This is a genomic window from Streptomyces sp. CB02959 (genome assembly GCF_002803155.1).
In the GTDB taxonomy this organism is placed as follows: Bacteria; Actinomycetota; Actinomycetes; order Streptomycetales; family Streptomycetaceae; genus Streptomyces.
This window is the reverse complement of record NZ_NNBP01000013.1, coordinates 1-96492: the sequence shown is the minus strand read 5'-3', so window position 1 is coordinate 96492 and position 96492 is coordinate 1. Positions and strand designations below refer to the sequence as shown.

Below are 96492 nucleotides of genomic sequence, written 5' to 3'. Positions count from 1 at the left end.
GAGAAGAAGCACGCGCCGGCGGCGATCCGGGGCAGGAAGTGGTTCCGCTGCGCCTCGGTGCCGTGGCGCAGGATGGTGGGTCCGGCCTGCCGGTCGGCGACCCAGTGGGCGGAGACCGGGGCGCCGGCGGCCAGCAACTCCTCGATGACGACGTAGCGTTCCAGGTTGCTGCGCCCGCCGCCGCCGTAGGTCCGCGGCAGGGTCATGCCGACCCAGCCGCGCCGGGCCAGGCGGCGGGTGAACGCGGGGTCCCAGCCGGTCAGCCAGGAATCGGGCCGGCCCAGGACGGTGCCGGCGGCCCGCTCCGCGGCGAGGAACTCGCGCACCTCCTGTCGCAACCGGATTGTTTCGGGGGGAAGTTGAACGGTCCCGAGGTCGAGGGTGGAGAGGGTCATCGGGTGCTCCTCGGACGGATTGGTGGGCATACGGGGTGGTGGGGATGTGGTCGGCGGCGGTGGTCAGGCGCCCGTGAAGTGCGGGCGGCGGCGCTCCCGGCGGGCCTGGACGCCCTCGCGGAAGTCGTCGGTGGTGGTCGTCACCGACTGGGCGAGTCCCTCCCAGGTCAGCGCCTGTTCGACAGTGGGCTGTCCCTGGGCCAGGCCGCTCTTGGTCAGCCGGACCGCCAGCGGGGCCGCGGCGGCGATCTCGTCGGCCACGTCGAGCGCGGTCCGAAGCACCCGGTCGGCCGGCAGCGCCTCGTGCACCATGCCGATGGCGGCGGCTCGCGCTCCGCTGATCAGCCGCCCGGTCAACAGCAGTTCCCGTGCCCTGGACGGGCCGACGGCCTCGGTGAGCAGGGCGGTGGTGGCCATGCCCGGATGCAGGCCGAGTCGGACGAACGGCGCGCCGAGCTTCGCCTCCGCCGCGGCGTACCGCAGGTCGCAGGCCAGGGCCAGCGCCAGTCCGGCGCCCACCGCGTGGCCGTTGACGGCCGCCACGGTGGGGACGGGCAGGTCACGGACGGCCAGCCAGGTCCGGTAGAAGTCCGACAGTCGGGCCCGGGTGCCGGGGAGGCCCTGGCCGTGCCGGTCGGCGAGTTCCCCCAGGTCGGCGCCCGAGCAGAACGCGGGGCCGGTGCCGGTGATCACGACGGCGCGCAGGTCGGGTTCCTGGCGCAGGGACCGCATGGCGCGCCGCCACTGTGCGGTCAGCCGTCCGGTCATCGGATTGCGCTTGTCGGGGTTGTCGAAGGTGAGCACCGTGACGCCGTTCGGCCGGTGCTCGACGCGCAGCGGCTCCGGCTCGTTCGGCGCTGCCTGTTCGTCCAGGGGTGCTTGCTCGTTCACGGGTCCTCGATCCGGTTCGCGGGTGCGGGGGTTGGTGGCTGTCGGCGGCTCAGGCGGACGGCCGGTGGCCGATCTCGGCGAGGACCTCCTCGGTGTGCTCGCCGATCCGCGGGCAGTGCCGGTGCAGGCCGGCCGGCGTGGCCCAGAAGCGCACGGGCTGGCCGATGAGGCGGTAGCCGCCCTCAGTGGGGTGTTCGGCGTCCTGGAGCAGACCGCCTTCGGTGGCGTAGGCGCTGGTGGCGGCCTCCGCCAGGCTCAGCACCGGGGCGGCGGGGATACTGGCCGCGTCGCAGAACTCCTGCCACTGCGCGTTGGTGTGCCGGGGCGTGAACTCGCCGACCAGTACGTAGAGTTCGTCGACATTGCGGACACGTGCGGCGTACGACGCGAAGCGTGGGTCGTCGGCCAGTTCCGGGCGGCCGACGAAGGCGAAGAAGTCACGCCAGTTGCGGTCGCTGTAGGGCAGGATGCACATCCGGCCGTCCGCCGTGTGGGAGGCCGCGCGGCCGGGGCTGAGCGCCCGCGGGTAGCCGATCGGCCCCGCGGGCGGGTTGTGGGTCGCCGCCGCCAGGTGCTCGACGAGGTTGAAGGCCAGCATGGTGTCGGCCATCGGGACCTCGACGTGCTGGCCTTGGCCGGTGCGGTCGCGGTGGTGGAGCGCGGCGAGCACGGACTGCACGATCACCAGGCCGCAGATCTTGTCCGCCAGCACCGTGGGGACGTAGTGCGGAACGCCGCTGACCTGGTCGTTCAGCCACACCAGGCCGGAGGCTGCCTGCACGACGTCGTCGTAGGCCGCATGCCCACCGAGCGACGAATCGCTGCGGAAGCCCTGGGCGTTGAGGTAGACCAGGCCGGAGTTGACGGCCGCCACGTCCTCGTAGGCCAGGTCGAGGCGCCGCAGGGCCTGCGGGCGGACGTTGGTGAGGAAGACGTCCGCGGTCGCGAGGAGGGCGAGCAGGGCGTCGCGGCCGCCCGGCGCCTTGAGGTCGAGGGCGACGCTGCGCTTGTTGCGGTTGAGGTTGAGGGTCATCACCCCCATCCCGGGGCTGCGGGTCGGTGGGTAGTGGCGGGTCAGGTCGCCGGTCGGCGGTTCGACCTTGATCACGTCCGCCCCCAGGTCGCCGAGCTGTTGGGCCGCGTACGGGCCCATGATCACGCTGGCCAGCTCGACCACCCGCACGCCGTTCAGCGGACCGACGCCACCGCCCGCTTCCCGTCCTGTCGACATGGCACGTCTCCGATCTCCACCGGGGCCGGCTTCGCTCGCCGGACCGTTGACGGCCAGTCAAATCCCAGGCACCCCATATCGTCCAATACTTCCTTCCGGCGACTTCCATATGCTGTGCCATATGGAATTGACTCAGCGCCTCCTCCAGCAGGTCGTCGTGCTGGCCGAGGAACAGCACTTCGGCCGCGCTGCCGAGCGGCTCACCATGCGGCAGCCACCGCTCAGCCAGGCGATCCAGCGACTGGAGCGCGGCCTCGGCGTCACCCTGTTCGACCGCCTGCCGCGGGGAGCCCGACTCACCCCGGCCGGGCGCGCGTTCGCCGAGGACGCCCGGCGGCTGCTCGAAGCGCAGGCCGCCGCCGTGGACCGGGCCCGGCGGATCGCCGGCGGACACGAGGGCGAGCTCCGGCTCGGGTTCATCAGCAGCCTCGGCTACGACCTCCTGCCGCGCCTGCTGCGCCGCACCCACGCGCAGTTGCCCGGTCTGCGGCTGCACCTGGGTCAGCACCCGTCCGCGGAGCTGGTCGACATGCTCCAGGCCGGGACGCTCGACCTCGCACTGGTTCGGCTCCCCGTCACCGGCACGGAACGACTGACCGTCCGGCGGATCGGCGTAGAGCGGCTGGTGGCGGTCCTTCCCGAACACCATCCGCTCGTCGCCAAGTCACGCCTCGACCTGCGGGAACTCGCCGAGGAGCAGTTCGCGATGCCCAAGCCGGGCGCCCTGCCCGGACTGGCCGAGCAGGTCGCGCTCGCCTGCGCGCAGGCCGGCTTCACGCCCCGGCCACGCGGCCACGCGGACGACCTGCCGGGGCTGCTCAGCTACGTCGCCGCCGGCCTGTGCCTGGCGCTCGCCCCCGAGCAGGTACGCACGCTGGGCATCCCCGGCGTGGCCTACCGCCCCCTGCACGGCGATTCCCCCTACCTGGAGACCGCGGTCGCCGCCGTGCACCGCTCGGACGGCCCCGACGCCGCCGTGCAACAGGTCCTGAAGCTGCTCGACGCCTGCGACCTGCCGCCCGGGACGCGTGGTGCCCGCTGACGGACGGCGCTCCCCGCCGCCGGTCGCGACGGTGGGGAGCACAACGGACGAGGCCCCGGGGTCCGTGGCGGACCCGTTCCGACGGTCAGTCGTCGTCCCGGTGGCCGGGACCGTCGTCGTCGTGGTCGATGCTGTGGCCGACCACCTTCGCGTGCGCCGTGCTGACGTCCACCTCGTGCTCGACGCCGTTCCCGGTGCGGAGTTCCACCTCCCACACCCGGACGCCGTGCTCGTGGTCCGGCTCCACCGAGACGACCCGGCCGTCCGGCACCACCTTGCGCGCGGCGTCGACGGCCCGCTGCCGACCGGTGTCCGACGGCCCGGCCGGGTCGCCGGTGGCCGCGACGGCGACCGCGGTGCCGCCCGCGGCGAACACGACCGCGGCGGCGCCGGCCGCGAGCCAGCGGCGGCGGCCGGTCAGTGCGCGGCGGATGCGGGATGCTGCCATGGGAACCTCCTGATGGTGGCGGCCGGACCCGGTCCGGCCGACGGCGTGTCAGAACGGTCACCACCGTGCCGTCCCGAACCTGAAGCCGACCTGAAGCTTCCTGAAGAGCGCTTCAGGAACGGTCTGGCAGGCTGACGGCATGCGCCTGTTGATCGTGGAGGACGAAAAACGCCTCGCCACCACCCTGGCCAAGGGGTTGGGAGCGGAGGGCTTCGCCGTGGACGTGGCACACGACGGCCGGGAGGGTCTGCACCTGGCCTCCACCCAGGGCTACGACCTGCTCATCCTGGACATCATGCTGCCCGGGATGAACGGCTACCGCGTCTGCGCGACCCTGCGTGCGGCCGGGGACGAGACCCCGATCCTGATGCTGACCGCCAAGGACGGCGAGTACGACGAGGCGGAGGGGCTGGACACCGGCGCCGACGACTACCTCACCAAACCGTTCTCCTACGTGGTCCTGTTGGCCCGGGTCCGCGCGCTGCTGCGCCGCCGGACGCGCGGTGGCAGCCCCGTGCTGCGGCTCGGCGACCTGGTCCTGGACCCGAACCGGCACCGTTGCGCCCGCGGCGAGGAGGAGATACCTCTCACCGCGAAGGAGTTCGCGGTGCTGGAATACCTGGCGTCGCGCTCCGGCCAGGTGGTCTCCAAGGCGGACATCCTGGAACACGTCTGGGACTTCGCCTACGACGGCGACCCGAACATCATCGAGGTCTACATCAGCGCACTGCGGCGGAAGATCGACGCCCCGTTCGGTCGCCGCTCGATCACCACCGTGCGCGGTGCCGGTTACCGGCTGGCCGCCGACCGTGGCTGAGCGGACCACCGCCGTGGCCTCGCCGCCGCGCCCGCCGCGCTGGTGGGGGTCCGTCCGGGCCCGCACCACCTTGGCATCCACCCTGGTGGTGGCCCTGGCACTGGTCGCCGCCGGGGCCGCGGTCCTCGCCGTGCTGCAGCGCAACCTCGTCGACAGCGCCGGCCTCCAGGCGGAGGTGGCCGCCCGCGGGGTCGCCACCCAGGTCGCGGTCGGTACGCCCTTCGACCACCTCAACCTGCCCGACGAGGACGACCGGCCGGTCCAGGTTGTCGCCGCCGACCGCACGGTGCTGGCCGCCGGCGACAACCTCCACCACGCCCCGCCGCTGGCCGACTTCGCCCGCGCACCGCACCGCACGGCGGCGTCGGACGCCCGCGACGACCACGACGACGACACCCCGGCGCGCGGCTCCGCAGCCGACCACGCCGCGTTCCGCACGGTCACCCTGGCCCTGCACGACGACGACCCCGCCCAGGACTTCCGGGTCGCCGGACTGCTCGCCACCACGCCGACCGGTCGGACCGTCACCATCTACGCCGGCTCCTCCCTCAACACCGAGCGGCAGGCCGTGGACGGCGTACGCGACGCGATGCTGATCGGCCTGCCGGCGCTGCTGGTCGTCGTCGCCGCGGTGACGTGGTTGGTGACCCGCCGCGCCCTGCGCCCGGTCGAGGGCATCCGGGCCGAACTCGCCGAGATCATGGGCGGCGACCTGTCCCGGCGGGTCCCCCAGCCGGCGTCGCGCGACGAGGTGGCCCGGCTCGCGCAGACCACCAACGCCACGCTGGCCGCCCTGGAGAAGTCGGTGGAACGCCAGCGGCAGTTCGTCGCCGACGCCTCGCACGAGCTGCGCAGCCCGATCGCCAGTCTCCGCACCCAGTTGGAGGTCGCCCGGGCCCATCCGCACCTGCTCGAACTGGACGGCCTGATCGAGGACACCGTCCGCCTGGAACGCGTCGCCTCCGACCTGCTGATCCTGGCCCGCCTGGACGCCGGCGAACGGCCCCGCGCCGAACGCCTGGACCTGGCCGAACTCGTCCGGGACGAACTGGCGCACCGGTCCGGCGACCGCCTCCCGGTCACCGCCGACCTGCCCGACGAGCCCCTCCCGGTCAGCGCCAGCCACACCCAGCTGGCCCGTGTGCTGGGCAACCTCCTCGACAACGCCCAGCGCCACGCCGCCTCGGTCGTCCGCGTCGCCGTACACCGCGGCGCGGCCGGCACCGTCACCCTGGACGTCGCCGACGACGGCCCCGGAGTGCCCCCGGCCGACCGGGAACGCGTCTTCACCCGCTTCATCCGCCTCGACGACGCCCGCACCCGGGACGAGGGCGGGGCCGGTCTGGGCCTGGCCATCGTCCGCGACGTCATCCACCGGCACGGCGGCCGCATCGAGGTCGGCGAGGCCGACGGGGGCGGCGCGCGCTTCACCGTCACGCTGCCCGGCGCGACCCACCCCGACGCTCACGCCCCGGCCGCCCCCTAGGTCCCGTCCGCACCCTTCCGCCCGGGGGAATCGCCCCCGCGCCCGCTCACGTAAGCCACCTCTCATCCATCCCACCGGAGGTCAGTCATGCGTACGTTCGCCAGCTCCGCCAGCCCCCTCGCCCACTCACCGGCCGACACCGAGGCGGCCGCCGACGCGTCGTCGCACGTCCCGGCCCCCCGGGCGCTGTTCATCACCTGCTCCGACTCCCGGGTCGTGCCCACCCTGCTCACCGGCACCGCACCGGGCGAGCTCCACGAGCTCCGCACCGCGGGCCATGTCGTCCCGCGGTACCGTTCCGACGCCCACTGCGGGATCGCGGCCACCCTCGAATTCGCCCTCGGCACGCTGCACATCGCCGACGTCATCCTGTGCGGCCACACCGACTGCTCGGCTCTCCGGACCCTCCAGGACGATCCGCCGTCCTCGGAACTGCCGCTCGCGCGCAACTGGTTCGCCCGCGCCGCTCACCGCCCCGGGCCCGAGCAGCGGGCCACCGGCACCACCGCCAGCCGCACGCCGGAACAGCGCCATCTGCTGGCCCAGCTCCACCACCTGCGGACCTACCCGTGCGTCACCCGCCGCCTCGTCACCCGCCGGCTCCGCGTCCACGCCTGGCAGTACGACGACCGCACCGGGCGGACGCTGGGCTGGGACGCCACCGCCCGCACGTTCCGGCCACTGCGGCCCGCGCTCCCCGCGGCGACGGCCACGGCCGCCCTGTAGCCGGGTCAGGAGCCGGCGCGGTTCCTGATCTGCAGGCCGGGGCGGCGGCGGTGGACCGTGAGGTACGCCAGGCCGTCCCGGCCCGCGGTCAGACTGCGGCGGGACCCGCGGGGCAGCCACACCACACTGCCCTCGGTGAGCGGCTGCCGGTCCCGTGCCGTGTCGACGACGCCGTCGCCGGACACGACGTAGAGGATCACGTCGAGCTCCGGCTCGACGTGCGTGTCGATGCGCCCTTCGGGCGGGAGCCGGACGAGGTTGGCGTCGAGCTGGCGGCCGGACTCGGCGAGGCGCCACAGCGCTCCGGTCGGCGCCGGGTCGACCGCGGCGAGCTCCCGGGCATCGCAGAGCAGTCGCGGCACCGGGTCTCCGGTGGCGTCGCAGCCATCGGGGGAATCGGTGCTACCGGGGGAATCGGCGCTGCCGGTGTGCGGGGTGTCAGCCATCAATGGTCACCATCCGGGGCGTGTCCATGCGGTTCTTGCGCGTCCATTACTACTCCTCTACTACTCCTCCGCGTCCTGCTCCCGCGCGACGACGGGCATGATGGCGCAGCCGACGCGGACACCGCGCCCTTCCCGTCGATCGGGCCGTTGACCAGGTCCCTTGCATACGGGGCCACCCCTGAATAGGAACCTAACATGCGCATTTGATAACGTCGTGGCGTGCGGTTGACGAAGTTCACTGACCTGGCGCTGCGCGCCGTCATGCGCCTGGCCGTCGCGGAGCGGGGTGCCTCCCTGACCACCCGCGAGGTGGCCGAGGTGATGGACGTGCCGTACACGCACATGGCGAAGGCGATCAGCCGACTCCAGCACCTCGGCGTGGTCGAGGCCCGGCGGGGACGCGGCGGCGGACTCGAACTGACCGGACTGGGACACCGGGCATCGGTGGGCTGGCTGGTGCGTGAGCTGGAGGGCGAGGACGAGGTGGTCGCCTGCGAGGGCGACCCGCCGTGCCCGCTGCGGGCCGCCTGCCGGCTCCGCCGGGCACTGCGCGAGGCGCAGGAGGCGTTCTACGCCACACTCGATCCGCTCACGGTGTCCGACGTGGTGGCCGCACCCACCGGCCCGGTACTGATCGGCCTCACCGGCCTGACCGGCCGGCGCCCCGACTGACCCGCCCCACTCCCCCATGCGTTCCGCCCCGGAACGCCCTCCCCGCAGATCCACCACGCGCATAAATTGGTAGATCATCTACTAGATATAGGAGGTGGCTGGTGCTCTCCGAGCAGTCCACACCCGTCATCCGTGCAACCCTGCCCGTCGTGGGTGCCGCCATCGAAGAGATCGCCGAGGTCTTCTACCGGAAGCTGTTCGACGCCTACCCGGAACTGCTGCGCGACCTCTTCAACCGCGGCAACCAGGCCAACGGCGAGCAGCGGCAGGCCCTGGCGGGCTCGATCGCGGCCTTCGCCGGCATGCTGCTGGCGCACCCCGACTCGCGCCCCGACGCGATGCTCACCCGGATCGCGCACAAGCACGCCTCGCTCGGCGTCACCGCGGACCAGTACAAGATCGTCAACGAGCACCTGCTCGCGGCGATAGCCGACGTCCTCGGCGAGGCCGTCACCCCGCAGGTCGCGGACGCCTGGGACGAGGTCTACTGGCTGATGGCCAACGCCCTGATCGCCCTCGAAGCCCGCCTCTACGCACAGCACGGCACCCCCGAGGGCGGAACCTGGCAGCGCATGACGGTCGTCGCCCGGCACGAGGAGACCCCCGACGCGCTGGCGCTCACCCTGCGCCCCGCCGACGGCACCCCGGCCCGCGCCTTCCGCCCCGGCCAGTACGTCAGCGTGCAGGTCGAACTCCCCGACGGCGCACGGCAGATCCGCCAGTACAGCCTCTCCGGCGCCCCCGGACGCCCGGAGTGGCGGATCACCGTCAAGCGCCTGCGCGCGGGCACCGGACCGGCCGGCGAGGTGTCCTCCCGGCTCCACGAGCAGGCCCGCATCGGCGACGTGCTCGCCGTCTCCGCCCCGTTCGGCGACCTGACACTGCCGGACGGCGACGGATCGCTCCTGCTGGCCTCCGCCGGCATCGGCGGCACCCCCATGCTCGCCATGCTCCACCACCTGGCCGCCACCGGATCGTCCCGGCCGGTCACCGTCGTCCACGCCGACCGCACCCCGGCCGACCATGCCCACCGCGACGAGCTGCACGCACTGGTGGGCAGGCTGCCGCAGGCCGCCCTCCACCTGTTCTACGAGGAGCCGGGGCACACGACAGCCGCACCTGTGCCGACCTCGCCATCCGCACCAGTGACGATCTCCGCGGGCCGGGTGGACATCAGCACGCTCCCGCTCCCGCCCGACCTCACCACCTACCTCTGCGGCCCCGTGCCGTTCATGCGCGCCCTCCGCGGCGCCCTGCTCCACCAGGGGATCCCGCCGCAGGCGATCCACTACGAGGTGTTCGGCCCCGACCTCTGGCTCGCCCAGCAGTAGGCCGACACCTCGGGGACGGTGCGACGACTCGGCCTCGGGGCACCCCGGCTCCCGACCGCCTCGATCACCAGCAGCAGAAAACCGGCCCCAGGCCGCCCAAGAGGCAGTGGCGACCCAGGGCCGGCGCCACGACGCAGGCACCGCACGGCGACCACAGCGCCACGGACACCTCTGATCCATTGATCCATCCCTCGCCGGGCGGACGACGGAAGGCAGACCGGGAACCACTCGACCTGCCGCCAAACGTGCCTACGATCGCACCGTCCACGGCGCGCCACGCGCACCTCGCACGCGCATGAGCTACCTCATGTCGCATGACCCCCACAGCCCCGGCAGACGACACCTACGACACCGAGCACAGGCGCCCTGCCTCGGGACGCGCCACCCGCACCCGTCGGGCCCTTCGACTCGTCGCGGTTCCCCTGATGGCCGCCGTGATCTCGCTCGGAGCGGCAGCCGCCGCGTCCGCGGACACCGGCGCCGACCAGAACACGGGCTACGAGACAAACCTCGGCGCCCTGGTCGGACTCGGCATCTGAGCCGCACCGGGTTTCCGGAAGACCACCGAATCCAGCGGACAGGCGACTCCCGACCCGAACTTCCGCCACCGCAGCGGCACTTGACGTCACCCGCCCCGCCCCGGCGAGGCGGGCGGGCCGCCGGGGCACCCGCATCCCGACGATCCGCCGGGCACCACTAGCTTCCGAGGAAGCGGAGCACCGCCAGGACCCGGCGGTTCGTACCGCTGTCCCGCGGCAACCGCAGCTTGTCGAACACCGCATTGGTGTACTTCTCCACCGCGCTTCTGGACACGAACAGTTCCTGTGCGATGGCGGCGTTGGTGTGCCCTTGGGCCATGAGCGCCAGGACGGCCCGCTCCCGGTCCGTCAGCAGGCCGAGCTCGTCGGCATGGCGTGAGCGGGTCAGCATCCGGCGCACCACCTCCGGGTCGAGCACCGTCTCCCCCTCGTTCACCCGCTCCAGCGCCGACAGGAATTCCTCCACCCGCGCGACCCGGTCCTTCAGCAGGTATCCCATGCCCCGGGTGTCCGCGGTCAGCAACTCCGCGGCGTATCTGTGCTCGACGTACTGCGACAGCACCAGCACCCCCACCCGGGGGTGTTCGGCCCGCAGCCGCAGTGCGGCCCGCAGGCCCTCGTCGGTGTGACCGGGCGGCATGCGGACGTCCAGGACGGCGACGTCCGGTGGCCCGGCGGCGACCGCGGCCAGCAAGGCGTCCGCATCGCCGACCGCGGCGGACACCTCGTGCCCCTCATCGGCCAGCAGATGGACCAGGCCCTCGCGCAGCAGCGCCGAGTCCTCGGCGATCATCAACCGCACGGCAGCTCCGCAACCACCCGCGTGGGACCGCCGGGCGGGCTGTCCACGCTCAAGCGTCCGTCCAGGGCACGGATCCGGCGTGCCAGTCCGGCCAGTCCCGGACCTCCGGGATCGGCGCCGCCACATCCGTCGTCCCGTACCGTGACGCGCACCAGGCGGGCCTCCTGGCCGATCTCCACGTCGATCCGACCGGCACCGGCGTGCTTGGCCGCGTTGGTGAGCGCCTCGCGTACCGCGAAATAGGCGGCCGTCTCCACGGCCGGGGCCGGACGCCACGCCAGGTCGCCGGTGATGTCGACGGGGACCGGCGAACGTTCGGCGTCCTGGGCCAGGGCCTCGCGCAGCCCCAACTCGTCCAGCGTGGCGGGATACACCCGCCAGGCCACCTGCCGCAGCTCCTCCACCGCCTGCTCGGCCTCGGCCTGTGCCTGCCGGTACAGCTCCGCGCTGTCCTTGCGGCGCGCGCGTCCGAGCAGCATCGCCACCACGACCAGGCGCTGTTGCAGACCGTCGTGCAGATCGCGCTCGATGCGGCGCCGTTCGGCGTCCACGGCTTCCACGATCCCCGAGCGTGTGGCGGCCAGTTCGTCGATCCGGCGGCGCATCCGGGCCAGTTCGTCGGGACCGAGGAAGCGGCGCACCAGCCGCCGCTCCAGCTCGACGACGGCGGCCAGTCCGGCCAGGTCGAGGAAGAGCAGCAGCAGGCCGGCGGTCAGGAGGTACCCGACGATCGGCCAGGTGGGGCTCATCCCGTCGACGTCATGGCCGGTCAGCCAGCGCGAGAGCCCGGAGAGGGCCGTCCAGCCACCCGCGGCCAACAGCAACAGCGTCCCGCCGCCGAGCAGCCCGACCGGAATGCGGCACCACAGGTACGCGGCGGCGCGGCGCGGCTCGACGCCCTCCGGACCTGCGCGCTCCCCGCCGAGCAGGACGGCCACGCGCCGCTGTTCCCACGCGGCCACACCGACGACCGGACCGCTGCACCGCGCCACGCCCCACGCGGCCAGGGCGGCGAGGGCGGCGCACACCGAGACGGTGCCGAGCACGAGACCGGCGACCGTGCGCACGGGCCTCATGCGCGATGCCGGGCGCTCGGGCGGCGACGCAGCCGCACCAGGAACCAACGGACAGCGGCCAGCACCGCCAGCGCCACCAGCCCCTTGGACACCATTCCCCCGTACTCCTCCACCAGCGGCCAGTTGTCGCCCAGCCAGTATCCCAACAACACGAAGGCGCTGTTCCACACCAGGCTGCCGGCGGCCGTCAGGGCGGTGAAGGCCGGCAGCGGCATGCGCTGGATCCCGGCCGGAAGGGAGATCAGGCTGCGCACCACCGGCACCATGCGCGCCAGCAACACGGCGGCGCGGCCCCGTCGTTCGAACCACGCCTCGGCCCGGTCGATCTCGTGCGGGCGGACGAGCGGGATGCGGGCGGCGAGCGCGCGGGTGCGGTCGCGGCCCAGGAGGGCACCCGCCCCGTACACGATCCACGAGCCGACGACGGAGCCGACGGTGGTCCAGACGATGACGGCCACCAGGCTCAACCGGCCCTGACCGGCCGCGAATCCGGCGACGGGAAGGACGATCTCACTGGGGATGAACGGCAGAACGGTGTCAACGAGGTTGGTCACCCCCGCGCCGGCGGCACCCAGGGCGCCCATGACGTCGACGACCCACCCGGCGATACCACCGGCGGGTTCGGCAGAGGATGCGAGAAACGGCGCGGAAGCCGACATTGCGATCATGCCGCTCACGCTAGGCAGCGAGCCGACGCCCCACCATGCGGTTGACCACCGCTCGCACTGCGGTTTTCCGCAATTGCCCACCGGCCCCGCGCCCGCGTAGCGTCGACATGTGACCGGCCCACGGGGGCCTCGTCGAGTGCCTGCTCCCACTGCACGTCGCAACGGCGGCACACGGCCGACGGGGAGCCGGAGGCGAGGAGGCCGCCCGGCCTCTCCTCCCCCGACTCCCCGTGCGTGATCGAGACGCTCGTCAGGAACTACCTGGCGCGAATCTTGAACGGCAACGTGCGGTAGTAGAGCGACGTGTCGCCGCTACCCACCGCCACACCCGCCTCGACGTCCGCCACGGGAGCGTCTCCCGCGACCGCCAGGCGCATCCGGTAGACCGCGGTCGCGCCCGGTGCCAGCGGCGTCTTGGCGGTCGGGACCAGCGCGGCGGACATGCCCGGGTCGCAGCCGCCGGGCACCAGCGACACGCGCTGCCACCCATGGCCGGGCACGTACTGCTGCAGCACCAGGTCCCTGGGCATCACGGCGCGGCCGCCGCTCTGACCGTAGGCGAAGTACGCGGCGTTGAGCGCCGGGTAGGCCCGCTTGGTGGTGTTCTTGACCGTGAGAGCGAACTCCTTCGCCGCACCGCCACGCACCAGGCCGGCACCGCCCGGCCAGCCCGCGACCGAGGCGGTCGGCCGGTCGACGACGGCACTGCGCGTCGGCGCGCGGTAGGTACGGCCGTGGCCGTCGTCGACCGAGGCGGCCACGTCCAGGCGGCCGGGACGGTCGATGGCCTGGACCCGGAGAGCCACCGTCGCGGGGCGGCCGGGGCTCGCCGCCACCGACAGCGGGAACGAGAACGTCTTCCGGTCCGGCCGCTCGCTGCCGGACGGCCGGACATCCAGGTCGACCCAGCGGTGGCTCTTCCCGTCGTAACGCTGGATCACGAGGGAATCGGCGATGAAGCCGTGCGTGGTGACGTCCAGGCGGACGGTGCCCTTGGAAATCGGGGTCCGCAGGGTGACGTTCGAGGACGACCAGAGGCCGATCGGCGCCTCCGGAGCGAGGCTGTAGGAGAGCCGCTGCGCGGCGTTTCCGGTGGCGGCCGCGACCGGCGCCGTCTCCGTCCCCGCCGCGACGTTCGTCCGTTTCGCCGCGGCCACGGGTGCCGTCGCGGCAGCACCGCAGCTCAGCGCCGTCCGGGCTCCCGCAGCCGCCGCGACGGGAACCGCCTGCCCGGGAGCCGCCGCCCCGATCACCAGGGCCAGCCCGGCGACCACCATCGCCGCGGAACCGGCAGTCGCCCTCCGCGCTCCCACGGGCCGTTGTGCCATACGTGTCATATTGCCCCCACTCCGTACCGGACGCACCGCTGTGCATCTCTGCGCATGAGGAGTCGACTTCCCCCCACCGGGTTCCCGCATGCGCCTGAAATGGCGCATTTTGACGGGAAAGCCACCGTCGCCGAGCACACCGAATGTCGAGCGCCTGCCCGATGACGGCCGCAGCCGGCAGGGTTCACAGCCACCAACTGGAAGCACTCGCCAAGCCGAAGCGCCCGCGCAGGACTTCCACACAACCCCATGTACGCCAACGCGCCCCGGCGATCACCGCGACCGAAACTCGCCGCGTCACCCGGAGGATCAACGGGGAGCCTCCCGCTGCAACAACAGCCGCCAACACCAGGGGGGAACGTGGCATTCGGCGCCAACCGCGTGATCGGAGAGCTCAGCACAGCAATCAGCGACGCGCAAACAGCAATCACCGACGCGATCAGCAACGCGCAATCGGCAATCACCAACGCACTCGACCGCAGCCTCGCCGGCATCCGCGCCACCGCCGAATCCACCCTCGGCGCAGCCCAGAACGCCCGCGACACGGCAGTCCACACCCACGCCAGAACCGACGCCGTCCACAGCGAACTCCAGAGCCTCCGCAACGACATCCAACGCCTGCAACCCGCCACACCCCCGCCCGACGAGCACCAGGTCCTCACCCAACTCGCCGTACTCCGCGGCACCGTCGAAGCCCTTCGCGCCGACCTCACCGCGGCCGCAACCCCCGACCCACCCACACCACCGACGGAGGCCGCGGCGGAGGAGACCCACGAACCCGCCGCCGTCCCGGACGACTTCGACGATCTCCTGACCCTCGCCGCGGGCATCGCCTACGCCCACATCATCTGTCACCGCGACCACTGGGACTTCCTCGTCGCCCAGTCCAGCCGCGGCCAGCACTTCCGGCTGCCCACAGGCGTCAAGGAAGACCACGGCCTCATCCAGGCCGAGATCTCCGGTCGCACCCTCATCGCCGCACTCGACGCACTGCGCGCCGCCCAGCAAGACCTCGCCGCCACCCCTGGTACTCAAAAGCTCGCTCGCAGGATCTACGAACGCATCGGCACCGCCCTGCACAAAGTCGACACCGACAACGCCGACGCCCACCACCAGCCCGGCAACGACTGCCCACCCGTAACCCGCATCATCATCGACGACCGGCCACCAGCCGAGCTCACAGCCGGCAACTGACAGCCGGCACGACCAGCCCCGCCCGACCGGGCGGGGCGTACCCACTCGCAAAGCTCAGGCTGCGATGGCGCCCGCCGGCAGATTCCTCCACCACGTGCGACCCGCCCGGACGCCACATCGGACATCACGTCACGGGCCACCGGGCGGCGGCGCGAGGACGGCCACGTCCTCCTCGGTCAGTCGCAGGCTTCCGGCGGCGATGTTCTCTGCGAGGTGTGCCGGGTTCGTGGTGCCGGGGATGGCCAGCACGTGCGGGCCTCGGTGGAGGGTCCAGGCGAGCCGTACCTGGGCCGGTGTCGCATGGTGGGCGCGGGCGACGGAGTGGACGCGGGCGTCGTGCTCCTGCCCGGCCGCGGCCTCGCGCCGGAGGCCGGCGAGGGCGAAGTACGGGACGAAGGCGATCCCCTGCTCCCGGCACAGGTCCACCAGCCCGTTCTCGTCGGCGCGGCGCCAGTCCAGGCCGTAGGAGTTCTGCACGCAGACCACCGGCGCGATCGGCAGGGCTTCGAGCAGGTGCTCCGGGCGGACGTTCGAGAGCCCCAGGTGGCGGATCAGGCCCGCTTGGCGCAGCTCGGCGAGGGCGCCGAAATGCTCGGTGATCGAGGCCGTCGCGGGGCCGTTGCGGCGCAGGTTGACCACGTCCAGGTGGTCTCGGCCGAGTTGGCGCAGGTTCTCCTCGACCTGGCCGCGCAGTCGGTCGGGGCGGGCCATGGCGAGCCATTCACCGGAGGCATCGCGCGCCGGACCGACTTTGGTCGCCACGACCACGTCGCCGGACCAGGATGCGAGGGCACGGTTGACGAGTTCGTTGGCGGACCGCAGCGGCGAGAAGTAGAAGGAGGCGGTGTCGATGTGGTTCACGCCCTGCTCGAACGCGCTGTGCAGCAGGCCAACGGCGGCATCGCGGTCGATCGGTGCGCCGTCGGAGTTCCCCATCATGCCGTTGCCCGTCAGTCGCATCGCGCCGTAGCCGATGCGGTTCACCTCCAGGTCCCCGAGCTTCCAGGTCCCCGCTGCGGCCGCTGCGCTCACCGTGTTCCTCCACCCGTCGGTTCGTCAGGTCCTGGAGTATGGGCCGGTCGCGGCGTGCCGTGACAGGGCGACGGGCTGGGTGAAACGTCACATCGTCATCGGGAACCTGTCGTCAGCGCAAGGCCGTTGGATCTGTCGAAGGGAAGTCGGTGAGGGCGGCCGGAAAGGGCCGGTCAGGGCGGAGTTTCCGACCTTGTGCTGCTGCCTGGCGGGGCGGCGGACGAAGGTGGGTGCCTGCGGGCCGGAGTTTCGTTTCAGGGCCGTAGCGGTGAGAAGTCCGCTCGGCGCCACAGGGCACGGGCCGCGGCGTGCCGCGTCCCGGCCGGGCTGTCCGCGGTGTCCCAGACATGGGGTGTGGTCGTCGGGCCGTCGAGCGGGGACCAGCCCGGGTCACCGGTGGTGGCGAAGCCGACCCAGGCCCCCATCATGCGCCGGGACAGTTCATGGTCTGCGGTGTCGGGTGGGCCTCCGATGAGGAACTCGACGCCGGGGAGGGTGAGGTTGCCGAAGGCGAAGGGGATGTCCGCGCAGTGCCAGGCACGTACCACTCCCTCGGGGCCCTTGCGTTGGCGGGCGAAGCAGGACGTGAACGCTCGGCCGCCGGTCTGCGCGTGCCGCTCCGCCAGTCGGCTGGTGTACTCGCTGAACAGCAGGTCGCCGAAGAGCGCAAGATGGATGTCGAGGGCGGGGGCGTCGGGCATCAACTCCCGGTAACCCGGCACCAGGTCGTCGGGGAGGTTGAAGACCTGGGCGAAGCGGGTGAGTTGTTCGTCGGTGGTGACTTTCGCGCCGCTGCCGACGGCGTCCATCAGCCAGTACTCCTCAGTGGTGTGGGACACCAGCAGGTCCACCACCGCCGAGGCTCCGGCTGCCGTCGCGGTCAGGGGGTCGCCGGGCAGGATGTCGCCGTCGACGACCGGGCCGTAGATCACCGGGTTGTAGTGGCGGGGCCCGGAACCCGGGTCCTGCCGGTAGTTTTCGACGACACGGTCGGAGGCCGCGACCAGTGCGTGCGGGGGCGCGGACGTCAGGTGTGCGGCGGTGGCGGGGAGGCCGGCTGCCGCGGCAACCCGCCGGGTGGTCTCCGCCGCGAGTTCCCTCGAATAGCAGGGGCCGACGGCACTGTGGGCGATGACGCGGCGGAACAGCCCGCGGGCCCGGTCCATCACCATCAGGCAGGCAGCCGACGCCGCCCCGGAGGACTGCCCCGCCACCGTGACGTCGGCCGGGTCCCCACCGAAGGCGGCGATGTTCTCGCGTACCCACCGCAACGCGGCGATCTGGTCCAGCAGGCCCCGGTTCTCCGGATACGGCGGCTCGGCACCGGGCGGAAGGTGGCCGAAGCCTTCGAAACCAAGGCGGTAGTTGAAGGTCACCACCACCAGACCGGCACGGGCCAGGGCGGTGCCGTCGAAGTCGGGCTGCGCGGAGGAGCCGAAGGTGTAGGCACCGCCGTGGATCCAGACCAGCACCGGCACCGGCACCGGCACCGGGCCATCGGCGGATGCCGGAGCCCAGACGTTGAGGGTGAGGATGTCCTCGTCGCCGGGCGACCAGGACGGCGCGCCCGGAAGCCGCGCCGACTGCGGTGCCACCGGTCCGAAGTCCAGGCACTCACGGACTCCCTCCCATGCCTGCACCGGACGCGGCTCCCGGAAGCGGTTGGCCCCAAAGGGCGCTGCGGCATAGGGAATACCGAGGAACGCGACGATATCGGGGGCCGGCCGACGGCCCCGAACCACACCGTCCGTCGTTCTGCGGATATCCACGGGCTTCCTCCACCACACAGGACGCAGTCGGCTGCCCGGAGCACCATCGACTCGGGCATTCCCTCGAACACGGCTCCCAGACTGTCAGGGAGGCCGAGTCCCGGGCCAACGCCGCAGTCCGGCGGATTGACGCACATGCGATGTCAATCGGCGGCGGGCTGAAGCTCTGGACACCGGTGACGGCGGGGTTGCCCGGCTCGCTCGTGCCCGCCGGACGGTGTGCCCGGTGGTCCGCGGCGACCTGTGCGGGCCGGTGCTCCATAACCCGATCATGCCTCTATGCGCAGCCAGGTGTTGCCTGCCCGGAGCCAGAGGAGTCCGTCGCGGCCTTGGCCGCAGCGCAGGACGACTCGACCGGGCACCCGAAGCCGGCGCCGGCTGGTCACTTCCCAGGCGGTGCCGTTGAACTCGGCGCGTATCAACTCGACGGAACGTCTGACCCTGGGTGTTCCAGCCCGCGAGGCCCGCTCCCGACTCGGGGTGGCCGCCGTAGATGCCTTCGTCGCCGTAAGCCGTCCAGATTCCTCCGTCGGCGTCGGTGACCAGGGCGGGAATGTCATCGCCGACGCAGAACTCGGCTTCAGGTGTACCCGATGCGGAGAGCACCACGGCGTTGGCACTCCAGCGGCCCTCGGCCTCGTCTCGGAACGTACGGCCGCTCACCAGCAGGAATCGGGAATCCGGGAGGCGGACCGCCCGAAGAGCGCTACCTTACCCGCCCCCGCCGGAGCCGCTCGCCCGTTCCGATACCAGCGGCCGCAACCCGGGACCGGTATGCGGCCCCGGGTGGGTGAGCAGCTCCCAGGAGTGGTGTTACGGCGCCATCTCGTAGGCCCCGGACAGCGCCTCGACGCGCTGCCAGACGCGGGTGGAGCGGGCCTCGTCGACGACCGGGCGGCGGACCGCGCCCAGCGCCCAGCGCTGCTGGTCCTCGGTGGCGGAGTCCTTGCCGTGCAGTTCGACGGCGTGCGCGGAGAAGTCGCGGACGAGGACGGCGAACAGCTCGTCCAGGACGTCGGTTTCCAGGCCGGTCAGGTGCGCCTGCTCCAGGATCAGCTGGCCGTGCACGACCAGGGCGAAGAGCTGGCCGATGGCGAGGAGGAGGTCGAGGTCGCGGCTCTGCTCCTCGTCGGGGGCGGCGGTGGTGATGAACTCGCAGAGCGCGTCGGCCTGTTCGCGGAGGCGGGCGACGTTGGGCAGCTCGGCGTAGCGGTCGTAGGCGGTGCGCCAGTCGTGGAAGCGGATGGCGCCCAGGCCGCGGGCGGGCCCCTGCTGGAAGAGGAAGGCGTCGTCGGCCGCGTCGAGGCGGGTGGGCACCGGCGCGTACTCGGCGGGGTTGAGCAGGTGGTTGCCCATGAACTTCAGGATCAGGGCGAGGTTGACGTGAACCGTGCCCTCCAGCTTGGGCAGGCCGCGGATCTCGGTGGCCGCCTGGGCGAAGTAGGTGTCCTTCTCGAAGCCCTTGGCGGCGATCACGTCCCACATGAGGTCGATGACCTTCTCGCCCTCGGTGGTCACCTTCATCTTCGTCATGGGGTTGAAGAGCAGGTAGCGGCGGTCGTCGGGACCGGCGGAGCGGAAGTAGTCCACCGCGCGGTCGCTGAACAGCTTCATTCCGACGAGGCGGACGTAGGCGTCGGTCAGCTCGCGGCGCACGTGCGGGAAGGCGGTGACCGGGCGGCCGTAGAGGATGCGGTTCTGCGCGTGGGTGACCGCCTCGTACATGGCGTGTTCGCAGATGCCGATGGCGCCGGTGCAGAGGTTGAACTTGCCGACGTTGACGGTGTTGAGGGCGGCGTCGAAGGCGGCGCGGCCGGTGTGCAGGACGTCGTCGGGGCCGACCGGGTAGTCGTCGAGGCGGAACTCGCTGACGTACTTGGAGGAGTCGACGACGTTCTTCACCAGGTGGTAGGCCGGGTGGCGGCTGTCGGCGGCGAAGAAGACGTAGCCGTCCGGGCCCTCGATGTCGGTGCGGCGGCCGAAGACCGAGACCAGGCCGGCGGCGTTGCCGTTGCCGATGTAGTACTTGGCGCCGCTGGCCCGGAAGCCGCCGTCGCCGTCGGGCTCCAGCAGCATGTCGGTGGAGTAGATGTCGGCGCCGTGCGCCTTCTCGGAGAGGCCGAAGGCGAACACCTCGCCCTGGTCGAGGAGTTCGGCGGCGCGGGCGCGGGCGGTGGCGTTGTCGCTCTGCCAGACCGGGCCGAGTCCGAGGATGGTGACCTGCCAGGCGTACCAGTAGTCGAGCCCGTAGAAGCCGAAGATCTCGTTGAGGGCGGCGATCCGGGCGGTGTCCCAGCGCTTGTCCGGCTGCCCGTCCGCGGCGGAGGCGGGGGTGAGGAACGTCGCGAACAGCTTTTCCTTCGCGGCGAACGTGAGGAACTCCGTCAGCCAGGCACGGGAGCGGTAGTCCTCGATGAGCTGGCGCTTGCCGCGCGCCTCGAACCAGTCGACGGTGGCGCGCAGCAGTCGGCGGGTCTCGGCATCGAAGTGCGCCGGGTCGTAGGTGCGGGGGTTGAACAGCAGGGAATCCGCCATGGGGGGACGCCTTTCCGGGCTCGGGGTTTGGGGTGGGATGTGGGGCCGTGGCGCCCGCGCGGGGTCAGGGCGCGGGGCGGAGCCGGTGCAGGGTGGCGAGGACGTCGTCGAGCCAGGCGATCGTCATCCGCTCGTAGGCGATGCCGCCGCGCAGCACGACGTGCTGGAGCTCCTGCCCGGCGTCGAGCGGGGCGTCGGCCCCGGGCTCGGTGAAGTCGCGCCGCTCCCCCGCGAGGTAGTGGGCGAGCCGGTCGGCGTGTGTCCGGCGGTGCCGCTCGACCTCGCGGATCAGCGCGGCCGGGTCGTCGAAGGCCGCGCCGCGGATCTTGACGGCGAGGTCGTGCCGGACACTCTCGGGTTCGACCGGTTCGTGGAGCCACTGGGAGAGGGCGGCGCGGCCGGGGGCGGCGACGGAGTACTCCTTCTTGTCCGGCCGGCCCTGCTGCGGCACGTCGCGCACGTCGATCCAGCCGTCGTGCTCCATCCGTTTGAGCACGCGGTAGATCTGCTGGTGGGTGGCGGTCCAGAAGCAGCCGATGGACCGCTCGAAGCGCCGGGACAGCTCATAGCCGGAACCCGGTTTCTCCAGCAGGGAGACGAGGATCGCGTGTTCGAGCGCCATGCCCCGATCCTTCTATGCAACTCGTTGCATAGGCAAGCGGTGCCGCCCGGGTGAGACGCGGCTCACCCGGGCGACACCGTCGACCGGGCGGCCGACCCCCACCCCGGCGGACATGAGTCTGATTTGCCCATAATTACGACGTATCACCTGATCAGGCGATGTGGAGGAGTGGGGTGAGACGTAGGTTCGCGTTCACATTCCGGACAAGCCGCACGATCGGAAGGGCGCACTTCATGAGCGACGACATTCCGCAGGCCACGCTGGAGGCGCGGTACCGGCACTCCTTCGGTCGGCTGGCCGGCTATCTGCCGGAGAGCCGGGCCGCGGTCGACGAGTGGCAGGCCGGGCTCGTCCAGAAGGTCGCGGACTACGAAGAGCAATTCAGCCCTGCGGTCCAGGCATTGGCCGACCTGATCGAGCGGGACGGGACCGTCCGGCAGTACGTGACGGAGATGATCGAGCAGGTCCCGCCGACCCAGCGGAAAGTGGCCGATATCCCGCAGCTGCTGAACTGCCTCAACTACATCACCGGGACGGCTCCGGCGTACAACCCGGACAAGAGCAAGCGCATCGCCTTCCCGATGTCCGCCCTCTTCGTGCACATGATGGCGACGAAAGCCGGTGAGACCGCCTTCCGCCTCCAGCCGTTCAACAACGCGCTCAGGGCGATCCTCACGGAATGGTGCGGCTATCTGGACAGCCAGAAGAGCCGCTCGGTCCTCAACAGGAGCGATTCCGGCTGGCTTTCCCCGCCCGCCTGGAAAGAGTTCAACCTCGACGAATTCATCATTCCCAGGCCCGAGCAGCCCGACGGCGGCTTCGCGTCCTACAACGCCTTCTTCCACCGCGAGATCAAGGAGGCGTGCCGCCCGGTGGATCCGACGCCGGATGCCATTGTCTCGCCCAACGACGGCCAGGTATGGACGTACAAGCAGGTCACCTCGCCGAACGACCGGTTCTGGCTCAAGGCCCAGCCGTACTCGCTGACGGACATGGTGCAGGGGCGCGAGCGTGCCGAACCGTTCGTCGGGGGCCATGTGTTCCAGTCGTTCCTCTCGGGTGCCGACTATCACCGGTGGCGCTCACCGGTCAACGGCACCGTCACAGACATGAAACTCGTCCCCGGGCTGATGTTCAGCGAGACCGTCGTACCGGACAAGGACGCGGGTGTCCTGTCCCAGGGATACGAGGCATCGGTCAACACCCGCGGACTGGTCTTCATCGACAGCGAATTCGGCAAGAAGGTCTGCGTCATGCCCATCGGGATCACGGAGATCTCCTCGGTCGTTCTCCGGACCGATCTCATCGGGGAGACCGTCCGCAAGGGCGATGAGCTGGGCATGTTCAGTTACGGCGGTTCCAGCATGTGCGTACTCTTCGAGAAGGGCCTGATCAAGGAATTCACCGTGCCGAACAACGACCCGATCGAGCACCCCTGGGGCGGGAAACCGATCCGGGTCAATGCCCGGATCGCGAGGGCGAACATGCCGTGAGGACCCGTACCGCCCGCCACGCACGCCAGGCAGGCGGGACTCCAACGCCCCGGCTGCGCGGCCGCGTTCGCGCCTCGGGCCCGACCGCCCACCGCCGCTCGCCGCACCATCGATAATTCCCTAATTCCCTGGTGCGGTCGCTCGGAACGGTGAAGACTCGTCCTCATGGCTGATATGCAGGCGTTCCGGGAGGCGGTCACCGCGTGGGCGGCCGGCGGCCCCGACGACTCGGCGCGCGAGCTGGCCGTGCGGCTGTCCGTCCGGGCAGTCGTCCTGCTCGAAGGACTGAGCGACGCCGCGGCGGTCGACGCGCTGGCCGCGAACCGCGGCCGGGACCTGGCGGCCGAAGGAGTCTGCGTCCTGCCGATGGGGGGTGCGATGAACGTCGGGCGCTTCGCCCGCGTCCTCGGGCCGACCGGCCTGGGCCTCCGCCTCACGGGACTGTGCGACGAGGCGGAGCGTCCCTACTACGCCCGTGCCTGGGAACGGGCCGACGCGGCACCGCAAGGGTTCTTCGTCTGCGCGGCGGATCTGGAGGACGAGCTCATCCGCGCCCTCGGCGTGACCCGGGTACAGGAGCTCGTCGGGGCGGAGGGCGATCTGCGCGCCCTGCGGACCTTCCTGCATCAGCCCGCACAGCGGGATCGCACCTCGCAGCAGCAGTTGCGGCGCTTCCTCGGCACCAAGAAAGGGCGCAAGATCCACTACGGCCGCGCCCTCGTCGAGGCCCTCGACCCCGACCGCGTCCCGGCCCCGCTCGACGGCCTGCTCACCAGCCTCTGACCGCCGGGCGACGCCCGGGACGGTCCTCGCCGCCCTCGCCAGGGCGCCGGCACCCTGGCGACGGTGCCGTCCGCCACCCGGATCGTCGGGCGAATGCCCGTGTTCGTCTGGCAATGTTCGGCATTCGTCGTGACCAAGTCGCGGAAGGGATTTCGCCGAGCGGCCCTCGCCAGTCACAATCACCCAGCGACCTTCCCCGTTCCCCGTTGACCGGGTCCGGTCCCGCGGCGGCGACGCCCGCCTCGGTACCGGTTCCGGCCGGTGTGGGGTGGGCGCTTTGGGATGCGTGAAGGAGATGATCTCCCGTTCGAGGAGGCATGTTGGTGGAAGGAAGGCTGGCCATGACGTCGGATGCGCGTGTGCAGGTCGAGCAGTTCATCCTGGGCGACCGGTTCGCCTGCCTGGCGGGACGCTCCGCCTGGCGCCAGGGCGGCATCACACACCGGCACTATGACCTGCTGGGGGGCGCCGAATCGGCTCGGCTGATGGCGCTCGACCTTGCGGAGTTCGTGAACGGGGCGAACTGGAGCGCCCGCTCGTTCACCAGCTTCATCGCGACCTTCGAGCGACCGAGGGGAGTGGATGAGCTGCGGTTCGAGGAGCTGCTGTGGCAGCATCTGCAACTGCTGCACGAAACGGACGCCGATACCCATCGCTGGGCCGATGGCTATACGTCGGATCCGCAGGCCAAGGAGTTCGCCTACAGCGTCGCCGGCCATCCGTTCTTCGTGATCGGCCTGCACGAGACCCACCGCCGGTGGGGTCGCCGTCCTCCCTTCCCCATGCTGGCCTTCAACTCCCACGAGCAGTTCGACCGGATCAAGGGCGCCGGTATGTGGGACCGACTGGCGGACAAGATACGCAAGCAGGACATCAAGCTGCAGGGCGACATCAACCCCAACCTGACGGAGTACGAGGAACTCTCCGAGGCCCGCCGCTACTCCGGCCGCCCCAAGCCCGCCGACTGGCAGTGCCCCTTCGCCGCCCGCGAGACCGAGCGGGAGCGGGAACTGACCCCGTCGGGCGCCTAGCCCCGCGTAGGGGCGGCCCGGGTACCCGCCGGGCCGCCCCTACGCACCCCGAAGGGAACGCCCTCTGGGCTGTCCGGAGACTGCTCGGCAGTGGGAAATCCGCCTGTCGCGCTGCCACCCCACGAATCGTCCATCGGTCGGTGCCGAGCCGGCGGCGGCGCGCGAGAGCGCGCAGCGACCGTTCGACTGGTTGGTCGAGATCTTCGAAGACCGAGCCCCAGGCGTCCTACGACTTCGGTGAGGGTGGACGGCTCGCTCCTCACCGCCTGCCATGCGGCCGTCGTCGAGGGGAGCGGCCCTCACTCAAGTGATCACGTCCATGCGCTGGGTACCGATGACGGACAGCAGTCGTAGTGCCTCCTCGGACGGTGAGCCGGGAGTGGCGGTGTAGATCACGACCTGCTGGTCCCGGTCGCTGATGTCGAGGACGTCGCAGGCGACGGTGACCGAGCCGACCAGCGGGTGCTGGAAGGTCTTGCACAGGGTGGTTTCGGCGCACACGTCGTGCGAGTCCCACAGTCTGGCGAAGTCGTCGCTGCCGGTGCGGAGTTCATCCACCAGCTCGGTCACCTCGGGGTCGTCGGGGTAACGGGCGGCGGTGGCGCGCAGGTTCCGGGCGCAGGTGCGGGCGAAGGCGTCCGCGTCGGACACCCCGTACAACCGGCGCCCCTCCTTGCGCGGCCCGAGGAAGGCGCGCCGTACGAGATTGCGGTCGCGCCGCGTCAGGGCGGAGAAGTCCTCCATGAGGGCGGCCGCCAGATCGTTCCAGGCGAGCACCTCGTACGTCGCGGACGTGACGATCGCGGCGGCCTGCGGCAGCCGTTGCAGCAGGTCGAGGATGCTCTGCCGCACCTCGCGCGACGGCCCGGGCAACGGGCCCGGCGGTGTGCCCGCGAGGTGGTGGAGGTGGTCCCGCTCGGCGTCCGAGAGGCGCAGGGCCCGGGCCAGTCCGGCCAGCACCTCGCGCGAGGGGCGCGGACCGCGGGCCTGTTCGAGACGCGTGTAGTACTCGGTGGAGATGAACGCCAGTTGCGCCGCCTCCTCGCGGCGCAGTCCCGGCGTGCGGCGCCGCGGTCCGACGGGCAACCCCACGGCGGCGGGGCCGATCCGCTCCCGCCTGCTGCGCAGGAAGGCCGCCAGTTCTCGTCTGTCCATGGGCCCAGTGTGCGCGGCGCCCGGGAGGCTATCCAGACACTGCTGGTGCCTGGATGAGCCCGGCGCCACCGGCGCAGGCTCGTCGCCATGACCAACACACCCGACACACCCACGACACCCACCACGGACACCTCCGGCCCCGCCGCCCCGGGCCTGCTGGCCGACAAGGTCGCCTTCGTCACCGGTGCCGGGCGCGGTATCGGCGCCGCCGCGGCGCGGCTGTTCGCCCGGGAGGGCGCCCGGGTGCTGCTCGCGGCCCGGACGGAGGCACAGCTGAAGGCGGTGACGGAAGAGGTCCGGGCGGCCGGCGGTGTCGCGGACTACGTGGTGTGCGACCTGGCCGACCCGGCCGGTGTGCGCGCCGCCGTGCGCCGTGCCGTGGACCTGCACGGCCGACTCGACATCGCCTTCAACAACGGGGCGGCCATCCAACGGCCCGGCCCCATGGACCAGCTGCCGGAGGCCGACTTCGACCATGTCTACGCCGTGAACCTCAAAGGCCCGTGGCTGGCCATGGTCGCCGAGGTCGAAGCGATCCGGGCCACCGCCGGGACGGGTGCCATCGTCAACAACTCCTCCGTCGGCAGCCTGATGGGCAACCCCGAGCTGCCCGCCTACGGGGCGATGAAGCGAGGCGTCAACAGCCTCACCGAGTCGGCTGCCGTCACCTACGGCCCGGAGGGCATCCGCGTCAACGCGATCGCCCCCGGCCTCACGCTGACCGAGATGGTCCGTGCCTGGGAAGCGGACTCCCCCGGTGTCACCGAGCACCTCACGGCGCACACCCCACTGCGCCGCGCGGCCGACCCCGACGAGATCGCCCAGGCCGCCGCCTGGCTGCTCAGCGACCGCGCCTCCTACGTGACCGGGACGGTCCTGCGGGTGGACGGCGGCACAAGGGCCTGAGTCGGCGGAGCCGCCCCCTCGTCGGTGGGTATCGCGCGGGATGCGAGGATCGTCGGTCGGCACCGATGGCCGTTGCCGCCCGGGGCCGAGGTTTCCGACCCGAGGATCCGCCCCGGCGATCCGGCCCGACGAGAGGACTGCGCGCCCGTGAATGCCCTTCATGGCACCGGCACGATGAACGGCGCGGCGGCGGCGGTCGCTGGCCGGCGAATCGCTCCGCCGGTCTGGTGCCCACCTCCTCTACATCGCCGGTGAACTCGCCAAGGTGGCCGGTCTGCTCGCCCTCGGCATCACGGTGCTGGGGTCGGTCGTCTGAGGCATCCGGCCCCACCGGCGAGCGACGAGCGGCCGGCTCATGACGTCCGCGCCGCCCGGGGAGGGCCGCCGTCGCACGGTCCGCGGCCCGCACCACACCGGTCGGTCGCTGTCTCCCTCCCTGCCGCCAAACGCAGTTGACCAACGAGGGCATCCGGGATTTCCTTCGGCCATGTCCGATCTTCGTCTCGCCCAGCCGGTCACCGAGGCCGAACTCGCCGACTGGCAGTACGTCCACAACACGATCATCCCCACCCACGTCCTGTCCCTGGAGGACGTGCGGGAACGGTCTCTGCGGCATCACCTGGAGGTCGCCTACCTCGGCGACGAACTCGTGGGGTGCAGTACCGTGCGCCCGCCGGCCGACGACACCGGGACGGCCACCGTGATCGCCCGGGTGCTCCCCGCCCACCGCGGGCGCGGGTTCGGGACGGAGCTCTATGCGCGGGGCCTGGACCGGGCGCGGGAGCTGGGTGCCCGGGTCGTCGAGACCGTGGTGCTGGCGTCGAACGAGGACGGCCTGCGGTTCGCGCGGCAGCGCGGGTTCGTCGAGATCGAGCGCTACCTGCTGCCGGGGGACACCATCCACTGGATCGACCTGCGGCTGAGCTGACCACGGCCCACAACGCCACCGGCCGCGGCGCGCCACAGGGCCGCTACCGGCCCCCCGCGCCGCGGCGCTCGACGGCGGCCGGGCCACTGGGGCGGCCCGGCCAGCTCGCCCAGCGCAGTGCTCCGGCCTCCTCCGGCGGCAGCAGGCCCGCGCCGATCAGCGCCGCCCGCCCCGCCTGTGCTCCGGCTATCCGGTATCCGAGTTCGCACGAATCCACCTCGTGGAACGTGCCGTCGGTGATCAGCACCGCCGCGTCGACCCCGGCGAGCCCCTCCAGCAGCCCGGTCCGCAGCGCCGGCAGGTACTCCCGGGGCAGGCGCGCCTGCGGCACCGCGCTGAGCAGTTCCAACCCGCCGTCGGCCCCGGGTGGTTCGAAGTGCGCCACGATGTGCGCGTAGGGCCCGCAGGCGCCGACATTCAGCCGCACGCGGACAGACACGTCGGGCACGGGAACGGGGAGTCCGGTCATGTCCCTCACGGTACGCGCGCCCACTGACAGCGGTGGGCCCCGTCGGCGCCGGGAGCTCTCCGGTGCCGACGGAGCCCGGCGACTCGGCGGTCGGCGCGGCGCATCGGGTGCGCGCCGCCGCACTGCTCTTACGGGCCGCGCGGTCACTATCGGCGGCGCACGGCGGCGCCATACCCACCTGCCTCGCCCACCACGCTCACCTCACTCGACTCACCCGCCTCACCTGCCTGCCATCACCCCGACCAGCGCCACCGCCACCGCTCCTGCGGCCACGGCGTAACCGGGCAGGAACCAGCAGAGGAAGGCCCGTGTCGGGCGGGACCACGGCGACCGCCGGCGAGCGGGGGGCCGCAGCCGCAGTGCGGCCCAGGCCCGGCGGGTGGCGTGCTCCTCGTGGCCGCGGCAGGCGCGGGCCAGAGTGGCGAGCAGCAGGGCGGCGCCGGTGCCGAAGGCGGTGACGGCGCCGAGCGTGGTCCAGGAGGCGGCCGCCAGCAGCAGCGGCGCCGACAGCGCGATCGTCGCCCACGCGGTCAGGCAGGCGGCGGCCGCGAGCCGTCGGGACGTGGGGCGGTCGGCCCCGGCGCGCAGGTCGGCCGCCGCGGGCAGGTACCAGACGCAGCCGGAGGCGCTGAGGGCGGTGGCCCCGAGGGCGAGGACGGCGGGAGACAGCATGACCGCTCCTTCCTCAGTGGCCGGCCGTGGCGCGGCCCGCGGCGAGGGCGTCGACGGTGGGGTGGTGCAGGTCGAAGGCGGGCGATTCGCTGCGGATCCGGGGCAGCGAGGTGAAGTTGTGGCGCGGCGGCGGGCAGGCGGTGACCCATTCCAGGGAGCGGCCGTAGCCCCAGGGGTCGTCGCAGCCGACCTCGGTGCCGTATTTGGCGGTCTTCCAGACGTTGTAGAAGAACGGGAGGAAGGACAGACCGAGGAGGAAGGAGCCGAGGGTGGAGAGGGTGTTGAGGGTGGTGAAGCCGTCGGCGGCGAGGTAGTCCGCGTACCGGCGGGGCATCCCGGCGGCGCCGAGCCAGTGCTGGACGAGGAAGGTGAGGTTGAAGCCCACGGTGAGCGTCCAGAAGGTGATCTTGCCGAGGCGTTCGTCGAGCATTTTGCCGGTGAACTTGGGCCACCAGAAGTGGAAGCCGGCGAACATCGCGTAGACCACGGTGCCGAACAGCGTGTAGTGGAAGTGCGCGACGACGAAGTACGTGTCGGAGACGTGGAAGTCCAGCGGTGGTGAGGCCAGGATGACGCCGGTCAGGCCGCCGAAGACGAAGGTGACCAGGAAGCCGGTGGCCCACAGCATCGGGGTTTCGAAGGACAGCGAGCCGCGCCACATGGTGCCGATCCAGTTGAAGAACTTCACCCCGGTGGGCACGGCGATCAGGAACGTCATGAAGGAGAAGAACGGCAGCAGCACGCCGCCGGTGACGTACATGTGGTGCGCCCAGACCGTCACGGAGAGGCCGGCGATCGAGATGGTCGCGGCGATCAGGCCGATGTAGCCGAACATCGGTTTGCGGGCGAAGACCGGGATGACCTCGGAGACGATGCCGAAGAACGGCAGGGCGAGGACGTAGACCTCGGGGTGGCCGAAGAACCAGAAGAGGTGCTGCCACAGCAGGGCGCCCCCGTTGGCCGCGTCGAAGATGTGGGAGCCGAACTTGCGGTCCATCTCCAGGGCGAGCAGCGCGGCGGCGAAGACCGGGAAGACCATCAGGATCAGCACGGCGGTCAGCAGCACGTTCCAGGTGAAGATGGGCATCCGGAACATCGTCAGGCCGGGGGCGCGCATGCAGATGATGGTGGTGATGAAGTTGACCGCGCCCAGGATGGAGCCGAATCCGGAGAGCGCCACACCCATGATCCACATGTCGGCTCCCACGCCGGGCGAGTGGACTGCGTCGGACAGCGGCGCATAGGCGAACCAGCCGAAGTCCGCGGCGCCCTGCGGGGTGAGGAAGCCGGCCGCGGCGATCAGCGAGCCGAACAGGAACAGCCAGAAGGCGAGCATGTTCAGGCGGGGGAACGCCACGTCGGGGGCGCCGATCTGCAGCGGCATCAGCCAGTTGGCGAAGCCGGTGAACAGCGGCATGGCGAAGAGCAGCAGCATCACCGAGCCGTGCATGGTGAACGCCTGGTTGAACTGCTCGTTGGAGAGGATCTGGGTGCCCGGTCGGGCCAGTTCGGCGCGCATCAGCAGGGCCATCAGGCCGCCGACCAGGAAGAAGACGAACGCCGAGACGAGGTAGAGCGTCCCGATCTGCTTGTGGTCGGTGGTCGTCAGCCACTCCACCACCTTGTGCCGGCGTGGCGGCCGGGCCGTGGCCCGGCCGCGCACCGGTTCCCTGACCGCCGTTGTGCTGACTTCCCAACCATCCACGGTGCTGTGTCCTCCACCTCGGAAACGTGAATCGGGCCGGGAAGCGGCCAGGACCGGGAAGAGCCATCGGCACGGGGAGACCGGCCCTTCCCGGCAGACACATCGTCGGTCGGCGGCCATCGCGGCCCCCAGGGCCGAACTGCCCTCCCCCGGACCGCGACCGGCCCTCCGTACGGGGACGGCCGGCCCCGTGGCACGTCCCGCCGGATGGCCGGTCGGCACCGGTGCCCGTCGGCACCCCCGCGATGATCACGTACGCTGCCGAGCAGACGTACGGGATCTTTGGGAGCAGCACGGTCATGTCCGAATCGCAGCAGTACGCACCGGCCGCGAGCGGTCCGCACGGGCCGCAGCTCCACGAGCCGGACCGGGTGCGCGCCCTGCTCGACGCGGTGATGAGCCTGGGGCGGGGGCTCGAACTCCCGCAGGTGCTCAGGGGCATCGTGGAGGCGGCGGTCACCCTCACCGACGCGGAATACGGGGCGCTGGGGGTGGTCGGCGACGGGCAGTTGTCGCAGTTCCTGCCCGTCGGGATGTCCGACGAGCTGATCGGATCGATCGGCCGGACGCCGTGCGGCCACGGCATCCTCGGGGAACTGATCCGCAACCCCGCGCCGCTGCGGCTCACCGACCTCACCAGTCATCCGCACAGCTATGGCTTTCCGGCCAACCATCCCCCGATGCGGACCTTCCTCGGGGTACCGGTCCGGGTCCGCGACGAAGTGTTCGGCAATCTCTACCTCACCGAGAAGCGGGGCGGCGGCTCGTTCGACGCGGACGACGAGGCGGTGCTGACCACGCTGTCCACCGCGGCGGGGGTGGCGATCGACAACGCCCGCATGTACCACGAGAGCCGCCGCCGGGAGCGGTGGCTGGAGGCGCTGGGCGAGATCACCCGCAGCCTGCTGTCCGGGACCGACGCGGACGAGGTGCTGCGGCTGATCGCCGAGCGGGCGCGGGAGGTCGCCGGGGCGGACTGTGCGGCGGTCCTGCTGCCGGCGGCCCCGTCCGCGGACCAGCTGACGGTGGCGGTGGCGTGCGGTACGGGCGCGAGCCGGATCACCGGGTTGCGGGTGCCGGCCGACGGTTCGCTGCCCGGGATGGCCGTGCGCAGCGGTCGTCCGGTGGTCAGCGCCGATCTGCGGGCCGACCCGCGGGCCTACCCGCTCGGGCCGGGCACCGGGACCGGGACCGCGGAGGCGTTGAACGGGGCAGCGCTGGACGGGGAGTCCGGGGAGCCCGGCGAGGTGTACGGGCCGGCGGTCGCCGTGCCGCTCCAGGTGGACACCGGCTGCGGTGCGCTGCGGCTGAGCCGCCTGGCCGGGCGGCCCGCCTTCGACGACGCCGAGGTCAGGCTGATATCGGGCTTCGCCGACCAGGCCGTGATCGCCCTGGAACTCGCCCGCCGGCGGGCCGAGTCGGAGGAGCTGACGGTCCTCCACGACCGCGACCGGATCGCCCGGGACCTGCACGACCTCGCCATCCAGCGGCTGTTCGCCACCGGCATCACGCTGCAGAGTGCGACCCGGTTGATCGAACGGCCGGAGGCCGCCGAGCGGGTCGGCCGCGCGGTCAACGACCTGGACACCACCATCAAGATCATCCGGTCCACCATCTTCGGACTGCGCACCACCGGGGACGGCAAGGACGGCCGCGGTCTGCGCCGGGACCTCACCGAGACCGTGCGGCGGGCGGGTGGTCCCCTCGGTTTCACCCCGGCGCTGCGGATCGACGGCCCGGTGGACGCGGCGGTGCCCGACGATCTGGCGCAGCACCTCGTGGCGGTGACCGCCGAGGCCCTCAGCAACGCCGCCCGGCACGCCTGCGCCCGCCGGCTGGACGTGGCGCTGTCGGTGACCGCGGACGCGGTGACGCTGGCGGTGACGGACGACGGGGTGGGCGTCGGGGCCGCACCGCACACCGGGGGCCTGGCGAACATGCGGGCCCGGGCGGAGATGCACGGCGGACGACTGGCCGTCGAGACACCGGAGGACGGCGGCACCCGCATCGTCTGGTGCGTCCCGCTGTCCGACTGACCCGGTCCGGTCCGGTGACAGGGGCCACCGGGCCCGGGTGCGGCGGGTCGGGCCCGCCGCACCCGCGCTGCCGCGCTCACGCCCGCGGCTGCCCCTTCAGCCGTTCGACGACCATCGCCGCCTGGACCCGGCGCCCCACCCCCAGCTTGGACAGGATCGCGGACACCCGGTTCTTGACCGTCTTCTCGGCGAGGAACAGCCGGTCCGCGATCTGACGATTCGTCAATCCATCGCCGATCAGGTCCAGCACCTCGCGTTCGCGCGGCGAGAGCCGGTCGAGTTCGGACGGCTCCGCCTCGGCCGCCGGGTCCCGGGCCGGGCCGCGCAGCCGCTCCATCACCCGCGTCGCGGTGCGCGGATCCAGCATCGACTGCCCCGCCGCGACCGTGCGGACCGCGTGCACCAGCGCCGTGCCGTCGATCTGCTTGAGCACATAGCCGGCCGCCCCGGCCATGATGGCGTCGAACAGCGCCTCGTCGTCGTCGAAGGACGTCAGCATCAGACAGGCCAGCTCCGGCATCCGGGCCCGCAACTCCCGGCAGACCTCGATCCCTTCGTGGTCGTCGTCGGCGCCGCCCAGCCGGACGTCGAGGACCGCCACCTGCGGCCGTACCGCCGGCACCCGCGCGAGGGCCTGCCGGGCGTCGCCCGCCTCCCCCACGACCTCGATGTCCTCCTCCGCCTCCAGGAGGTCCCGCACGCCGCGGCGGACCACCTCGTGGTCGTCGAGGATGAAGACGCGCAGCGGCGTGTCCGGGGCGGAGGACGGGGCAGGGGGGACGGACTGCTGGTTCATGCACTCTCGCTCTGTGGTTCTGCGCGGATCGGCCGGGCACAAGGGGCCCGACCACGAGGTTCGTCGGGCCCGGCGACTCGCGCAAGGGCCGAACGGCCCTGAGGGAACGGGGCCCTTCGGGCACAGTGCGGCGTTGCGATACTGGCGCCCCCGTCAGGAGGTCGATCCCATGCAGCAGCCCCGCCAGCCCTCGCGTCCCACTTCGTCCGTGCCGTCCGAACGGCCCGCCGCGGGCACCGTCGGTGGCGAGTACCACGCCCTGCTCGCCCGGCACGATGCCATGCGGCTGCGCCGGCGCATCCTCGGGCAGGGCCGGGCCCCGGCGCCGGACTTAACCCCGGACTCCTACGACGGCGCCTCCGACCAGCGGCTGATCACCCAGTACCTCGACCTGGTCACGCCGTTCGGCGACCTGATCGCCCACCTCTACGACGAGATGTTCGCCCGGTGGCCCTACCTGCGGTCGCTGTTCCCCGCGTCCATGGACTTCCAGCGCGCGCACCTGGCCCGCGCCTTCTGGTACCTGATCGAGAACCTGCACCGCCCCGCCGAGGTCGCCGCCTACTTCCGGCAGCTCGGCCACGACCACCGCAAACTCGGGGTGCGTCCGGCGCACTACGAGGCGTTCGAGGCCGCGCTGTGTGCGGCGCTGCGGCGCACCGCCGGGCCCCGCTGGGCGGAGGCGGTGGAACAGGCGTGGGTGCGGATGCTGCGGTTCGCGGTCGCCTCGATGGTCGAGGGCGCCGACGCCGCGCTCGCCGAACCCCCGTGCTGGCAGGGCACGGTGACCGCCCATGAGCGGCGCCGCCCGGACCTCGCCGTGCTGCGGGTCCGGGTGCACGAGCCGTACCCGTACCGGGCCGGCCAGTACGCGGCGGTCGAGTCTCCGCTGATGCCCCAGGCGTGGCGGCACTACTCCCTCGCTTCCGCGCCGCGGCCCGACGGCGAGGTGGCCTTCCACGTCCGGCGGACCGGCCCCGGCGGGGTCAGCGAGGCCCTGGTGGGCCGCACCGGGGTCGGCGACACCCTGCGGCTGGGCCCCGCACACGGCACGATGACGCTCCCGGACGAGGAGCACTCCGGCGATCTGCTGATGGTGGCGGGCGGCACGGGCTGGGCGCCGGTCAAGGCGCTGCTGGAGGAGTGGGCGGGCCGTCGCCGCGGGGCCGGCGGTCTCCCGCTGCGCCGGGCGGCCCGGGTGCACCTCTTCGTCGGCGCCCGCAGCCGGGCCGAGCTGTACGACGCCGCGGCGCTGGCCCAGTTGGCGGCGCGCCACGACCGGCTGCGGGTGGTGCGGGTGCTGGACGAGGACGCCGTCGGGGAGGGTGGCGGCCGGCTGACCGAGTACGGTCGGCTGGCCGAGGCGGTGGCCCGGGACGCGCAGTGGTCCGGTCATCTCGCCTTCGTCAGCGGTCCGGCGGCCATGGTCGGTGCCACGGTCGCCCGGCTGACCGCGGTCGGCATGCCGCCCGACCGCATCCGCCACGACCCGGTGCCGGACCCCTTGGCCCCGCCGGCAGACCGCCCCGTGGCGTGCCCGGCGGACGAGGCGGTGACCGGAGCGGCGCGGTGACGCGGGCCGGGCCGTGCGGGGTGCCGTCCCCCGGGGCGGGCCGAACGGCCCTGGCGGGCGGCCGCCGGGGGCCTTCTACTGGCCGGCAGTCAGTGCGTCAGCAGCGTCAAAAGGACAGGGAGCACGCCGTGAACGACATCCCGGCCCGGCACACCGCCGGTACCGCCACCGACTCCACGCTGGGGGCCTGGGCCGACCGCGAGGCGTCCCGCCGCAGCACCGAACTGGACCGCACCGAGGCACTCCGGCTGCTGGGCAGCGTGTCGCTGGGCCGGATCGTCTTCACCCAGGACGCGCTGCCGGCCATCCGCCCGGTGAACCACCTCCTCCACCACGGCGAGGTGATCATCCGCACCCACGAGGGCGCGGCGCTGACCACCCTGACCGAACACGCGGAGGACGAGGGGGTGGTCGTCGCCTACGAGGCCGACGCCATCGACCCGGCCACGCACTGCGGCTGGAGCGTCGTGGTGACCGGCTACTGCCACCTGGTGACCGATCCCGACGACCTGGCGCACTACCAGGCGTTGCTGCACCCCTGGACCGACCACCGGATGTCCCACGCGCTGCGGATCCGCCCGGACCTGGTCACCGGGGTGCGGCTGTCCCACTAGCCGCGCCGTTTCGGTCGGGGTGGTGAGACGCCGCTGTCCGTCTGCGGTCATGCGGGCGGGCGGGCTGATCGTCGACGTCGGCGACCCTCACCGCCGGGTCGGTGGCGATGCGTCCCTGATCGTGTCCGGCCCCATGCGGCCGGAGCGGCCTGCGTCGGAGAGCCGATGCCGGTCGGAGATCCGATGCCGGTCGGGCAGCGGAGCAGGTTCGCCGAGCCAGTCGTCGAGGGGCACCCGGCAGGAGTTGAGAACGTAGGCGACCAGGGTGTAGACGCCTGTCAGGGCCAGTAGTTCCAGCAGTTGGTGCGGGGAGTAGCGGTCGGCCAGGTGCTCCCAGGTGGTCTGCGATATCGCGCCGTCGCCGTGCAGCTCGTCCACGGCCCGCAGGAGCGTGCTGTCGGCGTCGTCCCAGTCGGGATGGGCGGGGCCGTCGGGTATCCGCGCGATCTCCTCGGCCAGGAGCCCTGCGGCGGCGCCGATGAGGGCGTGGTGCGCCCACTCGTAAGGGGACTGGGTGTGGTGGGCGACCCGCAGGATGGTGATTTCGCGGTCGCGGGGCGGCAGCAGGCCCTGCCCCAGCCGGTTGAGCAGCGGCAGGAGGTCGGACAGCAGGCCGGGATGGTGGGCGATGGTGCCCAGGACGTTGAGCACCGGTCGGCCCGCCAGCGGTCCGGCCGCGTTGCCGAGCGTCTGTCCGGCGGTGCCGCCGATCCTGTCGGCCAGCGCGCGGAGGTCGCTCTGCGGCAGCGGCGCGATCCGGGGAGTGGTGCCTGGTTGTGCGGTCACGGTGTCCTCGCGGTGGTCAGTGGGCGGACGGCTGGGTGTACTGGTCGAGCCGGCCCATCAGCTCCAGTTCGTCCGGTGTGCCGTCGCCGTTGAGCTCCCGGTAGACGGCGCCGACGTTGAGCAGCAGCCGTTCGGGGTCGGCCAGGTCCGTGAAGCCGTCGAGATTCATCTGCTGCGCGGCCCGTAGCACCGGCTGTCCCTCCCCGTGCGCGCGGGTGGCGTGGTCGCGGACCCGCTGGAGGTAGTCGCGGAACCGGCGGACTTCCGGCTTGCCGACGACCGGGCCGTGGCCGGGCACGATCGTCTCGGCGTCGAGACCGAGGATCAGGTCGCAGGCGGCGATCCAGCCCGCTATCGGACCACTGTGGAGCACCGGGTGGCCGCCGACGAACAGGATGTCCCCGGTGAACAGGACTGCCGCGTCCGGCACATGCACCAGCACGTCCCCGACAGTGTGCGCGGGCCCCACCTCGATCAGCCGCACGGTACGTCCGCCGACCGGGACCTCCAGTTCGCCGGTGAAGGTCCGGGTCGGGTATGTCGGAGTGATACCGCCGAAGTCGAAGGTCTTGAGCATCTCGACTACGACCTGCGGGAGTTCGGCCGGTCCGGGGGCCGCGAGCTGCTGGTGCAGCCTGTCGCGGCGCATGGCCGTGGCGGCGGCGTCCGAGGCGATGATGGCGGCGTCGGCCAGCACCTGGTTGCCCCACCAGTGGTCGCCGTCGCCGTGGCTGTTCACCACGGTGCCGATCGTGACGTGCGGCAGCGCCCGCGCCACCGCGTCCACCATGTCCCGGGTCTGCGGGACGGTGAACAGCGTGTCGACGAGCAGTCCTTCCTCCCCGCAGACGATCAGCCCGGCGTTGCTCCACCCCCAGGAACCGTTCGGTTGGAGGTAGGCGTAGGTGGAGTCGGCGATCGGGTGCAGGCCGAGGGTGTAGGGGACGGTCATGGTCCGAACTCCTCATCTAGTGGACTTGAGTCCAAAGATATACTCACGTACAACTACGGATTCAAGTACACTCGCGTTGTGAGCTCGACTACACAGCAAGGACGGCGCGAACGCCGCCTGCACGAGACCCGGCAGAGACTGCTGGCGGCCGCCCTGGACCTCTTCGCGACCCAGGGGTACACCGCGACCACCTTCGACCACATCGCCGCACGCGCCGACGTGGGACGTCAGACGGCGTTCAACCACTTCCGCCGCAAGGAGGACTTCGTGGTCGCCTGGGTCCGCCAGCGACACCAGCACCTGAACCGACACGACGCGGCGCACCCGTCCCGCCGGGCCTCGGCCGTCGAGCTGCTGACGTCCCAACTGCGCACACTCGCCGAGTTCAACGAACACGACTACGCACTGGCCAAGGACCTCTACGACAACGGAGTGCTGCACAGCGCCTTCGCGGCCGGCGCCCCCACGCCCGACGCCTTCCTCGCCGCCGTCACCCGAGGCCGGCAGAGCGGCGAGATCCGCCAGGACATCGACGCCGACCTCGTCGCCGACATGGTCTTCGACACCTACACGACCACGCTCGCCCGCTGGCTCAAGGCCGATGGCGCCTTCCCGCTCGGCGAGACCCTGGCGACCAAACTCGGCATCCTCGTCACCGGCATCGCCGCCCCGCCGGCCGACGCGGCTACGTCGAATTGACGGGGACGCGAACCACCGCCCGCCACGCAAAAAGTGCCCTCCACCTGAACCGGCGGAACCCCTCAAGAAGGTTCATCGGCCCAGGCCAGGAAGGCACTTTCGCATTTCGACCGCGCGAACGGCCATGCCCGACCGGAACGGCGAGGCACGGAGCGCGACGATCCCGAGCCGGGGCCCGCCGCGCTCCCCCGTCCCGTTCCGCGCACCGCCCTTCCGGCCGCGCGGTCGGGGCGCGGTCACACGAGGTGCCGCCCGCCGTCCACCCGGACCACCTCGCCGGTGGTGTACGCGGCGTGGGCCACCGCGTAGACCGCCTCGGCGACGTCCTCGGGGGGTGCCGACCCGGCGCTGGGGCGTGCGGGCGGTGATCCACTCCCGCGAGCTGAATGGGTCACTTCACCTCGCGGGCCGACTGGCGGCCGGGCGCGCGAAGGGCCTCCGACGACGCGAGGGGTGCGCCAGAGTATCATTTATCGAAATACATATTCTACAATGCGGAATGTTGGTGAGATGGGTGCCCCACCCTCGGTCGTACGGATCGAGAGCCGGCCGGTGCCCCGACTCCGCCCCTCACCGCCCCGGCGCCCCCGCGCGGAGCCCGTCCATCACCAGGTCGAGGAGGCGGCCGGCGCGGGAGCGCCAGTCGGCGTGCGGGTCGAGCTGCCAGAGGCCGGCGATGGCGAGGAGGAAGTCCTCGGGGGTGACGCCGGGGCGGATGGTGCCGGCCTCCTCGTTCGCAGCCAGGAGGAGGGTGACGGCGGCGGCGAGGGGGCCGCAGGCCACGGCGGCGAAGGTGCCGCGGGCGGTGGTGGCGTTACGCAGGGCGGCGGCCAGACCGGCCTTGGCCATGGCGTACTGGGCGAGTCGGTCCATCCATCCGCGCAGCGCCCGGTCGGGCGGCCGGGTGGCCAGGAGGTGCGCCGCGGCGTCGCAGACCTGTTGGACCTCGTGGCGGTAGACCTCCAGGACGAGGGCCTCGCGGTTGGGGAAGTTGCGGTAGAAGGTGCCCTGTCCGACGCCGGCCTTCCGGGCGATCGCGCTCAGCGGGACGTCGGCCGCGCGTGTCAGCTCGACCAGGGCCACCTCCAGAATGCGGTCGCGATTGCGTCGCGCGTCCGAGCGCAGGGGCGCGCCCTCGGGGTGCTGCACGCGCCCTCCTCCCGGAATACGCCGATGAGTTGGGCTCGTTCGGCGGGTGAAGCGTGGCGAACAATTGGCCTTGCTAACCGGACACCTGTCCATTAAGTTTCAACCGTAGCGGACAGCTGTCCGCTTGAGGACCACCATAGCGGCTGACGAACGGCGGATGAGGCCGGTCGGGGAGCCCGACGGCCACCGCGAACCGGGTCCCGCCCACCGCATCCTCCCGCACCGCTCTCACGACGCCGCGACGCACCGCACCTCCGCCAGGACCACCCGACTCCGCCCGGCCGTTACCGCCCGGCGGGGTCGGTCCGGTCCGCCGACCGCCCGCGGGGACCGGCGGCCCCGACCGGGGCCCACCGCACCCCTCGACACGCGAGACCTGAAAGAAGGCTGAGCCCATGGCCCCATCGACGGCCGGTGCCATCACCTTGACGATCAACGGCGAGAAGCACACGCTGCCCGTCGACAACCGCACCACCCTGCTCGACGCGCTGCGCGAGCGGCTCGGTCTGACCGGCACCAAGAAGGGCTGCGACCAGGGGCAGTGCGGTGCCTGCACGGTACTGCTCGACGGACGCCGGGCGGTGTCCTGCCTCCAGCTGGCGGTGGCCGCCGAGGGGCGGGAGATCACCACCATCGAGGGCGTCGCGGACGGGGACCGGCTGCACCCGGTGCAGCAGGCGTTCCTGGACCTGGACGGCTACCAGTGCGGCTACTGCACGCCCGGGCAGATCTGTTCGGCCATCGCCGCGATAGAGGAGCACGCCGCGGGCTGGCCCAGCGCGGTCACCGCCGACGTCCGGCCGGAAGCGGGCGTTCCGCCGCTGACCGCCGACGAGATCCGGGAGCGGATGAGCGGCAACCTCTGCCGCTGCGGCGCCTACGTGTCGATCGTGCAGGCGGTCGCGCGGGCAGCGGAGGACTCGGCACAGGTCGCCGGTCCGACGGACGAGACGAACGTGGTGGGTGCGGCATGAGGGAATTCGACTACCGGCGGGCGTCCGACATACCGGGCGCGCTGGCGCTGCTCGGCGCCGAGCCCGAGGCGCGCTACCTCGGCGGCGGCACGAACCTCGTCGACCTGATGAAGAGCGGCGTGGAGCGGCCCGCGCTGCTGGTCGACGTGCGGGAGCTGCCGCTCGACCGGATCGAGGTCGCCGACGACGGCGGACTGCGGATCGGGGCGACGGTCACCAACAGCGACCTGGCCGCCCACCCCGAAGTGCGGCGCCGCTACCCGGCGTTGACGCAGGCGGTGCTGGCCGGCGCCTCCGGACAGCTGCGCAACATGGCCACGGTGGGCGGCAACCTCCTCCAGCGGACGCGCTGCGCGTACTTCACCGACCTGGCCCGGCCCTGCAACAAGCGGCTCCCCGGCAGCGGTTGCCCGGCCGTCGAGGGCGAGCACCACAACCACGCGATCCTGGGCGCCTCCCCGCACTGTGTGGCCGTCCACCCCTCGGACATGGGCGTCGCGCTTGCCGCCTTCGACGCGGTCGTCCACTACGCCACCGAGGACGGGCCGGGTGCGGTGCCGCTCGCGGAGTGCTACCTGCCGGTCGGCGACACCCCGCACCGGGAGACCGCACTGCCGGCCGGCGCGCTGATCACCGGCATCACTCTGCCGCCCGCGCCGGTCGCCGCCGCGTCCCACTACCGCAAGGTGCGCGAGCGGGCGTCGTACGCCTTCGCCATCGGGTCGGTGGCCGCCGCCCTCGACGTCCGGGACGGCACGGTCCGCGACGTCCGGCTGGCGTTCGGGGCGGTCGCGTCCCGACCGTGGCGTGCGCACACGGCCGAGCGCGCGCTGATCGACGGGCCGGCCACCGCCGAGGCGTTCGCCGCCGCCGCGGACGCCGAACTGGCCGCCGCCGAGCCGCTGCCCGGCAACGCCTACAAGGTGACGCTGATCCGGAATCTCGTCGTCGCCGTGCTGACCGAGCTGGCCGAGGAGACCCGGCGGACCGAGGAGACCACCCGATGACCACCACGACGACCGGCACCATCCCGGTGAGCGGAGCCGTCGGCACCGCGCACACCCGCATCGAGGGCCGGGACAAGGTCACCGGCGCGGCCCGCTACGCCGCCGAGATCCCCTTCGCCGGACTCGCCCACGGCTGGCTGGTGGTGTCCACCGTCACCCGCGGCCGGATCCGCTCGATCGACACCGCGCCCGTCCTGGCCATGCCCGGCGTGCTGACCGTGCTCCACCACGGGAACGCCCAACCCCTGGAGTCGGACTACGTCGGCCCGATGGGGCCGCCCGACCCGGCGCTCCAGATCTTCCAGCACGACCGGGTGCCCTACGCCGGCTGGCCGGTGGCGCTGGTCGTCGCCGAGACCTCCGAGCAGGCACGGGAGGCCGCCGAGTCACTGGTGGTCGAGTACGACGCGGAACCGCACGACGTGGTGTTCGCCACCGGGCACCCGAGCACGTACCTCCCGGAGAGCACACCGCGGGCCGCCGCGGAGCAGGAGAAGGGCGACCTGGCGGCCGAACTCGCCGCGTCCGCGGTCGTGGTGGACGCGGAGTACACCACTCCGGAAGAGCACCACCACCCGATGGAGCCGCACGCCGCGACCGCCTACTGGGACAGCGGCCGGCTCGAAGTCGTCGACTCCAATCAGAGCAGCATCTTCGTCGCCCAGGAACTCGCGCGGCTGTTCTCGCTGGACGCGTCCGCGGTCCGGGTGCGTTCCGAGCACGTCGGCGGCGGCTTCGGCGCCAAGGGCACCCGCGCCCACCAGGTGGCGGCGGCCATGGCGGCGACGATCCTGCACCGCCCGGTCCGGGTCGTCCTGACGCGACGTCAGATGTTTTCGCTGATCGGCTACCGCAGCCCCACCGCACAGCGGGTCCGGCTCGGCGCCGACCAGGACGGCCGACTGCGGGCCCTGGACCACCAGGGGCTGAACCAGACCTCGACGGTGCACGAGTTCGTCGAGCGGAGCGCCGACGTGGCGCGGGCGATGTACGACGCCGACGCCCACCACACCGTCAACCGCGTGGTCCGGCTCGACGTGCCGACCCCCACCTTCATGCGCGCGCCGGGCGAGGCGCCGGGCTCGTTCGCGCTGGAGTGCGCGCTCGACGAGCTCGCCGAGAAGTGCGGCATCGACCCGATCGCCCTGCGCGCCCGCAACGAGCCGACGGTGGGCCCCGTTTCCGGGCTGCCCTACAGCAGCCGCAAGCTCCTCGCCTGCTTCGAGGAGGGCGCCGGCAGGTTCGGCTGGGCCGACCGCGATCCGCGTCCCGGGGTGCGCCGCGACGGGCGCTGGCTGCTCGGGACCGGCACCGCGGCCGCCTCGTTCCCCACCCTGGCCGGTCCGTCCACGGCGGCGGTGACGGCCGAGGCGGACGGCACCTTCACCGTGCGGATCACCGCCGCGGACATCGGGACCGGGGCGCGGACCGCGCTGACCCTGGTCGCCGCGGACACGCTGGAGGTGACGCCGGACCGGGTGACGGTCCGGATCGGCGACAGCGACTTCGGCCCGGCGATGCTCGCCGGCGGCTCGGCGGGCACCCGCTCCTGGTCCTGGGCGGTCGACCTCGCGGCCCGCGCGCTGCGCGAGCAACTCGCGCTCGGCGGCGACGTTCCCCCGGAGGGCATCACCGCACGGTCGGACACCACGGAGGCCATCGGCGCCCTGCCGCCCCGTGAACGGCACGCCTTCGGCGCGCAGTTCGCCGAGGTCGCGGTGGACCCCCTGTCCGGCGAGGTGCGGGTCCGGCGGATGCTGGGCGTCTTCGCCGCCGGCCGGATCGTCAATCCGCTGACCGCGCGCAGCCAGTTCGTCGGCGGCATGGTCTGGGGGCTCTCGATGGCCCTGCACGAGGAGGCGGTCCGGGACGTGGCCAGCGGCGCCCACGTCGCCCCCGACCTCGCCGGCTACCACGTCGCCGCCAACGCCGACGTGCCGCTCATCGAGGCGGACTGGGTGGACGACCCGGACGAGGACGACCCGGTGGGCATCAAGGGCATCGGCGAGGTCGGCATCGTGGGCGCCGCGGCGGCCGTCGCCAACGCGGTCTGGCACGCCACCGGCGTCCGCCACCGGCATCTGCCGATCCGCCCGAACCGGGTGCTCACACCCTGGGACGGCGACCTTCCGCAGCCGTCCGACGGCCGCGGCTGACAGCAGGCGGTCGCCGCTCCCACCCGGGAGCGGCGACCGTTTCGGCGGACCTGGTCCGCCTGCCTTCACCGTGCCCACCCGGCAGCCGACGGCCGCCGGGTGGCACCGGCCACGGCCGGGTCAGCGCACGTGGACGGTCCGCACGCTGGTGTCGAAGTCCGCACGGGGGTGACCGCCGTGCGGGCCGTCGACGCCGAAGAGCACCCCGCGGAACTGCAGGACACCGCGGTGCGCGGCCTTCACCTTCACGTCGACCTTGGCCTCGCCGCCGTCCATCGACACGACCTTGCCGCACTTGACGGTGTGCCAGGCGCCGTGCGTGCCGACCCGCTGCTGAGCGCAGAACTCGCCGTACCGGAGGGCGTCGCTGTCACCGTGCCCCGTGAGGTGCACGGCCTGGCCGACCTTGACGGTGCCCGGCGACGCGCTGAGGGTGGCGCTGCCCTTGGCGAACGCCGGGGTGACGGCCATTGCGGCCACGGCCGCGCCCATGGCACCCACCGCGGCGAAGCGGCCGACGCTCCGACGCCCGAAAATCCCCCGCGCCGCGCGCCCGTTCTTCTTCACTTGCTCGGACATTGTTTCCTCCCCTTGTTCAAAGGGCCGTTGTGACGACCCACCACACAAGAGGCGGATATGACGGGTTACGTTCCCGGCGGTAGCGCCGAATACCGTGCGCGCTGTCCCCCAGGGGGACAACCCCACCCCCACCACTCCGGCCAGCAGCATGTCCCACCAGCCCCGATCGTCCCTACGGTGGCCGCATGCCGATGATCGTGAACGTCCGCGAATCCAGGTCCTGGTGTGCCCCACGGGCGGCCGTACGGCGCCTCTCCGGCCGGGCGGCCGCCGCGCTCCTCACCGCCACCGCACTCCTCGGCGGGCTCACCCCCGACGCGCGGGCCGACGCCCCGGAGCGCACCGCCTCCCCGTCCCGGCTCCAGCAGGACGCCGACGCGCTCCGCGACACCGGCGTCACCGGCGTCTCCGTCCGGCTGACGACCGGCCACGAGACGCGCACCGTCCGCAGCGGTACCGGAGACCTGTCCACCGGACGGCCCGTCCCCCCGGGCGGATACGTCCGGATCGGCAGCAACACCAAGACGTACGTGGCGACCGTGGTGCTCCAACTCGTGGGCGAGGGACGGCTGTCGCTCGACGACACGGTGGACAGGTGGCTGCCCGGCGTGGTGCGCGGCCACGGCAACGACGGGCGCCGGATCACGGTGCGTCAGCTGCTGCAGCACACCAGCGGCCTGCCGGACTACATCGGCGAGGTCGCCCCGCACCCCAGCGCCACCGAGTACCGCAGCAGCCGTTGGACGACGTACACCTCCGCGCAGCGCGTCGCGTTCGCGCTGCGCCACCCGCCGACCTTCGAGCCCGGGGCCCGCTGGAAGTACTCCAACACCAACTACATCCTGGCCGGGATGGTGATCGAGGCGGTCACCGGCCGCTCCTGGGAGCACGAGGTGCGGGCGCGGATCCTGCGCCCGCTCCGCCTCACGCACACCTTCGCGCCGGGCGACGACCCGTACCTCCCCCGCCCGCACGCCGTCAACTACCAGCAGTTCGCCCCCGGCGCCCCGATGATCGACACCACCCTCGCCTACCTCCCCTTCGACGGGAACGCCGACGGTGCGCTGATCAGCACGACGGCGGACACCAACACGTTCTTCGCGGCGCTCGTCCAGGGCCGGCTGCTGGCCCCCGCGCAGCTGGCCGAGATGCGCCGCACGGTGGCGGTGCCCGGCGACCCGGCCACCCCGCCCGGCCGCCGCTACGGGCTGGGCCTGTCCTGGTTCCCGCTGACCTGCGGCGGCGGGTACTGGGGGCACAGCGGCGACGGCTACGGCTACCTGCTCTGGCCCGCCGCCACCCCCGACGGCCGGACCGCCGTCACCGTCTCCCTGCACAGCCGCCCCGGCGACCCGGACACCGCCATCCGCCAGATCAGGGCCACGACGGAGCTGATCGACCACGCCCTGTGCGACGTGCGGCGCTCGACGGACGGCGGACGCCACGGCTGACTTCCGGTGCGATCCGGGGTATCTGTGCCGGTGGCTGCGCGAGCGCCGGGCCCGGGTCGCCTTGGAAGGGAGCGGTTGTGGTGGAGCGGACGACGTGTTGTGTGGTGGGCGGCGGACCGGCGGGAATGGTGCTCGGGCTGCTGCTGGCGCGGGCCGGGGTGGCGGTGACGGTCCTGGAGAAGCACGGGGATTTCCTGCGCGACTTCAGGGGGGACACCGTGCACCCGTCCACGCTGGCGCTGCTGGACGAGTTGGGGCTGAGCGAACGGTTCGCCCGGCTGCCGCAGCGGCGGGTGACGACCGTTCAGCTGCCGCTCGGGCCGGACGGCTCCCTGATGACCGTGGGCAACATCGCCGCGCTGGGCGGCCGGTTCAACTACGTCGCGATGGTGCCGCAGTGGGACCTGCTCGACCTGCTGGCGGACGAGGCCGGGCGCGAGCCGTCGTTCTCCGTGCGGATGAGCACCGAGGTGACGTCGTTCCTCAAGGAGCGCGGCCGGGTGACGGGGGTGCGGTACCGCACGGCCGACGGCCGGACCGGCGAACTGCGGGCGACGCTCACGGTGGCCTGCGACGGCCGGGGTTCACTCGCCCGGTCCCTGCCCGAACTCGGGCTGCGGGCCTTCAGCTGCCCCATGGACGCCTGGTGGTTCCGGCTGCCGCGGTACGACGGCGATCCGCACGGTCTGGTGGGCGGCGTCGGCGACCGGCTGCTCACCGCCCTGATGGACCGCGGGGACTACTGGCAGTGCGCCGCGCTGATCCCCAAGGGCACGGACGAGGCGCGGCGCGCCGCCGGCCTGGAGGCGTTCATGGTGAACTTCGCCTCGGCCGCCCCCTGGCTCGGCGACCGGGTGCGGGCGCTGGGCTCCTGGGACGAGGTCAAACTGCTGGACGTGCGGCTGGACCGGCTGCGGCGCTGGCACCGCCCGGGACTGCTGTGCATCGGCGACGCGGCGCACGCGATGTCGCCGGTCTTCGGGATCGGCATCAATCTCGCGGTGGAGGACGCGGTGGCGGCCGCGCGGCATCTGGTCGGGCCGCTGCGGGCCGGCGCGGTCGGCCTGCCGGACGTCCGTGCCGTGCAGCGCCGCCGGTGGCCGACCGCGGCGCTGACACAGCGGTTGCAGCGGCTCGCGCACTCCCGGGTCATCGCACCGGTATTGGCCGGCCAGGCGCCGTTCGGGAACCCGCGGCGGGCCCAGTGGGTGGCCGAGCGGCTCACCACCTCGCGGTGGCTGAGCCGGGTTCCGGCGTACTTCCTCGCCTACGGCGCGGTACGCGAGCGCCCGCCCGCCGAATCGGTGCGGTGAAGCAGTGACGGGGGGCGCGCACGCCCCCCGTCACGCTCCGTCACGCCGTCATGCGGCCCTCTCCGTCACTCGGTCACCTCCGCCAGCCGGAAGGGTCCGGCCGCTCCGGGGGCGTACATCAAGGGCAGGCTGCGGCCCAGCGGGACCACCACGATCGGCTCCTCGCGGTACTCCCGCAGGAAATGCTCCAGCGGCTCCCAGATCATGCTCCGGTACCCGGCCTCGGTCCGCTGGCGCTCGAACGACAGGGTCAGCGCGGATTCCTCCACGGTGACGCTCACCGCGCCCACCTCCAGCCACTCCCCGCCGATCCACGCTTCGAGTCGTACGTATGACATGACGCAAGAGTGCCCCGTTCCCCACCGAAATCGCAATCAGCGGGGAACGGGGCCGGGCGGCGCGGGCCGGTTCGCGGTCACCCCGTCACGGTGTCACGGGGACGGTCGTTGCGTTGCCACTCGATAGTTCTCGGCGGTGGAATTCTGGTGGGCATCCGGGCCCGCTCCGGCGGTATCGGATTCCTTTGCCGCTTGACTCTTGGAATTCCGGCGCATTTCCTGGAGTCCCTTTTGGATTCCATTGCGCAACCATTTCCCCAGAGGGCGTTCCACCAGTCGGTGCACGGCATAGGAAAGCGCCACCATAAAGGCGACGATGGAGAGCAGGAGGACCGGCGCCGGCATCTTGTTGCGCAGCAGGTCGATGAGGGTGAACCCGATGTACATGTGCAGGAGATACAGCGGGTACGTCAGCGAGCCGGCGGTCAGCAGCCAGCGCCACCGCACCTTGTCGAATACTCCGAGGGCGATGGCCGCCATGACGGCGAAGGCCAGGATGACGCCCACCCGCGCCGGCCAGCCGTGCGCCATGCTCGCCTTGGCTCCGACGTTCATGATCAGGCGGCCGCGGACGTAGTGCTGGGCCAGCAGGAATTCGACCGCGACGATCGCCCAGAGCAGGAGTGTGGGCTTGAAGCGGTGCATCAGGTAGAAGGCGATGCCCGCGATGAAGTAGGGCGAGTAGGGGGCGATCGCCCACACCGAAAGGAAGTTGCTGTCGGCCTTGAGCGCGACGACTCCGGCGACCGTCCACAGCCCGCAGAAGAGCACGCACCTGCGGTAGGTGACACCGCGGTACACGACGAGGGCGAAGAGCAGGTAGAACTTCAACTCGACGAAGAGGGACCAGTAGACGTCGTCGAGGTCGGAAACCCCCACGCCCTGCTGCAGCATGGTGAGGTTTGTCAGCACTGTTTCCAGATTGTCCGCACTGCGGATCCGCGGCCAGAGCATGAGTACGGCCGCGGTCAGCAGGACCCCGACCCAGTACGCGGGATAGAGGCGGGAGGCCCGGGATTTCACGAAGTCGCCGAGCGAACGCCCCCAGGCGCTCATGCAGATGACGAATCCACTGATCAGGAAGAAGACTTCGACGCCCAGCCAGCCGAATTGGGAGAGGTGGTAGATCGTCGGCGAGATCGCATGCGGATCATTGCCCCAGCCATCACGGAGGGTGATGTAGTGATACGCCAGGACCATCAGCGCCGCCACGAGGCGCAGTCCGTCCAGGACATAGAGTCTGGATTGCCCTTGCCCCTTCCCTGGTGCGGCCAGATTTCCAGGCAGAGCAAAGGGCATCCCGTGGTTCCTCACACTTCGTAGGGCAGCGTTCCACTCCATCCCATCTCATGCCCGGGGCGGAGGAGACAAGTTAAGTTGAAATGATCGCAAAGTTTTTGGCCGCGGCCCGAATCGAGCGTTACGTTAATCACGTTTCGACCGATGCTGGATGTCGCGGGCGAATCCGGGTCAATACGGATACCCCGTACCCGATGACCGGATCTCCCGCGCACCCCGGACACACCGGAAACGCCATCCGGAACGCCTGATTCCGCCGCCGCACACCCGAGCCCGGCACTGCCGTTCCCGTGACCTTCGACCTTCCGAAACCTACCCGCCGTCCCGTATTCATATGCTGCGCCATAAGGGTCCGGAGCGTATTCGGCGGCGGCACCGGAAAATCGGGCCCGCCGGCCGGCGGGCATTCTCAGCCGGACCGGGGACGGGAACGGCCCGACGCCGATGGGCGACCGCGCCCCCTCCGCTCCGCTGGTCGACCACCGCCGCCCCGCCCTCACTCCCCGTGCACACCCCTCCGGCCCAGCACCGCCCGCGCCGCCCGCCCGAGGCGAGTAGGACGGAGGGGACGGCTCGCGCGGAGGAATGGTGCGGAATGCAGATCGTGGTCGACCTCAACCGGTGCCAGGGGTACGCGCAGTGCGTGTTCCTCGCGCCGCGGGTGTTCGAGCTGCACGGCGAGGAGGCGTTGCGCTACTCCCCCGCGCCCCCGGACGAGCAGGCGGAGCGGGTGCGCCGGGCGGTCGCGGCCTGCCCGGTACAGGCCATCCTCGTCGGCGCCCAGGCCGGCCCGGAGGCCGTGGCCGGAGCGGGTGCCGATGTCCGCTGAGCTGAAGAAGGGACGGATCGTCATCGTCGGCGCGTCCCTGGCCGGGCTGCGGGCGGCCGAAACCCTGCGGGACGAGGGCTTCACCGGGGACCTGACCCTGGTCGGCGACGAGCCGCATCCGCCGTACGACCGACCGCCGCTGTCGAAGCAGGTGCTGCTTGGCAAGGTGACCGCGGCGGATGTCGGCCTGCCGGCCCGCCGCCCGGTGGACGCGCGGTGGAAGCTGGGGGTGCGCGCCAGCGGGCTCGACCCGGCCACGAAGGACGTGCTGCTGGCGAACGGCGAGCGGCTGCCGTTCGACCGGCTGCTGATCACCACCGGGACCCGCGCCCGGCCCTGGCCGCATCCCGAAGAGGCCCGCCTGGACGGGGTGTTGACGGTGCGGACGCTCGACGACGCGGGTCGGCTCGCCGAGCGTCTGGACGCCGGGCCGCGCCGGGTCCTGGTCATCGGGGCGGGGTTCACCGGTTCGGAGATCGCCTCCGCCTGCCGGGAGCGCGGTCTGGAGGTGACGGTCGCCGAGCGCGGACCGGCGCCGCTGGTCGGGGCGCTCGGCGGCGCGCTGGGGGCGTTCGCCGCGCGGTTGCAGCGCGCGCACGGCGTCGATCTGCGCTGCGGGGTGACGGTCACCTCGCTCACCGGCAGCAACGGGCGGCTGACCGGCGCCGAACTCTCCGACGGCAGCCGGATCGACGCCGATGTCGCGGTGGTCGCCCTGGGCGCCGTCCGCAACACCGAGTGGCTCAAGGACACGGGGCTCGCCGCGGGCCCGCGGGGCGTGGCCTGCGACGCCGGGTGCCGGGCCTTCGACATGTACGGGATCGTCACCGACGACGTGTTCGTGGCCGGGGACGTGGCCCGTTTTCCGCATCCGCTCTTCGAGTACCAGATGCTGGCGCTGGAGCACTGGGGCAACGCCGTGGAGCAGGCGGAGGTGGCGGCGCACAACATGGTCAACCCCGGCCCGCTGCGGCGCCCGCACCTGGCGGTGCCGGCCTTCTGGTCCAGCCAGTTCGGGCTGAACATCAAGTCCGTCGGCGTCCCGACCTTCTCGGACCAGGTGACCATCGCCCAGGGCTCCGTCGAGGAGGGCCGGCTGGTCGTGGTCTACGGGTACCGCGGCCGGGTCACCGCCGCGGTCAGCGTCAACCGCGCCAAGTGGCTGGAGCACTACCGGCGTCTGATCGAGACCGCGGCGCCGTTCCCGCCCGAGCCGGGCGCCGCCGACCGGCCCGCGTCCCCGAAGGTCGTGCCCTCCGACGTCCCGGACCCGAAGGTGCTCTCGCACGGCCCGACCGTCGCGCTCACCGGTCATCTGCCGGACCGCCGACTGGCCGTGGTGCGCCCGATGGCCTGACCGCCGCACCGGGCGCCGCCTGCCCCTGCCCCTTGACAAGGAGAGCCCCGCGCATGTCCACGGAGACCCTGCTGGAGCGGATCAACGCCTACGCCAGCCGCGCCGACCCGTACCCGCTCTACACCGAACTCCGTGAGCACGGCGTGGCACGGCAGAACGACGGCGGCTACCTGGTCGGCACGTACCACGAGATCGCCGCGCTGCTGCACGATCCGCGGATCAGCTCGGACGTGCGCCTGCGCACCGTCCCCGATCTGTCGGGTCGCCCCAAGGACCTCCCGCCGTCCTTCATCGGCATCGACGATCCCGAACACGACCGGCTCCGCCGGCTGGCGATGCGCCCCTTCGGCCCGCCGCACTCCCCCGGCCGGATCGACGCGCTGCACGACGACCTCGTGGACATCGCCCGGGAGCTGCTCGACGGGCTCCAGGGCCGGGACCGGATCGACCTGGTCGACGACTTCGCCTACCCGCTGCCGGTCACCGTGATCTGCCGGCTGCTGGGCGTCCCCCGGGAGGACATGCCCGAGATCCGCGGCTGGACGAACACCATCATCGCCTCCCTGGACCGCTCCCCCGAAGACGATCCGCAGGGGAGGCAGCGCGCGGGCGCGGAGGCGCGGGCCGCGATGGGCGGCTACCTGGGCGCGCTGGCCGAGCGGCGGCGGGAGCACCCGGCCGACGACATGATCTCCGCCCTGGTGCACGACGACGGGCCCGAAGGGCGGCTCACCGAGCCGGAGTTGATGACGACGCTGACCCTGCTGATGATCGCGGGGCACGAGACGACGGTCAATCTCATCACCAACGGCATGCTCACCCTGCTGCGCCATCCGGACGCGCTGGAACGGCTGCGCCGGGAGCCGGAGCTGATGCCGTCGGCGGTGGAGGAGCTGCTGCGGTACGAGCCGCCGGTCCAGATGCTGCCGCAGCGCACGCCGCTGACCGACGTCGACGTGGGCGGGGTGACCATCCCCCAGGGCGCCCCGCTGTTCCTGATCCTGGCTTCCGGCAACCGGGATCCGCTGCGGTTCGAGGACGCCGACCACTTCGACCCGGCCCGTCGGGACAACCAGCACTTCGGCTTCGGCAGCGGCGTCCACAACTGCTTCGGCGCTCCGCTGGCCCGCCTCGAAACGCAGGTCGCGCTGGCCGAGTTGCTGCGCCGTCTGGATGGTCCGCGCCTGGTCGAGGACCCGCCGCCGTACCGGCACAGCCCCATCCTGCGCGGGCCCCGGCACCTGCTCATCGCGGGCGGTGTCGGGACCGGTGACGGGAAGCGGTAGGGCCCGTCAGGAGTCCGGAGCCGCGGCCGCGTTGGCGGGGTCCTCGCGGCCCGCCGCTGCGACGGTCGCAAAAAAGGGTGCCGCCCTCCCCTCGACGATGTAATGTCCACTGCCGTTGCGTGGCACTTACTCGGGGAGGGTTCGATGGTTCCGGAACTCGTCAGGATCTGGGCGGCCGGTTGGGTCGTCTCGCGTCAATGCCCGCGGGCGGTCGAACACCCCTGGGGGCTCTACATCGACGTCGGCCGCCCGAACCACGTGGGCCGCCACGTCCTGCCCGACCCCGACGAGGGTTCGGTGCGCGCGGCCGCCGCGTCGGCGACCGCCCCGCACACCTGGCTGAAACTGCCCGTGGAGACGGAGACGGCGGACGCCTGGCTCCCGGAGGGCTGGGTGGCGGACAAGGAGGAGTCGGGGCACCTGATGAGCACGGAGCTCCGGACCACCCGCCCGGTGGCGCCGGACGGTTACCGCACGACCGTGGAAGCCGCGGACGGCGTCACCTACGTCCGGGTGCACGACGCGCACGGCGAGTTCGCCGCCACCGGGCAGATGGCAGTCCTCGGCCCGGCCGCGATCGTCGACCAGGTGGTGACCGAGGAGGCGCACCGCCGGCGCGGTCTGGGCAGCCTCGTGATGCGCACGCTCGCCGACCACGCCGCGGCCGAGGGGGCGACGCTCGGCATCCTGGGCGCGACGCACGAGGGCCGCGCACTGTACGAATCGCTCGGCTGGCAGCGGCGCGCGGGCCTCGCGGCCTGCGTCCACCGCCCGTAGCCGAGGCCCGAGGACCTCGTATCCGCATGTGACCGGCCTCACTTGCGGGCGCCGCTTGACCCTCACATCAATGTGAGGGTTCGACGATACGGAGCACGGAAGCACCGAACCACAACCGGTACGAGGTAAACCCCCATGGACAACCAGCTTTTCGACTACAGCCCGATCACCGAGCGGGACCCGATCTCCTGGCCCGGCGGCGCCCGGATCGCCTTCTACGTCGGACTGAACGTCGAGCACTACCAGGTCGACCGCCCGTCGACGAGCATCTTCCCCGGCACCGCCGGACTCGCCCCGGACCCGCTCAACTACGGCTGGCGCGACTACGGTCCGCGGGTGGGAATCTGGCGACTGAGGGACCAACTGGACCAGCTGTACGAGGACGCGGCGGACAGCGGCCGGGTGATGTCGTTGGTGCTGCACCCGTTCGTCATCAACCAGCCGTTCCGCCACAAGTACCTGGACCAGGCACTGGAGCACATCGCCCAGCACCCCGGGGTGTGGCTGACGACCAGCGACGAGATCGCCGAGCACTACGCCCGGACCACCGCCGGGACACCGGCCTGACCTCGCCGCCCCTACGGGCACCGGGGATCCGGCGGCCGAGGCAGCCCGCACGGCGGTGAGGTGCGGCGGGTACTAGCTCGGCGGCTCCGGTGCCAGCAGGCCCGCCAGCACCCGTCGGACCACCCGCTCGAAGTGGGCTCCGGCCTCGACGGGGGCCCCGGCGCGGGGCCGGTTCCCACCGGCCGGGGCGCCCGCCGCTCCCCCGGCCAACGCCCGTGCCAGCAGCGGATGTCCGCCCCGTCCGGCCACCGTGCCCAGATAGGCGGACCGCGCCGCCTGTCGGCCCGTCGGCGACCGGCGGGCACGGAGTTCGACCCCGGACAACATGGCGACCAGGGCGTTCAGCACGGCCACCGCCTCCAGTTTGCCCTGCCCGGTCAGGCCCGCCGCCGGCTCCAGCGCACACAGCGCGAACTCCAGGTAGTCCAGCCCCCGCGGCCCGACCCGCATGGCCTCCGGCGCCACCTCCAGCAGCCACGGATGCCGCAGTTGGACCTCCTGCGTCCGGGCGGCCAACGCGACCAGGTCCGCCGCCGGATCCCCGGTCAGCTCGACAGCGAGGTCGATCTCGCCGGTCACGGCGTCCACCATCAGGTCCACCAGGTCGTCCCGTCCGGCCACATACCGGTAGAGCGACGCGGGCCCGGTGCCCAGCTCCTTGGCCACCTGCCGGACGGACACCGCGGCCAGCCCACCCGCGTCGGCGAGCCCGATCGCGGCCGCGGCGAGCTGCTCCCGGCTCCGCTCGGGCGCGGGCCCCCGCGCGCCCCGCTCGGGCCGCTGCCACACCAGCACGGCCTCCGCGTCCTGATCCCCCTTGCCCGTCATCGAACTTCACCTGCCCCTTCCGCAACCCGACCCTGCGCTGATAACTATAGCTCCATAACTGCGAACATCGTTCGCAGTATTGCGAAGGCGCGGGCGCAGGCACGGACGCAGGCGCCGGCACAGGCAGAAGGGAACACGATGACGTCCAAGGTCCCGCCCCCCGTATGGAGCCCGACCCAGTGGGCCTGCAACGGTGAAGTCCGGGTCGCCTACGACCGGTTGCCGCCCCACGACGCCGATAGGGAGCCCCTCCTCCTGGTGACCGGCCTGGGCGTCGCCCGACACTGGTGGCCCACCGGCCTGGCCCGGACACTGGCCGCCCGGGGATTCACCGTCGCCCGCTACGACCAGCGCGACGCGGGCGAATCGACACACCTGCCACCCACCACCGGCACCAACCCCATCACCGCCCTCCTGCGCAAACGCGGCGACGCCTACACCGCCGAGGACATGGCCGACGACGCCATCGCCGTACTGGACGCCCTGGGCTGGGACTCCGCGCACCTCTTCGGCCAGTCGCTCGGCGGCACGGTCGCCCAGCGCATCACGCTGCGCCATCCCCGGCGCGTCCGCACCCTCACCTCCGTCTCGGCCGTCCCCGGTGACACCGCCGGCCTGGCCACCCTGCGCCACATCCGGCTGCGCACCCTCGCCCGACTCGCCCGCATGGGGCGCTCCCACGCCCTCGAAGGGCCCATCGAGGCGGGAGTGGCGCTCGCCCGCCTCCTCCACTCCCCCGCCCACCCCTTCGACGAGCAGGCCATCAGGGCGATGCTGGCCGACACCCCCGACCCGGGTGTCCGGGACGCCCGCAGCCAGAGCCGCCAGATAGGCGCGCAGTGGAGCGGACCCGCCATCGGCCGCATCACCGCACCGACCCTGGTCCTGCACGGTCTGGACGATCCCCTCGTCAAGCCGTCGGCGGGCCGCACGGTCGCCGCCCGCATCCCCGGCGCACGCTTCATCCCGCTGCCGGGAGTGGGCCACGACCTGCCGGAACCGGTGTGGGAGGACGTCGCCCAGCACGTGCGCCAACTCGCCGACGGCTGACACCGACCGGCCCCGCCCGACCCTGCACGGCCCCGCTCCCCGACGACGTCCGCACCGCGCCGCGGCCCCCGGCGCCCCGCCCGCGGCCTCCGGGGAACCGCCGGACGCACCCTTGCGGACGCCCACCGGGCGCTGTGGACTGCTCGGGTGACGACGACTCGGACCCTGTACGTGATCGCCTGCGCCGCCCCTCCCGCCCGCCGCATCGAGATCCCCCTCCGCGCCGCCCGGACCGCCGGCTGGGACGTCTGCCTGGTACTGACGCCCGCCGCCTACCGATGGGCGACCGAGGACGCCGACGGCGAGATCGAGGCGCTGACCGAACTCACCGGACACCCCGTCCGCCACCAGTACAAACTCCCGAGTCAGGAGGACGTGCTGCCGCCACCGGACGCGATCCTCGCCGCCCCGCTCAGCTGCAACAGCCTGAACAAGTGGGCCGCCGGGATCTCCGACACGCTGGCGCTCGGACTGCTGACCGAGGCGATCGGCCTGCGGATCCCGACGGTCGCGCTACCGTGCTGGAACGCCGCGCAGAACGCGCACCCAGCCACCGCCGGGAGCGTCGCCACCCTGCGGGCCGCCGGCGTCACCGTGCTGCTCGGGGGCGACGGGTTCGTACCGCACCCACCGAAGTCCGCGGAGCGGAGCGCCTTCCCCTGGCAAGCCGCCCTGGACGCCCTCCCCTCGTAGCGCCACCCCGCACACCTCACCCCTCCACCCATCTGCACCTTGACGGCGCCGCCGGGCGGGCATCCTCACAGAGGCGTGCTCTACTGCCGCAGCACCACCCCCCACCCTTCTACTGCACGAAGGAGACTGTGCACATGCCGCACTCCCGGTCATCCGACGACATGTCACCCATCCCCGCATCCGCCGCCGCGTCCTCCGCCGCCGACCGCCCCTTGGTGGGGCGCCGATGGGTGCTGGCGGGCCTGGCCGCGGCAGCCCCGGCGGTGCTCGCGGCCTGCGGTGGCCACAAGGGGGCTGCCGCCGCCCTCAGCCCACACGGCGCCGGGAAGGCCACCCCCGGGAACTCCACCGTGATCATGATCATTCGGCACGGCGAGAAGCCCGACAAGCACCACCCCGGTATCGACGAACACGGCCACGAGGACCACAAGTCGCTCACCCAGCGCGGCTGGGACCGGGCCAACGCGCTGCCCAAGCTCTTCGACCCGCCCGCCGGAAAGCCGCTCCCGGCCGGCATCCAGCGCCCGCGCACGATCTACGCCGCAACCGACCAGGGCCCGAACGCCGGCGCGCACCGGATGCGACAGACCGTCACCCCGCTCGCCCGTCACATGGGCCTGAAGGTCGACACCGACTACGCCGAGTCCGAGGAGGGCAACCTCGCGAAGGCCGCCCTCTCCGCCACCGGGCCCGTGCTGATCTGCTGGGAGCACAGCCGCATCCCCGACATCGTCTCCGCGCTCGGCGCGTCCGACACCGACGTCCCCGACGAGTGGCCCGACCGCTTCGACCTGGTGTGGGTGTTCACCCACACCAACGGCACCTGGGCGTTCCGGCAGGTCAACCAGCACCTGCTCCCCGGCGACGACTGACGAGGCAAACGCGTACCTGACGGTGGCATTCCCCCCGCCAATCAACCCAGGGGCGGGAAACGACCATGAGCAGAGGAGGTGACAGCGACCGGCGGCGGACGCCTTCCTCCACCCACGCCCCACACACCCACGGGGAGCCCGGCATGGCGGACAACGTTTCACACCCCCTCTTCGCACGCCTCTATCCACGCATCAGTGCCTATGCGGACGCACACGGTTCGCTGGACCACCGCCGGGAGTTGCTGTCGGGGATCCGCGGCAGCGTGGTGGAGATCGGGGCGGGCACCGGAGCGAACTTCCGGCACTATCCGCCGGAGGTGGCACGGATCGTCGCGGTCGAGCCCGAGCCCCGGCTCCGGGACCACGCCGTACGGGCCGCGTCGCAGGCGACCGTACCCGTGGAGGTGCTGCCCGGCCGGGCCGAGCGGCTGCCGCTCGCCGACGCAAGCATGGACGTGGCGGTGTTCTCGCTGGTCCTGTGCACCATCGCGGACGTACCCGCCGCGCTCGCGGAAGCCCGGCGGGTCCTCAAACCGAGCGGTGAACTGCGCTTCTACGAACACGTCCGGGCGCAGCAACCAGGCGCCCACCGGCGGCAGCGGATTCTCAACCCGCTGTGGCGACTGGCCGGTGGAGGGTGCAATCTCACGCGGGACACCGAAGCCGCCATCCGCAGGGCGGGTTTCACGATCGAGACCGTGCGCCGCTTCGACTTCCGTCCCAACGGCAGACCGAACCCGGCTTCCCCCTCGATCATCGGGACCGCTCGCCGGACGGGGTGCGGGACGGCGATCGAGGCGTGAGGCGCGAGGTGTGAGGCAGGGTGACCGGGGTGGCGCGGCACGGCTCGGCGGCCGACCACCTGGGCGCACGCCCATCCCGTCACCGCCGCCGCCTTCGCCCCCGCCTCCGTCCCCGTCCCGGGTCTGCCGGTCGTGTCAGCCGAGGGCCCGGTCCAGGTTGAACGCCGCACTGATCAGGGCGAGGTGGGTGAACGCCTGGGGGAAGTTGCCGATCTGTTCGCCGGTGTAGCCGATCTCTTCGGCGTAGAGGCCGACGTGGTTGGCGTAGGTGAGCATCTTCTCGAAGGCGAGCCGGGCCTCGTCCACCCGGCCGGCGCGGGAGAGCGCCTCCACGTACCAGAACGAGCAGATCGAGAAGGTGCCTTCCTCGCCGCGGAGCCCGTCGGGGCTGTTCTTGGGGTCGTAGCGGTAGACGAGGGAGTCGGAGACCAGTTCTTCGCCGAGCACGTCCAGGGTGGAGAGCCACTTCGGGTCGGTCGGCGAGATGAATTTGGCCAGCGGCATCATCAGGACCGAGGCGTCCAGGACGTCGGCGCCTTCGTACTGGACGAACGCCTGGAGTTCGGTGGACCAGCCGCGCTCCATGATGCGCCGGTAGATCGCGTCGCGCGCCTGGGACCAGTGGGGCATGTCCGCGGGCAGACCGCGGTGGCGGGCGATCCGCATGGCCCGTTCGATGGCCACCCAGCACATCAGCTGTGAATAGAGGAAGTTCTGGATCTTGCCGCGCGTCTCCCAGATGCCCTCGTCCGGCTGGTCCCAGTTGTCACACACCCAGTTCACCAGGCCGCAGACGGTGTCCCAGTGCTCACTGGAGAGCGGCTGCCCCCATTTGTCGTAGAGATAGAGGGAGTCGATGAGGGCACCGTAGATGTCGAGTTGGAGCTGACTGACGGCGGCGTTGCCGATACGGACCGGCGCGGACCCCAAGTGGCCTTCCAGGTGCGGGAGTTCGACTTCGGGGAGTTCGCTGCGGCCGTCGATGCCGTACATGATCTGGAGCGGGCCGTGCGCACAGTCCTTCGGACAGACCTTCGTGGACAGGAAGTGCACGAAGGACTCCGCCTCCTCGGTGAAGCCGAGGCGGAGCAGGGCGTAGATGCAGAAGGCGGCGTCCCGGACCCAGGCATAGCGGTAGTCCCAGTTGCGCTCGCCGCCGATCTGCTCGGGCAGGCTGGTGGTGGGGGCGGCGACGATGGCGCCGGTCGGTGCGTAGGTGAGCAGTTTGAGGGTGAGCGCGGAGCGGTGCACCATCTCCCGCCAGCGTCCGCGGTAGCGGGAACGGGCGAGCCAGCTGCGCCAGTAGCGCACGGTGGCGCCGAAGAGTTGCTCGGCCTCCCGGACCGCGCAGAACCTGGGCTCGATGCCGTCGCCGATGCGGTCGAGGGCGAAGACGGCGGCTTCGCCCTCGGCGAGGGTGAAGGAGGCGCGGGCGTCCGGTCCGTCCGGTGCGACGGGCACGCTGGAGGTGAGGGCGAGGGAGAGCTCCGGGGAGTCGAAGACGGTCACGCCGCTGTGGTGGGTGCGGACGGTGTGCGATTGCCGGCCGTAGTCGAAGCGGGGTGCCACGCGTACGGAGAACGGGAGGGAGCCGCGGACGCACAGCACCCGGCGGATCAGCCGGTGCCGGCTCGCCTCGCGGGGGTCGCCGACGATCGGCATGAAGTCCTGGACCTCGCCGACGCCCTTGTCCGCGAAGAAGCGGGTGATCAGGATGTTGGTGTCGGGGAAGTAGAACTGCTTGGTGCGGGCCGGTACGTCCGGGCCGAGTTCGAAGGCCCCGCCGCGGTCGGCGTCCAGGATCGCGGCGAAGACACTGGGGGCGTCGAAGCGGGTGCAGCAGTACCAGTCGATGGTGCCGTTGGTGCCGACGAGGGCGGCGGTGCGCATATCGCCGATCAGGCCGTGTTCGGCGATGGGGACGTAACGCGGGGCGTCGGCTCTGCTGGGGCGGAGGCTCGGGGTTGGTGCCGCCATGGGCCGCGTGGGCGTCGTCATCGTTCCTCCCCTGCGCTCGGGGACGAGCAGGAGCAGTGGATTCAGGCTACCTCCGGGCGACCCCGTGCCGCCCGTCCGCCTGGTGGGCGGAACCGGTCCGGAGACCAGTCCGGGAGCCCGTCCGAGGGCCGGTCCGGGTGCCGCTGATGGCAAGCCGTGGCCAGGGCCGTAAGAGAGCCGCAAATTCCGTTCGGGGCCGGGCCTGCGCCGGTGGGCGAGGCCCTAGATTCGGTTCCGGCCGGGAGACGGTCATGGACGGCGGATGCGCAGGTCAAAGGCCGTCTGATGCCTCATGCGCAGGTCCCGGTCCGGCGTCTCCGCGGCCTCTTCCCCGTGCCCGCTCGTCCAGAAAGCATTCGCATGCCTGCTGCCCCGTCCCGTGTTCCCACCACCCCGCCGGCGGCTCCGGCGCCCGGCGCGGGCGGGGTCCCCGCCCGGGGCGTGTCCGGCGGCGGGGGCCACCGCGGGCGGCGACGGCGGGCGCCGGCCGGGCTGTTCGATCCGCGGGTGCTGCTGACGGCCTTGCCGGAGGCGTTGCGCAAGCTCCATCCGCGGGCGCTGGCCGCGAATCCGGTGCTCTTCGTCGTGGCCTGCGGTTCGCTGCTGACCACGTTGTCCGCGGTGCTGCATCCGTCGGTGTTCAGCTGGGTGATCAGCGGCTGGCTGTGGCTGACGGTGCTGTTCGCGCAGCTCGCGGAGGCGGTCGCGGAGGGCCGGGGCCGGGCGCAGGCGGCGTCGCTGCGGCGGGCCCGGACGGATCTCACGGCCCGGCTGCTGCGGGACAACTGGCGGGTGGGCGTCCACCTGGACAGTGCCGTCACCGAGACGGTTCCGGCGTCCGATCTTCGGCCGTTCGACTTCGTGCTGGTGGCGGCCGGTGAGACGGTCCCCGCGGACGGCGAGGTGGTCGAGGGGGTGGCGAGTGTCGACGAGTCGGCGGTGACCGGGGAGTCGGCGCCGGTGCTCCGTGAGGCGGGCGGCGACCGGTCCGGTGTGACGGGCGGGACGACGGTGCTCTCGGACCGGATCGTCGTACGGATCACCTCACGGGCCGGGCATTCCTTCCTGGACCGCATGATCACGCTGGTGGAAGGGGCGGCACGGCAGCGGACGCCGAACGAGATCGCGCTGCACATCCTGCTGGCGGCGCTGACCATCATCTTCATCCTGGTGGTCGTCGCGCTGCAGCCGATGGCGACGTATGCGGGGGCGGCGCAGCAGACGGCGGTGCTGGTGGCGCTGCTGGTGACGCTGATCCCGACGACGATCGGGGCGCTGCTGTCGGCGATCGGGATCGCCGGGATGGACCGCCTGGTGCAGCGCAACGTGGTCGCCATGTCCGGGCGCGCGGTGGAGGCCGCGGGGGACATCAACACGCTGCTGCTCGACAAGACGGGGACCATTACGCTCGGTCACCGGGAGGCGGTGGCGTTCGTGCCGTTGCCGGGGCTGGACGAGCTGGCGCTGGCGGATGCCGCGGCGCTGTCGTCGTTGGCGGACGGGACGCCGGAGGGGCGTTCCGTGGTGGCGCTGGCCCGGGAGAAGTACGGGCTGCGGGCGCCGGACGAGAAGGAGCTGTCGTTCGTCCGGTACGTGGCGTTCAGTGCGCGGACGCGGCTGAGCGGGGTGGATCTGCGCTGGTCGGAGGGTGCCGGGTCGGCGGGTGGGGCCACGGGCGGGGCGGCCGGTGTCGCAGGCGGGGCGGGGCGGCCTTCGGAGTATCCGGGCGAGGTGGTGCTCCGCAAGGGGGCGGCCGCGCAGATCATCGAGTGGGTGGCGCAGCGGGGTGGTGAAGTGCCGGCGCAGGCACGGTTGTTCAGCGATGCGATCAGTTCGTCCGGCGGGACGCCGCTGCTGGTCGCGGTGGACGATCGGCAGGGGCCGCGGGTGCTGGGGGTGGTGCATCTCAAGGACGTGGTGAAGGAGGGGATCCGGGAGCGGTTCGCCGAGTTGCGCCGGATGGGCATCCGGACGGTGATGGTCACGGGCGACAATCCGCTGACGGCCGCGGCGATCGCGCGGGAGGCCGGGGTGGACGACTGTCTGGCGGAGGCCACGCCGGAGGACAAGCTCGCGTTGATCGTCCGGGAGCAGGCGGGCGGCCGGCTGGTGGCGATGACCGGTGACGGGACCAATGACGCGCCGGCGCTGGCGCAGGCGGACGTCGGGGTGGCGATGAACACCGGTACGTCCGCCGCGAAGGAGGCCGGGAACATGGTCGATCTCGATTCCAACCCGACCAAGTTGATCGAGATCGTCGAGGTGGGCAAGCAACTCCTCATCACCCGGGGCGCGTTGACGACGTTTTCGATCACCAACGACGTGGCCAAGTACTTCGCGATCATTCCGGCGATGTTCACGGGGGTGTATCCGGGGCTGTCCGCGCTGAATGTGATGGAGCTGCACAGTCCGACGTCGGCGATCACCTCGGCGATCATTTTCAATGCGCTGGTGATCGTGGCGCTGATTCCGCTGGCGCTGCGCGGGGTGCGGTACCGGCCGGCTTCGGCGCATGACCTGTTGCGCCGGAATCTGGCGTTCTTCGGGCTGGGCGGTCTGGTGGCGCCGTTCGTCGGCATCAAGCTGATCGATCTGGTGATCTCGGGGATTCCGGGACTGGGGTGACGGCGGCGGGTCCGGTGTTCAGCCGACGTGGACGCGGGGTCGTCGGCTGCGGTCCGGTTCGGCCTCGCGCAGCACTTCCCGGGTGACGGGGGCGACCTCGCCCTGGCCGAAGAGGAAGAAGCGGAGGAACTGCGCGAAGGGGTTGCCCTCGGTCCACTCGAAGTAGATGTGCGGCCGTTGGCCGGTGCTGTCGCGGACGTAGAGCAGCAGGGCGGCCAGGGCGTTGGAGACGGTGGAGCTCTCCAGGCACAGCACGCGGTAGCGGCCGTGCATGACGTAGCCGTGGACGTGGAGTTCGCTTTCGAATTCGGAGGGGTCGCGGATGGTGACTTCGACGAACACCAGGTCGTCTTCCGGGGGGATGTCGTTGTCGGCGCGGATCTGCTGGGCCTTGTCGCGGTATTCGGCGAGGTCGCGTTGGTCGGGCTCGTTGGCGATGAAGCGGATGCGGCGCTGGGCGATGTCGCGGACGAAGCGGGCGGCGGTGTCGTCGAGGATGACGTCGCTGACGCGCAGTTCGAAGGCGCGGGCGAGCCGCGAGGTGAAGGAGAGCAGGATGATGCCGGCGATGAAGCAGGCGCCGATCTTCACCCCGTCGGGCCTTTCGATGACGTTGGTGACGGTGGTGTAGAGGAACACCACCGAGATGACCGCGAATCCGATGGCCCAGCCGCGTTGCCCGGCGCGGCGGGCGGCGATGGTCACCGCGATGGCCGCGGAGCTGATGAGGACGAGGACACCGGTGGCGTAGGCGCTGCCCTGGGCGTCGACGTTGGCGTCGAAGATCCAGGTGACCAGGAAGGCGACGGCGGTGAAGACCAGCACCATGGGGCGGACGGCGCGGGCCCAGTGGGGGGCCATGCCGTAGCGCGGGAGGTACTGGGGCATCAGGTTGAGCAGGCCGGCCATGGCGGAGGCGCCGGCGAACCAGAGGATGGCGATGGTGGAGACGTCGTAGACGGTGCCGAAGGCGGAGCCGAGGTATTCGTGTGCGAGGTAGGCGAGGGCGCGGCCGTTGGCGGATCCGCCGGGTTTGAAGGCGGGGGCCGGGATGAGGAGGGTGGTGACGAAGCTGGTGATGATGAGGAAGACGCTCATGATGACGGCGGCGGTGGTGAGCAGCTTCTTGGCGCCTCGGATCCGTCCGGTGGGGCGTTCTTCGGTGTCGTCGGGGTCGCCTTCGATATGGGGCATGACCGCGACGCCGGTTTCGAATCCGGAGAGGCCGAGGGCGAGTTTGGGGAAGACGAGGAGGGCCACCGCGACCATGGCCGGAATGCTGCCGTGTTGGATGGTCAGTGCCCGGGTCCAGTCGGTGACGACGTGGCCGGCGGTGACCACGTGCCAGACACCGACGGTCGCGACGACGGCGTTGAGCGCGAGGTAGGTGCCCACGAGGACGACGGCCACCCCGATCGCTTCGAGGAACCCCTTGAGGAAGACCGCGCCGAGCAGCGCGACCAGGATCAGCGTGACGATCATCTGCCGGCCCTGGAGCGCGCTGTGGACGTGGGGGTTCTCGACGAGGTGGGTGGCGGCGTCGGCGGCCGACAGGGTGATGGTGATGAGGAAGTCGGTGGCGGCGAAGCCGAGGAGGGTGAGGACGAACAGCTTGCCCTTCCAGAAGGACAGCAGCCGTTCCAGCATGGCGATGGAGCCCTGGCCGTGCGGGCTCTCCCTGGCGACGCGGCGGTACACCGGGAGTGCGCCGGCGAGGGTGACGGCGACGAGGACGAGGGTGGCGACGGGTGAGAGGAGCCCGGCGGCCAGGGCGGCGATGCCGGGCTGGTAGCCGAGGGTCGAGAAGTAGTCGACGCCGGTCAGGCACATCACGCGCCACCACCGTTGTCCGTGGTGGCCGGTTTCCGGCTCCGCACGCTGGTGTTTGCCCATGTCGGCCACCCCTTGCAGCATCCAGGTGCGCAGGCGGTGCCGCGTCGTGGACCGGGAACCGGCACCGGCGGGGGTGGAGGCGGCCATCGTGAGCTCCTGTCGTACACCGAAAGGATCCGGCCATCGTGAGGCAGCGGGCTCAGCGTACGCACTTCCGGGGCCCTCGCCGCGGTGTTCGATGCCCGGGCCGGATCGTGTCTCGGGTGGGCCGGTGTGCGCGGCGGTGCCCGGTACCGGACCGGCCGGTCGGTGCGCGGCGGCGGTGCGGGTTCAAACTCCGTCGCGTCGAATACCACCAATTCGATGGAACGGGCTCGCTCTTCGCCCCCGGTGTGCCGCGGTGTCCTTGAGGATCGCCTGACCAGGAGGGGTCCGGGCCGATTCGGATGCGGGAGGCGGAATGGCACGGTCATGGCTGCGGGGTGGGGCGGCGGCGGCCGCGGTGTTCGGTGCGGTGCTGGCCGCGGTGCCACCGGCGACCGCGATGGCGGGCCGGGTGGTGCCGGACACCCGCATCGTCGGCGGGAAGAACGCGGACGTGCGGGACGTGCCGTGGCAGGTGTCGCTGCGCAGCCGCGAAGGGCACATCTGCGGTGCTTCGATCATCCGTGCCGATGCGGTGGTGACCGCGGCCCACTGCACCGTGGGGGCACCGCCCGCCGCGCTGAGCGTGCGGGCGGGCAGCAGCGCCCGTGGGTCGGGTGGGCAGGTCGTACCGGTGGCGCGGGTGCTGCGGCACCCGAAGTACAACGCCGCCACGATCGACTACGACGTGGCGGTGCTGGTCCTGGCGTCCCCGCTGAAATTCGGGGACGGGGTGCAGGCGGTCCCGTTGATGGCTGAGGGCAGGGAGCCCACGGCGGGCACACCGGCGACGGTCACCGGCTGGGGGGCGACGCACGACGGCGGCGCGCTGCCGGAGCGGCTGCGGCGGGTCGACGTGCCCAAGCTCAGCGACACCTACTGCAAGGGGGCGTACGGACCGTCCTCCATCACCCCGCGGATGACGTGTTACGGCTACCAGGAGGGCCGCAAGGACGCATGCCAGGGCGACAGCGGCGGTCCGTTGGTGGTGGACGGGCATCTGGCGGGCATCGCGTCGTGGGGGACGGGGTGTGCCGCGCCGCGGCATCCCGGGGTGTACACCAAGGTCAGCGATCCGGCGATCCATCAGTACATCGCGCAGTCGTAGGGCGGGCCCGGCGCCTATGCTGTCGCGGTGTTCGCACCCGAGGGTCCTACGTTCCGTGAGCTCGCCGTTCAGGCGCTGTCGTCCGTCGAGCGGGGCTACGACCTGCTCTCCCCGAAGTTCGACCGGACGCCGTTCCGGACGCCGGACGCGGTGCTGGATCCGGTGGTGCGGGAGTTGCGGGAGCTCGGCCCGTTCGGCAGTGGGCTGGACCTGTGTTGCGGTACGGGTGCGGGGATGGACGTGCTGCGGCGGGTGTGCCGGGAGCGGGTGACCGGTGTCGACGTCAGCGCGGGGATGCTCGCGGTGGGACGGGACCGCGCCGCGGGACCTGGGCGCGACGGGTCCGGGCCGTCGCCGGAGTGGGTGCGGGCGGACGCGCGGGCGCTGCCGTTCGGGCCGGTCTTCGATGTCGTGGTGAGTTTCGGGGCGTTCGGGCATTTTCTGCCGCGGGAGCGCCCTGGGTTGTTCGCGCAGGTGCGGTCGGTGTTGCGGCCCGGTGGGCGGTTCGTGTTCCCGGTGATGGCGCCCGCCCGGCCGGGGTCGCCGTTGTACTGGGCGCTGTGGGGTTTCGATGCGGCGATGCGGGTGCGCAATGCGCTGTGGCGGCCGCGGTTCGTGATGTATTACCGGGGTTTCCGGCTCGCGGAGGTGGCGGCCGAGCTGGTGCGGGCCGGGTTCGCGGTGGAGCTGCGGGCGGTGCCCGAGCTGGGGCGGCGGGCGGACGGCAGTCCCCGGTGCCGGCTGGTGGTGGCGACCCGGGTGGACCCGCGGGCCGGCTGAGCCGTCACCGGCGGCGGGCCGGCCGGGATGGCCGGGCCGCCGCCGGTGACCGGTGGGGTGCCGCTCGTGCCTGGCGGACGGCGGCGGGTGCCCGTGGTCAGCCGATGCCGACCTTGGACAGCGCGGTGGTCCAGTCGGTGGCGATGGCGTTGCGCGCGTCGTCGAGGGTGACGTCGCCGTTGCAGACGGCGGTCTTCAGTTTGTTCTCGACGGAGTCCTTGCTGGCGGCGGGCTGGTTGCCGTAGCGGGGCTCGGGCCAGAGGTTCTTGGGGTCGCGCGGAGCGCCGCCGAGTTCGAGGGGGACGAGGTGGTCCTCTTCGTAGTCGGCGGTGTTGGTGTCGCTGTAGCCGTACTCGCCGATCTGCTTGATCTTCAGCGGCGTGGTGTAGGAGACCGGCGGGCGGACCGTCTTGGTCCAGCCGGGGACGCAGATGGTCGAGGCGATGGTGGACTGGGTGACGTCCGGGTTGAAGGCGCCGGGGGTGCAGGCCGAGTCCGGGAGGGGCAGCCGGGACTGGGAGCAGGTGGCGGCGTGGGCGCTGCCGGTGGTGAGGAGGAGTCCGGCGGAGGCGAGGGCGAGTGCGGTGGTCGCGGAGGCGAATCGGCGTATCGATCGCATGGGGGCTCCGAGGTCGGGCCCGGCCTCGTGCCGGGCAGGTGTCGTCATGGGACCACCCCACGGTCTATGCGGGTAGACCTTCGAGATGAACAAGGTGTGTACATGCCAAAATGTGACTGTTGCATGGGGAACCGTTGGCCAACTCCTGGGCCGGGTAGGGTTGTTCGCATGACGCAGCACGACGTCGCACCGTTGCCTGAGTTCGCCACCCATGAGCCACGCCACCTGGTCACGTCTGTGTCGTTGAGTCCTTCGTGAGCTCATATCCGGACCCCTCGACCACCGGCGCGGCCACCTGTGACCTGTGCCATTACCGTCGTCCCGCCGTCGGCGCGCCCGCCCTGGCCGTGCGGCCCCCGATCGGTCCGCAGCGGCAGGTGCGGCTGTGCGCGCCGTGCGGGGAGGACCGCCCCGGCCGCCGGCGCCGCGAGTTGATCGAGGAGGACTTCAGCTGGCAGTCGATGTCCCGTCAGGCCCACGACCTGGCGGACGCCTACACGGCCGGCCGATGGCTGCCCTACGAGGACGAGCACCACTGGGCCTGGGGCCTGGCCAGGGCGCACTGGACGCGGCCCGCGCTGGAAGTCGCGCTGGGCGACCCCAATCCCTACCTCCGGGCCGGCCGCCTGGTCCGGGTGGTGGAGCCGCTGCCCCGCATCCTCACCGTCGTCGGCCCCGGCGACCGCGCGCTGCGGCCGGTCCAGGCCCTGCTGGACACCCTCGCCGCACGGTCCGCGCGGCGCTGACTCAACGCCGCCCGCCGGTGCCGACCGGTCCGCGGGCCCGGCTCCGCCCCTCGCCCGAAGAACGGCGCCGGCGCCGCCAGTAGGAGACGGTGACGGCTCCCAGCAGCGGCCCCCACAGGAACAGCGGCTGGTAGAGGATGCCGACCACGATGTTCCCGGTGGGCGTCATGTCCGCATGGGGGTACGACCACCACCAGGGCACGCGCGCCCAGAGCACGGTCAGCGCCAGCGCGCCGAGTCCGGCCGGGACGGCGGCGGCCACCGGGTGGACGGTCCGCCCGCCGAGCAGCGGCACCCGGCGCGGCACGACCTCGCCCCACGGCCGCACCAGGCCGATCGTCAGCAGCGCCGCGAGCTCGCTGAACACGCTGAGCGCCAGCATCCAGACCTTGGCGCCGGCGGTGTCGAACGGTACGAAGCCCTCGGCGGTGTAGCCCGCCGGGTGCCCCGCCACCATGGCGAGCCGCCACAGTCCGCTGGGCAGCACCGCCAAGGCCGTCAGATGCGCCGCCCATACGGCCCAACACGGCGCCGATTCAAGGGAGTTGTGGAGGTGGCTCGCGGTTTTCGGGTTGCCTGTGTGCATGGGTTCGATCGTGCCGGGCGGACGGGCGGACGCCATCGGCCTGGGGGTCGGACCCGTATGGTCCACGGGGGTGATCCCGGGTCGCCGGGCTTCCGCCATGCGGCGGAGCGGCCGTCCACCCCGGTGCGCCGGGCGGTGGCCGCCCGCCCGGCTTGCGACGATGGCCGGACCGCAGCCACCGGCCGTCCCCCACCGTACGGAGCCGCCATGTCCGCCAGCACCGATCTGCTCGTCGACGCCTTCGGCCGGATCCGCGAGGTCGTCGAGGAGGTGGTCGACGGCCTCGACCCCGAACAGCTCGGCACCCGTCCCGACGGGCGGGCCAACTCCATCGCCTGGTTGGTCTGGCACCTCACCCGGGTCCAGGACGACCACATCGCCGGGGTGGCCGGCACCGAGCAGGTCTGGAGCTCGGACGAGTGGTACGAGGCGTTCGGGCTGCCGTTCCCCGCGCAGGACATCGGCTACGGGCATTCCCGGAAGGACGTCGCGAAGGTGCGGGGCCTGAGCGCGGAGCTGCTGACGGACTATCATGCGGCGGTGCACGAGGGCACGGTGCGGTACCTGTCCACGCTCGCGGTGAAGGACCTCGGCCGGGTCGTCGACCGGAGCTGGTCGCCGCCGGTCACCCTGGGCGTCCGGCTGGTCAGCGTGGTCGCGGACGATCTCCAGCACGCCGGCCAGGCGGCCTACGTGCGCGGCCTGCTGGGCGCCTGACCCGCCGCGGGGCGCCGCTCAGCGCCGGAGCGGCAGCCGGTGCAGCACCACCTCGGTGAGCCGGCCACCGGCGATCTCCGCGGTCATGTACGTGCACGAGGGCTGCCGGCGGCGGTCCGTCGGCGACCCGGGGTTCAGCAGGCGCAGTCCCGTCTCCGTCGTGGTGTCCCAGGGGATGTGACTGTGTCCGAAGACCAGCACGTCGAGGTCGGGGAAGCGGTCCGCGCAGCGGCGTTCCCGGCCCTGGGCGGGGCCGGTCTCGTGGACCACGCCGAGCCGTAGTCCGTCCAGGTCCTCGTGTGCCACCTCCGGCAGGCGGGCGCGCAGTGCCGGGCCGTCGTTGTTGCCGTACACCGCGATCAGCCGGCGGGCCCGGGTCTGGAGCAGGTCCAGGGTGGCCGGGTCGGTCCAGTCGCCGGCGTGCACCACGACGTCGGCACGCGGGAGGGCGTCGAGCAGTTGCGGCGGCAGGGCCCGGGCGCGCTGCGGGACATGGGTGTCGGAGGTGAGCAGAAGGCGCAGCGGCACGGGTCAGTGCTCCTGGGCGGTGGGGCGGACCATGATCTCGTTGATCGCCACCCGGGCCGGCTGGGTGACCACGAAGGCGATGGCGCGGGCGATGTCCTCGGCGTGCAGCCAGGCGTCCCGGGGCATGCCGTGGGCCGACGCGGCCTGGCCGCCGAGGGTCATCTCCGTGGTGGTCATGCCCGGTTCGACCAGTCCGACACGGACGCCCCGGCCGGTTACCTCCTGGCGCAGGGCCTCGCTGAAGGAGCACACCGCGTGCTTGGTGGCGGAGTAGACACTGTTGTCCTTGCGGGGCACCCGGCCGGCCACCGAACTGACGGTCACCAGGTCGGCGACGCCGCGCGGTCCGGAGCCGGCGGCGCGCAGGAGGTGCGGGAGCGCGGCGTGCGACATCTTCAGGACGGCCTTGAAGTTGAGGTCGACCATCCGGTCCCAGTCCTCGGGGTCGCTGTCCTCGACCGCGCCCCGGGCGCCGTATCCGGCGTTGTTCACCAGTACGTCCAGGCGGCCGAAGCGCTCCACGGTCCGCCGGACCGCCTCCTGGGCCTGTTCCGCGTCGCCGAGGTCGGCGGAGAGCGCGACGGCCGGGCCGCCGCCCTGTTCAGCGATCGCCTCCGTCACCGCGTACAGGCGGTCGGCGCGGCGCGCGACGAGAGCGAGGGCGCAGCCCTCCCGGGCCAGTGCCAGTGCGGTGGCGGCCCCGATTCCGCTGGAGGCGCCGGTGACCAGCGCGACGCTGCCGGCCAGTGGTGTGCGGTCGGTGGCGGCGGGCGCCGTGCTGGTGGCGCGGTCCGCGGTCGCCGGGGTGTCGGTGCTGCCCGTGGCCATGATGGTGTCGTGCCCCTCGTCGTCGGCGGTGTCCCCCCGTTGCGGTCCCGGGACGTTTACCCCGTCGGGTAACAGATGCACCATCATTCACCGGCGCCACTCGCCGCTACGGGCGTGCGCGTCCGTCGGCCCGAAGACCTCTCCGTGGCGCGGTGCGGGCGCTCGAACAGCGGGTATCACCCAGGGGAATCTGCTTCTCACGCTCCCAGGAGCCGCTCATGAAGCACACCCATCCCCAGCCCGGTGACATAGGGCTCACCCAGATCTCCGGTGTCACCGGCCGGTTGATCCGCTTCGGCCAGTGGATCAACGGAGACGGCGTCGCCGACTACGAACACGCCTTCCTGGTACTGCCCGGCGACCGGCTGCTGGAGGCCGAGCCGGGCGGTGCCCGCGTCCGGCCGCTCAGCGGGTACGACGGCTCCGACGTGCTCTACGTGTGCCCGAAGCGGCTCACCGAGCAACAGCGCGAAGGGATATGCGCGGCAGCCGATCGCTACGTGGGCGTGCCGTACAGCTTCCTCGACTACCTGGCGATCGCAACCCACCGCATCCATCTGCCCGTTCCGGGGCTGCGCCGCTATGTGGCCAGCACCCGGCACATGATCTGCTCCCAACTCGTCGACCAGTGCTATCAGGACGCGGGTGTCCATCTCTTCGCGGACGGCCGTTGGCCCGGCTATGTGACGCCGATGGCCCTGTACACCCTGCTCGCCCACTGAGGCGGGCGGCGGAGGGGGCCCGGCGGGGGCACCGGCCGGCGGTCCGGGTGGCTCCCACGGGCCTTTCGCCGAGGCGGCGTTGTCGGGCCCCTCGGCCAGTACTCAGGTGAGGACGCTGACGCCCTTCTGCCCTGACGGTGCCCTGAGGAGCGCGGGCGTGCCGGCCGGAGCGGCGGCACGCCCGCGGCGGTGCTCAGGTGCCGGGCTTGCGGCCGTAGACGTACACGTCGTCGCCGTTGTGCAGCAACGACCAGTACTTCTTCGCGTCGTTGGTGCGCATGTTGACGCAGCCGTGCGAACCGGGGGCGGACCAGACGCTGCCACTGATCGCGTGGAACGCCTCACCGCCGTCGAAGAACTGACTGTAGGGCATGGGCGTGTGGTAGATGGTCGACACGTGGTGCAGGTGCCGCCAGTAGACGCGCTTGAGCCCGGTGCGGGTCTCGTCGCCGTTGCGGCCGGTGCGGACCGGTACGGGTCCGTAGACCAGCCGTCCGCCGTCCTGGATCCAGCTGAGCTGGCGTGTCAGGTCGACGCAGGCGATCCGCCCCTTGTTGGTGGGGCACTTGTGGGCGCTGTTCGGGTGGCTGCCGGCGGCCCGTTGCTTGGCCACCAGCTGCATCACGTTCCAGGTGACCGGGCCGGCGTAGCCGTAGTTGGGGGTGATGCCGTGGCTGTTCTGGAAGGCGCGGATCGCCCGGCAGTCGGACGCCGACTGCCGACCGTCGACCTTGAGCCCGAGGAACCGTTCGGCCTGGCTCTGGTAGGGGCCGCGGAGTCCGTAGCAGCCCGAACCGGCGGCCTGGGCGGGGGAACTCAGGGCGACCGTCAGCGGGAGGGTGAGGGTCGTGAGGGCGAGCGCCGCGCCCGCACGCCGGCCGAGGGCACCGGCCGCGGGTCTGCGGAGTCGGATGGGTATGCGTCGCTTCATGTCCGGTAGGACTCCTGGCCCCGCGGGGCGGTTGCGGTCGGAGGTGGGCGGCAGCGCCTTATGCGCCAAAAAACGGGGGGATCGGCGCCCGGTGACGGTGGTCGCGGGGCGGTTCCGTCCAGCGCGGTATGGGGAGTTGATGTCCGATGGTGACGCTTGGCACCGTTCTCGCCGATCCCACCGTTCTATGACCAATGCCCCGACTTCCTCCGTGTTCGGGTTCCCCATCAACCCGGCAGATCGGTTGACGAGGCCGAAGCGTGCCACCTAGAGTCCCCACACCTACCGACATGCGGATTTGATATTCCATTGAGCGGAATTGCTCCGGAGATGGGACACCGCATGACAGACCGCGCACGACCGGCAGATGAGGGCTGAGATGCACAACACCGAGGCACTGGTCCCCATCACCGCGTCCACGGAGCGTTTCGTACGGACCGTCAGAGCGCTCGCCGACACGGACATCGGCGGCGCGACGCTGGTGCCGCCGTGGACCCGCGGCCATGTGATCACCCATGTGGCGCGCGCCACCGACAGCCTCTGCCGGCTGCTCACCTGGGCCCGCACCGGCGTGGAGACCCCGCAGTACGCCAGCATGGACGCCCGGGCCGCCGAGATCGAGGCCGGCGCCCGGCGCCCGGTCCGCGAGCTGGCGGCCGACGTCGTGGCCAGCGCCGAGCGCTTCGACCACGCCGTCCGGGCCCTACCCGAAGCGGCCTGGAGCCATGAGGTGCGGATGCGCACCGGTGAACTGCGGACCCCGGCCGCCCTGGTGCCCACCCGGCTGCGGGAACTCGAAGTCCACCACGTCGACCTGGCCGCCGGCTACGCCTTCGCCGACGTACCGCCCGAGGCCGCCCGCTGGATCATCGACGACCTCCTCGAAGCGCAGCGCCGACGCACCGACGTCCCGCCCCTGCGCGTCGAGGCGACCGACACCGATCTGGTCCAGGAGCTGGGCACCGGCGGGCCGACCGTGACGGGCGCCCAGGCCGATCTGCTCGGCTGGCTCACCGGCCGTGCCTCCGGCGCAGCCCTCTCGTCGTCCGGGCCCGGCCCGGTTCCCCCGGCGCCGTACTGGATCTGAACCCACCCGCCCCGCGCGAGCGGGCAAGACGGCCGCTACCCCGCACGACTCCCCCGCGCGGCAGCACCCCGACCGGCACCCGCTCGCGCCTCCCGGATCACGAACTCGCCGCCTGGCTGCGGTAGTCCCTCGGCGGAGTTCCGTACGCCGTGCGGAAGGCGCGGCTGAAGTCGGCCGCGCGGGAGAAGCCCCAGCGCGTGGCGATGGCGTGGACGGGGAGGGTGCGCAGCGCCGGATCCGCGAGGTCGCGACGGGCGGCCTCCAGGCGCCGCCGGCGGATCCAGGCGGCGACGGTGGCCTCCTCGCGTTGGAAGAGGCGGTGCAGATAGCTGATGGAGATGTGATGCGCCGCGGCGATGGCGGACGGGGTGAGTTGCGGGTTGTGGAGGTGTTCCAGGATGAACCGCTGCACGCGCAGGATGAGGGTCCGGGAGTGCGTCTCCTTCGACAGGGCGTGTTCGGCGTCGGCGCCGTGCGCGAGCAGCGCGGCGCACAGATCGACGAGGACCGAGCCCAACCGGGCTCCGTCGGTGGGCTGGTAGGGGGTGGTGTCGGAGATCAGCTGGGTGAGGAACTGCGCCAGCAGCGCGCCGATCCCTTCGTGCGCCGGCATCCGCCCGGGGAGCCTGCGGACAGCCAGGCCACCTTCCAGCGGCAGCAGCGCCTTGGGGATCTCGACGCCGACCGCCGTCACCGGCGCCCGGCCGGTGCGGACCTCCCACGGCACCGAGGAGTCGTTGATGTGCAGGTCGAGCGGTCGGTAGGCGGCCTCGTGGCCGTCCCAGTCGACGGTCCCCGTCCCCCTCATGACGAGCGAGAAGTGGCACAGCTCCGGATCGGACCGCCGGATCAGCTGCGGTGTGCGCCGGATGACCACCTGTTGGAACGTGGCCGGCCAGACGGACACGGCACCGAGGGCCAACACCCGCTGCGACGCCCGGAAGTCGTGGGCGTGGTCGCTCCTCAACCGTACGGGAGCGTGGGTGTTCCCCATACGCTCCGCCCAGAAGGCCAACCGGTCCGCCGCCGGCACGTCTTCACTTCGAAACACCATCTCGTCCAGCATGGGCTCTCCCCCCGTTCGTGCGCCCCGGAAGATCGAACCAAGCAGCGATAAGCATCCAATAAACGATTCCGTATCACGGAAGTTGGGGCGGAGTGAAGTTGACGACCGAGATCCTCGGACGGATGCGGATGCCCACGTTCACCGAGCTCCGCTCGCGTGCCCGTAGGGCGGCAGCCGGGCCACGAGCCCACCCGTGGACGCAAGTCGAGGTGACGTCTCTCGGGTCGGTCACCGCCGACGCGCGGCGATTGCTACGGTGGAGGGCGCGGACGGCGCGGACGAACCCCTTTGCGCCCGCAGGTCAGGTGGAGGATCCGATGAGCAGCTCCGGTCGGTCGTGGTCCGTCGACGGCATCTCCCACGCCCTGCCCCATTCCGAGTTGCGGGCGACGTTCATGCAGGAGGTCGCCTTCACCGACGTCCGCGAACTACCGGCCGTCCTGATCCGTTGGGTGAAGTTCATCGAGTCCTTCGAAGCCGACCGCGAACGGGTCGAGCACCTGCGCACGACGTTCCGCGGGGCCGGGAACCTCCCCTCCACCTACCGTGCGGGCCTGATCGACGTGAGCGCCGAGGAACTGCGTTCCGCCGCCGGCGAGGGCGGCCCCCGTGGGCGGGGCGCCGCGTGACCTACCGGCTCCACCTCGACCCCGCCCTCCACGCGACCTACAAGTCCCTCCCCGAGGAAGCTCGCCAGGACCTGTCGGTGCTCCTGCTGGACGCGCTGATCGACCCTCCCTCGCACTCCGAGCCCTACGGAACCGACGACGGGGTCATGCGGACCATCGCCCGCAGCCACGTCGCGGGCGTCATCCTCATCGGCGACACCGAAATCACCCTCGTCCAACTCACCTACGCGGGCTGACACGAGGCCGCCAAGGCGCCGCCGCCCGCCGCCGTCGGCGAGGCTCGGCCCCGTATTGAGCGAACGCACAGTGGTCGAGTGGTGCTCGCCGAGACCGCCGAACGGCTGCAGGTCGCCGCGCAGTTGAGCGCGCCCGCACACGCCGAGCGCGCCACGCGGCTCCGCGCGGAGGCCGCCGTGCGGCGTCGGTTCCTCGACGATTCCGGCACCGCGTAGGACCGCACGCCGCCCTGCCTGCCGGGCGGTGATGTGGCCCGACGGGCGGCCTCAGATGTGCAACTCGGGGGGAAACCCCGTCCAACGCAGCTCGACGGGCAGATGCCGCATGTCATTGGAGACGAGGATCGAGGCGGGTCGCCCCGGCGCGTAGCGGATGACGGTGAGTGCCCCGTTGCAGTGGTTGAGGCCGAGCCAACGCCACTTCGGCGCATGCATGACGTCCCGGACGAGCCAGGCGACGAGGAAGTTGTGGGTGACGACCAGTTCATACCGGTCTTCGTCGCCGTCCACCGGCCCGGTGAACAGGTCCAGCGCCTGGCGGGCCAGCACCGGTCCGTGATTCCGCTCCTCGTCGGTGGCACCGGCGAGGAAGCGGAGGTGGAAGTCTGCTGATTCGGCCGGGAGCTCGTCCTTTTCCGGTAGGTAGGGCACGTAGTCACCGGCGGCGTGCGAGACACGCAGCGGGACGTTGCGGACACGACCTAGCCCCAGGGCGGGCGGCCACCGCCGAGCCAACGTGCCAGGCCGCGTCCGTCGACCAGGCGGAGCGGTTCGGACAGTGAAGCGTTGGCGAGCTCGGCGTCACGGGTGAAGCGGGACGTCGTGACGATGACGGCGTGGTCACAGCGGTGGTAGGCGCGGTAGGTGCCGTTCGCGGTGTAGATCGCGGGGGCACCGACCCGGTTGCCCTCGGCGTACCGCTTGCACTGGACGGCGATGCGGCGGCCGTCGCGCAGTACGACGAGGACGTCCAGCCCGCGATCGTTTGCGCCGCCGGACACGGTGGCGGAGCGGACCGCGGGGTCCCGGCGGGCGAGGTCGGCCACCGCGTACTCGAACTGCGTGCCGGTCATGTGCTGGAAGGCGGCAAGGGTGTGGGTGACGTCCTGACCGGGCCCAGGAGAGCCGGGGAGGTGGAGGCGGCCGGTGCAGGCCAGGTAGACCAGTGTGGCGGTGGCGAGGATGCCGAGAGTGGCGGTGGCGACGGGGTGCTCGCGGGCGACCGCGACGACCGCTGCGAGAACCAGCGCGGCGAGGACGAGGCGCGTGGTGGCCTGCTCGCGTGCGCGGCGACGGGCAGCCTGACCGCGGGGCCGGCGGGCGGCCCGGACCCGGGGGCGGCGGGCAGGACGTCGGGAAGTGCTGCGTCGCCGTCGGGCTCGCGTGGTCATGCAAGATCCTCCCCTGTCGGGCCGGGTGCCCCCTCGCGGCCGGGCGCCACGTAGCGGCTTGCTCCTTGACGGTGCCTGGCCTGGCCTGCCCGGCCCCGTGCCGTCCGACGGCGGTGCGAGCGGCGTTCACTGCCCGGACTGCGATACGGCGTGCACGAGTTGGGAGCCACCGGCGGGACTCCCCCACCCCCTCTTGTGTAGCCCGAACCAGGGTGCTCCGTGGCACGGTTGCAAAGGCTTGGCGCGATTCGGACCGATGGCTGGATAGGGCCGCGGCATGTCGGCGGCAGCAGAGCGAACAGCGATTTCCCGGGCGGGCTTCGTTCTTGCCGGACCTTCCAGCCGGCAATCGCCGACGGGCATCCCTGGCGCCGTTCCCGCTCGCGAAGGCCCGATATGGAGGTCTCGCCGCCAGGTTGCGGTGCGCGTATCGCTGAGGGTGGCGTACCGCGCCCCGGCCCGCCGGCCGGCCCGTTTCCGGCCGCGACCAGCCGTGCCGGCGTCCCGGGCGGTCCTTGCGCCACCCGCACGCCACAGCGTGGTTGCGGGTGCGAGCGGCAGGTGGTGGTCTCGGAGCTGTATCGCTCACCTGGGAGGACCACGATGGACCGCTCGTCCAGCCCGCCCCGTTGCGTGGCCGCCGTTCTGGCCGCAGGCATCCTGATGGCCACAGCGGCATGCTCGACCAGCAGTCCGTCGAGGTCGGCGGCGAAGTCCGCATCGCCGGGCGCGAAGCTCACCGGGAGTCAGGCCCAGGCTGCCTTGATCAGCCCTTCCGCTCTGGGCGCTCAGTGGAACCCCGCCGGCGGCGGCAGCGACCGTCAGGACACCCTGCTGAAGAGCAAGGCCAACAAGGCCGACTGCCAGACATTCCTGGAGCGGCTGAGGTCGGGCAACCTCATGGGAGCCACCCCCTCGGCCAAGGCCACCGAGGCTTTCGCCCAACCGTCCAGGAGCGCCAGGATGACGTACCAGGTGGCTTCGTACTCCCAGGCCGATGCCGACAAGGGCATGGCCTGGCTGAAGACCCTGCCGAACGTCTGCGACGGGTTCACCGCCGTGGACACATCGGGGAACAAGGTGATCGCACAGGTCTTCCAGACGTCGCTCCCCAAGGCCGGCGACGACCGGTTCGGCGTACGGATGTCCATGGTCAGCACCGTGCAGGGCCTCAAGACCACCCTGGCGCTCGAAGCAGCTGCCGCACGGGTCGGGCCCAACGTCATCTCCGTGACCAACGGCGGGCTCGGCGGAGCCGGGCATGCGGACACCCAGCAGGCCATCGGGAGCGGCGCGCAACGCCTCCAGAAGGTGCTCGCGGGGCAGACGCCGCCAGGCTGATCCGCTGCCTGCCGGATCAGCCCGCCGCGTCGAGCAGCTTCTGAAACGCCTCGTTGACGGCCACTGCCTTTTCGAGGTCCTTGATGGTGGCGTCGGGGATGGTGCGGAAGTACGAGCATGCGGTGGCCTGGTGGGCCACGATGGCATCCTTGATGTGGGGATCCGAGATGCCCGGGTAGTCCTCCGTGTGCTGCAGGATGGCGTCGAAGACGTCGGGAATGTACTTGGCGAAGTCGTCGATGTAGGCGTCCCAGTCACCGTCGAAGTTCGTGGCGAACATCAGCCGCGTGTCGTCGTCGAAGAGGACCCAACGGGCGTCGTGGAGCGTGCCGATGCGGGCGCTCATCTCCTTGCGGCGGTCCTCGAATCCCGGCTGCTGGAAGACCTCGCGGATCTGCTGCCCGTGGCCTGGCTTGACGGTGAAGAACAGGGTGAACTCGTTGGTCCTGCCGTGCCGGAGCCCGGGGCGGGTCTGCTTTCCGGTGTTGGTGGTCATGTCGGGCGGCCCTTCTGGGGGTGCTGTGGAGGTGCCTGTGCCCGAGGGAGCCGCGACTCCGGTGCCTGGCCCGCCGCTCAGGTGTCGAGTTCGGCCAGCCAGTTCAGGGCGCGGATGCCGGGCATGAAGAGGTACTCACCTCCCCTGGTGAGGGCGAAGCGGGGCAGCTGCTGGAGGCGTCGGCGGACCGGGCGCCGGGGGATGGTGAAGGTGCCGGTGCCGTCGTTGTCGCCGATGACGGGGTCCTTCTCGGTGCCCAGGCCGACGAAGTCTCCGTCGTTGGCCCACTGCCCCTTGATGAACTCGAACTGCCGGACCAGGTCGGCACCCATGAAGATGAAGACGATCCCGCGCTCGACGCCGTCGTCCTCCAGCGCTCCTTCGGGGAGCATGGGGCCGTACGTGGTGCCGCGGCGCAGAGCGCGGTGGAGACGGACGTCCACCATGGTGTCGGCGAGGGCGTCGCGGGGGTTCATCCGGCGGATGTGGGAGCCCAGGGGGCAGCGCAGGCCGGCGGGGTCGTCCTGCGCATAGCCGAAGTCGTTGGCGCGGGTGGGGTCGGCCGCGAGGTCGGGGTCGTCGTGGTCCGGGGCGAGGACCAGGGGTGCGCCGCTGCGCCACCGGCCGACCATCTTGGCGGCCAGCAGTTCCTCCTCTTCGGGTGAGGAGGCGTTGTCCCTGAGGTAGCGGCGGAAGTCGGCGACCTTGAGGTGGAGTTTGCGGAAGGCCACGTAGGTGCCGTTGCGGGCCAGCGTCTCCGGTTGGGGCATGGCGGCGAGACGGCCGAGCTGGTTCTCGTAGCCGAGGAGGAATTCGCCGGCCTTGATGGTGGGTCCGAAGCCGGGCAGGTAGCCGTGCGGGTCCCGGCCCGCCTGGAGGATGCTGGCCACGCCCGCGCCTTCGACGTCGGGTTCGCCGATGCCGTCGACGAAGCCGAGATGGGTGCGTCCGGTGGGGAGTTGGGAGGCGTCGAGCCGATAGAGCATCCGCACGCCGGGCAGGCTGCGCAGGGCCGCTCGCCCCACGTCCAGCACCGACTCCAGCGCCGCCGTGTCCGGGGCGAAGGCGGACAGGGCGAGGTGGACGTCGGGGCTGCCCAGCGGCGCGTCCCAGTGCTCGGGGCCGTTCTCACCGGTGTCGCCGAGCCGGGCGGCACGGGCGGCCATGCCCTCGCGGAAGGCTTCGGGGAAGCTGTCCAGCGATGCCTGCGGAACGCCCAGGGCCTGTAGCCCTGAGTGGCTGAGCGCCACGCTCAGCCACGCGCTGCTCGGCGGATCCCACCAGCATGCGGCCGAGGCGACATGCGGCACCAGACGCGCCAGCAGCCGGCGGCCGTCCACCGGATCGTCGACACGCAGCAGGAAGTAGGCACCCACGTACGGGGAGGGACGTTGCCGCAGCAGCGTCCCCTGGATGTCGTCCAGCTCCAGTTCCTGCGGTCGGCGCGTGGTGGTGTCTGCCATCGCGTGCTGTCTCCCTGCTGTCGGGGAACGGGCCCTGGCTGCCTGCGGCGGTCCGGGGGCAGTGGTGGTCCGGGTTCAGTGGTGGATGAGCGGTGCCTTCAACGGCAGTGCCTCGTCCGCGGTGCGCGGTTCGCGTCGTTCCTGCTGGTTGAGGCGGTGGCGCAGGAGTGAGGAGCGGCGGTAGACCTCCTTGCGGGCGCGCATCATGCGGCCCAGTGGACGGTGCGCGGCCGTCACCCGCCACGGCGTGAAGGACAGCGCGTCCATCCGCCGGAGGTTCTCCGCCCCGGAGATGTCCTGCTGAGGCAGACGGAGCTTGGCCACGGTGACGTACGGGGACAGCTCTTCGGGCCATTCGACGGTCACGTCCTCCACCGGCATGCGCTCCAGGTCGACGCAGAGCTGGACCTGCAGGTCGAAGGTGTACGGCCGCTTGCCGAGCTCGGCCGCCAGGGCCGGGCGGAAGACCTCCGCCGCGGACGTGACGTCCATGCGCCGCTCGGCCACGATGGCCGCGCACGCCGGGTCCGGGGCGATGCGCACCTTGGCGATGTAGTCGCCGTGCCGCACCGCGGCCATCGTGGTGTAGGTCGACAGCAGCAGGTTCACCAACGGGCGCTGCGACACCCGGAGGAAGGCCAGGAACTCCTCCCAGGCCCAGTCGTCCTCCGCCAGCGTGCCCTTCCCCGTCACGTAGTCGCGGTAGAAGCGGTGCCGGCCGCGCGCACCCTCGGCCATGTAGGCGTTCGCGTCGAGGAACAGCTCCTGGATGAACAGGTAGTGCCGCAGTGTGTTGCAGAAGAACACCGGAGCGTTGATCGTGTTGTAGTCGAACGTCCGGGTGTCGGGTTCGTCGTCCAGCAGCGTCGGCCCGTCGACGTCGAACATCTTCAGCCCCAGCCCCGTGGCCCGCCCGAGGCGCGCATCCGCTCCGGCGTGCGGAGAGCCGTTGGAGAACCGCAGTACCGCGTCGTGCCGGCCGGGCACGGCATAGATGCCCTGGGCGTACTCCTCGGGCAGCCCGTCCAGGATCTGCACTTCTCCCCGGACCAGCCCGTACCCCTTGGCGTGCGCGTCGCGCACCGCCTGGCCGGTGCCCTCCGCGGCCACCGAGCCGGTGATGTAGTGCTCCATCCGCGCGATGATCGTCTGGAGGTTCGCGTCGAAACCCGGCTCCTCGACCTCTACGTCCGGCGTGTAAGGGATGAACCGCGGCGACATCTCGACCATCTTCTTCCGCACCCGCCACCAGTGGCAGACGGCGCCTCGCCGACCCTCGGGAACGGCCGGCAGAACCGCCTTCCTCCACCTCCACCGTAGGCGCGCCCGCTGCCCGACCGCGCGCCGAACCGCCCGCGGCGGCTCCCCAGGCGCCGGCTCCTCACCCGTTCGACGCCCGGTGGCGCGCCACCCCACCGCCCTCCGCCGACGATGAGCGAGGGACCACGCGATGTGCAGCCCGGTCGAACCGCGCCTGGTCCGCCGGAGCCGGCTGACGCAGCGCAGGCTCCGGCCGCTCGTACCCCATCCGTCCGGAGGCCCCCGTGGGACACGCCGTGGGCGACGTACTCGGCTTGGCCGCCGGCGTCGCAGTCAGCCCGCTGCCCATCGTCGCGATCATCCTCATCCTGGCCACCCCGCGCGGACGCCTCAACGGCCCGCTCTTCGCCCTCGGCTGGCTCCTGGGGCTGGCGGCACTGGGAGTGATCATGCTGGCCGTGGGCGGCTCCGGCGGCGCCCACGGCCACAAGCAGCCCGCCACCTGGGTGGGAGCCCTCAAACTCGCCCTCGGCCTGCTCCTGGTCCTGTTCGGCGCCCGGCAATGGCGCCACCGCCCCACCGACCCCTCCCAGGCACAGCTCCCGAAGTGGATGGCCGCGATCGACCGCTTCACCCCACCCAAGATCCTCGGACTCGGCGCGGCGCTGTCGGCGGCCAACGCCAAGAACGCCCCGCTCACCCTCGCCGCAGGCGCGTCGATCAGCTCGGCCGGAATCCCCGTGGCCCAGCAGGTCGGGGCACTCGCCGTCTTCGTGCTCGTCGCCTCGGTCGGTGTCCTCGCTCCGCTGGCCGTCTACCTGTTCATGGGCGAGCGGGCCCAGCGCGTGCTCGGCAACTGGCGAAACTGGGCGGCACAGCACAACACCGTCGTGATGGCCGTCCTCTTCTTCGTCCTCGGCCTCAAACTGCTCGGCGACGGCATCAGCATCCTCGCGTCCTGAGTGCGTCGGGGAGCCCCTGTCCGCGACACCGGCTTCGCCGAGTGCGCCTCCCCTGGCGCTCCTCGGCGCCGGACGGTCACGGACCGGACGTCACACGACCACGCCTGGGCGCTGCCCCGTGCGCCCACCGGGTTGTACGGTGACCCGCATGACGCGGCGAGAGCACGACCAGGAGGCGCGGGAGGCGCAGAGCCCCCAGGCATCAGACGGTGCCCCGGCCCACCTGCGGATCGACTGGAAGCTGGACCGCGACGACATCGACGACGGCGGCATCGACGGGCCGCCGCTCACCTACAAGGGCGTTCCGTTCACCGGCGAGGTGGTGGAAGCCATCGGTGATCAGCTGCTGTATCAGGACTTCTACGTCGACGGCTACGCGCACGGGCCGACCCGCTCGTTCTGGGCCGACGGACCGTTGATGTCCGAGGGCCTCATGATATGGGGCCGGTGCAACGGCGTGTTCCGCTCCTGGAACCACGAGGGCACCCTGGCCGGGGAGCAGGTCTTCGACGCCGAGGGCGACTTGATCGAGGTCCGCGGGAAGCCGCGCTAGAGCTCGCCGGCCGGGTGGTCGATCCGTTCCGGGAAGGGGGCTTCGGGGTTCGGGGCGACCATGAAGGCCGGAGTCGTACCGGACATGCTGAGGTATCCGTTGATGCTCTGCCTGACGCCGAACCCGTATCCGTCGGGGCTGCGCGCGAACCCGTGAAGCGGCGGCGAATCCCTGAAGGTCCGCGTCGTCCAACCCCGTTCGCTCCAGACACACAGTGGCCAGAGCCGATCCGCACCGCCGCAACCGTCACGTCCGGATACGTGCTGTGCTACGAGTGCGACGGCCTGGGGCGATGCCCCGGGTGCGGGGGCCGCGGCTGGGTGCCGGACGAGACGCACGGCCGGAAGAACTGCCGTGCATGCCACCGGACCCGCGTCTGCCTGATCTGCCGGGGCGCGGCCGAGCTCCCCGTCTCCGACCTGTCCTCGTACCAACGCGGCTACTACCCCGAGTTGGACCGGTAGAGGGGCTGCCCTCGGCGGCGCGGGCCTCCTCGTCAGTCCTGGAGGTCGCCGAGCCAGCGCAAGGCTCTCAGGCCGGGCAGGAAGCAGTACTCACCGCCCCGGGTGACGACGAACCGGGGCAAGGGGGCAAGGCGCCGCCGCAGTGGCCGCCGGGGGATCGTGTAGCCGGCTTCCCCGTCGGCGGCTCCGACGACGGGGTCCCTTGTGCTGCCGGCCCCGAAGAAGACTCCGTCGTTCATCCATTCCGACTGGACGAACTCGAACTGCCGCCCCAGGTGCGCGCCGACGAACGCGAACATCAGGCCGCGCTCCGCCCCGTCGTCCTCCAGGACCCCTTCGGGCAGCGGTGGGCCGTAGACCGCGCCGCGCCGGATCATGCGGTGCAGCCGCACCTCTCCCGCCACCGAGGCGTCGCGGGGGTTGGCCCTGCGGATGTGACAGCCGCTCGGAGTGGTGAAACCCAGTGGATCATCCTGTTCGTACCGGAAGGAATTGCGCCGGGACGGGTCGGCACCGAGTTCGGGGTCGTCGCGCTCCGGGGCGAGTGCCAGGGGAGCTCCGCTGCGCCAGCGGCCCATGATCTTCGCCGCGATCAGTTCCTCGTCCTGGGGGTCGGCTGCGTTGTCCCGCAGATAGCCTCTGAACTCGGCGACTTTCTGGTGGAGCTTGCGGAAGACCGCGTAACTGCCGTTGCGACCCAGCACGGTCGGTTGCGGTGTCTGTGCGCCGCCGATCTCGTCCGGATATCCGAGGACGAACTCGCCGGCTTTCAGGGGAACTTCCAGCTGATTGGAGCCGGGAATGCCGCTGCCTTCGACGGCCGGGTGGCTGACGCCGTCGCGATAGCCGAAATGCTCGGTCTCGGTGGGCAGGGCGTGACAGTCCTGCCGCCAGATCGCCGTCACGCCGGGCAGGCGGTCGTAGGCGGACCGGGCACGCTCCACCGCGGCCTCCAGGAGCAGCGAATCGGGCGCCACCGCTGCGATCACCACATGGACGTCGCGGGTACCGAGAGGTGTCTCCCAGTGCTCCGGACCGCTCTCACCGACATCACCGAGCTCCTTGGCCCGGGCGGTCATTCCCTGGCGGAATTCCCATGCGAAGGTGTCCAACGACGAACGCGGCACGCCGAGCGCCGCCAACCCGGCGTAGGTGACGGCGACGCTCACCCAGGTTTCCCCGAGCGGACTCTCCGGGTCCGCGACGGAGGTCACGGTTCCGCTGAGCCTTCGCATCAACTCCCGTCCGCCGGCCCGGTCATCGATGCGGAAGACCAGATACGTCGCCGCGTAGGGCGTCGGCCGCGGGCTCAGGACTCCCCGCTGGATGTCGTCGAGTTCCAGTTCCACTGTGGTGGGCGCGCTCACTGCCGGCCTCCTTGCGGGATCGTCACGACACGAGGTTCCGCCAGAAATTCCGCAGGCTGTCGTCGGCGCCGAAAAGCGTGCTGAAGATCGTCGAGTCGGCAAGGAGTACGTTGCCGGCCCGGTCGCCGCCGGGTGGCATCCACAGGAACATGTTGAACTCGCTGTTGCCTTCCTCGGTGAACGGGTGCGGCCGGGACGTGTCGATGGGTTGCCGCGCCAGCACATGGATCGCCTTCGGCTCTTCCGTTGTCACGGCGTAATGCGGCAGATGCATGTGGAAGTTGAAATTCGTGACCCCGCGCAGCCAGCCCTTCGCATCCAGGTCGCCGATGGTCGACAGGGGCGCGATCCGGTCGTCCGCGCCGACGGCGGGGCGCAGTCCGTAACGGTTGACGACCGGCACGCCCAGGCCCGTCATCAAGTCCCTGACATAGGTGGCGAATCGCTGCTGGCGTGGCACGAGGGGATCACCGTGATGGCGGTACTCCATGTCCCGCACGGAGGGATCGTCCGACGCGCCGACGTCGTGGTGGGGCCCCAGGACGAGGCAGGCGTCCTCCCGTGCGAGGAAGGCCCGCAGCGCCTCGACCTCCCCCGGCTGTGCCACCTGTCCCGTGATCACGTGATCCAGTCCGAAGACGAAAAGGACGTCGGTGTCCGCGAGTACCCGTTCATCCAGCGGTGTGCGGAATCCGGCCTGGTCGATGCGCTGATACACGGGGACGGGGTGCCCGGTGACCTCCTCGACGAAATCCTGGAACGGCTCCCAGGCCCAGAAGAACAACTCCAGTGACCCCGCGATGCCCTGCTGGAACCGATACGGGTCGGACCATTTCGGGTCCTCGTAGGCCGGCCACGCCACCCGCCTGACCTCCGTCATGGTGGAAAAGCGATTGTCCAGATCGGCCGCGCTCCGGCCCGCCTCGGCCGGATAACTCCACGAGACGTAGATGCTCACGCGCCGCCCGCCCGGCGTGTACGCCCGCGGAACATGCCTCTGGTTGTACGTGCGCGCGGTCCTGGCCTCACTCATCCCGGTCGCCTCCGATCAGCGGCGTGACTGTGCACGCGGTTCGACTCCGCGGAAAACCGCCGCACCCTCACTGCATCTGGTCGAGCATCTCGGAAAGAGCGTTCTTGATGCGCAGGGCCTTCTTGATCTCGTCCGCCGCCACATACGGATACTCTCCGTATTCGATGAAGCTCGGACAGTGGTGCGCACGCACGAACCTGACGAACGCCTCCGGGTTGGTCCGCCAGTCCTCGGGAAAGCCTTCGAGGTGCTCGAACGCCGTACTCACTCCGGCTCTTGAGAACAACGCGATGGCGTCCTCGGTGTACTTGTCGAAGTCGGTGTCGAAGATGCCCTGGTACATGAAGCGCGTGTCGTCGTCGAAGAGCACCCAGCGCAGATAGTGCAACTTGAGCGGCGCAAGAAGGTAGGGATCCTTCTCAAGCGCCTTCGCCAGCGTGAGGCCGTACTCCCGTATCGCGTCGGCGTGACCGGGTTTGACCCGTGCGACGACGGTGAACCCGTAACACGCCGGGGTCTTGGGGAATATCGGGCCGTACTTCCCCTGCTCCAGATGATCGGTCCCCTTGGGGAAGACAGCCGCCTGAGGCTTGATCTCCATCTCCGGCCCTCCCTCTGCCTAAGGTTCCGGACCTCCCCATATCGCCTTCATCGTTCCATGTAACCGCTCGCTCCGCCCGGCGGCCGAGGGGCCGCGACTGCCGGTCACGACAACGGGACAGGTCCCGCCGAAGGACATGCGAGAAGCGATCGAGCGGGCCCGGATCCCGTGTCGGGTGACGCCGTGGAACTTCGTGACGGCGGCCCGGTCCACAGACCGCCGCCGCCTGCTCCACCGTGCGCACCACCGGTAGACTGACCTCTGATGCCGAAAAGCCGCCAAGCGCCGACGGAGCCCTCCGAGCCGCGGGACATGCCTGGCAGAGCCGGGTGGATGCCGCACGGCTACTCGTTGGCCCCCCACACCCACGAGACGGGGCAACTCGTCTACGCAGCCGCTGGAACGCTGGCCACCGCAACGGTGCGCGGCACCTGGGTGGCCCCGGCCAACCGCGTGACGTGGACACCGCCCGGCTTCGCCCACTCCCACCGCTTCTACGGCCGTACCGACGCGCGCCTGCTGACCGTACCGGTCGAGCTGTGTGGCGAACTCCTGGCGCACCCCAGCGTGTTCGCGGTCGGCCCGCTGCTGCGCGAGGCGGTCCTGGCCCTGACCGGCGGCCGGCCCGAGATCCGTCCCGGCGCCCACCGGCGACTGCTCACCGTGGTCATCGACGAGCTGTCCGACACCCCCGAACTCTCCCTGCACCTGCCCGAGGCGGCCGATGACCGGCTCCGCGCCGTCACCGACCTCCTGCACGCCGATCCCGCCCGGCCCGCGACCCTGGCCGAGCTCGGACGCGTCGCGGGAGCCGGCGAGCGCACCCTGAGCCGCCTGTTCCACAGCGAGTTCGGTATGAGCTTCCACCGGTGGCGCACCATCCTGCGCATCCACCACGCGCTGGCCCATCTGACGGGCGGCATGTCGGTGACGGATACCGCGATGGCGTGCGGGTGGTCGAACCCGTCGAGCTTCATCGATGCCTTCAACGACGTCGTGGGCCAAACCCCGGGCAGCTACCAGGCGGAGCTGCGCAACAGCCCTGCGGCGCCGTAGCGGCCGCGCCGGAGGGGCCCCGCGCACCGAGCCCACCATGTTGGCGGGTTTCCGGCATCGCGTGTCCATTCACCGGTTGGTTGCGGCTGAGGCCGGGTTCCACAGTGGTGTCAGTACGCCGCGCCAACCGGGCGGCACGGCCGTTGACGCTCTGGCGCGGCCAACCCCGCTTTCTGCAAGGAGGTTGGAAACCATGACCGAAACCGGCAAGGACACGACCGTCGCGATCGTAGGGGGCGGAGTCGCTGGACTCGCGCTGGGAAACTTCCTCTTGCGGAAGGGGATCGGGTGCATCGTCCTCGAAAAGCACAGCCGTCAGTACGTGGAGCAGCGGCAGAGGGCCGGGGCTCTCGATGCCGGCGGCGTCCGCGTGCTGAACGCGTGGGGGGTGGGCGAGGCCGTGGAGGGCTACCCCCGCGGTGACTCCGACTCGGGTCTGCCGCTGCTGTTAGACGGAGAAATGCGGCAGTGGAGGAGAGACGATGACGGCGAGGACGATGGCGACGGGGTGTTCTGCCCGCAGCAGATCCTCGTCCGCAACCTGATCAGGCTCTTCCTGCGCGAGGGCGGCGACCTGCGCTTCGAGGCGCAGGACATGTCGCTGCACGACATCGACACCGAGCGGCCGCTGGTTCGCTACCGGGACGCCGACGGCTCGGCGCAGACGGTCACGTGCGATCTCGTCGCCGGCGGTGACGGTTACCGCGGCGTCAGCAGGACGGCCATCCCCGAGGATGTCCTCACCTGCTCCACCTACGAGTTCGGCTACGCCTGGCTGACCGTGATGACGGAGGTGCCGGCGGACCCCCCGGCCGTACTGGCCGTGCACTCGCGCGGTTTCGCCGCGCAGATCACGCGCGGCCCGGACGCGAGCCGCGTCTACCTGCAGTGCCCGCTCACCGACACCGTCGAGCAGTGGCCCGACGAGCGCGTCTGGAGCGAACTGGAGGCCCGCTTCGGCGCGCCCGTGCAGCCCAGGGGCCCGATCAGGAGCAAGCAGGTCGTGCCGCTGCGCGGAGTGGTCTTCAGTCCCATGAGCCACGGTCGGCTCCACCTTCTCGGGGACGCGGCCCACCTCATCTCTCCGATGAGCGCGGAAGGGATGAGTCTCGCCCTTCACGACGCCGATATGCTCGCCCGCGCGGTCGTCCAGCAGGTCGAGAAGGACGATCCGAGCCTGCTCGACGGCTACTCCGACGCCTGTCTGGACCACACATGGAAACGCCAGGCATCCGCAGTCCGGCTGACCCGGACCATGCACGACTCCGGTGACCCCACCTACGAAGGGGAGTTCCGCAGGCAGATCGCCCGGAAGAACCTGGAAACCATGCTGGAGCCGACAGCGCGTCTCCGCGAAGCCAGGTCGGCCACGGCTTGAGGCAGGCGATGGTGACCGGGGCTCGGGTGCGGCGGACGCGTTTGTCGTAGCGGGTGGCCAGGGCCTTGTCGTGCTTGCGGCGGTTGCGGCGGCGTTCGACGTGGGTGGCGTTTCCGAAGCCGCGGATGCCGGTCGGTGCGGTGAACTCAGTCGGTTCGTCGGGCAGTTCGCGGGATTCTGGGGCAGCCAGGTCGGGTTCCGGTCAGCCCGGTCGGTGGCGGAGCAGGGTGGCCCGCAGCTCGTTCTCGGTGATCTGCTCAGCGGGGCGGTGGAGCGTCCAGCGATGGGCCTCGCCGTCCATGGGCAGCACCTCGACGACGGTTTCCAGCGGTGGGTAGCCGGCTTCGCCACAGACGAGTTGGCGGAATTTGACGGCAGTGTCGTCGTCCAGGCCGAGCAGGGCGCGTACAGCGTCCTTCAGTTCGCGGAGGTGGGGGCTCGGCCAGGCGATGCCTGGGCGCGGTTCCAGGTACATGGGGGTACTCCTTGGTTCCGGAGTTCAGTTCGTTGGCGTGCGGGTGGCGGCCCAGTCGGGTGCCCTGACGGGCGGTCGGGCGGCGCGGGGTTGCCTGGCCGCGGTCACCTGCCAGACGGCGAGGAGCAGCAGCGTGCCGGTTTCGGCGAGGAGGCTGAGGACGGCCTGCGGCTCGGGCTGCAGACCGTGCTCGGTGAATCCGAACACGCCTACGGTGCGCGAGGCGGCGAAGCCGCCCAGGGCGCCGAGCGCGACCCCTGCCGCGGCGGTCCGCAGCAGCAGGGGCGGCGTCCCGACCAGCAGCAGGACGGCGAGGGCGAAGGAAGCACTGGCCTGGAGCAGGAACAGTGGGCCGATGATGTGGATGAAGCGGTACTCGCCGACGTAGAGCTGGGCGTGTATGTATCCGCCGGCAGCGAGGGTTGCGGCGGTCGCCGACCGCAGGGTGGGGACGAGGAGTCTTCGGGTGTTCATGCCAGCCTCTGATCCTTGATGGCCAGTTCGCGGTCGCCTTGGCGGTAGCCGACGCTGCGGATGCCGAGTGCGTCCTTGAGCTGCCGGGCGGGGACGACCTGCGGGGTGGGGGCGGGGGCGCGGCCCGGTTTGGGCAGGGGGTAGGCGGTGGTGGTGGCGGAGTGGAAGGTGATGTTGCCGTCCGTCTTGGTGAACAGCTGGTGGACGTGTCCGTTGAGACAGGTCACGGAGGAGAAGCGGCGCAGGAGGGCGATGACCTTGAGGGCGTCGTCGGTGCTCCAGCCCCACTTCGGGTACATGGCGAACAGCGGGATGTGGCTGAAGACCACGATGGGGGTGTCCGACGACAGCCCGGCGATGTCCTTGCGAACGAAGTCGATCTGTTCGTTGCCGAGGTGGCCGAGCTTCTCCAGGCTCAGGGTGTTGACCAGGGCGATGACGTGCACGCCGTGGGTGTCGAAGCTGTACCAGCCGTCGCCGAGCGTGCCCGCGCCGAAGGTCCGCCGGTAGGCGCGGCCGGCGTCGCCGATGGAGTCGTGCTCGCCCGGCACGGTGAAGATGCGGTCCGTCTTCATTCCGGCCATCAGCTGCTTGACCTGGTCGAACTGCCCGGCCGTGGACAGGTGCGTCAGGTCGCCGCTGTGCATGACGAAGTCCGGTCTGAATCCGAGCGAGTTGACCCGGTTGACCGCTGCGGTGAACGAGCCGACCACGTCCGTGTTCGCCGGGCCCTGGAATCCGATATGGCTGTCGGAGACCTGCACGAACCGCAGCGCGCCGCTGCCGGCCGCAGCGACCGCGGTGTTGGCGTCCTGGGAGTCCGCGATGTGACTGATCACCTCGCCACTGGCCACGGTCAGCACCACCGCGCCGCCGAACCACCCCGCGTGCCGCAGGAGTTGGCGCCGATTCATACCGAATTCGGTGTCGGGCCGACCGGTGTCTTCGGCCGATGCCCCGTCGTGACTGTCGTAGTAGTCGGACATCACGTCACCTCCACGGTGGCGGTCATGAACGGATGGATGGTGCAGAGGTAGGCATAGGTGCCGGGCTTGGTGAACGTGTAGCTGTAGGTGGCGTGGGTGGCCAGGGCGGCCGAGTGCAGCGGGCCGCCCGATCCGGCGCTGGTGACGGTGTGGGCGTCGGTGTCCTGATTGGTCCAGGTCACCGTCGTACCCGCTTTGACCTTCAGCGTGGCCGGGGAGAAGGCGAAGTTCTTGATCGCCACGGCGGTCCCGGTCACCGGTGCGGCCGGCGCGCCCGTACTTGAGGGACCCGCGGGCATGCTCATGCCGGGCATCGACGAGCCGCCGGAGGCGGAGCCCGCCGTGTTCCCCGACCCCTTGGCTCCGGGCATGCCTGCCGTCTGCTGCTGACCCGGACCGGGCGTGATGGCGCCGGCTCCGGTGGACGAGGAACCCGACGACTGGCCGCATGAACTGAGGAGCCCCAGCGCGCCGACAGTGGCGATGGCGGCGACGGCCAGCCCGGCCGCGGTCCGTGATCGACGGCCTGGTGTGCGGAAGTTCAGGTACATGGTGTCTGTTCCTCACTGATCAGATGGAGACGGGGACTGCTCGCAAGGCGGCTCTTGTCCGGCTCCACGGACGGCGGGGTTCGCACGGTTCGAAAGAAATGCACTTTTTGTGAGACCCGTTCTTGTCGCCGCGGATCAGCCGGCCTCTCCTGGGGGCCACACACGCCTGGTCCCGGCCGCACACGCCTGGTCCCGGCCGCACGCGCCTGGTCCCGGCCGCACGCGCTTGGCCCTGCCGGCGCCGCAAGGCCCGGCGGGGACGCACCACCCGCGGCACTCACAGAGCGTCGCGGGTGCCATGCCGTGCGTTACAGGACAAAGCGGTACATCTGAGCGATGATCGACTTATGCCCTGGAGTTCCCGAAAACGTGGTCGAAGGACCGATCCGGATCGCTCCGCGCACCGTGTCTCTGATAAAGGGACCCTTTCGACCGCAGACGAGGAACTGCTGCGCACTCTGTACGCGGAGCACGCAGGAGCCCTGTTCCACTACGTGCTGCGACTGACCTCAGGAGATCGGCAATGGGCGGAGGATGTGGTGCAGGAGACGATGCTGCGAGCGTGGCAGCATCCGGCCGCGTTCGATCCCGCACGCGGCCCGGCCCGGGCATGGCTGTGCACGGTCGCCCGGCACCTGGTCATCGACGCCCACCGGGCCCGGCAGGCCAGGCCGGCCGAGGCCGACGGGGAGGTGCTGGAGCGACTCGCCGAGCAGAAGCCCGGCGAGGACGAGATCGAGCAGGCACTGCAGAGCTGGGCGGTCGCCGAAGCGGTCCGGTCGCTGTCCCCCGACCACCGCGCCGTCCTGCTGGAGACCTACTACCGAGGCCGGACCATGGTGGAGGCCGCGCAGGTACTGGGCATCCCGGTGGGCACCGTGAAGTCGCGGACGTACTACGCCCTGCACGCCCTGCGGCTGGCACTGCAGGAACGGGGGATCGAGCCATGACCGCGGCGGGCAGGAGGTGGCGACCATGAGCGCGGACCACGACGCCCTCCGGCTGGCGCTGGGAGGATACGTCCTGAGCACACTGCCCCCAGCGGAAATGGAACAGGTACGCGCCCACCTCGCGGAATGCGCCGAATGCCGGGCCGAACACACCCGGCTGGCGGGTTTTCCCGCGCTGCTGGCCACCGTGACCGAAGCCGAAGCCTCAGGCCGGACGGTACCGACCGCCGACGGGGACCTGGCCGACCGGCTGGTGGCACGCGCAGCCGAAGGCGCACAGGGCCCCCCGCCCGAACGGCCCGCCACGCCCGAGGTGTCGCAGGTGCCGGCGGGGGGTGTGCTGGAGAAGCTGCTCCAGCAGGCCGCGTCCCGACGCCGCAGGACCTGGCGGCTGCAACTGGCCGGCGCCGCCGCCTCGCTGACGCTCGCCGCGGCAGCAGCCGGCGGCACCTGGCTGGCGGCCGTCGGATCCGTGGGCAGTCAGGCGACGCCCCCCGGGCCGACCGCGCCGGCTGCCTGGCGCACCTTCACCGGAAGCGATCCCACCACCGGCGTCTCCGCCTCGGTGAAGGTCTCCCCCTCTGCCTGGGGCAGTACCGTGCAGGTCTCCGCCAAGGGAGCACCCGCCGGAATCACCTGCCGACTGCAGGCGATCGGGCCCGGCGGAGCCAGGACGGACGTCGCCAGCTGGCGGGCCGGCACATACCCTCCCGGCACCACGATCCCAGGAGCGGTTGCCATGTCCCCGGGAGCCATCCAGCACTTCGAGATCCACGCAGGCAACGGTCAGAAGCTGGTCACCATCCGGGCGTGACGCGACCACGGGCGTCGGGTGCGAGACAGCCGTCGAGCAGGCTTGTACTCGTGACATCGGCTGCACAGGCACGCTCGTGACCACCGTCGCCGACCGATGCCACCGCGCCGCACGACTCCGGGACCGGCGAGATCGCCCGCCAAGGGCACCCGGCCGATAACCGCCCCACGACGGCCGCTGCCGCCCTGGCCCTTCCCGCAGCGCGCCAACGGTTTCGGGGCGCCGGTCCCCCTCACCCCTGCCCCAACCAATGGGCCCAGCCCCCGGCCGACTTGATGCGCGAGTGCGCCGACGGGGCGTCCCCTCCCCATCCGAGTCGCCGGTGCCTGGTCGAGCCGCGTACGGCATCGAAATCCGACAGAGACGAGTGGGTCCAGCCAGGCCGAGACAGGGGCATGGCCCACAAGAAGTCGAACGCCGCGGCTCGCAAGAAGTCGAACAAAAGGGGCGAATTACTCGAACCGTTCGACGTGCCTCATCCGTGGAACTCAGTGAGCGCGCCCATTCAGGACCCCGCCCACCGACCGCCCCGAAGTCATCGGCGGTCTCCCCCGTTCCAGCCTCCGCACATCCACGGAAGAGCCAGAAGACCATGTTTGTGACCGATTCCCCCAGCCCGAGTTCGCTGCTCGGCCGGCCCTGCCGCCACCAGGCGCTGCTCACCCTGCCCGCGCAGGAGGCGCACGTCTCCGCCGCTCGTCACTTCACGGCCGACCTGCTGGAGACCTGGAGCGTGCCCGCAAGCGAGCGGGACTCCGCCGTTCTCATCGTCGACGAACTCGCCGCCAACGCCGCGCAGTACGGCCGCGAGCGCATGACCCTGCTGCTCGTCCTCGACCACGGCACTCTGCACATTGTGGTCACCGACTCCGGCACGACCGTGGAGCGGCATCGCCCCGACGTCGCCCCCGACGAACACGGCCGCGGCACCGGCATCGTCCAGTACCTCGCCCAGTCGACCGAGGTCCACCAGACAGGCGGCGGCCGCGAGGTCCGCGCCTGTCTGAGGTGCTCGTCATGACCGGGCCGGACGTTCCGCACGAGCCGAGACCCCGACCACGACACGGCGCCGTGTCGACGCTCCGGCGCCAACCCCTACGCACCGGTGGAGGTGTGAGCGTGAACGTCACCCCGAACAGCGGCGAGACCATCAGCGCCCCGCCCCCGCACGAGGCGTACGCGAATGCGCCGGACCTGCGCCGCGAAATACACCAAGTGCTCGCGCTCGGGGCCGAACGCGACGGCCGCCGGGCCAGGCCCGTCACCGACCCCCCGGTCGATGCGGCGGCCGCCGAACGCGCCTGGCGGCTGCGCCGGGCCGCCCTCATGGACCGGATGGCCCTGGACGACCCCGGCCCCGGCCCGGTCGCGGCCGCCGAGGCAACCGCCGAACAACTCGTCCTGCACGACCGCCGCCATCCCGACCTGGTGGCCGGCCCGCACCACCCCGACACGATCACGCTCGCCCCCGGCCACCGCCACTACGTCCGCCAGGAGTACGCCGCCTGGACGGCCGCCGGGCGCCCCGGGATCTGAACCGACCCCGACCCGACCGGAAGAAGGAGCCATGACCCGCAAGGACATCGACACCCGGCACGCCCCCGCGGCAGCCGGCCAACTCCACTCGCGTCGCCTGCCATGCCCGACAGCCGCACATCGACATCGCGCCGGTCGGCGACAGCAACGGTCACTCCAGGGAACGCCGATGAACGCACCGTGGCCGAACGCGAAGATCCATCGGCTGTTCCGGTCGCCGGAACGTGGTTGCTCCCAGGCACCCGGGTACGGGACCGCGGGTGCTCTCCCTCCCACCGCTGCCGCACGGGAACAAGCGGCACGGATCGCCAAGGCAGACATGAAGACCCACGCGTTCGAAGGGGTGATCTGACGATGTTGCGCAATGCGCTGGAGCCCTGGCACCTGCTGATCCTGGTCACCGTGGTGGTTTTGATCTTCGGCTCGAAGAAGCTGCCCGACACGGCCCGGGCGCTGGGCAAGTCGATGCGGATCCTCAAGAGCGAGACCAGAGCCATGAAGGACGACGGCACCTCAGACGAGCCACGCTCCGAGCCCGAGCCCCAGCCCGCACCGAGGCCGGTGCCGGGACCGGGACCGGGACCGCGTCCGGGTGACGGAGACGATCAAGTACCAACGCAGGGCCGGTAGTTTCCGGTCCGCCGCACGAGATGAGGACGTGCCGTGCCCCAGTCGGCCCCCAACAAGGAGAAGGACGCCGAGAGGCGGATGCCGCTCGCGGAGCACCTTCGTGAGCTCCGCAAGCGGCTCGCCAAGGCCGTCCTCGCCATCCTGGTCATCACGATCGCCGCGGCCTTCCACTACAAGGGCATCGTCAACTTCTTCACCAGACCGGTGCTGGACTCGGTCGGCTGCCCGACGTCCTTCGCCGATCTGGCCAGGCAGACCTCGGACACCACCTGCGCGCGGATCACGATCAGCGGCCTGCTCACGCCCTTCACCCTGGCGCTGAAGGTTTCCCTGATGGCCGGCGTCGTACTGGCCTCACCGGTATGGCTGTACCAGCTGTGGGCGTTCGTCGCACCCGGCCTGCACAAGCACGAGCGGAAATACGCCTACGCGTTCGTCGGCGCGGGCGTCCCGCTGTTCTTCGGCGGCGCCTTCTTCGCCTACAAGGTGCTGCCCAAGACCGCGAAGGTGTTGATCGGCTTCACTCCGCACGGGGTGGACAACCTGCTGCCGCTGGACGATCTGCTCGACCTCGTCACCCGCATGGTGGTCGTCTTCGGTCTCTCCTTCGAGATGCCGCTGCTGCTGGTGATGCTGAACCTCACCGGAATGCTGTCCGGCCGGCGGATGCTCGGCTGGTGGCGCGCCATGGTCCTGGGGATCACGGTCTTTTCGGCTGTGGCGACACCGAGCACGGATCCGCTGACCATGCTGGCGTTGGCCGCGCCGATCTGGGGGCTCTACTTCGCCGCCGTCGCCTTCTCGCTTCTCCGTGACCGGCGCAGGGCCCGAAGAGCGGCGGCGGGACCCGGCGACGACGAGGTCTCCGACCTCGACCTCACGCCGCAGGACATCGGCGCAGTGGCATCGGTGTCCGCCGGCCAGGCCCTGCCCGCGCGGCCGGACGCGGACCAGGACATGTACTTTCCCAAAGGGAAAGAAGGTGGTACTTTCCCCACGGGAAAGAGCCTGGAAGACGGGACGAACGGGGACCCTCATGACCGCCTACGATGCGCAGGCCGCGCTCGACGCCATACACCACCGCCAGCAGCAGACCCGTGACGAGTACGTGCGCCACGCCTCCTCCGGCACCTACGGACTCGTCGCGGCGCTGTCCGTGTTCGCCACGGGATCGTCCATCGATCTGCCGAGCCCCTGGAGCCTCATCGCCAGGCTGGTGGGCGGCGGCCTGATCGTGGGCGGGTTGGTCGTGCAGTACCGCCAGGCACGCGTGCACAAGAAGACCTCCCTCGCGGGGGCGCTGTTCACCCTGTGGGTGGCGGCAGTCGTCATCGTGGTGTTCGTCGCGTCAGTGATCGCCGCCCGCTTGGCCCACCTGCCGATTCCTTCCGTGCCCGCCGCGGCTGTCGCCGCCGTGGCAACGCTGGTGGCCACCTACGCGACCCGCCCCATCGTCAAGCGGATCGCCAAGAAGGACGACCAGGGCTGATGGACCCGGACTTCGACGAATTCCTGCACGTGCAGGCCCGGTTGTCCATCGTCGCGCTGCTGGCCCCGGCCGACTGGGTGGCGTTCGCTTTCGTCCGGGACACCGTCGACACCAGCGACTCCGCCCTGTCCAAGCAGACCACCGCGTTGGCGGACGCAGGCTACGTAGAGGTGCGCAAGACACGGAACCACACGGGCCGCCACACCCATCTCCGGCTCACCGCACACGGACGCCAGGCATTCCAGCGGCACGCCTCCGCCCTGGAAAGGATCGTGGCGGCAGCGCGCGCCGCGGATCCGGCACCTGAGCCCGGGTGACCGACGCGACCACGACCGCAGCTTCCCGGGCCGCCGAGGTGGAGACCGCCCGCGCGGCACGGCCCCCAAGCCGGGCAGGGCGCCGACTACTGACTTCGGCTGGTCAGGGTGACGTTGGGATGTCGAGGGCGAGGCCGGTGCCCGTTATGAAGCCGTCGAGGGTGTCGGGCTGGTACTGGAGGCGTTTGAGTCGGTTGCGGACGAGGGCTTCGAGTCGGTCCAGGGCCATGACGGCGAGGTTGGTCAGGCTGCGTTTGACGTGGGCCCATACCCACTCGACGGGGTTCAGGTCGGGTGAGTAGGCGGGCAGCAGGAATACCGTCAGCCAGTCACGCTCGGCCACGAGGTCGCGCATCCTGCGGGAGACGTGGGTGTTCAGCCGGTCCCACACGAGCACGATCGGGGCCTTGACCAGCTGGTGGAATCCGTCGATCAGCGCGATGAAGTCCCGCTCGCCCATGCTGCGACGTGCGCTCTTGCCGGCGGGGTGGGTCCGAAGACGGTGACACAGCCGGGTCCGGGAACCCGGCCGCATCGCGATCAGCCCGGCCACCGACAGCCGCCCCGAACGCCGGCCGCTGACCGTCAACGACCGGAGTCACTCCGCGCCGGCCCCACGTCCGTCCCCGGGGCGGCCGTCGGGTGAAGCCGGCTTCGTCCTCGAAGCAGACGTAGCCCCGGCAGGCCGCCCGGATCCTTTTACCTCCGCCCAGGTCACCTCCCGCCACACGCTCACGGCCTGCTCG

The 96492-nt window shown here is 71.5% G+C and carries 101 protein-coding genes and 2 pseudogenes; 55 read left to right on the top strand and 48 right to left on the bottom strand.

The features are described from left to right. From CG747_RS49640 to CG747_RS21690, 3 genes are all read right to left on the bottom strand, one after another. Nucleotides 1-395: acyl-CoA dehydrogenase family protein (locus tag CG747_RS49640; RefSeq protein ID WP_257980592.1), on the bottom strand; the 395-nt coding region annotated here is incomplete at its 3' end. 63 nt (nt 396-458) lie between these two features. Then, a complete protein-coding gene (locus CG747_RS21695; RefSeq protein WP_100603456.1) occupies nt 459-1286 on the bottom strand; it encodes an enoyl-CoA hydratase/isomerase family protein in 828 nt (275 codons plus the stop codon). A gap of 49 nt (nt 1287-1335) precedes the next feature. After that, nucleotides 1336-2517 (bottom strand): CaiB/BaiF CoA-transferase family protein, encoded by a 1182-nt coding sequence (locus CG747_RS21690; protein WP_100603455.1) that lies wholly within the window; start codon nt 2515-2517, stop codon nt 1336-1338. 121 nt (nt 2518-2638) lie between these two features. Here CG747_RS21690 and CG747_RS21685 point away from each other — a divergent pair, with 121 nt between their 5' ends. Beyond that, nucleotides 2639-3559, top strand: a complete 921-nt coding sequence (locus CG747_RS21685) for a LysR family transcriptional regulator (RefSeq protein ID WP_100603454.1) — start codon at nt 2639-2641, stop codon at nt 3557-3559. A gap of 85 nt (nt 3560-3644) precedes the next feature. Here the strand turns inward: CG747_RS21685 and CG747_RS21680 are convergent, their stop codons facing one another. Continuing rightward, nucleotides 3645-4007, bottom strand: a complete 363-nt coding sequence (locus CG747_RS21680) for a PepSY domain-containing protein (protein ID WP_100603453.1) — start codon at nt 4005-4007, stop codon at nt 3645-3647. 139 nt (nt 4008-4146) lie between these two features. On the opposite strand from CG747_RS21680, the gene CG747_RS21675 reads away from it, so the two are divergent. The 3 genes from CG747_RS21675 (at nt 4147) to CG747_RS21665 (ending at nt 7036) form a co-directional block, all read left to right on the top strand. Further along, nucleotides 4147-4824, top strand: coding sequence for a response regulator transcription factor (locus tag CG747_RS21675; protein ID WP_100603452.1), 678 nt, complete (start codon nt 4147-4149; stop codon nt 4822-4824). After that, nucleotides 4817-6310, top strand: coding sequence for a cell wall metabolism sensor histidine kinase WalK (locus tag CG747_RS21670; protein WP_257980591.1), 1494 nt, complete (start codon nt 4817-4819; stop codon nt 6308-6310). The genes CG747_RS21675 and CG747_RS21670 overlap by 8 nt, the downstream gene beginning before the upstream one ends. 87 nt (nt 6311-6397) lie before the next feature. Continuing rightward, on the top strand, nt 6398-7036 hold the full coding sequence (locus CG747_RS21665; RefSeq protein WP_100603451.1) for a carbonic anhydrase: 639 nt from the start codon (nt 6398-6400) through the stop codon (nt 7034-7036). 5 nt (nt 7037-7041) lie between these two features. On the opposite strand, the gene CG747_RS21660 is transcribed toward CG747_RS21665, so the two are convergent. Continuing rightward, nucleotides 7042-7482, bottom strand: coding sequence for a cupin domain-containing protein (locus CG747_RS21660; protein WP_107490318.1), 441 nt, complete (start codon nt 7480-7482; stop codon nt 7042-7044). 219 nt (nt 7483-7701) lie between these two features. Between CG747_RS21660 and nsrR the strand changes: the two genes are divergently transcribed. The 3 genes from nsrR (at nt 7702) to CG747_RS21645 (ending at nt 10024) form a co-directional block, all read left to right on the top strand. Beyond that, nucleotides 7702-8154, top strand: a complete 453-nt coding sequence (gene nsrR, locus CG747_RS21655) for a nitric oxide-sensing transcriptional repressor NsrR (protein ID WP_100603450.1) — start codon at nt 7702-7704, stop codon at nt 8152-8154. A gap of 101 nt (nt 8155-8255) precedes the next feature. Further along, entirely contained in the window at nt 8256-9485 is a 1230-nt protein-coding gene (locus CG747_RS21650) for a globin domain-containing protein (protein ID WP_100603449.1), read from the top strand. A gap of 314 nt (nt 9486-9799) precedes the next feature. Beyond that, the gene (locus tag CG747_RS21645; RefSeq protein WP_100603448.1) at nt 9800-10024 is read left to right on the top strand and encodes a hypothetical protein; all 225 of its coding nucleotides are present in this window, start codon (nt 9800-9802) and stop codon (nt 10022-10024) included. A gap of 157 nt (nt 10025-10181) precedes the next feature. Here the strand turns inward: CG747_RS21645 and CG747_RS21640 are convergent, their stop codons facing one another. The 4 genes from CG747_RS21640 to CG747_RS21625 all read right to left on the bottom strand — a co-directional run bounded on the left by CG747_RS21640 (nt 10182) and on the right by CG747_RS21625 (nt 13898). Further along, nucleotides 10182-10817 (bottom strand): response regulator transcription factor, encoded by a 636-nt coding sequence (locus CG747_RS21640; RefSeq protein WP_219621502.1) that lies wholly within the window; start codon nt 10815-10817, stop codon nt 10182-10184. After that, nucleotides 10817-11902 (bottom strand): sensor histidine kinase, encoded by a 1086-nt coding sequence (locus tag CG747_RS21635; protein ID WP_100603446.1) that lies wholly within the window; start codon nt 11900-11902, stop codon nt 10817-10819. Before CG747_RS21635 ends, CG747_RS21640 begins: the two co-directional genes overlap by 1 nt. Next, the gene (locus CG747_RS21630) at nt 11899-12570 is read right to left on the bottom strand and encodes a DedA family protein (RefSeq protein ID WP_100603445.1); all 672 of its coding nucleotides are present in this window, start codon (nt 12568-12570) and stop codon (nt 11899-11901) included. Before CG747_RS21630 ends, CG747_RS21635 begins: the two co-directional genes overlap by 4 nt. A 257-nt stretch (nt 12571-12827) precedes the next feature. Further along, a complete protein-coding gene (locus CG747_RS21625) occupies nt 12828-13898 on the bottom strand; it encodes a hypothetical protein (RefSeq protein ID WP_257980589.1) in 1071 nt (356 codons plus the stop codon). 360 nt (nt 13899-14258) lie between these two features. Between CG747_RS21625 and CG747_RS21620 the strand changes: the two genes are divergently transcribed. Continuing rightward, nucleotides 14259-15092 carry a hypothetical protein gene (locus CG747_RS21620; protein ID WP_257980588.1) on the top strand — a complete coding sequence of 278 codons (834 nt, stop codon included), beginning with the start codon at nt 14259-14261 and terminating at the stop codon, nt 15090-15092. A gap of 129 nt (nt 15093-15221) precedes the next feature. Here the strand turns inward: CG747_RS21620 and CG747_RS21615 are convergent, their stop codons facing one another. The 4 genes from CG747_RS21615 to CG747_RS21595 form a co-directional block, all read right to left on the bottom strand. Beyond that, nucleotides 15222-16124 (bottom strand): aldo/keto reductase, encoded by a 903-nt coding sequence (locus CG747_RS21615; RefSeq protein WP_100603444.1) that lies wholly within the window; start codon nt 16122-16124, stop codon nt 15222-15224. Between the two features lie 254 nt (nt 16125-16378). Next, on the bottom strand, nt 16379-17893 hold the full coding sequence (locus tag CG747_RS21610; protein WP_100603443.1) for a carboxylesterase/lipase family protein: 1515 nt from the start codon (nt 17891-17893) through the stop codon (nt 16379-16381). Nucleotides 17894-18706: 813 nt separating this feature from the next. Then, on the bottom strand, nt 18707-20428 hold the full coding sequence (locus CG747_RS21600; protein ID WP_100603442.1) for an acyl-CoA dehydrogenase family protein: 1722 nt from the start codon (nt 20426-20428) through the stop codon (nt 18707-18709). Nucleotides 20429-20492: 64 nt separating this feature from the next. Continuing rightward, nucleotides 20493-21050, bottom strand: coding sequence for a PadR family transcriptional regulator (locus CG747_RS21595; protein ID WP_100603441.1), 558 nt, complete (start codon nt 21048-21050; stop codon nt 20493-20495). Between the two features lie 233 nt (nt 21051-21283). On the opposite strand from CG747_RS21595, the gene CG747_RS21590 reads away from it, so the two are divergent. From CG747_RS21590 to gntA, 3 genes are all read left to right on the top strand, one after another. After that, nucleotides 21284-22543 (top strand): phosphatidylserine decarboxylase family protein, encoded by a 1260-nt coding sequence (locus CG747_RS21590; protein ID WP_100603440.1) that lies wholly within the window; start codon nt 21284-21286, stop codon nt 22541-22543. A 165-nt stretch (nt 22544-22708) separates the two neighbouring features. After that, nucleotides 22709-23326, top strand: coding sequence for a TOPRIM nucleotidyl transferase/hydrolase domain-containing protein (locus CG747_RS21585; protein WP_100603439.1), 618 nt, complete (start codon nt 22709-22711; stop codon nt 23324-23326). Nucleotides 23327-23667: 341 nt separating this feature from the next. Then, on the top strand, nt 23668-24357 hold the full coding sequence (gntA, locus tag CG747_RS21580; protein WP_100603438.1) for a guanitoxin biosynthesis heme-dependent pre-guanitoxin N-hydroxylase GntA: 690 nt from the start codon (nt 23668-23670) through the stop codon (nt 24355-24357). A gap of 303 nt (nt 24358-24660) precedes the next feature. Here the strand turns inward: gntA and CG747_RS21570 are convergent, their stop codons facing one another. Then, on the bottom strand, nt 24661-25512 hold the full coding sequence (locus tag CG747_RS21570; protein ID WP_100603437.1) for a helix-turn-helix transcriptional regulator: 852 nt from the start codon (nt 25510-25512) through the stop codon (nt 24661-24663). Nucleotides 25513-25599: 87 nt separating this feature from the next. Here CG747_RS21570 and CG747_RS21565 point away from each other — a divergent pair, with 87 nt between their 5' ends. After that, nucleotides 25600-26418 (top strand): SDR family NAD(P)-dependent oxidoreductase, encoded by an 819-nt coding sequence (locus CG747_RS21565; protein WP_100603436.1) that lies wholly within the window; start codon nt 25600-25602, stop codon nt 26416-26418. A 487-nt stretch (nt 26419-26905) separates the two neighbouring features. Next, a complete protein-coding gene (locus CG747_RS21560; RefSeq protein WP_100603435.1) occupies nt 26906-27346 on the top strand; it encodes a GNAT family N-acetyltransferase in 441 nt (146 codons plus the stop codon). Between the two features lie 43 nt (nt 27347-27389). Here the strand turns inward: CG747_RS21560 and CG747_RS21555 are convergent, their stop codons facing one another. The 3 genes from CG747_RS21555 to ctaD form a co-directional block, all read right to left on the bottom strand. Beyond that, nucleotides 27390-27815 carry a hypothetical protein gene (locus tag CG747_RS21555; RefSeq protein WP_100603434.1) on the bottom strand — a complete coding sequence of 142 codons (426 nt, stop codon included), beginning with the start codon at nt 27813-27815 and terminating at the stop codon, nt 27390-27392. Between the two features lie 219 nt (nt 27816-28034). Next, on the bottom strand, nt 28035-28487 hold the full coding sequence (locus tag CG747_RS21550; protein ID WP_100603433.1) for a hypothetical protein: 453 nt from the start codon (nt 28485-28487) through the stop codon (nt 28035-28037). A gap of 13 nt (nt 28488-28500) precedes the next feature. Then, nucleotides 28501-30150, bottom strand: a complete 1650-nt coding sequence (gene ctaD, locus CG747_RS21545; RefSeq protein WP_257980635.1) for a cytochrome c oxidase subunit I — start codon at nt 30148-30150, stop codon at nt 28501-28503. A 413-nt stretch (nt 30151-30563) separates the two neighbouring features. Between ctaD and CG747_RS21540 the strand changes: the two genes are divergently transcribed. Continuing rightward, nucleotides 30564-32228 (top strand): GAF domain-containing sensor histidine kinase, encoded by a 1665-nt coding sequence (locus CG747_RS21540; RefSeq protein ID WP_100603586.1) that lies wholly within the window; start codon nt 30564-30566, stop codon nt 32226-32228. Nucleotides 32229-32304: 76 nt separating this feature from the next. On the opposite strand, the gene CG747_RS21535 is transcribed toward CG747_RS21540, so the two are convergent. Then, entirely contained in the window at nt 32305-33024 is a 720-nt protein-coding gene (locus CG747_RS21535) for a response regulator transcription factor (RefSeq protein ID WP_100603431.1), read from the bottom strand. Between the two features lie 169 nt (nt 33025-33193). Between CG747_RS21535 and CG747_RS21530 the strand changes: the two genes are divergently transcribed. Together CG747_RS21530 and CG747_RS21525 are read left to right on the top strand one after the other, a co-directional pair. Beyond that, nucleotides 33194-34597: a globin domain-containing protein gene (locus CG747_RS21530; protein WP_100603430.1), complete on the top strand. Its 1404-nt coding sequence runs from the start codon at nt 33194-33196 to the stop codon at nt 34595-34597. A 128-nt stretch (nt 34598-34725) separates the two neighbouring features. Further along, nucleotides 34726-35211, top strand: a complete 486-nt coding sequence (locus CG747_RS21525; RefSeq protein WP_100603429.1) for a pyridoxamine 5'-phosphate oxidase family protein — start codon at nt 34726-34728, stop codon at nt 35209-35211. 87 nt (nt 35212-35298) lie between these two features. Here CG747_RS21525 and CG747_RS21520 read toward each other — a convergent pair whose 3' ends face one another. Both CG747_RS21520 and CG747_RS21515 read right to left on the bottom strand, forming a co-directional pair. After that, nucleotides 35299-35997 (bottom strand): carboxymuconolactone decarboxylase family protein, encoded by a 699-nt coding sequence (locus CG747_RS21520; RefSeq protein ID WP_100603428.1) that lies wholly within the window; start codon nt 35995-35997, stop codon nt 35299-35301. A gap of 16 nt (nt 35998-36013) precedes the next feature. Next, the gene (locus tag CG747_RS21515) at nt 36014-36949 is read right to left on the bottom strand and encodes an MBL fold metallo-hydrolase (protein ID WP_100603427.1); all 936 of its coding nucleotides are present in this window, start codon (nt 36947-36949) and stop codon (nt 36014-36016) included. A gap of 78 nt (nt 36950-37027) precedes the next feature. Here CG747_RS21515 and CG747_RS21510 point away from each other — a divergent pair, with 78 nt between their 5' ends. Continuing rightward, complete coding sequence (locus CG747_RS21510) at nt 37028-37648, top strand: TetR/AcrR family transcriptional regulator (RefSeq protein ID WP_180985638.1); 621 nt, start codon at nt 37028-37030, stop codon at nt 37646-37648. A 236-nt stretch (nt 37649-37884) separates the two neighbouring features. Here CG747_RS21510 and CG747_RS21505 read toward each other — a convergent pair whose 3' ends face one another. Further along, on the bottom strand, nt 37885-38043 hold the full coding sequence (locus tag CG747_RS21505) for a hypothetical protein (RefSeq protein ID WP_180985637.1): 159 nt from the start codon (nt 38041-38043) through the stop codon (nt 37885-37887). A 175-nt stretch (nt 38044-38218) separates the two neighbouring features. Continuing rightward, the gene (locus CG747_RS21500) at nt 38219-38797 is read right to left on the bottom strand and encodes a TetR/AcrR family transcriptional regulator (RefSeq protein ID WP_257980587.1); all 579 of its coding nucleotides are present in this window, start codon (nt 38795-38797) and stop codon (nt 38219-38221) included. A 395-nt stretch (nt 38798-39192) separates the two neighbouring features. Here CG747_RS21500 and CG747_RS21495 point away from each other — a divergent pair, with 395 nt between their 5' ends. Genes CG747_RS21495 through CG747_RS21485 form a run of 3 tightly spaced genes read left to right on the top strand, consistent with a single transcriptional unit; the run spans nt 39193 to nt 42934 of the window. Next, the gene (locus tag CG747_RS21495; protein WP_100603424.1) at nt 39193-39771 is read left to right on the top strand and encodes a (2Fe-2S)-binding protein; all 579 of its coding nucleotides are present in this window, start codon (nt 39193-39195) and stop codon (nt 39769-39771) included. After that, nucleotides 39768-40778: a xanthine dehydrogenase family protein subunit M gene (locus CG747_RS21490; RefSeq protein ID WP_100603423.1), complete on the top strand. Its 1011-nt coding sequence runs from the start codon at nt 39768-39770 to the stop codon at nt 40776-40778. The genes CG747_RS21495 and CG747_RS21490 overlap by 4 nt, the downstream gene beginning before the upstream one ends. Then, a complete protein-coding gene (locus CG747_RS21485) occupies nt 40775-42934 on the top strand; it encodes a xanthine dehydrogenase family protein molybdopterin-binding subunit (RefSeq protein WP_100603422.1) in 2160 nt (719 codons plus the stop codon). The genes CG747_RS21490 and CG747_RS21485 overlap by 4 nt, the downstream gene beginning before the upstream one ends. 120 nt (nt 42935-43054) lie before the next feature. On the opposite strand, the gene CG747_RS21480 is transcribed toward CG747_RS21485, so the two are convergent. Beyond that, nucleotides 43055-43513, bottom strand: coding sequence for a hypothetical protein (locus tag CG747_RS21480; protein ID WP_100603421.1), 459 nt, complete (start codon nt 43511-43513; stop codon nt 43055-43057). Nucleotides 43514-43698: 185 nt separating this feature from the next. On the opposite strand from CG747_RS21480, the gene CG747_RS21475 reads away from it, so the two are divergent. Together CG747_RS21475 and CG747_RS21470 are read left to right on the top strand one after the other, a co-directional pair. Continuing rightward, entirely contained in the window at nt 43699-44964 is a 1266-nt protein-coding gene (locus CG747_RS21475) for a serine hydrolase (RefSeq protein WP_257980585.1), read from the top strand. A gap of 80 nt (nt 44965-45044) precedes the next feature. Next, the gene (locus CG747_RS21470) at nt 45045-46277 is read left to right on the top strand and encodes an FAD-dependent oxidoreductase (protein ID WP_100603584.1); all 1233 of its coding nucleotides are present in this window, start codon (nt 45045-45047) and stop codon (nt 46275-46277) included. A 65-nt stretch (nt 46278-46342) separates the two neighbouring features. Here CG747_RS21470 and CG747_RS21465 read toward each other — a convergent pair whose 3' ends face one another. Both CG747_RS21465 and CG747_RS21460 read right to left on the bottom strand, forming a co-directional pair. Next, a complete protein-coding gene (locus tag CG747_RS21465) occupies nt 46343-46615 on the bottom strand; it encodes a hypothetical protein (RefSeq protein WP_100603420.1) in 273 nt (90 codons plus the stop codon). Between the two features lie 93 nt (nt 46616-46708). Further along, complete coding sequence (locus CG747_RS21460) at nt 46709-47914, bottom strand: acyltransferase (RefSeq protein ID WP_257980584.1); 1206 nt, start codon at nt 47912-47914, stop codon at nt 46709-46711. 595 nt (nt 47915-48509) lie between these two features. Between CG747_RS21460 and CG747_RS21455 the strand changes: the two genes are divergently transcribed. From CG747_RS21455 to CG747_RS21435, 5 genes are all read left to right on the top strand, one after another. After that, the gene (locus tag CG747_RS21455) at nt 48510-48743 is read left to right on the top strand and encodes a ferredoxin (RefSeq protein ID WP_100603419.1); all 234 of its coding nucleotides are present in this window, start codon (nt 48510-48512) and stop codon (nt 48741-48743) included. Beyond that, entirely contained in the window at nt 48733-50100 is a 1368-nt protein-coding gene (locus CG747_RS21450; RefSeq protein WP_100603418.1) for an NAD(P)/FAD-dependent oxidoreductase, read from the top strand. The genes CG747_RS21455 and CG747_RS21450 overlap by 11 nt, the downstream gene beginning before the upstream one ends. Before the next feature lie 53 nt (nt 50101-50153). Continuing rightward, entirely contained in the window at nt 50154-51386 is a 1233-nt protein-coding gene (locus CG747_RS21445; protein ID WP_100603417.1) for a cytochrome P450, read from the top strand. A 144-nt stretch (nt 51387-51530) separates the two neighbouring features. Further along, nucleotides 51531-52163, top strand: coding sequence for a GNAT family N-acetyltransferase (locus tag CG747_RS21440; RefSeq protein ID WP_100603416.1), 633 nt, complete (start codon nt 51531-51533; stop codon nt 52161-52163). 135 nt (nt 52164-52298) lie between these two features. Beyond that, on the top strand, nt 52299-52730 hold the full coding sequence (locus CG747_RS21435; RefSeq protein WP_100603415.1) for a hypothetical protein: 432 nt from the start codon (nt 52299-52301) through the stop codon (nt 52728-52730). A gap of 72 nt (nt 52731-52802) precedes the next feature. Here CG747_RS21435 and CG747_RS21430 read toward each other — a convergent pair whose 3' ends face one another. Beyond that, entirely contained in the window at nt 52803-53558 is a 756-nt protein-coding gene (locus tag CG747_RS21430; protein ID WP_100603414.1) for a TetR/AcrR family transcriptional regulator, read from the bottom strand. Nucleotides 53559-53696: 138 nt separating this feature from the next. Here CG747_RS21430 and CG747_RS21425 point away from each other — a divergent pair, with 138 nt between their 5' ends. The 4 genes from CG747_RS21425 (at nt 53697) to CG747_RS21410 (ending at nt 56976) form a co-directional block, all read left to right on the top strand. Beyond that, nucleotides 53697-54608, top strand: a complete 912-nt coding sequence (locus CG747_RS21425) for an alpha/beta fold hydrolase (RefSeq protein ID WP_100603413.1) — start codon at nt 53697-53699, stop codon at nt 54606-54608. Nucleotides 54609-54755: 147 nt separating this feature from the next. After that, nucleotides 54756-55301, top strand: a complete 546-nt coding sequence (locus tag CG747_RS21420; RefSeq protein WP_100603412.1) for a flavoprotein — start codon at nt 54756-54758, stop codon at nt 55299-55301. Between the two features lie 134 nt (nt 55302-55435). Continuing rightward, nucleotides 55436-56173 (top strand): hypothetical protein, encoded by a 738-nt coding sequence (locus tag CG747_RS21415; protein ID WP_100603411.1) that lies wholly within the window; start codon nt 55436-55438, stop codon nt 56171-56173. A gap of 143 nt (nt 56174-56316) precedes the next feature. After that, nucleotides 56317-56976, top strand: coding sequence for a class I SAM-dependent methyltransferase (locus CG747_RS21410; protein WP_100603410.1), 660 nt, complete (start codon nt 56317-56319; stop codon nt 56974-56976). A 135-nt stretch (nt 56977-57111) separates the two neighbouring features. On the opposite strand, the gene CG747_RS21405 is transcribed toward CG747_RS21410, so the two are convergent. After that, complete coding sequence (locus CG747_RS21405; protein ID WP_100603409.1) at nt 57112-58974, bottom strand: glycoside hydrolase family 15 protein; 1863 nt, start codon at nt 58972-58974, stop codon at nt 57112-57114. A 360-nt stretch (nt 58975-59334) separates the two neighbouring features. Here CG747_RS21405 and kdpB point away from each other — a divergent pair, with 360 nt between their 5' ends. Further along, the gene (gene kdpB / locus CG747_RS21400; protein WP_374701802.1) at nt 59335-61599 is read left to right on the top strand and encodes a potassium-transporting ATPase subunit KdpB; all 2265 of its coding nucleotides are present in this window, start codon (nt 59335-59337) and stop codon (nt 61597-61599) included. An 18-nt stretch (nt 61600-61617) separates the two neighbouring features. On the opposite strand, the gene CG747_RS21395 is transcribed toward kdpB, so the two are convergent. Beyond that, on the bottom strand, nt 61618-63579 hold the full coding sequence (locus CG747_RS21395; protein ID WP_100603407.1) for an APC family permease: 1962 nt from the start codon (nt 63577-63579) through the stop codon (nt 61618-61620). A gap of 313 nt (nt 63580-63892) precedes the next feature. Here CG747_RS21395 and CG747_RS21390 point away from each other — a divergent pair, with 313 nt between their 5' ends. Together CG747_RS21390 and CG747_RS21385 are read left to right on the top strand one after the other, a co-directional pair. Beyond that, a complete protein-coding gene (locus tag CG747_RS21390) occupies nt 63893-64684 on the top strand; it encodes a serine protease (protein WP_100603406.1) in 792 nt (263 codons plus the stop codon). A gap of 27 nt (nt 64685-64711) precedes the next feature. Beyond that, nucleotides 64712-65464, top strand: coding sequence for a class I SAM-dependent methyltransferase (locus CG747_RS21385; RefSeq protein WP_100603405.1), 753 nt, complete (start codon nt 64712-64714; stop codon nt 65462-65464). 97 nt (nt 65465-65561) lie between these two features. On the opposite strand, the gene CG747_RS21380 is transcribed toward CG747_RS21385, so the two are convergent. Continuing rightward, the gene (locus CG747_RS21380; RefSeq protein WP_100603404.1) at nt 65562-66083 is read right to left on the bottom strand and encodes a hypothetical protein; all 522 of its coding nucleotides are present in this window, start codon (nt 66081-66083) and stop codon (nt 65562-65564) included. Nucleotides 66084-66337: 254 nt separating this feature from the next. Between CG747_RS21380 and CG747_RS21375 the strand changes: the two genes are divergently transcribed. Next, nucleotides 66338-66829, top strand: a complete 492-nt coding sequence (locus CG747_RS21375) for a hypothetical protein (protein WP_257980583.1) — start codon at nt 66338-66340, stop codon at nt 66827-66829. A 1-nt stretch (nt 66830) separates the two neighbouring features. Here CG747_RS21375 and CG747_RS21370 read toward each other — a convergent pair whose 3' ends face one another. Continuing rightward, nucleotides 66831-67415, bottom strand: coding sequence for a hypothetical protein (locus tag CG747_RS21370; protein ID WP_100603581.1), 585 nt, complete (start codon nt 67413-67415; stop codon nt 66831-66833). Nucleotides 67416-67622: 207 nt separating this feature from the next. On the opposite strand from CG747_RS21370, the gene CG747_RS21365 reads away from it, so the two are divergent. Then, a complete protein-coding gene (locus CG747_RS21365; RefSeq protein WP_100603403.1) occupies nt 67623-68132 on the top strand; it encodes a DUF664 domain-containing protein in 510 nt (169 codons plus the stop codon). An 18-nt stretch (nt 68133-68150) separates the two neighbouring features. On the opposite strand, the gene CG747_RS21360 is transcribed toward CG747_RS21365, so the two are convergent. Continuing rightward, the gene (locus CG747_RS21360; RefSeq protein ID WP_100603580.1) at nt 68151-68654 is read right to left on the bottom strand and encodes a metallophosphoesterase; all 504 of its coding nucleotides are present in this window, start codon (nt 68652-68654) and stop codon (nt 68151-68153) included. 9 nt (nt 68655-68663) lie between these two features. Next, nucleotides 68664-69488 carry an SDR family oxidoreductase gene (locus CG747_RS21355; protein ID WP_100603579.1) on the bottom strand — a complete coding sequence of 275 codons (825 nt, stop codon included), beginning with the start codon at nt 69486-69488 and terminating at the stop codon, nt 68664-68666. A gap of 218 nt (nt 69489-69706) precedes the next feature. On the opposite strand from CG747_RS21355, the gene CG747_RS21350 reads away from it, so the two are divergent. Continuing rightward, nucleotides 69707-70210 (top strand): hypothetical protein, encoded by a 504-nt coding sequence (locus CG747_RS21350; protein WP_100603402.1) that lies wholly within the window; start codon nt 69707-69709, stop codon nt 70208-70210. Between the two features lie 193 nt (nt 70211-70403). On the opposite strand, the gene CG747_RS21345 is transcribed toward CG747_RS21350, so the two are convergent. After that, nucleotides 70404-71141, bottom strand: a complete 738-nt coding sequence (locus tag CG747_RS21345) for a L,D-transpeptidase family protein (protein WP_100603401.1) — start codon at nt 71139-71141, stop codon at nt 70404-70406. Between the two features lie 379 nt (nt 71142-71520). Between CG747_RS21345 and CG747_RS21340 the strand changes: the two genes are divergently transcribed. Further along, entirely contained in the window at nt 71521-72228 is a 708-nt protein-coding gene (locus CG747_RS21340; protein WP_180985636.1) for a maleylpyruvate isomerase family mycothiol-dependent enzyme, read from the top strand. Nucleotides 72229-72325: 97 nt separating this feature from the next. Here CG747_RS21340 and CG747_RS21335 read toward each other — a convergent pair whose 3' ends face one another. Next, a complete protein-coding gene (locus CG747_RS21335) occupies nt 72326-73282 on the bottom strand; it encodes a helix-turn-helix domain-containing protein (protein WP_257980582.1) in 957 nt (318 codons plus the stop codon). Between the two features lie 329 nt (nt 73283-73611). Between CG747_RS21335 and CG747_RS21330 the strand changes: the two genes are divergently transcribed. The 3 genes from CG747_RS21330 to CG747_RS48130 all read left to right on the top strand — a co-directional run bounded on the left by CG747_RS21330 (nt 73612) and on the right by CG747_RS48130 (nt 74375). After that, nucleotides 73612-73923, top strand: coding sequence for a hypothetical protein (locus CG747_RS21330; protein ID WP_100603398.1), 312 nt, complete (start codon nt 73612-73614; stop codon nt 73921-73923). Next, complete coding sequence (locus tag CG747_RS21325; protein WP_067355831.1) at nt 73920-74159, top strand: hypothetical protein; 240 nt, start codon at nt 73920-73922, stop codon at nt 74157-74159. The genes CG747_RS21330 and CG747_RS21325 overlap by 4 nt, the downstream gene beginning before the upstream one ends. A 78-nt stretch (nt 74160-74237) precedes the next feature. Further along, entirely contained in the window at nt 74238-74375 is a 138-nt protein-coding gene (locus CG747_RS48130; protein ID WP_374701796.1) for a hypothetical protein, read from the top strand. A gap of 51 nt (nt 74376-74426) precedes the next feature. Here CG747_RS48130 and CG747_RS21320 read toward each other — a convergent pair. Further along, nucleotides 74427-74849, bottom strand: a pseudogene (locus CG747_RS21320) (histidine phosphatase family protein); the annotation flags it as partial. Nucleotides 74850-74860: 11 nt separating this feature from the next. Then, a complete protein-coding gene (locus CG747_RS21315) occupies nt 74861-75550 on the bottom strand; it encodes a restriction endonuclease (RefSeq protein WP_100603397.1) in 690 nt (229 codons plus the stop codon). A gap of 762 nt (nt 75551-76312) precedes the next feature. On the opposite strand from CG747_RS21315, the gene CG747_RS21310 reads away from it, so the two are divergent. Beyond that, nucleotides 76313-76891: a hypothetical protein gene (locus tag CG747_RS21310; RefSeq protein WP_100603396.1), complete on the top strand. Its 579-nt coding sequence runs from the start codon at nt 76313-76315 to the stop codon at nt 76889-76891. A gap of 16 nt (nt 76892-76907) precedes the next feature. Here CG747_RS21310 and CG747_RS21305 read toward each other — a convergent pair whose 3' ends face one another. From CG747_RS21305 to CG747_RS21295, 3 genes are all read right to left on the bottom strand, one after another. After that, the gene (locus tag CG747_RS21305; protein ID WP_100603395.1) at nt 76908-77387 is read right to left on the bottom strand and encodes a hypothetical protein; all 480 of its coding nucleotides are present in this window, start codon (nt 77385-77387) and stop codon (nt 76908-76910) included. 77 nt (nt 77388-77464) lie between these two features. Beyond that, entirely contained in the window at nt 77465-78850 is a 1386-nt protein-coding gene (locus tag CG747_RS21300) for a Dyp-type peroxidase (RefSeq protein ID WP_100603394.1), read from the bottom strand. A gap of 75 nt (nt 78851-78925) precedes the next feature. Next, on the bottom strand, nt 78926-80092 hold the full coding sequence (locus CG747_RS21295) for a catalase family protein (RefSeq protein ID WP_257980580.1): 1167 nt from the start codon (nt 80090-80092) through the stop codon (nt 78926-78928). A 302-nt stretch (nt 80093-80394) separates the two neighbouring features. Here CG747_RS21295 and CG747_RS21290 point away from each other — a divergent pair, with 302 nt between their 5' ends. The 3 genes from CG747_RS21290 (at nt 80395) to CG747_RS48125 (ending at nt 82089) form a co-directional block, all read left to right on the top strand. Continuing rightward, a complete protein-coding gene (locus CG747_RS21290; RefSeq protein WP_100603393.1) occupies nt 80395-81072 on the top strand; it encodes a GAP family protein in 678 nt (225 codons plus the stop codon). Nucleotides 81073-81220: 148 nt separating this feature from the next. After that, the gene (locus CG747_RS21285; RefSeq protein WP_100603392.1) at nt 81221-81625 is read left to right on the top strand and encodes a toxin-antitoxin system YwqK family antitoxin; all 405 of its coding nucleotides are present in this window, start codon (nt 81221-81223) and stop codon (nt 81623-81625) included. A 320-nt stretch (nt 81626-81945) separates the two neighbouring features. Then, nucleotides 81946-82089: a hypothetical protein gene (locus tag CG747_RS48125; protein WP_180985635.1), complete on the top strand. Its 144-nt coding sequence runs from the start codon at nt 81946-81948 to the stop codon at nt 82087-82089. A gap of 32 nt (nt 82090-82121) precedes the next feature. On the opposite strand, the gene CG747_RS21275 is transcribed toward CG747_RS48125, so the two are convergent. The 3 genes from CG747_RS21275 to CG747_RS21265 all read right to left on the bottom strand — a co-directional run bounded on the left by CG747_RS21275 (nt 82122) and on the right by CG747_RS21265 (nt 85090). Beyond that, nucleotides 82122-83456, bottom strand: a complete 1335-nt coding sequence (locus tag CG747_RS21275) for a Dyp-type peroxidase (protein WP_100603390.1) — start codon at nt 83454-83456, stop codon at nt 82122-82124. 22 nt (nt 83457-83478) lie between these two features. Then, complete coding sequence (locus CG747_RS21270; protein ID WP_257980579.1) at nt 83479-84414, bottom strand: hypothetical protein; 936 nt, start codon at nt 84412-84414, stop codon at nt 83479-83481. A gap of 142 nt (nt 84415-84556) precedes the next feature. Beyond that, nucleotides 84557-85090 carry a hypothetical protein gene (locus tag CG747_RS21265; protein WP_100603389.1) on the bottom strand — a complete coding sequence of 178 codons (534 nt, stop codon included), beginning with the start codon at nt 85088-85090 and terminating at the stop codon, nt 84557-84559. Nucleotides 85091-85402: 312 nt separating this feature from the next. Here CG747_RS21265 and CG747_RS21260 point away from each other — a divergent pair, with 312 nt between their 5' ends. After that, nucleotides 85403-86146 (top strand): AraC family transcriptional regulator, encoded by a 744-nt coding sequence (locus tag CG747_RS21260; protein ID WP_100603388.1) that lies wholly within the window; start codon nt 85403-85405, stop codon nt 86144-86146. A gap of 37 nt (nt 86147-86183) precedes the next feature. Continuing rightward, on the top strand, nt 86184-87524 hold the full coding sequence (locus CG747_RS21255; protein ID WP_257980578.1) for a 4-hydroxybenzoate 3-monooxygenase: 1341 nt from the start codon (nt 86184-86186) through the stop codon (nt 87522-87524). Here CG747_RS21255 and CG747_RS49635 read toward each other — a convergent pair. From CG747_RS49635 to CG747_RS49630, 5 genes and pseudogenes are all read right to left on the bottom strand, one after another. Further along, a pseudogene (locus tag CG747_RS49635) lies at nt 87514-87624 on the bottom strand (IS5/IS1182 family transposase); the annotation flags it as partial. The gene CG747_RS21255 and the pseudogene CG747_RS49635 overlap by 11 nt on opposite strands. Nucleotides 87625-87726: 102 nt before the next feature. Further along, nucleotides 87727-87999, bottom strand: coding sequence for a hypothetical protein (locus CG747_RS21250; protein WP_100603386.1), 273 nt, complete (start codon nt 87997-87999; stop codon nt 87727-87729). A gap of 24 nt (nt 88000-88023) precedes the next feature. Further along, nucleotides 88024-88473, bottom strand: a complete 450-nt coding sequence (locus CG747_RS21245) for a hypothetical protein (RefSeq protein ID WP_100603385.1) — start codon at nt 88471-88473, stop codon at nt 88024-88026. After that, nucleotides 88470-89459 (bottom strand): metallophosphoesterase, encoded by a 990-nt coding sequence (locus CG747_RS21240; protein ID WP_100603384.1) that lies wholly within the window; start codon nt 89457-89459, stop codon nt 88470-88472. The genes CG747_RS21245 and CG747_RS21240 overlap by 4 nt, the downstream gene beginning before the upstream one ends. Then, nucleotides 89459-90010, bottom strand: coding sequence for a cupredoxin family copper-binding protein (locus CG747_RS49630; protein ID WP_257980577.1), 552 nt, complete (start codon nt 90008-90010; stop codon nt 89459-89461). Before CG747_RS49630 ends, CG747_RS21240 begins: the two co-directional genes overlap by 1 nt. 347 nt (nt 90011-90357) lie before the next feature. Between CG747_RS49630 and CG747_RS21230 the strand changes: the two genes are divergently transcribed. The 8 genes from CG747_RS21230 to CG747_RS21190 all read left to right on the top strand — a co-directional run bounded on the left by CG747_RS21230 (nt 90358) and on the right by CG747_RS21190 (nt 95746). After that, nucleotides 90358-90960: a sigma-70 family RNA polymerase sigma factor gene (locus CG747_RS21230; RefSeq protein ID WP_100603383.1), complete on the top strand. Its 603-nt coding sequence runs from the start codon at nt 90358-90360 to the stop codon at nt 90958-90960. 25 nt (nt 90961-90985) lie between these two features. Next, nucleotides 90986-91774 carry a zf-HC2 domain-containing protein gene (locus CG747_RS21225; RefSeq protein WP_100603382.1) on the top strand — a complete coding sequence of 263 codons (789 nt, stop codon included), beginning with the start codon at nt 90986-90988 and terminating at the stop codon, nt 91772-91774. A 592-nt stretch (nt 91775-92366) separates the two neighbouring features. After that, complete coding sequence (locus CG747_RS21220) at nt 92367-92795, top strand: ATP-binding protein (protein WP_257980576.1); 429 nt, start codon at nt 92367-92369, stop codon at nt 92793-92795. A 98-nt stretch (nt 92796-92893) separates the two neighbouring features. Beyond that, complete coding sequence (locus CG747_RS21215) at nt 92894-93310, top strand: hypothetical protein (RefSeq protein ID WP_100603380.1); 417 nt, start codon at nt 92894-92896, stop codon at nt 93308-93310. 354 nt (nt 93311-93664) lie between these two features. Further along, nucleotides 93665-93940, top strand: coding sequence for a Sec-independent protein translocase subunit TatA (tatA, locus tag CG747_RS21205; RefSeq protein ID WP_100603378.1), 276 nt, complete (start codon nt 93665-93667; stop codon nt 93938-93940). A 78-nt stretch (nt 93941-94018) separates the two neighbouring features. Then, nucleotides 94019-95041, top strand: coding sequence for a twin-arginine translocase subunit TatC (gene tatC, locus CG747_RS21200; RefSeq protein ID WP_374701801.1), 1023 nt, complete (start codon nt 94019-94021; stop codon nt 95039-95041). Beyond that, entirely contained in the window at nt 94977-95429 is a 453-nt protein-coding gene (locus tag CG747_RS21195) for a hypothetical protein (protein WP_100603376.1), read from the top strand. Before tatC ends, CG747_RS21195 begins: the two co-directional genes overlap by 65 nt. Continuing rightward, nucleotides 95429-95746, top strand: a complete 318-nt coding sequence (locus CG747_RS21190; RefSeq protein ID WP_100603375.1) for a transcriptional regulator — start codon at nt 95429-95431, stop codon at nt 95744-95746. The genes CG747_RS21195 and CG747_RS21190 overlap by 1 nt, the downstream gene beginning before the upstream one ends. A gap of 103 nt (nt 95747-95849) precedes the next feature. Here the strand turns inward: CG747_RS21190 and CG747_RS21185 are convergent, their stop codons facing one another. Next, nucleotides 95850-96335 (bottom strand): transposase, encoded by a 486-nt coding sequence (locus tag CG747_RS21185; RefSeq protein WP_100603374.1) that lies wholly within the window; start codon nt 96333-96335, stop codon nt 95850-95852. Nucleotides 96336-96492 lie beyond the last annotated feature (157 nt).

Bases quoted from the DNA above. Each gene is read 5' to 3' on its own strand.
- CG747_RS21560 (WP_100603435.1), top strand. From the start codon at position 26,906: ATGTCCGATCTTCGTCTCGCCCAGCCGGTCACCGAGGCCGAACTCGCC.
- CG747_RS21440 (WP_100603416.1), top strand. From the start codon at position 51,531: ATGGTTCCGGAACTCGTCAGGATCTGGGCGGCCGGTTGGGTCGTCTCG.
- CG747_RS21350 (WP_100603402.1), top strand. From the start codon at position 69,707: ATGAAGCACACCCATCCCCAGCCCGGTGACATAGGGCTCACCCAGATC.
- CG747_RS21305 (WP_100603395.1), bottom strand. From the start codon at position 77,387: ATGACCACCAACACCGGAAAGCAGACCCGCCCCGGGCTCCGGCACGGC.
- CG747_RS21495 (WP_100603424.1), top strand. From the start codon at position 39,193: ATGGCCCCATCGACGGCCGGTGCCATCACCTTGACGATCAACGGCGAG.
- CG747_RS21435 (WP_100603415.1), top strand. From the start codon at position 52,299: ATGGACAACCAGCTTTTCGACTACAGCCCGATCACCGAGCGGGACCCG.
- CG747_RS21260 (WP_100603388.1), top strand. From the start codon at position 85,403: ATGCCTGGCAGAGCCGGGTGGATGCCGCACGGCTACTCGTTGGCCCCC.
- CG747_RS21220 (WP_257980576.1), top strand. From the start codon at position 92,367: ATGTTTGTGACCGATTCCCCCAGCCCGAGTTCGCTGCTCGGCCGGCCC.
- tatC (WP_374701801.1), top strand. From the start codon at position 94,019: ATGCCGCTCGCGGAGCACCTTCGTGAGCTCCGCAAGCGGCTCGCCAAG.
- CG747_RS21380 (WP_100603404.1), bottom strand. From the start codon at position 66,083: ATGCGATCGATACGCCGATTCGCCTCCGCGACCACCGCACTCGCCCTC.
- CG747_RS21565 (WP_100603436.1), top strand. From the start codon at position 25,600: ATGACCAACACACCCGACACACCCACGACACCCACCACGGACACCTCC.
- CG747_RS21415 (WP_100603411.1), top strand. From the start codon at position 55,436: ATGCCGCACTCCCGGTCATCCGACGACATGTCACCCATCCCCGCATCC.
- CG747_RS21355 (WP_100603579.1), bottom strand. From the start codon at position 69,488: ATGGCCACGGGCAGCACCGACACCCCGGCGACCGCGGACCGCGCCACC.
- CG747_RS21480 (WP_100603421.1), bottom strand. From the start codon at position 43,513: ATGTCCGAGCAAGTGAAGAAGAACGGGCGCGCGGCGCGGGGGATTTTC.
- CG747_RS21345 (WP_100603401.1), bottom strand. From the start codon at position 71,141: ATGAAGCGACGCATACCCATCCGACTCCGCAGACCCGCGGCCGGTGCC.
- CG747_RS21390 (WP_100603406.1), top strand. From the start codon at position 63,893: ATGGCACGGTCATGGCTGCGGGGTGGGGCGGCGGCGGCCGCGGTGTTC.
- tatA (WP_100603378.1), top strand. From the start codon at position 93,665: ATGTTGCGCAATGCGCTGGAGCCCTGGCACCTGCTGATCCTGGTCACC.
- CG747_RS21645 (WP_100603448.1), top strand. From the start codon at position 9,800: ATGACCCCCACAGCCCCGGCAGACGACACCTACGACACCGAGCACAGG.
- CG747_RS21515 (WP_100603427.1), bottom strand. From the start codon at position 36,949: ATGACCGTCCCCTACACCCTCGGCCTGCACCCGATCGCCGACTCCACC.
- CG747_RS21315 (WP_100603397.1), bottom strand. From the start codon at position 75,550: ATGACCACGCGAGCCCGACGGCGACGCAGCACTTCCCGACGTCCTGCC.
- CG747_RS21330 (WP_100603398.1), top strand. From the start codon at position 73,612: ATGAGCAGCTCCGGTCGGTCGTGGTCCGTCGACGGCATCTCCCACGCC.
- CG747_RS21680 (WP_100603453.1), bottom strand. From the start codon at position 4,007: ATGGCAGCATCCCGCATCCGCCGCGCACTGACCGGCCGCCGCCGCTGG.
- CG747_RS21595 (WP_100603441.1), bottom strand. From the start codon at position 21,050: ATGGCGCTCGAACACGCGATCCTCGTCTCCCTGCTGGAGAAACCGGGT.
- gntA (WP_100603438.1), top strand. From the start codon at position 23,668: ATGACGTCGGATGCGCGTGTGCAGGTCGAGCAGTTCATCCTGGGCGAC.
- CG747_RS21485 (WP_100603422.1), top strand. From the start codon at position 40,775: ATGACCACCACGACGACCGGCACCATCCCGGTGAGCGGAGCCGTCGGC.
- CG747_RS21240 (WP_100603384.1), bottom strand. From the start codon at position 89,459: ATGTCCGACTACTACGACAGTCACGACGGGGCATCGGCCGAAGACACC.
- CG747_RS21190 (WP_100603375.1), top strand. From the start codon at position 95,429: ATGGACCCGGACTTCGACGAATTCCTGCACGTGCAGGCCCGGTTGTCC.
- CG747_RS21535 (WP_100603431.1), bottom strand. From the start codon at position 33,024: ATGAACCAGCAGTCCGTCCCCCCTGCCCCGTCCTCCGCCCCGGACACG.
- CG747_RS21340 (WP_180985636.1), top strand. From the start codon at position 71,521: ATGCACAACACCGAGGCACTGGTCCCCATCACCGCGTCCACGGAGCGT.
- CG747_RS21675 (WP_100603452.1), top strand. From the start codon at position 4,147: ATGCGCCTGTTGATCGTGGAGGACGAAAAACGCCTCGCCACCACCCTG.
- CG747_RS21365 (WP_100603403.1), top strand. From the start codon at position 67,623: ATGTCCGCCAGCACCGATCTGCTCGTCGACGCCTTCGGCCGGATCCGC.
- CG747_RS21255 (WP_257980578.1), top strand. From the start codon at position 86,184: ATGTTGGCGGGTTTCCGGCATCGCGTGTCCATTCACCGGTTGGTTGCG.
- CG747_RS21410 (WP_100603410.1), top strand. From the start codon at position 56,317: ATGGCGGACAACGTTTCACACCCCCTCTTCGCACGCCTCTATCCACGC.
- CG747_RS21265 (WP_100603389.1), bottom strand. From the start codon at position 85,090: ATGGAGATCAAGCCTCAGGCGGCTGTCTTCCCCAAGGGGACCGATCAT.
- CG747_RS21490 (WP_100603423.1), top strand. From the start codon at position 39,768: ATGAGGGAATTCGACTACCGGCGGGCGTCCGACATACCGGGCGCGCTG.
- CG747_RS21395 (WP_100603407.1), bottom strand. From the start codon at position 63,579: ATGGCCGCCTCCACCCCCGCCGGTGCCGGTTCCCGGTCCACGACGCGG.
- CG747_RS21405 (WP_100603409.1), bottom strand. From the start codon at position 58,974: ATGACGACGCCCACGCGGCCCATGGCGGCACCAACCCCGAGCCTCCGC.
- CG747_RS21450 (WP_100603418.1), top strand. From the start codon at position 48,733: ATGTCCGCTGAGCTGAAGAAGGGACGGATCGTCATCGTCGGCGCGTCC.
- CG747_RS21640 (WP_219621502.1), bottom strand. From the start codon at position 10,817: ATGATCGCCGAGGACTCGGCGCTGCTGCGCGAGGGCCTGGTCCATCTG.
- CG747_RS21600 (WP_100603442.1), bottom strand. From the start codon at position 20,428: ATGGCGGATTCCCTGCTGTTCAACCCCCGCACCTACGACCCGGCGCAC.
- CG747_RS21195 (WP_100603376.1), top strand. From the start codon at position 94,977: ATGACCGCCTACGATGCGCAGGCCGCGCTCGACGCCATACACCACCGC.
- CG747_RS21455 (WP_100603419.1), top strand. From the start codon at position 48,510: ATGCAGATCGTGGTCGACCTCAACCGGTGCCAGGGGTACGCGCAGTGC.
- CG747_RS21530 (WP_100603430.1), top strand. From the start codon at position 33,194: ATGCAGCAGCCCCGCCAGCCCTCGCGTCCCACTTCGTCCGTGCCGTCC.
- CG747_RS21285 (WP_100603392.1), top strand. From the start codon at position 81,221: ATGACGCGGCGAGAGCACGACCAGGAGGCGCGGGAGGCGCAGAGCCCC.
- CG747_RS21570 (WP_100603437.1), bottom strand. From the start codon at position 25,512: ATGGACAGACGAGAACTGGCGGCCTTCCTGCGCAGCAGGCGGGAGCGG.
- CG747_RS21550 (WP_100603433.1), bottom strand. From the start codon at position 28,487: ATGCTGTCTCCCGCCGTCCTCGCCCTCGGGGCCACCGCCCTCAGCGCC.
- CG747_RS21475 (WP_257980585.1), top strand. From the start codon at position 43,699: ATGCCGATGATCGTGAACGTCCGCGAATCCAGGTCCTGGTGTGCCCCA.
- CG747_RS21590 (WP_100603440.1), top strand. From the start codon at position 21,284: ATGAGCGACGACATTCCGCAGGCCACGCTGGAGGCGCGGTACCGGCAC.
- CG747_RS21630 (WP_100603445.1), bottom strand. From the start codon at position 12,570: ATGATCGCAATGTCGGCTTCCGCGCCGTTTCTCGCATCCTCTGCCGAA.
- CG747_RS21430 (WP_100603414.1), bottom strand. From the start codon at position 53,558: ATGACGGGCAAGGGGGATCAGGACGCGGAGGCCGTGCTGGTGTGGCAG.
- CG747_RS21635 (WP_100603446.1), bottom strand. From the start codon at position 11,902: ATGAGGCCCGTGCGCACGGTCGCCGGTCTCGTGCTCGGCACCGTCTCG.
- CG747_RS21685 (WP_100603454.1), top strand. From the start codon at position 2,639: ATGGAATTGACTCAGCGCCTCCTCCAGCAGGTCGTCGTGCTGGCCGAG.
- CG747_RS21245 (WP_100603385.1), bottom strand. From the start codon at position 88,473: ATGAACACCCGAAGACTCCTCGTCCCCACCCTGCGGTCGGCGACCGCC.
- CG747_RS21250 (WP_100603386.1), bottom strand. From the start codon at position 87,999: ATGTACCTGGAACCGCGCCCAGGCATCGCCTGGCCGAGCCCCCACCTC.
- kdpB (WP_374701802.1), top strand. From the start codon at position 59,335: ATGCCTGCTGCCCCGTCCCGTGTTCCCACCACCCCGCCGGCGGCTCCG.
- CG747_RS21300 (WP_100603394.1), bottom strand. From the start codon at position 78,850: ATGGCAGACACCACCACGCGCCGACCGCAGGAACTGGAGCTGGACGAC.
- CG747_RS49630 (WP_257980577.1), bottom strand. From the start codon at position 90,010: ATGTACCTGAACTTCCGCACACCAGGCCGTCGATCACGGACCGCGGCC.
- CG747_RS21665 (WP_100603451.1), top strand. From the start codon at position 6,398: ATGCGTACGTTCGCCAGCTCCGCCAGCCCCCTCGCCCACTCACCGGCC.
- CG747_RS21230 (WP_100603383.1), top strand. From the start codon at position 90,358: ATGCCCTGGAGTTCCCGAAAACGTGGTCGAAGGACCGATCCGGATCGC.
- CG747_RS21465 (WP_100603420.1), bottom strand. From the start codon at position 46,615: ATGTCATACGTACGACTCGAAGCGTGGATCGGCGGGGAGTGGCTGGAG.
- CG747_RS21460 (WP_257980584.1), bottom strand. From the start codon at position 47,914: ATGCCCTTTGCTCTGCCTGGAAATCTGGCCGCACCAGGGAAGGGGCAA.
- CG747_RS21625 (WP_257980589.1), bottom strand. From the start codon at position 13,898: ATGGCACAACGGCCCGTGGGAGCGCGGAGGGCGACTGCCGGTTCCGCG.
- CG747_RS21585 (WP_100603439.1), top strand. From the start codon at position 22,709: ATGGCTGATATGCAGGCGTTCCGGGAGGCGGTCACCGCGTGGGCGGCC.
- CG747_RS21555 (WP_100603434.1), bottom strand. From the start codon at position 27,815: ATGACCGGACTCCCCGTTCCCGTGCCCGACGTGTCTGTCCGCGTGCGG.
- CG747_RS21335 (WP_257980582.1), bottom strand. From the start codon at position 73,282: ATGGTGTTTCGAAGTGAAGACGTGCCGGCGGCGGACCGGTTGGCCTTC.
- CG747_RS21660 (WP_107490318.1), bottom strand. From the start codon at position 7,482: ATGGCTGACACCCCGCACACCGGCAGCGCCGATTCCCCCGGTAGCACC.
- CG747_RS21445 (WP_100603417.1), top strand. From the start codon at position 50,154: ATGTCCACGGAGACCCTGCTGGAGCGGATCAACGCCTACGCCAGCCGC.
- CG747_RS21370 (WP_100603581.1), bottom strand. From the start codon at position 67,415: ATGCACACAGGCAACCCGAAAACCGCGAGCCACCTCCACAACTCCCTT.
- CG747_RS21690 (WP_100603455.1), bottom strand. From the start codon at position 2,517: ATGTCGACAGGACGGGAAGCGGGCGGTGGCGTCGGTCCGCTGAACGGC.
- CG747_RS21425 (WP_100603413.1), top strand. From the start codon at position 53,697: ATGACGTCCAAGGTCCCGCCCCCCGTATGGAGCCCGACCCAGTGGGCC.
- CG747_RS21225 (WP_100603382.1), top strand. From the start codon at position 90,986: ATGAGCGCGGACCACGACGCCCTCCGGCTGGCGCTGGGAGGATACGTC.